This is a genomic window from Streptomyces sp. NPDC006296 (assembly GCF_040613235.1).
Classification (GTDB): domain Bacteria; phylum Actinomycetota; class Actinomycetes; order Streptomycetales; family Streptomycetaceae; genus Streptomyces.
This window is the reverse complement of the sequence record NZ_JBEXRT010000003.1, coordinates 56,836-171,043: the sequence shown is the minus strand read 5'-3', so window position 1 is coordinate 171,043 and position 114,208 is coordinate 56,836. Positions and strand designations below refer to the sequence as shown.

The following is a 114,208-nucleotide window of genomic DNA, read 5'->3' as shown; positions in this document are numbered from 1 at the left end:
CAGCTACTACGTCACGCAGGGCGAGACCGACCCCGCCAACGCGGCTGAGCACCGGGCGGAGGAGCTTTATCACCGGCTGTGTCTCGCCCAGTCGCCCAAGACCCTCGACAGCCGGTGGCTGCCCGCAACAGGCCCGCTGCTGGAATCCGCACTGGACGAACTGCCCGCTCGCAGCCGGGTGTACCTCTCCGAACGCCTTGGCCTCACTGTCGCACCCGACCTGCTGCGCCAGGCAGACGACGAGACGTGGAGGCGCCAGGCGTTGCGCACGTGTACCGAACGACTGGCCGATGGCCGTGCCGACGCCGCGCTGGACCTGCTGGACCAGCGCCTGGACCAGGTGAGCGAGGACGCGCGGCTGTCCGCGCTGCGCATCCGGGCCCTGGCCGCAGCCGACCGTACAGACGAAGCCCTGGCCATGGTCGAGCCGGTGCTGGAACTCGCCTCAAGCGCCTCCGACACCGAGACCTTCGTGGAGATTGCCGTGTGCGGCGCACGCATCGAGGAGGACCTCGGACGTTTCCGTGCCGCACTGGCCCTGCTTGGCCAGGCGCGCAACGCGGCAGAGTCCTCGGCCCTCGGCGACGTACGGATGCTCACCGTGGCCGTGGCCGAACTGCGGTTGCACCGGCGACAGGACAGCGCGGACATGCCCGAGGTCGCGCAACTGCGCGCCGAAGTGGTGGAACGCGTCGCCCGTCTCGGCTCGCGTGAGCGCGCCCGGCATCCCGCGCTCGTGCGCGAACTGGCCGCAGAGGTCGGTGACCAGATGCCGGAACTGGTATCGGAGGCGGCCCGCCTTCTCGGAGTGGACGTCGACGGTTCCGCCGGGCAGGTGCTCCGCGCGTCGCTCAGCGACGTCGAGGTGCGCGACCTGGAGGAGACGGCGCGGATGGGCAGGCGGATGCCTCACACCTCCGAAGACAGGCCTCGCGATGCTGGCACCTTCGGCGAGGACCCCGATAACTGGCTGGTGGGGCACAACAGTGTCGCTCGGGGCGAGACCGTCAGCGAGTACGTCGAGAGCGAGGCCGAGCACCGCCTGTCCTGGAACCACGCATTGGTCAACACCTACCAGTACGAGGTCGACCAGGCGCAATTCGCACGGACCGGTTCGATCCGTCGTCCCGGCTCACCGCCCCTCGGAAACCTGCCCACAGCGGACGCGGTTGTCGTTGTGCCCGGATTCATGGGCAGTGTTCTGGTGGACGCCCACACCGGCGAGAGAGTTTGGGGCCACGAGTCCCCGACCGGCTTCGCCCACGCCTGGATGCGCGGCGGGGGCGACGCCCTACGGCTTACGGAAGACGAGCTACAGGGCGACCATCGCCGCGTACGCGCAGTCTCCCTGCTGCGCACCCCCGCCTGGGCTCCCCTGCTGGGTGCCATCGAGCCATACGGACGCTTGCTGCAGGCCATCCGTCACCATGTCGCACATCCCGATGCCGTACTCGAGTTCCCCTACGATTGGCGACTGCCGGCAGAGCACAATGCCCGTCTCCTGGCCCAGGCAGCCGCGCGGCACCTGCAACGCTGGCGCACTCATCCGGCGGTGCCACAGGCACGCCGGGACATGGCCGACGACCGCGAGCCCCGTCTCGTATTCATCGCGCATTCGTCGGGCGGACTCGTCACCTGTACGGCGGTGGACCGAGACTCCTGGCTCGCGGAGAACACCCGGACCATCATGTGCCTCGGAACGCCCTTCCGTGGTACTCCCAAGGCTGTGGAGATGCTGAGCTCGCCGTCCGGGGAGGTATCTCTGCCCCACCGTCGTATGCGGGAACTGTTGCGCACCCTGCCGGGGTTCTACGACCTGCTGCCCGACTACCGCTGCGTCGAGGACCATGGCCGCCTACGGCGCCTGGAACTCGGCGACGTGGACGTCCTGGGGGGTGACACCGCGCTTGCGGCGCAGGCGATGCACACCCGGCGCACCACGGACCTGGCCGCTCTGCGGCCCCGCATTCGCGCGGTGGTGGGTATCGGACAGCCGACTGTGCAAAGCGTGGACGTCACGTACGGCGACCTCCGCCCGCTCGAAACCACTCCCAGGTTGTCGAGTGATGGGAAGCAGGTGCGTGACAGCCGGGGAACGGTTCTGCGGTGGGACTCGGGAGGAGACGGCCTCGTGCCCAGGGGCTCTGCCGGCTCGCCGCGTGCCGACTGCTTTGTTCAGATCCGGCACGGGTCGCTCATCGTGGAGAACGTGGTGGCAAGGTACGTGGAAGCCCTGCTACTGCAAGACGACTATCTCGGCCAGGAACCGCTCTCGGCGGAAACCGCTCTCGGCTCGAAGGGGCCTGGCTCCGTGCGTTCTCTGCCCGCCGAAGGCGGGATCGGGCTGCCGTCCCAAGACGGCATCTCCCTGTTTCTGCCCGAGGTCGTGGAAGCGGGACAGCCCTGCCGGATTCGGGTCCACGGAGCCCTGGCACAGGCCCGCGCGCGCTGCACTCTCGTAGCCGACGGCCCTCCGGACTACGCCGCCAACGTTCCGCTGCACCCAGACGGCAAGCACCTTTGGATGCGGATCACCTTTCCGGAACCAGGGGCGTACCGTGTCTCGGTAGAAGACGTTAGTCAGTCCGCGAGCTGCCTGGTCTTCGTCGTGTTGCCGGACGCAAGCGATTGAGGGTCAGGCGAGACCGCGGCCGCGCGAGCCGAAGTGCCCGGCTGGCGGCGGCGTGGCAGGGCGAGCCTGGCGAGGCCGATGCCCCGGTATGCAGGCTGAGTTCCGACGTGCCGCAGCTGGGCGCCCGGTGGACAGTAGCGGTGTGCCGGAGAGGAGATGGTCCATCGCGGCGAGCCCTGCGGGCTGATCCGGAGTTTTGGTCCGTGACTGGTCCGGAAGCGCTGGGCAGGAGTGGAACACTGGTTGTTGGCTTCTGCGGGTGAGGAGTCTGCTGTCGTGTCCTGGGGAAGTGATGCGCAATGGGGTTGTCCGGTGGGCCGGCAGACAAGGCAGGTAACCGGTACGAGGACTGGTGGACCGCGCTGAGGGTGGCGGAGATCCTTCGTGGAGAAGCCTCCCGGATTCGCCTTGAGCCTCCAGGACAGGCTGGCGAAGGCATTGAGTTTGAGATCGAGGCCAACGACGGTGCCTGGTGCGACCAAGTAAAGGACGTGCCGTCCAAGGGACCCTGGAAGTTGCGAGCGACAGGAACGATTCTCAAGGCCGTCGTAGGTCATCTTGCGGCCGGTAAGAAGGTGAGACTCGTACTGTCGACTGGCTCGCCCGAACTGCGCGACCTTGCTGACCGTGCCAGGGCCGCTGTCACGCTCGCTGAGTTCGAAGGGATTCTCACCAAGGCCCAGGGGGCTGACTTCACGACTGTGCTCGGTATCTGGACTGGCGATGGCGAGCCCACAACCCGGGACACCGCCTGGCGGTACCTGCAGTGTGTGTACGTGGAGCACTACACGCCAGAGAACCTGCGACGGCTGGTCCACCTCACGTATGAGCAATTGTTCGTAGGTGCTCCGGAGGCCATCGTCAGGCAGCTGAGTGGATATCTGGATGATCACTTGCATCAGTGGCTCACCGGTCCCACGATCCGCAGCCACTTGCTCTCTCTTGACGGGATCCGACCCCGTCGGTTGACCGGAGACAGCAATACGCTCAACGTCCTGGCAGACACCGCAGACAGGTTCCTGCGACGCGTGCGCCGTAGCACGCCCACCTTCGGATTGGCCGCGCGTCCTCACGTCGACCAGCTTTGCGACCGGCTAATGGTCGAAGGCGGTCCGCAGATGGTGCTGTGCGAGGGCCAGGCGGGCTCGGGTAAATCGACGGTCGCTGCGGACGTACTGGATCGGCTTGCAAGCCAGGGGTGGCCAGTCGCTGCCGTCCGTATGGACTCAGCCGACCCGACGGTGCAAACAGCAAGAGACCTCGGCGTCAAGATGAACCTGCAGGACTCACCGGGGATCTTGCTGCCTGGAGTCGCAGGCGGAGGGCCGGCGCTCCTCGTCATCGACCAACTGGACGCTGTCAGCCTGTACAGCGGTCGCATGTCAGATGCTTTCGAGGCTCTGGAGGATGTTCTCGCCCAGCTCTCGGTCACGCCGAACGTCAAAGTGCTCTTGGTGGCCCGCACCGTCGACATCGACCAGGACAGCAGGCTCAGGGGGCTGACTGCCGACACTGCGCGAGCGACGAGATTCCTGGTCGGAGAACTGGCCGAGGAGTCGGTGCGAGCCATCCTCGCCGCAGGTGGGAATGATCCCGACCGCCTCCGCCCGGTGACGCTGGAGCTGCTACGCACCCCCCTGCACCTGGCGGTCTTCGGCAATCTCTCCCCTGCAGCCCGTGCAGTGCCCTACCGGACTTTGCAGCAGCTTTACGACGGCTACACCAACGAGGTACGCGAACGTATCGAAGGGCAGATCGGACAACTCGACTGGAAAGGGATCACGGGCACCCTGTGCGCCTCCATGAGTGAACAGGAGAGCCTGCAAGCACCGCTTGCCCTCCTTGACGGCTATCCGATGAAGGAAGTCCGGGCGCTGGAGTCGCAGGGAGTTCTTGTCAGCGACGAGGAACGTACCGGGTTCTTCCACGAGACCTATTTCGACTACCTCTTCGCCCGGTCCTTCCTCGCTACGGGAAGGGACGTCCACGACTTCCTGGCCGACTCCGGACAGCACCTCTTTCGGCGAGCACAGACCCGCCAGATCCTCGAGCACCTTGCCGGCACAGACCCCGATCGGTTCCGTGAGACCACAGTGCGGCTACTCGGCTCCACCCGGATCCGCTCGCACCTGCACGACGTGATTACCGTCGTCCTTGGTCAGCTGGACGCCACCCCGGCGGACTGGCTGGCCGTCGAGCCGTTCGCCTGGGGCGCAAGCCCGGTGGCGCGCAAGGTACGCCGCTTGCTTGCGCTGCCATCCTGGTTCGATGCCGCAGACCAAGGCGACAGGTGGGAACGCTGGCTGGGCGCCGCTGAATCCGTCGACGCCGCGTTTACGGAACTGCTCGTCGCCGCACGGCACAGGCCAGAGAGAGCAGCAGAGCTGGTACGTCCCCACATCGGCACTACGCCCGAATGGAGACAGCGCATCCTCGCACTCGTGGAATGGTCACTCACTCCAGGGCTGGTTGACCTGGTCGTTGACTTGATCCATAGAGGGCAGGTCGATGAGGCGCGCGGACCTATCGCGAGTAACAGCGACTTCTGGTCTCTGCTCTACGCCTTTGCTGAGACCGATCCTGGTCCGGCAGCCAGACTTGTGGGCGCCTACCTCGATCGGGCACTGGCCCGAGCGCTCGATGACGGCATCAACGCTCTGTTCTCCGACGAGTACCTCTCGGCTCATTCTCAGACCGCTTCCACCGTCCTGTCGCGGATCGCAGAGGCCGCACCCAAGGCATACACGGACAACGTCCTGCCTTTCGTCATCAGCACCGCCGAATCCGCCCATGCCTCCGCCGAACACTCAGGCAGCCGCTGGACGTATCGACGCCTGGGCGGTGGAGGCGTTGACGCAGAACTACTCTCCGCCCTTGACAGCGCGTTGCGTGCCCTGCCAGCCTCCGACTCGACTGCCGCAGCCGACACCCTGTCGAAACTGAGCAGGTCCACAAGTGAAATCGCACGCTTCCTCACCTGTCGCCTTCACACCGCCCGAGACGCGACCGACGAGGCGATTACCTGGCTCTACAGTGACCACCGGAACCTCAGACTGGGCTGGGTGGACAGTCCCCGCTGGGCATCCCGCGAACTCATCGAGGCTGCCACACCCCACTGCACCGACGGGGCTCTCGATCACCTGACCGAAGTACTTCTTGGGTACTACCCGCAAACGGAGCGTCGACGGGAGAAGGGTTGGCCCAGCCGGTGGGGCTGGGCGCAGTACGAACTGCTGTCAGCCATCAGTCCCGCTCGACGCAGCGACAAGGCCCGGCGGAGGCTCGACGAGCTGGAACGGAAGTTTCCTGGCGTTGCCCCAACCCCGCCCTCGGAGATCGCCACCGCGTGGAGCGCCTCTCCAATCAGCGACCGCGCGGCAGAGCGCATGACCGACGAACAATGGCGCCGAGCCCTGGACAAATACGCCCGACCTCAGCCTGATCGCTTCTGGCCACCCCGGGGCGGCGCACACGAGCTCGCCAGCACGCTCGGCACCCGAGCAGGGCAAGAGCCCTCACGCTTCGCCGCCTTTGCCCTCACCCTCGGCTCCGACGCGCCCGGAGCGTACCTGTGCGCGATCGTGCAAGCAGCTGCGCCCCATCTGGGCACGGACACATGGGAAAGACTGGTCCTCCATACCCACCAGACCGTCGGCCAAGAAGCCGCCTTCACTGTCTGCCGCGCCCTGCAGGCCACCCCGGACCGCTATACCTCCGCCCTGCTCCCCGTACTCACAAGCTACGCAACGGCCTTCCAACCGGAACGCGACACCCGAGAGCCGGACGACGAGGGCACGCGCACCGATCTGCTGACCGCCGGCCTGAACTCCACCCGCGGCCAAGCCGCACTCACATGTGCAGCGCTCCTGTTCCACGACGCCCACCACGTGCCCGAGCTGAGCCCCCTCATCCTCCGGCTCGCCACCGACCCCACACTCGCCGTCCGTGTCTGCGCCGCCGAAGCCGTCCGCGCCCTGATGAACCACGATCCCCAGACCGCGCTGGACACAGCCGATCAGCTGATGACACATCAGGACCGAAATGTCCACAACGCGCATACAACTGAACGTCTACTCATCCACGCCCTGGCCCGCGACCCCTCGCGGTTCGCCCCCCATCTTCGCGACGCCCTCGACGCTCCACAGCAGATCGCCGAACTTGCAGGGCAAACGTGGGCCGTGGCGGCACTCCAAGGAAACCTCACACCGGACCTGCCCGCCACCGTGCTGCAGCTGAACACCGCAGCCCGCCGCGGCGCGGCCACGATCTTCGCCGGCAACCCCGAGCACTACACGCGACTACTGCCCCTATTCGAGGACGATGACCAAGACGTCCGCAAGAACGCCTCGGCCGTGATGAGACACGCCTTCGACTTGCTGCCGTCCCAAGCAAGCGAGCTCGTGCAGGCATTCGTCGCCAGCGAGGCGTTCGCAGACAACCTAGGGCACCTCGCCTTCGCACTCCACGACCCGACCGGCCCCCTGCCGCCGGCGGCACTGGACGCCTGTGAGCACATCATCGGCCAGGCAGGCACCAGCTTGTCCGACATCCGAACCCGTCACGCAGTTCACGGCCACTACGTCGTCACGGCAGTCATACGCCTGTACCGACAAAGCCCAAGTTCCATGCGCACCCGCTGCCTGGACATCATCGACAGTCTCTCCCGCGCTGACGTTCAAGGTCTCCACGCAGCCTTGGAGGGCGAGCGCTGACTCCAGTGTCGGGCGACGCAGCGCCATCGGGTACACCGGGCAGCCCTGGTCCGGGATTGTTCTGCGATCCCGCTGACCCGCTGGCGCCCGCGGCCTCGTCGCCCCTCGACCCAGCGGCGTGGCGAAATTCGCGGTGGCCGCCTCTGCGGCTGTTCTAGCCTGCCGGTCATCCGACCAACGAAGGAGACCCAAGGTGTCCAGCTTCCGGCGCGTACGCCCAGAGATTCTGGCCTTCTACGATCAGTCCGACGAGGCCGGGCGGCTTCACTCGACGGCCATGGGGATGCTCGAACTGGAGTGCACCCAGGGGCTGTTACGCCCATACCTCCCACCTCCCTCCGCGAGGATCCTCGACGTCGGCGGCGGCCCCGGTGCCCACGCGCGTTGGCTCGTTGAAGACGGCCACAGTGCACCTCGTAGACCCGGTCGCCAAGCACATCACGCAGGCCAACGAGATTCCTGGGGTCACCGTCGAACTGGGCGACGCACGGAGCCTGACTGCGAAGGACGCCTCCTTCGACGCCGCCCTCCTCCTGGGACCGCTCTACCACCTGCACGAGCAGGCGGACCGGCTCGCGGCCCTGCGCGAGGCCCGACGCGTCCTCCGGCCGGACGGTCTCCTCGTGGGCCGTGATCAGCCGCTACAGCCACTTGCTCGACTGCATCGCGATGACCAATATCACCGAGCGGCACACCCAGGAAGGCGTCCGCGGCACTCTCGACGAGGGCCGGTACTCCGGGTCCCGCGGGTTCACCCATGCCTACTTCCAGACCTCCGCCGAGCTCCGCGAAGAGCTGACGGCGGTAGGCTTGGCCGACCACACCGTCTACGGGGTGGAGGGCCCGGGCTGGGTGGCGGCCGCTGCTCGAGGCGGGTGATGGTGGCTTGCAGCTCGGCAATGTCCGCGCTTGCGCCCAGGCCGGCTTCGCGCCATGCCTGCCGCCCGAGATGCTGGGACAGATGCTTCCTCAGTTGCTGTACCCGGCTGGACAGCCGGGAGGCCCGGGCGTCGGCGTTGGCGAGGTCGGCCTGCAGGGACGCAACGGTGACAGCCGACGCCGAATCCGGTGTCCGCGCGCGTGTGCTCTCGGCGTGGAGGACTTCCAGCAGGTCCCGGTGACCGTAGAGGAAGGTACGGTCGACGCACATGGTCCGGATCTTGCTCTGGAGGTGTCGGCTCGGTTCATGCTGCGACTGCAGTGCGAGCAATTGAGAGCGAGCGGGACTTGACGGCGCAGATGGTTGCCTGCCCGGATACTGGCAGATGGCGGCGCATTGTGACCTGCACCAAAGCTCCAACCACTGGGTCTTTGCCGTTGCTACGAGTTTGCGGGGCTGGATTTGCTGGGGCAGCAGGCCACGGAGATGGCCGAAGATCCAGGTGTCGACGGCGTCGGGGCAGCCGTTGCCCCAGTCCGTGGGTGGGGGTCGTGTAATTCAGCCAGGCCGTGGCACCACTGCGAGATGTTGTCGCCGTCAGCGAGATCCGTAACGGAGGTGCGCAGCTTGACCGCTTACTGAGGGATGCGGTCGCGGTCCACTGACCAGATGGCACCGATCGAGGCTCCTGCGTGGGCGATCCAATCCCGGGCCTGCCTGGCTTTGTGCAGGGGTCCATGTCCATGACCCTGCCCATGGCGTGTGGGGCCAGACTCTGCAGCGTGCCGCCCAGCAGTTTGTCGGCAGGGACTGAGGCGACAGCCTCTTCGAAGGTGATGGCCGGGTCGCCTTGGTGGGTAGCGATCAGGTTGCCGATACGGAGCACGTATTGGCTCCGAGACCGCGGGTGGGGGCGTGGGCGCGGAGGGTGCACGATGTGACTGAATCTTTCATACCGCCACTCGATGCGCGCTGGCTCGCCGGACAGACGTGGCGGCCTCGGACTGAGCACCGGGCACCACCGCGCCGCATCGTGGAATGTGGTCTGGCGCGACCGGGGCCTCGCGGGTTCCTTCGATTGGGACACCGCCAGGCCCTCAACGCGGGAGTTCGACCTGGCCTTCATGGCGTTGGCCCTGGTTTCCCTGCACGTACGAGGGTTGGCCGAGCGGACCGGCTTCACCGCCTTCGGGGACCGTTCTCGGCCGCCTGCGCCTGCTGCTCGACGCTTACGGTTCCGAGGGCGACCGCCTGCAGTTCCAAGCTGTCGTGGCGAAGCGGGCCAGAACCAACGTGGACGTCATCCGCCGTTTGGCCGCTGGCGGCGACCTGGTCTACACGGCCCTGGAGCCGGTTGCCGCCGACCTCGATCAGGTGGCCCGCGAAGTCGACCTGCTGCCCGCTTCCTTCTGGCTGCCCCCGGATCGCGGCACCACGACAACCCTCTGTCTCACAGGGCCGTCCGCACCGCCCGCACTGACACCACGGGACCCGACCGCCACAGCAGATACTGGGCGCATCGAACCTCTGGCCGGTTCCCCGGATTCCTACCGCGGCCGCGATACGACCCTGCTCATAGTGATTCGATACACTCGCCGGGCTCTTCCAGCACATAGGAGGCGCCGGCCGCCGGCGACTCGCGAGCCGTACCGTCGCACGACGCAGGGGGCTCCGGGATGGGCGCCGGCGGTGGAATCGCGACCGCGCACGCGGCACAGGCGTCGGCGAGCTGCCAGGTGCGGCCCCAGTCTTCCCGGATCAGTACCAGTTGCTCTGAGCCTCGCTCTCGCCCGGACCTGGAGCCAGGAGCTGCGCGGGGCCGCCGCGGAGAAGGAAGGCGAGCGGCTCCGCGGCATCGTGTCCACCTCTTCCCTCTACCTGCGCGAAGCAGGAGAGGGCCGCAGGGCGGGCCGGATCGAGGGCGGCCTGAACGGGAAGTAGCTCAAGTCGGTCGGCGTGTCAGTGATCGCCGCCATACTCAGAAGATGTGCAACTGACTTTCAGGCGCATGTCCAGCAGTCCTCGACCGAGTAGGAACGAATTGACACCCGAGAGCGACGCGGTGCCTGACCGCGACCCGTACCTTCTGGCGCAGATGCGAGAGGCCTTCGGGCGTGTGGTCTACAGCCACAAGACCCATGAAAAACAGGCGGACATCTGCTTCACCAAGCACCGGTGGCAGCAGGGCGTCCTCATGGCTCTCACCGCGATCAGCTCGGGCACCTTCCTGGCCGCGGTGGTCGGCCTGCTCGGCAACGCAGTGCTGACGAGCCTCGCGACCTCTTCTATTGCGCTCCTGGTCAGCTGGATGAGCCTTGGGACGAAGACCTTCAAGTTCGAGGAGGAGTCCGAGGCCCACCGCGGCATCGCCTCTCGGCTGTGGGACGTCCGAGAGTCCTACATCTCTCTCATCGCCGACCTGATGTCCGGCACCGTCTCCAACGCGGAGGGCCGAGAGCGGCGGGACGAGCTGCAGCAGGCCGCGCGCGACGCCTACGCCGCCGCGCCCAGGACGAGCAGCAGGGCGTTCGCGCGCGCCCAGGGCGGGCTGCAGAACAACGAGGAGATGACGTTCACCTCGCGCGAGATCGACCTCTTCCTCCCGGAGGCGCTCCGGCTCGGCGAACGCGAGGTATGACGATGGAGACCTCAGAGATCTTCGAAACACTGCTCAAGAACCTGAAGGTCGGGGAGACGGCCACGACGGTCGCCTCACGGCGGGACGAGATCACGAAGGCGCTCAACAAGGACTTCCGCGACAAGGACGGATGCACCGACTACAAGCTGATGGTCGGATCGTTCGGCCGGCACACCGCGATCAAGGGAGTGTCCGACCTCGACATGATCTTCATCCTCCCGCCCGGGATCCGGTCAAGCTACGAGGGGGACACCGGCCCGCGGAGAATTCTCGAGAGGGTTCGGGACGACCTCAAGGCGCGGTACAAGAACACTGAGATCCGCGTCGACCAGTGTGTCGTCCGAGTGCGGTTCACGTCCAACGCCTTCAAGTTCGAGGTCCAGCCGGCATTCGAGAACTTCGACGGCAGCTTCGACTACCCGGACACGAAGGCTGAGGGCTGGAAGGTCACCAAGCCGCGCGAGGAGATGGCCGCGACCAAGGAGTGCAACGACCGCACCTCGACGAACATGCGCCACCTCGCCCGGATGGCACGGGCCTGGAAGAACGCGAACGGCGTAAACATGGGCGGCTTGCTCATCGACACCCTCGTCTACAACTTCTTCGACCAGACCGACGACTACGACGCAGCGGGCACAGGCTCGTTCGACCTCATGGCCCGCGACTTCTTCCAATACCTCAAGGATCAGTCAGAGCAGGAGTACTACCTGGCGCTGGGCAGCCGACAGCGGGTCCACGTCAAGGCGCAGTTCCAGCCGAAGGCCAAGAAGGCGTACAACCGATGCCTCGAGGCGATTGCGGACGAAGGCAAGACGTCCGCCAACAAGAGGTGGCGCGAGGTCTTCGGCACTTCGGTGCCGCTGGCGAAGAGCGCGAGCGAGTCGTCTCGGTCGTTCAGGGACACCGAGGAGTTCATCGAGGATGATTTCCCGGTTGACGTGTCCGAGACTGTGTCCATCGACTGCGAGGTCACGCAGGCCGGGTGGCGTCCGACCTGGCTTCGCGCGATGCGTCGCGGCGGGATCCTGCTAAAGGCCGACAAGGGCTTGAGTTTCGTGGTCACCAGTTGCTCGGTCGGGGAGCCCTACACGCTGAAGTGGAAGGTGCTCAATCGTGGTCCGGAAGCCGAGCGGCGGAACGCGATTCGCGGCCAGATCGTCGACTCCAGCAAGCGGGGAGTCCGCATCGAGCACTCGGACTTCAAAGGCGAGCACGTCGTCGAGTGCTACGTAGTCAAGGACGGGGTCGTCGTCGCTCGGGACCGGATCGACGTGCCGATCGGCAACACGAGCGTCAAGAGGGCGAACGCCTTGTAGGGAACCGATCCTCGGAACGTGACGAGGCCCCGACGAATCTGCCGGGGTCTCGTCGCATTAGACGCATCGAAGGGGCCATTGGCGATGTGCCAGAGGGGCAAGGTGCCTCCTGCGATGGCTGCTGCGCCACGGGCCCGGACCACTGAAGCCGCTGGCCCTCGACCTTTCGTAACACCGCGAAGGATGTCAGCGGGGCGGCGTACGGTATGGCGCATGGGCCCCGCAGCATGAGGAGAACCAGGTGACCGCACCCACCATCACCGAGCCCGGGACGGACAACAACTCTGCCCCCGGGCCCACTCCGAACCCGGCCTTGCCGACCTCGCTGCGGTCACGCTTTGCCCGCCCCTGGAGGTGGTGGCGCCGACGTCTGCAAGTGTCGGACGACAAGGTGATAGCCGAACTACGCTCGGCCTTGGAGGACCTCGGCATCGACCGACCCATCTCCGCCGGCGTCGAGAGCGCACTCCGCCGCTACAACCGGCACACCGGGTTCTGGTTTACAGTGCGCGGCTTCGTGGCGATCGTCTGGGTGTGGTTCTGGGCTTCGTGGATCCTCGGGATGGCGACAGTCGCCATACAGGGAATGATCACCAAGGGGCCGGACAAGGCAGACATCGTGATCGCGAAGCTCACCGACTTGTACGGGCACACGGAGCCGGTCGTGTTCTGGCTGTACATCACTGGTGGGGTGATGGTCTTCGCCGTCGTGAGTACGGCGTTCGTCATGATCCCGGCGATGATCGGTGCCCCGAAGCTGTTCACCGGCAGCCCGCTGGCCCACCGCCACATCGCGCCCACGGGAGACCGGGCACCCGTTCAGGTGTACACGCCGGTCTACCAGATCGCCGAGCTCATCAAGCACTGCGCCGAAGCGGCCACAGCCACCGGAGAGCAGAAGATCTACAAGACAGGCGACATCCCCGCCCAGGCAAACCCAGCCCTCAAAAGCATCCGCCGGGCCTACTACATGCGCGGCACAGTGCCACTCCTGACCATGCGCTGGGGTCACCTACAGAAACACGCCCGCAAGGTCGTAGCGAGAATCCACGAACTGGAACACGGCCTCTACCGTGACCCCGACCCCATCCTCCGGGAGTTGGCAGGCAAGTGGCTGACGATCGCCGAGCGATACGCCGAGGGGCGCGTCGGCGCGCTGCTTGACGACGATTTGTCCGAGGTCGAGCCAGCCCGGTCACTGGTTCGCGATCGGCTCCGGGATGTCCTGGCGGTGGTGCTGACCGTCGGCGCCGTATTTTTCACGGCGTCGCTCGAGTTGCCGCAGGCGATCGAGGGCTACGTCATCTCAGCCACGGCGGTGGGCGTGCTGCTCCTGGTGTACGGATCAGGAGCCATCCTGGACCTGCGGCGTCGGTAGCAGACGCGTGAGGTCACCGTTCGCGCAATCATGTAGGGACCTCCTGCCCATCTTTCGCAACCCGGACGGCCGGTGCTACCGGACTCGACGGTGATGACCATGGTTTGACCGGGGCGTCTTTGGAAGGTGCCGATAATGCGCTGTTGGTCGCGGCCGGCGGAGATGTCGCCGCTGAAGTAGAGCGAGCTGATCTCACGCTCACCCAGGCCAGCCACGTCGTCCTCTTCAACCGCCCCTGGAACCCGGCCAAGGAAAGCCAGGCCATCGTTCGAGCGCCCCGCCTCGGCCAGACCCGCACCGTCACCGTTCACCAGCTCACCACCGAGAACACACTGCACTCGACGGACACCCGCCCATCAGCCGTGTCAACCACGCTGAGGGGCAATACACCTAGGTGGTGACGGCTGGCTAGAGCGCGGCCAGCGCGGTGCGGACACGCTCCACCTGAAGACTGGGCAGGGAAGCACGATAGGGCGGGCGGCGAGCGCGCTGCCAAGAACTGCCTCCGTGCTCTCCGCGAGGGAGCTACCGGGAGTAGTGAGGGAGGCGGGGAAACGCATCGACATCGGCGCCGTGAACAGGGATGCTGCACCTCATGCCAGCCACACCCACCGTGTACGCGGACGAATCCAACTCCACCGGCGAGAACCTGCTCGATCCGGCCCAAGCTATTTTCTGCGCAGCAGGCGTCTACGTGGACGCTGACCTCGCCCGAGGCATCGTGGACGACGCCGTGGCACAGATGCCTGCGTCCCTCGGCGAGCCGAAGTACACGACCCTCTCCAAGACCCCCAACGGCCAGTCGGTCCTCCTGAAGGCGCTGAGCTCGCTCACCGATCAGACGATCCGCGCGTACCTCACACACAAACAGTTCATGGTGACGACCAAAATGGTCGACATGCTCGTCGAGCAGCTGGCCTTCGAGACGGGCTACAACATGTACGCCGACGGGGCGGCGCCTGCTCTGGCGAACATGCTTCACCATTTCGGGGGCGTCTGCGGGGACAAGGATGCCTTCGACCACCTGCTTCACACCTTCGTCCGCGCGGCCCGCAAGCGCTCGAAGGCTAGCGCCGACGAGCTGTTCGCGGCGATGGCCGCCTACCAGGCCACCACAGACGAATCGTTCTCCGGCATATCCGGGGTCTTGCTGATCACGCGCGCCCAGGCAGACGATATCTTCGCCACGATCGCGTCTGGAAAGCTCTTGGACAATCTGGACCCGGCCGTGCCGTGTCTGGTCGAGCTCTGCCACGGACTCGGCGCCGAGCTTGGGGACTTCGCCCTCGTCCACGATGCATCGAAGACGATCGAGCGCCAGGCGCCGCAGCTGCTCACCGCGCACGAACTTCCGGATCCCGCGCGGCCGGGCCAGAACCTGCCTCGTCTGCCGCTGACCGGGATCACGTTCTCGGACAGCACGTCTGCACCTGAGCTCCAGCTCGCCGACTGGGTAGCAGGCGCCGTCCGTCAGTGGGCCACACGGAACGCGACGGGGCAGGACGATCCGTTCGCTGACGCGCTCGAAGAGATCGTCCAGCCGTGGGTACTCGGAGGCATCTGGCCCGACCTGGAGACTGTGACGAACCCGCGCCGCCAGGAGTAGCCGGCCTTGTCGGCCTGGCCTCCAGTACCTCGCTGCACCCATGGCGGCACGAGGCATGCTTGGCCGGGCGGCCGATGCCGGCCACTGGCGTTCGTCCTCAGCCCAGGACAGGCCGGTGACGCGGCCGCGACCTCAGGCCAGGGCCCGCTTACGGGTGCCGCGGCCGATCGGCCGGCCCAGGCCCCCCCCGGATGTGGTCCTGGCCGACGAGGCGTACTCGTCGCGCGCAATCCGAACCCATCTGTGTTGGCGCGGGATTCGGACGGTGATCGCGGCCGCACGCCCCATAGTCAAGGCCCTCGGCGACTCCGCCTCCGTTCCGACGACAGCAGGCGCCTTCCACAAGCCGGTGGCGACCTGGCGGCGAACAGGTCACGGCCGGTGGCTTCGGTGAAGCGGCCCTCCAGCCAGGGGGCGACCTCGTCGCGTACAGCACTGCGAAGGCCGGGTCGCTGAGCCTGACCCGCTCTCTCTTGCCCGGGAACTGGGCCCGTACGGGATCTGCGTCAACACGGTCATGCCCGGAGCCATTCAGGTTGAGGCAGAGAACGCCCTCCCCGCCCGGCATCATGCGCGGCCGGAGGACCAGATCAAGCGCCAGTGCGTCCCGGGCCGTGGCCGGCCCGAGGGCGTTGCGGCCCTGGTGGCGTTCCTTGTGGGCCCCTCCGCCTCGTTCATCACGGGGCAGTCCGTCCACGTCGACGGCGGCCGGCTGTTCCACTGAGCCCGTCAACAAGCAAGGAGACGAACCGAGATGATCGAACGAGTCCGCGCCGTCCTCGTCACTGCAGACGACACGATGCTGGTCATCCGCCGTACCAGGCCTGGCATCCCCGAGTACTGGGTCCTGCCCGGCGGCGTCGTCGAGCCCGGTGACGAGTCCCGGGAGGCCGCCCTCCACCGGGAGATCCACGAGGAGATCGTGGGAAAGGCCAATATCGTCCGCCTCCTCCACACGATGGAGACCGACGACGAGCGCCAGTTCTTCTACCTCGCCCGCATCGCGACCTGGTCCTTCGACGACCGCACCGGTCCCGAGTTCAGTGCCGAAGGGCGCGGCGAGTATGCGCTGGAGGAGGTTCCGCTGACCTTGGAGGGGCTCGACGGCATCGATCTCAAGCCCGAGGAAATCGCCCACGTGCTGAGGGGAGCCGTCGGAGCCGGAAGCCTCGGAGTCGAGGCATCGCTCTGAGCCTGCGCGTACGTCGTCCTGTCGCCGGGACCGGCTCTGAGATGAGCCGGTCCCGGCGGCCTTCCGAGGTCAGCGCGGGGAGCCCGGACGCGGCTCCTCGTCCTGCCCCGGCAGCAGTCGCAGGGCGAGGACCGATCCGTCGGCGTGGACGGAGACGGGGCCGCCCCAATCCTTGTCGAAGGCGAGGCGGGGGCGGACGTGGCGGCTCGCGTGGACGAGGGCGCGATATTCCTCGACGTCGCCCCTGGCGAGAAGTCGGAAGACCTCCGCGTCCACGCCGGAGAACGCCTCGACGCGGGGGCCGTTGAGGCGGAAGACGTGGTCGGTGCCGACGTACTCGTTGCCGAGGAGGGTGTGGGCGGTGTCCTGGATACTCATGGCGGCCGCGTGTTCGAGGCCGGTGAACCGTTTGCGGCCCTGCCGGTCGGTGAGGTGGCGGGCGGTGGCGTGGCCGGATCCCGTGAAGGCCATGAGCCCGGCGGCCGTGGTGTGGGCCAGTGACTCCTGGAACCAGGCGTAGTCCTTCGCCTGCACGTGGCAGCCCCGTATGGGCTCCGGTGCCACCAGGCCCTCGGTCGGCGGGTGGATGTCAGGCATCACGTTCGCCTGGAATGGCGGGGCGTTCAGGTTCGCCTCCCGGCCTTCCGCCGGGGACAGCCGACCTCCGCTGCCGAGTGCCTGGAGGGCGTGGACGGTCATCGTGCCGCCGTCCGTCGGGAGCTGCGTGCTGAACAGCAGGCCGGGCGTCTCGTTCCACGCGCCGATGTGGACCGCTTCGGCATGGGCCGACGCGGAGGCTAGCTGCTCGGCAGAGGTGGCGGCGTCGCTGTGGTTGCCCTTGCAGGCGAGGGGGAAGACGAGGGACGGCTCGCCCGGCCGCCAGACCTCGGCAAAGTACTGGGGGCGGTAGCGGTATTTCACCTTCTCGCCCTTGTCCCTGCTGGTGAGGGCCCAGCCCGCGCGTAACGCCGTGTCGGCGGGGACGATGGTCACCGAGTGGTCGGGGAAGCGGCTGCCCAGCATGTGCTCGGCGAGCGTGAGCGCGAAGCCTACGCCGAGCTCGCCGGACTGCAGCGACTTGTAGTGGTCCGCGATGCGGTGGCCTTCGTCGGTGAGGGCGAGAAAGGAGTCACGACCGCCGGTCAGGGCCTGGGTGTACTTGAGCGCGCCCCAGTGCTCCGCCAGTCCCCGGCCCGCCCCGCGCCACGACAGGGCGGTGGCTCGGGCGAGGGTGTGGAGGACGTCCCAGAGGGTCACTTCGAACTGCCGGGGCAGCTCCGTCTGCGGGATCGGGGCGAGGCCGGGCTTCCGGCGGAGCGGCTCGTCCTCGTTCTCCTTCCGCTTGTCGTCGTCCGCCGCGATGGCGGCCTTCACCTTTCCGACGAGCGCGTCATCGGAGTGCACGGAGACGTTCGAGGGCTGAGTCAGGTCCTGGAGCACTTCCTCGGTCGGCTTCAACAGCTCTCCTTCACGGTGTGCGCGGGCGGTTCGCCATCGGGCTAGACCGTACGGAAGGGAGGAGTGGCGCACGCAAGTGCGCAGGGGCGCGTGACATTGGCTTCGTCCTGGGCGGGCCGGCGTCGGCGCCTTGGCCCCGTCTTGCTCGCGAGTTCCGCGCTGCCGAGGGGCCTCGGGCGGGCGGCAACCAGAGAGCCGACTTCCGGAGCGGTCGAGCGTCGACCGGTTGATGGCCAGAGGGGCCGTGTTCCGTGAGCCAGAGCGAGGTCAGTGCCCGACAGGTCGGTGGTGCGTGGGCGCACGTCATCCGTGTGTGCGGAGGGGCCTCCCGCGTGTTTGATGGCTCATCAGGTAAGTCAGCATTCGGTCAGCATCAGTCCCGGTCATTCCGGGACGGTCGTTCCAACAGACGCCGGTACGAAGGGAAAGCCCAGGTAGGAAGCCGTCTAGCCCGACCGGAGCGATGTTCCTCACAAACATCGTTCGGCGCGTGCCGGTGTACAGTCGAGACCGCCCTTGACCTGCAAGAAGCGGGCAGGGAGCCGTCTCAGAGGAGTCCCAAGTGCTGCGCACTCTGTTCAAGTCCAAGATCCACAGAGCCACCGTGACCCAGGCCGACCTGCACTACGTGGGATCCGTGACGGTCGACGCCGATCTGATGGACGCCGCGGATCTGCTTCCCGGCGAGCTCGTCCACATCGTGGACATCGACAACGGTGCCCGCCTGGAGACGTACGTCATCGAGGGGGAGCGCGGCTCCGGTGTCATCGGGATCAACGGCGCCGCCGCCCACCTCGTGCACCCCGGCGACCTGGTCATCCTCATCAGCTACGCCCAGGTCGAGGACGCCGAGGCGCGCGCCTTCGTACCGAGGGTCGTGCACGTCGACGCGGAGAACCGGATCGTCGCCCTGGGGGCGGACGCGTCCGCCCCCGTGCCCGGTACGCGCACCGAGCGCAGCCCGCACGCCGTCGTCCCCGCGCGGAGCTGATCCGCGGGTCCGTCGTCTCCCGTCCTACGGATCCGTCCGTGCCGCCCCCGCAGGCAGCGGGCACGGACGGGTGGTTTCCGGGTGGGAGGCGCGGTCGCCACGTGTGGACTCGGCAGGCGAGGGCAGCCGCACGGGGAGACGGTGGAGAAGAGATCCACTCGTGCGGATCCGCCGACCCGGGTCCACTCGTCGCGATCGTGTTGGAGGACCGAGATGACGCATCCGAATCCCGACCCCGTGCCGCCCGCGCCGACGCCCCCGCCCGTGCCGGGGCCGCCCACCCCGGTGCCCTCGCCGCAGCCCGTGCCCCCGGGCCCGGTGCCGCCCGGCCCCGCGCCCGACCCCATCCCGCAGCCCCCGAACCCGAGCCCCGAGCCGGTCCCCGAGCCTGAGCCCGCACCCGCGCCGGCCGGCTGAGCGGGAAGCCGGAGCGGCGCCCGCGTCACCGGTGGCGGGAGGTCCACGCCCGGACCGGCTGACCGCGGAGGCTCGGCGGGGCGCCGGCGCCTGGTCCTACGCCCGGGGGCCCAGCCCCCTGAGGGCGTCCGCGTGGCGCAGGCCGCTCTCCGCCGCCACCGAGTCCAGGGACTGCGCCTCGCGCACGAGCGCGAAGCGCAGGCTGCCGGGTTCGCCCGCGAAGCCGTACACCGCAGGCCGGGGCAGGCTGTTGTAGGCCCACGGGGTCGAGAAGTAGTACGCCCCCGTGTCGTACAGGACCACGAAGTCGCCCTCCCGCAGCTCGGGCAGTTCGCGGGCGTGGGCCACGAGGTCCGCCGCGAAGCAGCACGGCCCGGCGACGTCCTGGACCTTCAGCGGCCCGCTCCGGGGGCGGCCCTCGCCGTCGAAGGCGCCCACCCGGAGCGGCCAGGCGTCCGGCATGAACACCGTGCGGGTCGCGATCTGCGCCCCCGCGTGGGTGAGCGCGATGCGGCGCCCGCCGGCCTCCTTCGTGTACTCGACGCGCGCTGCGATGAAGCCGTTCCTCGCGAGCAGGGACCGGCCGAACTCGGTGACCAGGTCGTAGCGTCCGTCGAAGAGTCCGGGCGCCGCCGCGCGGAGCGCCGCCACGTGGTCGGTGAAGGTGGGACCGGCCTCGTCGCCGGAGAAGTCGACCGGCAGACCGCCCCCGATGTCGATGCGGGCGACCCGGCGGGTGCCCAGCGTCTCGTCGATCTCCAGGGCGAGCCGGTACGTTTCCGCGACACCTGCGGCGATGAGTTCCGGCGAACAGCCCTGCGAGCCGACGTGGACATGCAGCCCGGTCAGCCAGGGATGCTCGGCGAAGGCCCGTACGACACGCTCCCGGGCACCCGGATCACGCAGCGCCACACCGAACTTCGACCGGGCCGTCGCCGTGCTCATGGCCCCGATCGCCCCCTCTCCCACCTGCGGGTTCACCCGGAGCCCGATGACGGACGGCGAGCCCGGCGAGCGGATCTCCCCGATCCGGCGGACCTCGTCGAGACCGTCCGCGTTCACCGCGACACCCAGCGCCAGCGCCAGCCTGAGCTCGTCGCGTGTCTTGACCGGCGAGTCCAGCACGATGCGCGCCGTCGGGAAGCCGGCCTCCACCGCCAGCCTCAGCTCGCCCGGGCTCGCCACCTCGCAGCCCATGCCGCAGTCGGCGAGCAGCCGCAGCACCGGGATCAGTGAGGCCGCCTTCGCCGCGAAGGTGTGCAGCACGCGTACGCCCGGCTCGGCCGCGAACGCGTCCCGCAGCGCCTGCACCGAATCGCGTACGCCGTCGGCGTCCAGGAAGCCCGCGAGGGGCCGCTGCTCGCTCAGTAGGCCGTCCGCCAGCGCGAGGCGGAGCGCCTCGGCGCCCCGGACGGAGCGCGCGGTGGGGGAGGGGCGCTGTGCCGCCGCGGAGGCCGGCGGCGTGGGCCGTGTGTCGTCGATGGGAGCCTCGCAGGTCGGCTGGACGGGAATCGCGCGGGCCGGGGTGCTCGGGCGCCGAGCGGTACGCAGGTCCCGGGGCCGGCACCCGGCCCCGGGCGGAGCCGGTGGCCCGGCAGGGACCACCGCGGTGCCGGTCGGCGGTCCCACGACGGTCCGGACCACTGCGGGGTCCGGTACGGCGCCGGGCCCGCGCACTCCGCGGGCGGACCTCCCTGCCACTTACCCACAGCACCCTCACGCCCGCACGCCGACCCGGCCCGGCCGGGCGACCCGCCCTGGTCGCCCATGCCGTCATAGGTGACCCGCGCCGGGTGCCCCGCACCGGCCACCGGCTACCCCGCCCCGCGGGCTTACCCCTCCGCGGCGCGTCGTCCGACGACCCGCGCCGGTCGCCCCCGTGCCGCCACCTGCGATCCGCACGGCACGGTCACGACACCGGGACCCCGGCATCGTCCGGGGACGGCTGCCCGTGGTCGGCGGACGGGCGGCCGTGCCAGTCCACACACATCACGAGCGAGTCGTCCACGGCGGGGCCGGAGCCGCGGTGCCCCAGGAGCTCCTGCAGCATCGCCCTGGGCACCTGCGAGGCGGGCAGCAGCCGCGTGCTGTTGATGGACTTCGCCAGTGCGTGAAGGCTGTACTTCTCGCCGCCCGGCGACAGGGCGTCGTACACCCCGTCGCTGATGAAGAGCAGGCGGTCCCCGGGCTCCACGGAGAAGTGCTGAGGGGTGTACGCGGTGTCCTCGAACATGCCCAGCGGCAGTTGCGCCTCCAGATCGATCGCCTCGATCGCCCCGCGCCGTATCCGCCACACCCGCGGGGAACCGGCGTCGATGATCTCCACCTCGCCGCTCTCCAGATGGAAATGGAACAGCAGGGTCGACACGTACTGGCTTCCCTGGTGCTGCCCGTACACGGCCTGGTTGGCCAGATAGGCCTGATCGCTCAGATCCAGTCCGGCACGGCGGGCGTTGCGCAGGGCGTTGATCGCCAGGTTGGTCAGCAGCGCGGCGTCGATCCCCTCGCCCATGCCGTTGCTGACCGTCACATCCAGGTCGTCGGCCGACGCCGACCAGTCGAAGCTGTCACCGAAGATGGCGTACGCGGGCTCCAACTGGGCTCCGAGGCTGTACTCCGGCCGTGCGCAGGAGCGCCCCGGGAGCAGTTGCCACTGCATCTCGGCGGCGAGAGTCAGCCGTTCCGCGCGACGGGCCTGCAGGAAGACGTCCGTGTCCCGCTCCGCCACGACCATCTCGTGCGCCAGTGCGTCGGCGCACTGCTGGAGCTCCCACAGCACCTCCGCCGGCAGAGAGCCGGAGCTGCCGACCGGCAGAGTGATACTCAGCACTCCCAGCCGGTCTCCCCGCACGCTGACCGGTACGTGCGCGGCCACGGTGGATCCCTGGCGGTCGTGGACACAGTGCGGTTCCTGCGCGCCGAAGGCACGGCCCGGCGCGCTCTCGTACACGGGCAACGGCCGCCGGGTGTACGGCAGGACCCCGACGGGTTGCAGCCTCGTCATGGCGTAATCGGCCACCAGGAGTTCCACCGCCCGGGCGTGGAATCGGCGCTCGATCGAAGACCGAACCACGTCGAAGATCTCGTGAGGTGCGGCTTCCCGCAGCGCACGCTCAAGAGCACTAGGTCTGTCCACCGGTACCGGTCTCTCCCTCGTTCACCTATGTTGTTCCGTACGACTGCTCATATCGACCAGCAGGAACGGGCGTACAAGCCCACTCGGGAGTGTCACATGTGCGAGGCCGCCGCCTCCGTCCACCAGCACCCTTCCCGAGACGTGCCCGAAACCGGCCGGGTCCTGGAACTCCTCGAGATCGCCTGGGAGCGCAGTGGCGGCAGGCTCAGCACCGCGCCGCTCTCAGCCGTCCAGACCCGTGCGATGCACATCATCGACCGCGAGCCCGGTATCAATCAGAGCGCCCTGGGCCGCCACATCTCGGCAGCCCCGCCGTCGGTCACCCGCCTGTGTGACCGCCTTCAGGCAGCCGGGTTCCTCCGCCGTGTGCCCAGTCCCCAGGACCGGCGCGAAATGCTCCTGGAGCTGACCGACACGGGCCTCGTCCACCTGCACGACATCAGATGCCGCCGGGAGGAAGCGCTCCAGCAGGCCCTGGACCGCATGACCCCCGACGCTTTGCGCGCGCTGAGCGGCGGACTCAGTGCGCTGTGCGGGGCGGCCGAGGAGCAGGTCCTGCGGCTCCGGGAGACCGCCTGAGCGGTGTGCGCCGGGCGCCCCGTGCGGGGTCCCTGCGCCGTCCTCGGCCGAAGGCCGTCGGCAGCTGGGGCGGATGCCGCGGCCGTGCCCCTACGAGGCGTTCGCGTCGACGTCGTCCGCCCCGATCCCCGCACGCAGCCGGTGCAGGCCCCGCCGGGCATGACTCTTGACGGTGCCCAGCGGCATCCCGGTGAAGTCGGAGATCTGGGCCTGGGTCAGATCCTCGTAGAAGGCCATGCGCAGCACCTGTCGCTGCCGGTGCGGCAGTCGGGACAGCGCTTCGGTCAGCAGCACGCGGTCCAGGACGTCGTCGGTCCCCTGCTGGAGCCCGTGCGGATCGAGGGCGTGCGCCACCGAGTCGACCAGGCTCAGCCGTCGGGTCCTGGCCGCCAGCGCGTCGACGATCTTCCGGCGGGCGATGCCGACGAGCCAGGCGCCGAACGAGCCCCGGTCCGGGCGGAAGCCCGCGCGTCCGCGCCACGCGCCGAGGAAGACCTGCTGCGTCACGTCCTCGGCCTCGTGCGCGTCGCCCAGGGAACGCAACGCCATGGCGTGGATCATCGAGCCCCAGCGCCGGTACACGGCCGCGAACGCCGCCTCCTCCGTCGGATGCAGATCGAGCGGAGGGCCGTCCTCGTACGGGGCGGGAGCGGTGGGGGCAGGAGGGGTGCCGGTGCATCGCGTACACGGAGTCATGACTGTTCCTCCCGGCGTCGAGGGGCCGGTGCCGAGCGGGCCCCGGCCGTGGGTGCGCCGCGCTGAGGACCGAACCGCCCGACCATCCGATTCTCGGAAGCGGGAACGACGCGGACAACATGCGTCGGTTGTGCGTCGTATGATGCGGGACATGAGTTCGGACGGGGAGCATGACGACGAAGGCGTCCCGCACAGCGGTGGCCTGACCACCGGCGAGGTGGCGCGACGCCTCGGTGTCGCGCCGACCACGATCCGCTCGTGGGACCGCCGGTACGGCCTCGGACCGCTGATGCGCACCGGCGGGCGGCACCGCCGCTGGAGCGCCGGGGATCTCGCCCGGCTGCAGCGGATGTGCACCCTGACCGGCGCCGGACTGCCGCCCGCGGAGGCCGCCAGGCTCGCGCTCGGCGCCACCCTTCCGCTGCCGGCGCAGCCGGAGGCACCCGCCCTCCCCCCGGCGGCGGCGCGCGGCCGGAGCCGGGCAGGCAGCGGCCTCCGACTCGGCGACGCGCGTCAGGAGTGCAAGGGCATGGCCCGCGCGGCCCTGCGTCTCGACGCGGTCGCGCTGGACGAGCTGCTGGGTGCGGCGATCGGGGAACACGGCCTGGTCGACGCCTGGACGGAGCTGATCATGCCCACGTTGCAGGCGGTCGGCCGCAAGTGGGAGACCTCGGGGGAGCAGCACGTCGAGGTCGAGCACTTCCTGTCCTGGCACGTCTCCGGGGCGCTGCGGCGCCACGCGCCGCCGGTCCCCGCCGACGCCGGCGCCGCCACCACGCTCCTGGCCTGTGCGCCGGGCGAGAACCACACGCTCCCCCTGGAGGTGCTCACCGCCGCCCTGACCGAGCGCGGCCTGCTCGTCCGCATGTTCGGGGCGGCGGTGCCCGTCGAGTCCCTCGTCGCCGCGGTGCGCAGGACCGGTCCGGCGGTGGTCGGTCTCTGGGCGCAGTCCCGCGCCACCGCCAGCCTGCCGCTCGCCCAGCACGTCGCCGCCCTCGAATGGGGCGTACGCGGCGCGCGCAGGAAGCCCGCGGTGCTCGCGCTCGGGCCCGGCTGGGCGGGCCCGGCGGCGCAGGGACTGTCTCGTCCGCCCGGGCTCGCCGACGCGATCCGGGCGGTGGAGTCACTCGCGGCCGGGTAGCTTCTCCATGGCCGCCAGGAGGTGCCCGGCCGCCCAGTCCGGTCCCCGGTCCCGGACCTGACGGGACAACGCGGAGACGGCCGCCCCGGAGGTCTCCGGGAGTGCGTGGACGGCTTCGGCGATGCCGTCCCGGGTGAGCGCGTTCGGGTCCAGCACCACCCCCGCACGGGCGCGTTCGGCGTCGTGCGCGACGGCGAACTGGTCACTGGAGAACGGCAGGACCACGGCCGGCACCCCGGCCCGCACGCTCTCGGTGAAGGAGTTGTTCCCGCCGTGGTGGACCATCGCGTCCACCTGGTCCAGCAGCGACCGCTGCGGCACCACGGACGCGATCACCGCGCGTTCGCCGGAGAGGTCCGCCAGCGCCGCGGCCCGGTCGCCCGCGGCGATGACCAGGGAGGTGTCCGGCAGGCTCTCCAGGACCGAGGCCGTGACGGTGCGCAGCACGTCGTCCCGCGCGGACAGGAACGTTCCGAGGGCCACCAGGACCACGCGGTCCCCCCGCTCCCGGAGGCGCCGGAGACGGTCCCGCCACTGCTCGTCGAGCGGCGGGGCCTGGTCCGTCATGTGGCCGGCGAAGAGGCGGCCGGGGCCCGGGGGTGCGGCGGGCAGCCACGGGAGCTCGGGATAGGAGTACACCACCGCGTGCGGCGAGGTCAGGGCGAAGGCACGGCCGGGCGGGGGCTGCGACGGCGCGTGCCGTCGGACGAAGTCGGCGAAGAGCGCGGTGAACGCCTCGTCGTTGGACCGCGCCGCTTCGGTCAGGACGGCCTCCTGCGCGGGCTCCGGACGCAGCGCACGCGGCCAGGCGTAGGGAACGCCGAAGTACGCGTCGGCGCCCGACAGGACGTAACCGGGATGGCCCGGACAGAAGGAGGCGTAGGGCAGGCCCAGGGTGTGCAGCGCGAGCGTCGCGGCGTAGCTGAGCTGGTCCACGACGTACCAGTCGGGGCGCAGGCGCTCGTCGACGGCCCGCAGCCGGGCGAGCACGAGGTCCGGGTCGGCGAGCATGTCCTGGCGCCGGTGGGCGGCCTGCGTGACCAGGGTGGGGACCGCGCCCGCCCGGGTCGCCTCCAGGAACTCCCTCAGCCGGGTCCGCTCCGCCGCCCCCTGGGCGGTCGCCTCGGCCACCCCGGTGTTCGCGTTGCGGGTGACCGCCAGCGGGACGAAGGCCGCCCCCGCCCGCTCCGCCAGCCCGGCGAAGTCCTCGGTACAGGCGAAGTGCACCTCCGCACCCTGCCGCGTCAGCGCGTGCGCCAGGACGGACAGCGGCTGCGCATGGGAGAGGAACGGGGGGCTGATCAGCACGATGCGCGCCATGGAGTCCCATCGGTCGGGGCGGTGGACGGACGGCAGCCACCGTCGGGCGGCGGTCGGATCGCGCATGATAGCCCCCGAAACACCGACCGGCCGAAGTGCATCCGAACGGGGGGTGGGGAGCGAATCACTGTCGAAACCCCTCGACAGGAGATGTCTGTGTCTTTCGTTTCCGATCCGTCCGCCCCGCCCGGCATCAGGACACGGAATCCGCTGGTGGACGCCCGGACCGCGTTCTTCGCCGGCCGTGGTTGGAAGGGGGCGCACACCGGGCGGGGACAGGGCGAACCCGCGTACGCAGAGCGCTTGTTGGAGGCGGAGTACGGACACTCGTCCACCGCGCTGCCGGCGGACGCGGGGCTCCGGCTCGCCGCGAACGAGCCGGGCGCCGACCCCGGCGCCCCCGGGAGCGCCGCGTGGATCAGCCGCTCCGACCACCTGACGGCCTCCCTGCGCCGGGCCTGCCGGCTGGCCGTAGCGGTGGCCCCCGAGGTCCTGCTCGCCCACCGCAACGCCGGTCTCCGGGGCGGCGCCGCGGTCGCCGAGATGTGGCCGGGATCGGTCCACCGCTACGGTGCGCGGCGCGCCGAGTCGGCCCTGCGCGCGCTGCTGACCCGCCCCGACACCGACGCCTCGTCCATGGCGCTGCTCCTCGACCTCGCCGGCCTCGCGGAACTCGGCCCCCTGAGCGCCGTCGAGACCGCCAAGCTCGCGGCGGACTGCGACGCCCGCGCCGTGCGCCACGCCGCGTGGCGGCTCCTGCACGCCCTGCCCGACGGGGCCGCGCTGCTGCCCGACCCCGACAGCGCGGCGGACGGGTACGAACGCCTGCTGCTCGCGCCCGAGCCCCCGCCCGTCACGTCACCCGCGGGGGAGGGCACGGTGGTGGCCCAGGCGATGCTGCTCGGCGACCTGGACACCCCCGGCCAGGGATCGAGCGGCGGGCTCGGCGTCCTCGTCGGCGGCCTGGGCGACCACCTGGCCGGCCTCGACGACGTCGCGTCGGTGCTCACGGTCGTCCTGGCCGGGCGCGACGTGCTCGCCGCCGACCCCCGGATCGCGTACGAGCGGGCGCCCGGGCACTGGATCCTCCGCCTGCCCGTGGACGTGCCCGGACTCCCGGACCCCGCGCAGATGCATCTCCACCGCCCCGCGCTCACCTGGTGGGCGGAGCGGCTGCTGGGAGCCCTGCCGCGCCGGCCGCACGTGGTGCACGTGCGGTACGCCGACGACGGCAGCCTCGCGCTGGCCGAGGCCGCCGAACGCCTCGGCTCGCACGTGGTGTTCACCGCGACCCCCGACCCGCACCGCCAGGTGGCGGGCAGGCTCGCCACCGCGCACCCGGACCGCCCGGTGGAGCTCGGGCAGTTGCGCGCCGAACTGCACCGCATCTTCGTCGGGGACCGCCTGGTCGAACGCGCCGACACGGTGATCGGCATCCCGGGGCGCGGCGGCACGCAGGAGCTGGTGCGCCACTTTCCGCAGCTCGCCAAGATAAACGGCGGGACCGGGCCGGCCGCCCCCGCGGAGGGGATCACCCCCTACCGGCCCACGGAGGACGAGCGGAGCCGCGGGGACGGCCTCGTCGCGGCGCTGTTCGCGGGCGCGGACCGGGAGGACTCCCTGGGGCAGGAGGACAGGCATCTCCCCCTGTTCCTGTGCGTGGGCCGCATGCACGCCGTCAAGCAGCAGGACGTGCTCGTCCGCGCCTGGATCGCGTCCGGTCTCTCGATGCGGTCGACCCTCGTCCTGGTGGGCGGGTCGGCGGCCGCGGAGAGCGAGCACGAGCGGGACATGCGCCGCCGCGTCCGGGCTGCGGTCGACGGACACCCGGAGGCCGCCGCCCGGCTGGCCGTCCTCCCCGCACTGCCCAACCGCTCGGTGCGCTGCCTCCAGCACGCCCTGGCGGACCCGGAGCGCGGGGTCCCCGCCGCCTGGTACGTGTGCCCGAGCGCCAAGGAGGAGTTCGGACTCGCGCTGCTCGAAGCGATGGAGGCGGGGCTGCCCACGGCCGGACCCCGGCAGGGCGGCGTGCTCCAGTACCTCCACGACGGCGTCAGCGGCGTCCTCCTGGACACCTCGTCCGAGGCCGGAGTGTCCCAGGGGCTGCTCCGCATGATCACCCTGCCGGCGGCCGACCGCCGGCGGCTCGCGGCCGTCGGCAGGGACGTGGTCACCAGCCGCTACTCGGTCGCGGCGATGGCCGAGGCACTGCTCGACGCCTACGGCGTCAGGGGCAGGGGCCGGCGGTCGCGCACCGTGCCCGCCGGCCGGGAGGGCGCCGCGCCGTGAGAGTCCGGGGAGTGCCCGCGGACGGGACCGGCCGGGAGCCGGGCCCGCCCGCCGCCGTCAGGTGTTCGCCTGCCAGATGGACCAGTTCAGCGCCGAGGCGTAGCAGACCCAGACGAGGTACGGCACCAGCAGGACCGCGGCCCGGGTGTGCAGCCGGGCGAACTTCACCACCGTGACCAGTAGCGCGGCCACCAGGAGGAGGATGTCGGCCAGGGCCGCTCCGTACTGCCCGGCGGCGAAGAACAGGGGCGTCCAGGCCAGGTTGAAGGCCAGCTGCACGGACCACCACAGCAGAGCACTCCTGCGGCCCGGCTCCTGGCCCCTCGCGACCAGCCAGCCGGCGACGGCGACGGTCCCGTACAGCACGGTCCAGACGGGGCCGAACAGCGAGCCGGGCGGTGCCCAGGCGGGGAGCCGCAGCGACGTGTACGTGCTGCCCGCGTCCACGGCGGCGACGGCCCCCACGGCCGCCACCGCGTAGCAGATCCCGAGGAAGAGCAGCAGCAGGAGCCACCTGCGGGGTGCCGGGTGCGTCCTGGTGTCGGGGGTCATGGGAGGTCCGTGCTCCTGTCGTCGTGCACGCGGTCACGGGCGGGGCGGTGACGCCGGGCCTGCGGACACCTCGGGATCCTTGCGCGTCCCGGGGTGCGCGCTCATGCCCTTGGCGGCGGCCTGGGTGATGTTGCGGGCCATCCCGCCGAAGATCACCGCGTGGAACGGGGAGATGACCCACCAGTAGGCGTGGCCCAGCAGGCCGCGCGGATGGAAGACCGCCCGCTGCCGGTAGCGTGTACGGCCCTCCTCCGAGGTCTCCGCGTACATGTCGAGCCAGGCCAGGCCGGGGAGGCGCATCTCGGCGCGGAGCCGGAGGAGCCGGCCCGGTTCGATCTCCTCGACGCGCCAGAAGTCGAGTGAGTCGCCGACCCGCAGGTGTTCGGCGTCGCGGCGTCCGCGGCGCAGTCCGACGCCGCCGACGAGGCGGTCCAGCCAGCCGCGGACCGCCCAGGCGAGCGGGAAGGAGTACCAGCCGTTGTCCCCGCCGATCCCCTCGATCACCTTCCACAGGGAGGAGCGCGGGGCGTCCACCGTGAGCTGCCGCTCGTCCTGGTAGAGGCTGCCGCCCGCCCAGTCCGGGTCGGTGGGCATCGGGTCGCTGGGCGCTCCCGGCACGGCGGCGGAGGACCAGCGGGTGGTCACCTCGGCCTCACGCACCCGGCGCAGGGCGAGGTCCAGCGCCTCGTCGAAGGGCAGCGGGCGGCCCGGGGGGTCCGGGGCGTACTCGGCGATGTCGTGCTCGTGGCACACCACCTCGTGACGCAGCGACTCGGTCAGCGGCCGGGCGATGGAGGCGGGCACCGGTGTGACGATCCCGACCCAGTGACTGGACAGCCTCGGGGTGAGGACCGGCACCGGCACGATGAGCCGCCGCCGGAGCCCGGCGACCTCGGCGTACCTGCGCATCATGTCCTGGTAGGTGAGGACGTCCGGCCCGCCGATGTCGAACGCCCGGTCCACGTCGGCCGGCATGGTGGCCGAGCCGACCAGGTAGTGCAGTACGTCGCGGACCCCGATGGGCTGGGTGCGGGTGCTCACCCAGCTCGGGGTCACCATCACCGGAAGCCGTTCGGTGAGGTAGCGCAGCATCTCGAAGGAGGCCGATCCCGACCCGACCACCACGGCCGCCCGCAGCACGGTGGCCGGAACGGGCGCCTCCAGGAAGATGCGGCCCACCTCGGCGCGGGACCGCAGGTGCGGGGAGAGCTCCCGCTCCGGTACCCCCTGCGGCGTCAGCCCGCCCAGATAGACGATGCGCCGGACTCCCGCGGCGTGGGCCTGCTCGGCGAAGACCCGCGCCGCACGGCGGTCGGTGTCCTCGAACGAGGCCCCGGTCCCGAGCGCGTGCACCAGGTAGTACGCCACGTCGATCCCGCGCATGGCCCCGGCCACGGACGCGGCGTCGGTGACGTCGCCGCGCACCGTCTCCGCATCCCGCGCCCAGGGGTGGTCGCGGAGCTTCTCGGGCGAGCGGGCCAGGCACCGGACGGAGTGGCCCGCCTCCAGCAGTTCCGGCACGAGACGTCCGCCGATGTACCCGGACGCGCCGGTGACCAGGCAGTTCAGCCGCTCGGCGGGCTTCTGTCCTTCGGTGTTCACGAACGCTCCTCCTCATGCAGGACCCGGCGCCGAACCGCGGGGCGCCCGATCGGGGCGCCGCCGCGCGACCGCACCGGGACCACGGGCGGCGTCCCCGCCGCCGTGTGATGCACGGGTCGTCTCCTGCCGTGTGGGGCGGGCGGTGCGCTCCGCCCCACCGGTACTTCTGGCCTGATCGTGCGGATGGATGCACGGGGCACCACAACGGTCCGCCATCGGCCGGCCGTCCCGCCACCCTTCCCCGTCCTTCACCGCCCGTCCGCGACCGGAAACGGGGCGTACGGGTGACAGGACGGCATATCGGCATCCATGCATGCAACCGGGACAGAAGACAGGTCATGAAGCTCCGAGACGAACTTCCCGTCGATCATCATCTGGCGACCGTCTACCGCTACGGCGCCGCCGTCTGCGGTCTCATCCTGCTCGCCTTCGCCGCCCTGGGCTTCGCCGACGCCCTCACCCCGTTCGACACGTCCGGTGACACCGTCGCGGGCATGACCACCAACACCACGCTCAGCGTCATCTCCACGGTGGTGGGGCTGGCCCTGCTCGTAGGGGCCGTCATCGGGGGCAACTTCGCCTCCACCCTGAACATGACGGTGGGAGGACTGTTCGTGCTGAGCGGCTTCGTCCACATCTTCGTGCTGGACCGCTCGGTCAACATTCTCGACTTCGGCATGACCAACGTGGTGTTCAGCTTCGTCATGGGCCTGGTCATCGCCACCTTCGGGATGTACGGCAGGGTCTCCAGCCGGCTGTCCCACGAGAACCCCTACTGGCGACGCAGGCACCCCGAGCAGGCGGGACGCGAGGCGAAGGCGGCCCGCCGCCCGGGTGCCGACCCTGGTCCGGCCGCCCTCCCCGCGACCGGGCCGACACCCGGCGCCATCGGCCGGGCGCCCGGCGACGGCTGACCCGCACGGCCCGCCGCCGCGGACCGTGCGGCCGGCCCGACCAGGAGCGCGGCACGGTCAGGCGCCCTCGTGCGCGAGGCGGTCGACGACGTCCACCACGCCGTCCACGCTCTGGCACAGACGCACGAGGACCGGCACGGTGGAGCGGCTCCGCACGGTGCCGCTCAGGGTCACCAGCCCCTCGGAGACCTCCACACTCAGCGAGGACGGGCTGAGCCGCAGCGTCCGCGTCACCACCTCTTCGAGGATCTCCTCCTGGATCGCGCGATCCCTGCGCAGATAGACCTGGAGGAGGTCGCTGCGGCTCAGGACCCCGACGAGGCGGCCCTCCCCGTCGACCACGGGCAGCCGCTTGATCCGGTTCTCCTCCATCACCCGGGCGGCCTGCACCGCGTTCCACCGGGGGCCGGCCGTGATGGCGGGGCGGCTCATCAGCGCGGCGGCGTTCCGAGCGGCGCCCGCCGCGCGGTCGCGCAGCAGATCGGCCTCGGAGACGACACCGATCGGACGGCCCCCGTCGTCCACCACGGGCACGGCGGTCACGCCCGACTCGCTGAGCAGGCGTGCGATCTCCTTGAACGTGGTGCCGCGCTGGACGCTGATGACCGACGGTGTCATCAGGTCGGCGACCGTGAGATGTCCCATCCTTCGACCCCTGCCTGCATGACCGGACACGTGAGTGAGTCATGCTTCCCTCGGTCCGCGGAAAGAACACGCTTCCTCCGGACAACTTCCGGCCCGCCGAGAAGGTTCCGGTGAAGGCCCCGGCGACCCGTCCGGACGTCAGGGCTCCGACTCCGGGGGCACGATCATCACGGCCCTCCGCGCGTGCCTGACCAGCTCCCTGAGCACCGAGCCCTTGAGGGACCGGTGGAGCGTGCCGGCCAGACCCGGGGTGGACGCCCCCACCACGATCGCCGCAGCACCGTGCCGGTGCGCCGCCCGGTTGATCCGCAGCACCGGATTCCCCGTCTCGCCCGTGTAGGTCCACGAGCAGGTGAACCCCCGCAGGCGCTCGGAGATCTCGTGCCGCGCACGGGCGGCCGCGCGCTCGACGAGCTCCGTCTCCTGCGGCGACCCGGCCAGGTCCGGGTCGATCGGGTAGTCGGTCAGATCGAGGACGTGCACCACGTGCAGGGTGGCGCCCAGCTGCTCGGCCAGACCCGCCGCGAAGGCGAGCGCGGCGTCGCTGCGCGGTGAGTCCTCGAACGCGAGGACCAGATCGTGCCAGGAGGACGTGTCTCTCCAGGTGGTCATGGGAAACCCGATCGACGGTGGGGGCGCCCGCCGCGAGGACCTCACGGACGCGCCGGGTGCAGGACCGTGCGCAGCGCCCCTGTGGACGTCGCACCGGACGCGATGTCGTAGGCGCTCTGCATGTCGGCGGCCGCCCTCCGCTGCGTGACGATCCGTGCGAACGACTCCATGTGCTCCGGTGTCAGCACGTCGAGGAGCCAGGAGATGGAGGAGGTGTCCACCTGACCGGTGCTGATGGTGATGTTCTTCCTGCACAGCTGTTCGAGGTGCAGGCTGACCGCTGTCTCGTGCATGCCGATGTTGGCGATGCGTCCTCCGGAGCGGACGACCCGGGTGCACAGGACGAAGCTGTCGGCACTCCCCGCGGCCTCGATCACGACATCGGCTCCGGGCCCCTCCGACAGGTCCGCGATCAGACGGCCGGGGAGCTCGGCGTCGTCGGCGCCCATGCCGCTCGCGACGGCCAGCCGTTCCGGGGAGAGGTCGACCGAGATCACACGGGCGGGTGAGTAGATCCCCGCGATGATCAAGGCGGACAGGCCCACCGGCCCCGCGCCCACCACGACCACGACCGCCCCGGGGCGCACCTTCCCGTTGCGCACGCCGAGCTCGAAGGCGGCCGGCAGGACCTCGGAGAACAGCACGGCCGTGTCCCTGTCCATCGCGTAGGGAAGCTTGTGCACCGAGTGGTCGGCGAACGGTACGCGGACCAGCTCGGCCTGGGTCCCGTTCACCTCGTGCCCCAGCAGCCAGCCCCCTCCCTGGGCGCACTGGCCGAACACGCCCTGCCTGCACGCCATGCAGCGCCCGCAGGCGGAGATGGACGAGACGATCACCTCGTCGCCCGGCACCACGTTGTGCACCTCGGATCCCACCTCCAGCACCTCGCCGACGGCCTCGTGCCCCAGCACGGTCCCCGGCCGCACGTCGGACACCTCGCCCCGCAGGGTGTGCAGGTCGCCGACGCACACCGTGGTCGCGTCCACCCGCACGACCGCGTCGGTCGGCTGCTCGACCTCCGGGTCGCTCACGGAGTCCCACGAACCCCGGCCCGGACCGTGATAGACGAATGCGTGCACTGTTCTCGCTCCTCCGCCCGGTGCTCCGGTGACTCCCGGTTCGGTCCACGGACCGCGGGGCACCGTCACCGGTCCCTGCCGCGGGTCCTCCGGCCAGTGTCGGTCCGCGGCGGGGCCACGGCCGAGAGACGGACGGGGCAAGAAGCCGGGACCTTCGGTCCCCTCCGCGACCGGCCCCGCGACCGCCGTGCCCGCATGGCGCGCGGGAGGGCCGACCGGCCCTCCCGCCTGCCTCGGACGGCCCTTCCCCGGCCGGTGGCCGGTGCGGACGCTGGAGGCACGGCCATCGGTCGTCCGGCGGCTCCCCACCCCGCCCCCGTGTTCCAGGAAAGGTGATGACGTGCGGTGACCCTCCACGCCCTGGTCGCCTACGCGACGACGCACGGCTCGACCGCCGAGCTCGCCCGGTGCGTCGCCCGGACCCTGCGGGACCAGGGGCTGGAGGCCGAAGCACTCCCCGCCGCGCAGGTGACCGACGTGGACGCGTACGACGTGGTGGTGATCGGCAGCGCCCTCTCCCTGGGCCGTTGGCACCGGGACGCCCGGCGCCTGGTCCGGCGGCACCGGGAGGCGCTGCGCCGACGAGCCGTGTGGGCCTTCAGCAGCGGCCCGCTGGACTCCACCGCCTCGGACCGCGACATTCCCCCCGTGCCGAGCGCGCGCAGAGCGCTGGACAAGGTCCACGCCCGCGGGCACGTGACCTTCGGCGGCCGGCTGGAGCCCGGGGCCACCGGACGCCTCGCACGGATGATCCTGGACGAGGGCCGGGGCGGCGACTTCCGCGACTGGGACGCCGTCGCCTCCTGGGCCCGGGACATCGCCGCCGAGGCCGAAGCACCGGAAAGCGCGTGATCCCATGTACCCAGGGAACCGGAGCCGCGTCGGACGCCACCATCCCCTCAAGCGCCGCGTCGACCTCGTGGAGACACGGCTGCTCCTGCTGCTCTGCGTCCTCGTCTGCGCGTGCGCCTCGGTCCTCGGGGTGGTGAACGGCACGGCGGCGCTCCGCCACGAACAGTCCGTGGTCGAGCAGCAGCGTGCCACGCGGCACGTCGTGAAGGCCGAGATCCTGCGGGACGCCGCGCGGTCCTCGCCGTGGACGGACCAGTCGGGGCGTTCGGGACTGGTGCCGGTGCCGGTGCGCTGGACCGGCACCGGCGGTGGCGACGTCACGGCCGACGCCCAGGTGGCCACGGGTGCGAAGCGCGGCGAGCGGGTGGACATCTGGCTGGACCGGCAGGGCCGGATCACCACGGCGCCCTCGGACGCCAACGACGTCTGGGCCGCGGGAATGGTGGGAGGGGTGGGCACCGCCACCGCCGCACTCGGCGCGGGCGCCCTGGCCGGGATCAGCGTCCGGATCGTCTGCAACCGGCGGCGTGCGGCGGGCTGGGAGGCGGAGTGGAGCCGCGTGGAACCCGAGTGGACCCATCGTGCAGGAGGACGGTGAACGTCCTGCGCGGCCGGCGGGGTCGGACGTGCACGGGCGCGGTCGCCGTGGTGCACGGCCGGGGGTGACCCCGGTGCACGGTCGCGGAGACCGTGGCGCACGGCCGGTGAAGTCGCGGCGCACGGCCGGTGGTGACCGTCGTGCGCGGCCGGGGGTGAACGGATCCGTCGGACGTGACCGGCGGCAGGAGGCCGGGCGGTGTCCCGCGGGGAGGCCGCACAGGCGCCCCGTGGCCCGCGGGCCGGAGAGGAGGAGACCATGGTGACGCACTCGCCCCGCGCGGTGAGCGACCTCATGACGCACACCGCCGTCGCGGTGGGCAGCCATGCTCCGTACAAGGAGATCGTGCGGCTCATGGACCGGTGGAAGGTCAGCGCCCTGCCCGTGCTGGCCGGAGAGGGCCGGGTCATCGGGGTCGTCTCGGAGGCCGACCTGCTGCCCAAGGAGGAGAACCGTCCCGACGGCGGGCCCGCGCCCGGAAGCCCGCCCGCGGACGCCGCCAAGGCGGACGCCGTGGACGCGGAGCACCTCATGTCCACTCCCGCGATCACGGTGCACGCCGACGCCCCTCTGGGGGAGGCGGCCCGGATCATGGCGCGACGGCGGGTGAAGCGCCTGCCCGTGGTGGACGGAGGCGGCCTGCTGGAGGGGATCATCAGCAGGGGCGATCTCCTGAAGGTCTTCCTGCGCTCCGACGAGGACATCGCGGCCGAAGCCACCGACGTCCTCTCCCAGCTCCCCGGCACCACCGGCATCGAGGCACGCGTGCACGACGCGGTCGTCACGCTGGGCGGAGCGCTGCCCGACCGGGCCATGGTGCCGCTCGTCGCGCGCGCCGTACGCGCGATCGAGGGCGTCGTCGACATCCGCCTGGACCTGCGGCGGCCGTGAGGCCTCGGCCCGACGGCGGGGCGCAACCCGGGGGCCGGGAAGCCAGGGACCCCGATGCTGCGACCCCGGCCGTCGGTCGTCGCGCTTCCGCCGGGACCGCCGGGCGTGGAGCTCCCCTCCGGTCGGTCGGCCGGCGCTCGCCACCGGCCGCCGGCCTCAGGACCGCGAGGCCCGTGGGACGGCAGCGACCCGCCTCCTCCGGGGCGGGCCGTCCGGGGCGACCCCTCAGCCACCGCCGGGAACGGTGATGACCGGGCACTCGGCCCGGTGCAGGAGCCCGTGCGTCACCGAACCGAGCCGCATCCCCGTGTACCCGCCGTGCCCGCGCCGCCCGACGACGACGCCCAGAGCCCCGGCGGAAGCACGGGCGAGCTCCTCCACCGGGTGCCCCCGACGCACCTCCCAGGTGCAGTGCACCTCAGGGTGCTCCGAGGTCCACGCCGTGAGGGCCGCGGCGAGGGACTGGGCCCGTTCCTCGCCGCCCGGCCCGCTCCCGGGCACCACCGACGCGGGTCCCTGCTCCACCCCCACGGCGTGCACCGGCGCCCCGCGCAGAGCGGCCTCCTCGCACGCGAACCCCAGGGCCGCCCGGGAGGGCTCGCTGCCGTCGACCCCCACGACGACGCGCGCGGCGAGATCCGCCGTGCTCTCCGGCGCCCGCACCACCACGACGGGGCAGTGCGCCCGCGCGCTGAGTGGTGCGGCCACCGAGCGCGTACCGAGGAACTCCGCAGGGGTGCTGAGCCGTCGCGAGCCGACCACGACCAGGGCGGACGGGTCCGCGGAACGGCGGCGGAGCACCTCCGCCGGCCGCCCTTCGACGAGCTCGGCGACCACCTGCGCCGCCGGAGCCAGACGGAGGACCGTCTCGCGGGCGGAATCCAGGGCGTCCCGGCCCCTGATCCGTGTCGCCCGCCGCGGCGCGGGATCCGCCTGCCGGGGGTCGTGCCGGACGTCGTGCGGCGGGGGGACGGCGAGCACGAGCCGGAGCGAGAGCTCCCTGCGCTCCGCCTCGTCCGCGGCCCAGGCCAGCGTCGGCACCGAAGGGTCCAGCGGATCGATCCCGACCACCATCTCCCGGCCGGTGCCGGAGCGCGTCATGTCTCCTCCTCGGACAGCCGGTACCCGTCCTCCCCACTCTCCCCGGCGGTGCGCCCCGCGGCCGGGGCCACGACGGCCCGGTCAGGGGGACCGAAGGTCCCTGGCGCCCCGGTCGCCCCGCCGTTCCCCAGGTGCCCACTCGGCCCTGTACACCCGCCGGGACCGCGCGGAAACCTTGAGGTGGAGGAAGTGCCTCCGGGTCGGTGCGGGGGCCCGTACGCCTGCTGACCGAGACGGTGAGGTCATGTCGCACGCCACCACCACGGACCTGTACGAAGCGACCATGGCGCTCTCCTACCTGCGTGAGGACATGACCGCGGAGGCGACGTTCAGCCTCTTCGTACGCGACCTCCCCCGCGGCCGCGGTTTCCTGGTCAGCGCGGGGCTGGAGCCCGTTCTGGACTTCCTCGCCGGCTTCGAGGTCACCGAGGACGACGCCAGGGACTTCGCCACGGCCCTCGGGCGCGGCCCGGGGGACGTACGGCCGCTCGTCGGCCTGCGCTTCGAGGGCGAGGTGCGGGCCGTGCCGGAGGGGCGGGTCGTCCTCGCCGGCGAGCCGCTGATCGAGGTCACCGCCCCCCTGCCGCAGGCACAGATCGTGGAGACCTGGCTGCTGAGCCAGATCAGTCACCAGACGGCCGTCGCGTCGAAGGCGGCCCGGTGCGTCCTGGCCGCGGGGGACCACCCCGTCGTCGACTTCTCGCTGCGCCGGAGCCACGGTCCGGAGGCGGGCATGCAGGCCGCCCGGGTCGGTGCGATGGTCGGATTCGCGGGCACCAGCAACGTCGCCGCCGCACTCCGGTGGGGGACCCGGGCCTCCGGCACCATGGCCCACTCCTACATCGAGGCCTTCGGTGACGAGGAGACGGCCTTCCTGGCCTTCGCGCGCGGCACCCCGGGCCCGGTCACCCTCCTGGTCGACACCTACGACACGCCCAACGGGGTCATGACCGCCGCCCAGGTCCTGAACACCCTGCGGCGGGGCGCCGGTTCCGCGGTGCGCCTCGACAGCGGGGACCTGGACGGACTCGCCCGCCGGTCACGCGAGATCCTGGACCGAACGGGGCTCGGGGGCGTCACCGTCATCGCGAGCGGCGGCCTCGACGAGTACCGCATCGACCACCTCGTACGGTCCGGCGCCCCCATCGACGTGTACGCCGTCGGCACCAAGGTGGGGACCTCGTCCGACGCCCCCTATCTGGACTCGGCCTACAAGCTCGTGGAGTACGACGGCGCGCCGGTCATGAAGCTGTCGGCCGCCAAGGTGACCGCGCCGGGACGCAAGCAGATCCTGCGCGCGGACGGCGTCGACGACGTGATGGCCCTGGCCGACGAGGAGGTGCGCGAGGGCCGGGAGCCCGTGCTGCGGACCGTCATGTCCGCGGGGCGCCGTACGACGGAGCCCGACACCCTGGCCGCGGCGCACCGGCGGTTCCGCGCCGACCTGGACGCCCTGCCCGGCAGCGCCCGGCGGATCCACGATCCGCGGCCGCCCGTCCCCGCCGTCTCGGCCCCCCTCGCCGCACTCACCTCCGACCTCCGCGGCCGGCTGGAGCGGGACGCCGACCGGCGCCGGGCGGAGTGGGCCGGCCGACAGGCCGCCGCGCCGCCGGGCGGCTCCGCTCACACACGGTCGCGGAGACGGCGGTGACGCGCCGGGAGGCGGACCGGAAGAACGCTTCCGGTCTGCCGCTCCGAACGGGCCGGGACCGTCTTCGCCACGAGGAGGCCGACATGCCAGGCAATGTGACCGTAGGTCTGAACGGCTCGCCCGAGAGCTTCGCCGCCGTCCGATGGGCCGCCGAGGAGGCCGTCCTGCGGGAGCTTCCGCTCCGCATCATCCACATCCAGGACTGGCCGGTACCGCCCGAATACATCGCCCACGTGGCGCCGTGGCCGTCCGCGCACAGGACGTCCGATGAGCCCCGGGACGAGGAACCCCGGCCCTCGCCCAAGTACGAGGACCTGCTGGAGAGGGCGGCCGCCGAAGCCGGACACGCACACCCCGGTCTGACCGTCGGCGCGGAGAACGTGACCGGCGTCGGCCTCGCCTCCCGAGCACTCCTGGCCGAGGCCGACACACCGGGAGGCATGGACCTGCTGGTCCTGGGGTCGCAGGGACTGGACCGCCTCACGGGCTTCGTCATCGGCACCACCTCGCTCCCCGTGGCGGCGGCGTCGCCCTGTCCGGTGGTGCTCGTCCGCAGCCGGAGGACCGGCCACGAGGAACGCGGGACCCCGGCCGCGCAGCGGCCGGGGCACCTGCTGCTCGGCCTCGACATCAGAGGGACGGAAGCCGACGAGACCCTCCTGGACTTCGCCTTCACCGAGGCGGCCCGGCGCAACAGCCGGCTCCGCATCCTGCACGCCTGGGGACTGCCGCCCACCTACGCCCCCGCCCAGATGGCCGACCCCGGACTCGGCAACGAACTCGCGGGGAAGGTCGCGCAGACCCTGGAACGTGTCGTCGAACCCTGGAAGCAGCGCTTCCCCGACGTCGCCGTGCAGACCGGCACGGTGATGGGAGCGCCGGGAGCGGAGCTGGTGTACGCCGCACCCGAGGCCGACCTGATCATCGTCGGCCGGCGCGACCGGCCGCTGCCCGTCGGGCCCCGGCTCGGGCACGTGGCGCACGCGGTCATCCACCACGCCGCCGCACCGGTCGCGATCGTCCCCCACGCATGAGCCTGAACCCATGAATGCGTGAACCCGTGGATCCGAGGATCCACCGGACCGGCTGGGAAGGAACTCCGATGCCGACTCGACAGGCCGATGTCGCGGCCGTGACCTCATGGGTCGGCGACGCGATCATGGCCCCTTCGATGCACAACGCGCAGCCCTGGCGGTTCCGGTACGTGCCGGCGACCGGTCTCCTGCACCTGCGCACGGACCTCACCCGCGCCATGCCGCGCGCCGACGCCGACCACCGCGGCATGCACGTCAGCTGCGGTGCCGCGCTCTTCAACCTCCGTGTGGCCGCCGCTCGCGCCGGCTGGTCCGCACAGGTCCGCCCGCTGCCCGACCCGGCCGATCCCACACTGCTCGCCCACGTCGAGTTCGCCGAGGCGGCGGACGCCGACGACACCGCCGACCTGTATCCGGCGATCAGCAGGCGCCGCAGCAGCCGCGAACCGTTCGCGGAGGAACCGGTCCCCGCCGCCCTGCTCGACGCGCTCCGCGGCGCGGCCAGGTCGGAGGGGACGAGTCTGTCGGTCCTCGGCGCCTGGCAGGCGGAAGCGGTACTGGACGTGGTCGAGGAGGCCGACGAGGACGAGCGGCTGTCCCCGGAGGACCGCGCGGAGATCGCACGCTGGACGGGGACCGGGGCGGGCCGGGCGGAAGGGATCCCGAGCTATGCCTTCGGGCCGCGCCGGCATGGAGGGCACGCACCGGTACGGGACTTCGCCGTCGGGCGACCCGAAGCGGAACGGCGGTCCGCGGTCTTCGAGACCGCGCCGTGCCTCGCGGTGCTGGGGACGTCCCAGGACCGCCCGCAGGACTGGCTGCTGGCCGGTCAGGCCCTGGAGCGGGTGCTCCTGCGGGCGACGGCGGACGGCCTCTCGACCTCGCTCAACTCGCAGGCGCTCGAACGTGAGGAACTGCGCTGGCTGCTGCGGGACCCGCACTCCGGCGCGACCGCCTCGTTCCCCCAGATGCTGCTCCGCCTGGGATACGGCCCTGTGGTCGCGCCCACCCCGCGCCGAGCCGTGGGCGACGTACTGGACATCGACGACCGGCCGGCGGAGAGGACGCGGGGAAGCGCCGCTCGGACGGCTGACGCGGATGAGGAGCGTTCGGACGGCTGACGCGGGGGTGGACGAGCGGGCCGCCCCGGGCCGCCCCAGCCGGGCGACCTGAGCCGGACACAGCCGGGCGGACCGGGCCCGGGGCGGGGAACGCGTGGCTTCGCACCGGATGGACCCGGACGGACCGGACCAGGGACGGGGAACGCGCGGCTCCACCCCGGATGCGGTCAGCCGGGCGGACCGGGCCCGGGTCGTCCGACAGGTACGGCTCCGCCCCGGGGACCGGCGTGCGGCCGTGCACCGGAGCCACCGGTGCACGGCCGCACGCCGCGGGTGGCGCTACGGGCTGCCGGCGGTGACGATCCGCCGGCCCGTCACTCTGCCCGCCGTCACCACGATCCACAGGTCCCTCTCCCCACCGGCCCAGGGGGTCGGGGATCCCGCGCTCTCCCTCAGGCGCTCGATCGCCTCGGGGTCCGTGACGGCGCGGGCCTCACCGACCACGAGGACGCTCCATCCCCGGCTGAAGGCGTCGTCGATGTGGTCCACCTCGAACGCCGTCTCCTTCCCGGCCGCGCCGGCGGGACCCGAGCCGGGGGAGGTCCGGTAGGTGATCGTGTGACGGTCGGCCACGTAGTTGACCGGATAGACGGCCGGACCGTGCGCGTCGCTCACCACGACCCGTCCGACCCCGTGACGGCCGACCAGCGTCCAGCACTCCTCCTGCTCGATCTCCAGCAGCCGGGGGCGGCCGGCTGCGCGGCCGGTTCCCGGGGGGAGGTCGACGGTGCCGCCGGTGAGTTCGTCGACGGTCGTCTCCAGGGCGTGCGCCAGGCGCACCACGAATCCCATACCGTGGCTGCCCGGCTGCGTCTCGACGTACTCGATGTATCCCGGAGCCGAAGCGGTGCGCAGGGCGACGTCCTCCCGGGACAGCCCGAGGTAGGCACGGCGTGCGGCCACCCGCCTGCCGAAGTCGCCCGCGGCGGTCGCCCCGCTTCCCCCGGTGCCCGTGCCCGTGCCTGATCGTTCGGCCATGATTCCTCACCCTCGTCACCCTCGTCTGCGTTTCGTGCCGGGCGCGCGTCACGGCTCCGCCCCGGCCGGGCTCCCCGGCCGGGGCGGAGCGCCCTCAGGCGTGCGGAACGACGGCCACCGGTGCTGCCGTGTGGTGCAGGACCGAGTGGACGACCGGTCCGACGTGACTTCCCAGCCGGGTGTCGCGGTGCCGCAGTCCCACCACGACACACGCGGCCCCGGACGAGGCCTCGACCAGGTCCTGGGCCGCGTGTCCCTGACGGCAGTCACGCGTCACCGGGACGTGCGGATAGGTCTCGGTCCACGGCGCCAGCGCCGCCGCCATCTCCTTGCGGCGCTCGGCGGACGTCTCCCGCATGAGCGTGGGCACGACGTCCGTCGCCCCCATCCCGTACACCGGTGGCAGGGACCAGCTGTGGACGACCTGCACACCGCAGCGGTACCGGTCGGCCGCGGCGAAGGCGAAGGCGAGCGCCTCCGTGCTCGCAGCCGGGAGGTCCAGTCCGAGCACCACGTCGCCTCCGGAGGCCGGCGGGCCGGCCGTGCGCTCGGCGTTCCGGCTGCGGACCAGGACCAGGGGGCACCGCACCCGTGCCAGGACCGCGAGCGAGACGGAGCCCGCGACGAATCCCGCCACACCGCCGAGTCCGCGCGACCCGAGGACCAGGAGCTCCGAGCGTTCGCTCTCCTCGCCGAGCAGCTCCACCGGCGCCCCCGGCTTCTCCTGCGTCTCGATCTGCAGGTCCGGATGCCCCACCCGCACGTGTTCCGCGGCCTCGTGCAGCACGGCCTCCGCCGCGCGCCGCTCATGGTCGGGGTCGGGGGCGTAGACCCCGGTGGCGGCGACGTTCTTCCACACGTGCACCAGACGCAGGAGGCACGAGCGGAGCGCCGCTTCTCCCGCCGCCCAGTCCGCGGCGGCCAGACTCTCCTGTGAGCCATCGATTCCGGCAGTGACGATGCGGGACATGGTTCGCTCCTCCTGAGGACGATGCCTTGCCTCCAGCCTCGCCCACCCCGACCGCGCGGCAGGAGGGCCGGACGGGCACCCGAGCGGGCCGGTCGGCCCCGCGGCCGGCCGGCCGCGGACCGGTCGTCCCCGTGTGGCGCGTCCACCGGTGCGCGGGCAGGGTGGTCGTGCGGGGATCCGTACGAGTGGTGAGGCGGTCATGGGCAGCGATTCGGAGAAGCCACGCGTCGTCGTCGGGGTCGACGGTTCCGGCCCGTCCCGGGAGGCCCTGCGCTGGGCGGCCCAGCATGCCCAGCTCACCGGCGCCGTGGTCGAGGCCGTGTGCGCCTGGGAGACACCGTCGGAGGTCGGCTGGGCCGGCCCCGCCACCGAGGCCGGCTTCGACATGGAGGAGGCCCGCCGGCGCTTCTCCGCCGGCGTCAGGGCGGTGTTCGGGGACGTCAGGCCCGCCGTCGTCCACGAGATCCTGGTGCGGGGCGACCCGTCCGAGGTCCTGGTGAACGCGTCGCGGGGCGCCGAGCTGCTGGTGGTCGGCAACCGGGGGCGCGGCGGCTTCGCGCGGGCCATGCTGGGCTCCGTCAGTCAGCGGTGCGCCCAGCACGCAGCGTGCCCGGTCGTGGTCGTCGGGCCGAAGGCGGACGACGGCCGTACGTGAGGCTCCGGACGGGACGCCCGCCTCGGTGCGGACGCCGTCCCGCCACCCGTGCGTCTCGGCACGGGAGCGTCAGGACATCCGTGGAGCGCCGCCCAGGACCCGGGGGAGACGAGCCGACTCCCCGCCCGGATCACGCCAGCGCCCCCGGCCCGGACCCTGACTCCGGCCCCGATTCCGGGTCCGCGGCGGTCGGGCCGTGGAGCGCGCAGTGCACGTCCACCACCCCCTCGACCGCCCTGGCCAGCCGTTCGGCGACCGGGACGAGAGCCGTGTCGCGCACCTCCCCGTCCAGCGTCACCCGCCCTCCGGCCACTTCGACCCCGATGTGCCGGTGGGAGACGGGGAAGAGAGGGACGATCACCTCCTGCCGCACCTCGTCGGCCAGGTCGTCGTCCGTGCGGAGGAAGACCTTCAGCACGTCGATCCTGCTCACGATCCCCTTGAGGACGCCCCGCTCGTCCACGACCGGGAGGCGCTTGACCCGGTTGTGGGCCATGAGGCGGGCCGCTTCGGGGAGCAGCGCGTCGGCCAGCACCGTCACCGCCGGGGAGGACATCAGGTCCCGGGCCGTCACGGCCCCCGCCTTGGCGTGGTCCGCCAGGCGCGCGGCCTGACCGGTCAGGGTCGCGTCCTCGTCCCGCAGCTCCTCCTTGACCATCAGGTCCGCCTCGGAGACCACCCCCACGACCCGTCCCTCTCCCTCCAGCACCGGGACGGCCGTGACCTGCCACTGGTTCATGGCCGCCACGATCTCCTTGAAGCTCGCGCCGAGCCCGACCGCGACGACGGTCTGCGTCATGACGTCCTTCACGCGGTGCGGCGTCCTGGCTGTCATGGCGTCGCCCCTTCCGGGGTCTCCGGGCGGGCGCCGGCACCGCGGGGGACCACGGCCACGGGACAGGCCGCGTGGTGCAGCGCGGTGTGCGCGACACGGCCCAGCTGCACACCCGTACGACTCTCGCGGCGTTGCGCGCCCACCACCAACAGGTCCGCGACCGCGGCCCGTTCCAGGAGCACCTTGTGCGCGGGGCCCTCCGTCGTGACCCGCCGCACCGGTACGTCCGGATGCTCGTGCTCCGCCTCGGCCAGCGCCTCGTCGAGCAGCGCGGACGCCCGGTCCTCGTGGTAGCGGGCGGGGTCTCCGGCCATGAGCGGATGGTCGGACGTCTCGTGCGAGGGGCAGCGCCAGGCGCGTACGACGTCGAGACCGCACCCGCGCAGCTCCGCCTCGGCGAGGGCGAACCGTACCGCCGTCCGGTCGGGCGCGTCGGCGTCACCGACACCCACGGCGATGCGTCCGTGCAGGCTGTCCAGACCTGCTCGGTCGCCCCGCACCACGAAGGCGGGGCAGCGGGACCGCGAGGCGACGGCGAGGCTCACCGACCCGAGCAGCAGACCCGCGATCTCGCCCCGTCCCCGGCACCCGACGACCAGTGCGAGGGCGTCCTGCCCCTCCCTCAGGAGGGCGTCGGCCGCGTCCTCCCGCGGTACGGCCGTCGTGACCCGCAGGTCGGGCGCCTCACGACGGATCCGCTCCGCCGTCGAGCCGACGATGTTCTCCGCCATCACCCGGCCGTCGGGACGTGACAGACGGGTCGCGAGGGCGGCGCCCTCGTACCGCTGCCACAGGGAGGCGTACACGAGGCGCAGGGGCGCCCGGTGCAGCAGCGCCTCACCCGCCGCCCAGTCCACGGCGCGGATGCTGGACTCGCTTCCGTCCACGCCGGCAACCACAGGAGACCGCATCGTCCTCACACACCCTTTCCCCCCTGCCGTTGACGTACCGCCACGGTCGCACCGGGCAGGCGTCCCGCCCCAGGGCCGAGCGGGTCCCTCGCAGGTCCGGGCGGCCCAGGGGAGGACCGGTCGTGCGGCGTCCGGTCCGGTACGACCGGTACGCGGCACTCCGCGCGCACGCCCGACGGACCCCGCACCGCACCCGGCGAACGACCCCGCGGCCGTGCGGCCTCAGGTGTTGTCGGCAGACGGGGCCGTCCAGGTCAGCCGCGTCCCACCGCCCGGGGGCGTGCCGATCCGCAGCTCGCCCCCGGCCATCCCGGCCCGGTCACGCATGTTCCTGATCCCGCTGAACGCGGCGTCCGCGGGTATGCCGACGCCGTCGTCCGTGACCGTGAGCGTCGTCAGATCGGCGGTGACGGTCAGATGCACGTCGACCGAGGTGGCCCGTGCGTACCGTGCGGCATTGCTGAGCGCCTCCACGAGCACCGCGACCACGTGATCCGCCAGCGCCACCGGGACACGGCTCTCCACGAGCCCCTCCATCCGCAGCGCCGGGGCGAAGCCCAGGGGGCCGGTGGCCGCCTCCACCGCCTGGGCGACCCTGCTCCGGAGCCCGTGCCGCAGGAGGTTGCCGGCGTCCGGAGAGCGGAGACCGAAGATGGTCGACCGGATGATCTTGATGGTCGTGTCGAGGTCGTCCACCGCCCCCCGCAGACGCTGCTCCGCCTGCGGATGGGTCACGAAGTGCAGTGTCCCCTGGAGCGTCATACCGGTGGCGAACAACCGCTGTATCGCCAGGTCGTGGAGGTCCCGGGCGATGCGGTCCCGGTCCTCCAGCAGAGCGAGCTGGACCGCGTCCTTACGGCGTTCCGCCAGCTCCATGGCCAGCGACGCCTGTCGGACGAACGCTTCCAGGGAGGCGCGGCTGTCCGCGGAGAAGGCGTCGGCGCCCTTGTCACGGGCGAGCAGCAGGACGCCCCGCGGATCCGTGCTGCCCGAACCGAGGGGGATGGCCATCGCCGGCCCGAGTCCGGCCCACCGCGCCGTGTCCGCCGCGCTGCGGGGATCGTGCGCGACGTCCGGCGAGACCGACGTCGCCGCGTCCGTGAACGCGCGTCCCAGGTAGCCCTCGTGCAGCGGCACGAACTCGCCGTGGTGCCGGTCGGAACCCTGACCGGCTGTCAACGCGATGCGCAGCCTGTCGGCCCCCTGCACCGGCAAGGCGATCAGCCCGAGATCAGCCGCCACGTTGTGGTGCGCGTGTTCGAGGATCAGGTTCATCACCTCGGCGCGGGGGCGGCCGGACAGCAGGGTGTTCGTGACCTCCGAGGCGGAGGCGAGCCAGCGCTCCCGCAGACAGGACTGTTCGAAGAGGCGGGAGTGCTCGATCGCCACGCCCGCGGCGACGGCCAGGGTCATGAGGACCGCTACGTCTTCCGCGTCGAAATCAGCGGTGCCGCGCTTCCCGGTCAGATACAGATTGCCGAATACCGTGCCCCGGACCCGGATCGGGACCCCGAGGAAGGAATGCACGGGCGGGTGGTGCGGCGGGAAGCCGCGAGCCGCGCGGTGCGCGGACAGGTCGCTCAGCCGCACCGGCTCGGGACGGCGGACGAGCTCGCCCAGCAGGCCGTGCCCGCTCGGCGGTGCTCCTATGGCAGCCCACGTCTCGTCGTCCGAACCCACCGGGATGAACTCCGACAGCATCCGGTCCTCGCCGGTGACCTCGAGGGCCCCGTACTCGGCGTCCCCCAGGAAGAGGGCCGCCTCGACGATACGGCGCAGCACCTGCGGCAGTTCCAGCTCACGCCCGACGGACAACACCGCCTCCAGGAGCGCGTGCACCCGCTTCCGGGAGACATCGGTGTCGTCGATACGGGCCTTCACCTGGTCCAGCAGCTCGTGCATCGCTGGATCGACCGCGGACCGGCCTTCGCTCACGACTTCCTCCCACAGGGGGACGGCGACCGCACACCCCTCACGGTAGGACGCGCGCGGGTGTGCCGCATGCCGATGGCCGGGTGCCGTCACGCCGCCGATCAGGAGGGGCGGGGGCGGCTCTCCGAGCCCGGCGCCCGCTCCAGGGTGATACTGGGCGGGAACGCGCCGCGCGAGGCAGGGCGACGCGTCCGCGCCACCGAATCCAGGGGACGAAGATGACCGATGCGCCTGCCGCCGCAGTCGGCGAGCGACCCGTCCGGGTGTTCGTTCTGGACGACCACGAGGTCGTGCGGTACGGCCTGCGCGACCTGCTGGACGCAGAGCAGGACCTGGAGGTGGTGGGCGAGGCCGCCACCGCCGATCAGGCGGTCGCCCGCGTCCCGGCGCTGCGCCCGGACGTGGCGGTGCTCGACGTCCGGCTGCCGGACGGGAACGGGATCACCGTCTGCCGGGAGCTGCGCTCCCGGCTCCCGGGCCTCGCCTGTCTGATGCTGACGTCGTTCGACGACGAGGACGCGCTGCTCGACTCCATCATGGCCGGGGCCGCGGGCTACGTGCTCAAGGAGGTCAAGGGAACGGACCTGGTCGCGGCGGTCAGGACCGTGGCGACCGGGCAGTCGATGCTGGACCCGGCCACCACCACCCGGCTCATGCGGTCGCTCCGGGTCCCCGAGCCGCCGCACACCGAGGGCGACGAGCGCCTCTCCGCGCTGTCCGACCGGGAGAAGGCGGTCCTGGAACTGATCGGCGAGGGGCTCACCAACCGGCAGATCAGCAAGCGGCTCTACCTCTCGGAGAAGACGGTCAAGAACCACATCTCCCGCCTGCTCTCCAAGCTGGGCGTCGAGCGGCGCGTCCAGGCCGCCGTCATCGCCACCAAGGCGCACGACCAGCAGCAGAAGGACAGCTGAACGGACCGCACCGGCCGGGCACCGCGGGACAGCGGCGCGGCGTGCCCGGCCGGGAACCGGGGCACCGCACCCGGGGACAAGCCCGCGCACCGTTCCCCGGCCGGTCCACCGGCGAGCCGCGCCCGCAACGGCCTATCCGGCCGGCGCGACCTCGTCGTGGGTGGGAGGCCCCAGCACCACCTTCAGCGCGCCCGTGTCGGCGGCGCGCGAGAAGACGTCGTACGCCTCCTCCATCTGCGACGGGGCGAACCGGTGTGTGACCAGCTCGGAGGCCGCGGGCAGCCGTTCGGCCGCCATCATGCCCAGGAGCACCGGAGTGGAGTACGTGTCGACCAGACCGGTGGTGATGGTCACGTCCCGTGACCACAGCGTCTCCAGATGCAGATCCGCGGGCTTGCCGTGGACCCCCACATTGGCGACGTGCCCGCCGGGCCGGACCATCCGGGTGCAGGCCTCGAAGGACTGCGGGACCCCGACGGCCTCCACCACGACGTCCGCTCCGAGACCACCGGTGAGGTCCTTGACGAGCTGCTCCGGCGCCTCGTCGGCACGGACGGTGACATCCGCCCCGACGGCGCGCGCCGCGTCCAGCCGTGACGGCACGAGGTCCGTCACGATGATCCTTCCCGGGGTGAAGAGGCGCGCCGTGGCGACCGTGGCGAGACCGATCGGCCCCGCGCCCACCACGACGACGGTGTCCCCGGGCCGCACCCGGCCGCTCAGCACACCCACCTCGTAGGCGGTGGGGAAGATGTCCGCCAGCAGGACCGCGTCCTCGCTGCGCACCGAGCCGGGCAGCGGGTGGAGGGACAGGTCGGCGAAGGGCACCCGTACGTACTCGGCCTGGGTGCCGTCGATCAGGTGCCCCAGGATCCAGCCGCCGCCCCCGAGGCACTGCCCGAACCGGTTCTCCCGGCAGAAACGGCAGCGCCCGCACGCGGTGATGCAGGAGACCAGCACCCGGTCGCCCGGCCGTACACCGCGCACCTCGCTGCCCGTCTCGACGACTTCGCCCACCGCCTCGTGCCCGAGGACGGTTCCGGGCTCGACCTCCGGCACGTCCCCGTTGAGGATGTGCAGGTCCGTGCCGCAGATGGTGACGGCCTCCACGCGGATCACCGCGTCGGCCGCGTCCTGAACCCCGGGGTCGGGGACCTCCTGCCAGGACTTCTGCTCCGTGCCGTGGAAAACCATCGCTTTCATGGTCCGCTCCCTCTCTGCCGTCCTCACGCAACAGGCTCGCAGAGCGGAAGCGGTGCGGCTTGGGCCGGTCGGCGCCCGACGGGACCCGTCCTGCCCCCGTTCCGGCCGCCGACCGGGGTGGCACCGTCCGTGGAGAGTGCCGCGTCCCGTGAGGGAGCGGCTCCGGCCCGGCCGTGAGGCACGACCGGGGCGGAGCCGCGGCTCGTCGTCCCGCGGGGCGTCGGGACCAGGACCGTCCGAGCGGGGCCGGGGCTCAGGCCCGGTTCACGGGCCTGAGCCCCGGCGTGACGCCGCGGGATCCCGTCAGTGGATGCGCGCGGACCTGCGGTGGGTGGTGCTGATGCGCGTCCCGCCGGTCACGACGTGGGGGAGCAGGGACCCCCTGGCCTCGTCCAGCACCGCGGACAGCGCGGGCAGGACGGCGGCGGGAGAGGTGTCCGGGTGGATCCACACATGGGTGCGGACGTGCAGACGGTCGCCCTTCGCCCTGATGCGGACCCGGCACCGTTCCACCCCCTCCAGCGAGCCGGTCCGGCGGGTCAGCGCGTCACCCAGCGCCCGCAGGTGCAGGAACCCGCCGGGCAGGGGCAGCCGGACCCGGTGCCACCGCACGCCACGACCGCACCGGCTGACGCACCACCGTGCGCACACCAGGGTCAGCACCACGCCGGCGGCGATGACCGTGGGGGTCCACCAGGAGGACCCGCGCAGGTCCGAGAGCCGGTCGTGGTCCACCAGGACGGTCCCCGGCAGCGCGCCGAGCCAGCCGGCGGGCAGCCGGTCCGCGACGGAGGACTGCGTCGCCCCGAGCAGGGCGCCGCCCGACAGGAGCAGCAGACCGAGGACGCCGAGGGTGATGCGGTTGGAGACCTGTCGTGAGGATCCCATCAGGTGCCTCCCTGCGTCGGGGCCGGAGCGGACGCCGCCGTGTCCTGCCGCGGCGTGACGGCGTCGTCCTGCGGCGGTGCGACGGCGTCCGGGGGCGGTGGCTGCCGCCAGGTCGCGTCCGGCCGGAGCCTGACGCGCACACGCGGATCGCGGCGCAGCGCACACGCCTCGACGACGCCGGCGGCCGCCGCCTGTACCGCGCTGCGCGCGGCCTTGCGGTCACCGAACGAGAGCCGCGCCCCGACCAGCACGCGACGCCGCCCGGCCCGCACCTTCACCCGGCCGATGCCGGGGACGTCCCCCACCGCCTCCTGGACCAGCGCGGCGACCGCCGAGCGGTCGAGGGCGAAGGCGGGCCGTTCCGCCGGCGGAACGACGGACAGCAGATGGCGCTTCCCGGGAGTGACCGCCAGGACGATCAGCACCAGGCCGGCCAGGGCGATCCCGGCACCGCCCAGGACGACGGGCAGGTCACCCGCCCCGTGCGTGGAGAGCCAGTCCACCGTGCCGCTGCGCCACCGGGCGGCCGTACGGTTCAGCAGGTGCACCCGCACCAGGTCGACGGTCACCGCCCCGCAGACCAGGGTCGCGGCCCCGGCGGCGAACGCCACCGGCAGGCGCCGGGACGACCACCACCGGCGTGCCGCCCGGCCGGTGGAACCCTTCTCGTGCGGACCCGCGCCGGGGAGCGGGGCGTCCGGCTTCAGGACGCTCGCGCTCACCTCCGCCCGTGACACGTCGAGCCCGCTCAGCTCGCCGGTGCGCGCGGTGACGTGCTCCTGCACGAGCTTCACGGTGTCGGTGACGGGGTCCGGGTAGGGCAGGGCGACGTCCAGCGCCACCTTCGCCCGACGCCCCCGGACGACCGCCGAGACGCTCGTGGCCGCGACGGCCCTGCCCGGCAGGGACTCCGTGGCGGCGCGCTCGGCGATCCTGCGGACGGCCTTCTCCGACACCGTGGTGGTGCCGCGCTGCGCCGGAGCGATCATCGACGGTTCCGTTCGAACATGTCCCTGAGGTCGTCAGGCACGCCCCCGCCGTCCAGCCAGTGGCCGGCGAAGGCGCCCACACCGCCCAGGGCGGCCACGAGCAGGAACGCGCCGAACCCTCCGAAGTACCCGGCGAACGCCAGCGCCATCCCCGCCATCATCCCGACCACCGGCCTGCTCATTCACTCCACCTCTCGCACGACTGCCCGGACCTGCTCCCGCTCGTCCCGGTTATCCCGGTTGTCCCGGTCACTCCACCCGGGAGTCGACCGTGGTGGGCTCGCCGTCCTCGTCGGGCAGGTGCACGTCGTTGACCGTGACGTTGACCTCGACGACCTCCAGGCCGGTGATGCGCTCCACCGCCGCGATGACGTTCTCGCGCACGTCACGCGCCAGGTCCGCGATCGCCACGCCGTACTCGACGACCAGGTCGACGTCGATGGCGGTCTGCCGCTCGCCGACCTCGACCTTGACGCCGCGGCCGACGTTGGGGCGGCCGCCCGGAACCCGGTCGCGAACGGCGCCGAGGGTGCGGGACAGCCCGCCGCCCATCGCGTGCACACCCGGGATCTCCCGTGCGGCGCTGCCGGCGATCTTCACGACGACGACGTCCGCGATGGACGTACGGCCCCGGGTGGCGGCGGGCTCGTCCGCGCCGACGGCACCACCCGTGAGGGCCGTCGTCCCCTGGCCGTTCTTCACGTTCTGCGGGACGGAAGCGTTCTTGGCCACCGTGGCCGTCTGCGTGGTCATGGCAGTTCCTCCTTGTACGGTGTGCGAACTGATCTCACACCGGTAGAACCACCCGGACGGGATCCGTTACGCCGACCTCAGGATTTTTTTTCCGCGGTCGTCACGCCGGACGTGAGCGGTCGTCACGCCGCCCGTGAACACGGGCACCCCGTACGCGTCCGTGAGGTGACGCGTCACAGCGGGCGCGCCCGTGTGTCCGACCACAGGAGAACCTACGAAAGGAGTCACCCGTGCCGCTGGCCCCCGAACACGCCGAAGCAGCGGTCGGTGATGGCCGCAGCGACACCGACGACACCCTGCTCGTCGTGCGGGCGGCGGAAGGCGACGAGGAGGCGTTCGCCGACCTCGTGCGGCTCCACGCGCCCCCGCTGGTGCGCATGGCCACCCGCATCCTGGGCAACGAGCCGGAAGCCGAGGACGCCGTGCAGGAGGCGCTCATCAGCGCCTGGCGCAAGCTGCCGGAATTCAGGATGCAGTCGACGTTCCGCACCTGGGTGTACCGCATCGTGACCAACCGCTGTCTGAACGTCCTGCGCTCGCGCAGACCCGTCGATCACCTTGACTCGGCGGACCACGTCGCCGCTCCGGAGCACACCGTCTCACCCGCGCGGATCGCCGAGTCGCACGCCGCGGTCGACGAACTCCAGAGGGCCCTGGCCTCCCTGTCCGCCGAGCAGCGCGCCTGCTGGGTGCTCAGGGAACTGGACGGTCAGTCCTACGAATTCATCGCGCAGACCGTCGGGATCAGCCAGGAGGCTGTCCGGGCCCGTGTCTTCCGCGCACGACGATCTCTCACACAACAACTGGGGGCCTGGCGATGACTGCCCGCACCGACCCTCCCCACCCGCCGCAGACCGACGAACCGGACGACGAGCAGCTGCCCTGCGGCCGTTTGCTCTCCGGAGTCTGGGACCTCTGGGAGCAGGGGGAGCACGACCCGCACCTCGACGACTGCCCCCACTGCCGCCAGGCGGTCGACGAACTCGCCGCACTGGAGAACTCGGTACGCCGGCTGCGCGAGACGACGTCCCCCGCCGCCGAGCCCTACGACGCCCGCGCACTGACCCAGCGGGTCATGGACGTCGTCCGCCTGGAACTGCGCCCGGGACGCCCGCTGCCGCTCGGGGAACCGGACGAGGACCTCTGGGTCGTGGAATCGGCGGCCGCCCGCACGGTCCGCGCCGCGGCCGAGACCGTCGACGGCGTCCGCGCGGGATCCTGCAGAATCACCCTGGAGCGCCCGTCGGAACAGGGAACACCCCTGGTCGACGTGCGTCTCGACATCCACGCACCCGCCTCGGCGCCGCTGCAGGACCTCGCCGAACAGGTACGGCGGCGCGTGCGGGGAGCGGCCGACACCACCTTGGGACTGGCCCTGAACGGCATCGACATCCGGATCACCGACCTGCTCGACGCCGACGACGACGCGGAAGAGGGCTGAGCCGGTGACCGACAAGGCGCACACGGCGCTCATCGAGGAAGTGGCCGACGCGGTACTGGGGGTGGAGGGCGTCGCTTTCCTCCGGCCGGGAGTGGCACAGCAGGTGCGGTCCGCGCTGTCCGGCGCCAGGACCGGAACCAGGACCCGCGCCCCCGGTGTGCGGATGAGCCGGACCGGCGACGCACGGGACGGCCGCTGGGACATCGACCTGCACATCGTCGTCCTGGGGGACGCACGGGCCGTCGACGTCGCCCGGGGCGCCCGCAAGGCCGTCACGGCCTGTCTGACGCGGAAGTTCCCCGAGGAGAAGGCGCCGTCCCGCGTCACCGTGACGGTGACGGGCCTGCTGTGAGCACACCCGGGGGATCCCGCCCGCACGCCGGATCCCCCGGACGGCGCCGAAGGCCGCGCGCGGCCCCCTGACGCGCGGTCACGCCCGCCCCGGACGGAGGCTCTGTCCGGGGCGGGCGTACGGCGGCCCCGGATGCGCGGGCCCGGGAACGTTCCCCGCGCGAGGGACTACCATGAGGGCGGCTCGTTCACGGGAACGGGTGGTGTGCCGGGAAGTCTGGTCGGCGATGTCCTCGTCGTGCCCGGAAGGCGTGCCATGCCCCTCGTGTTCCCCGTCCGTCCGCGTGTCCGTGCAATGCTCCGGCGCCCGGAGGGTCCCTGCGGTCGTACGGCCGCTCCCACCGCCCGGCAGCTCCCCGCCGGCGAGCTTCTGCGACCGGCCCCCACCCTTCGCCTCGACGCCCCGTCCGCCGACGCGCCCGCGGGCGGCCCGGACCGGGTCCGGCCGCGAGCCGCGGGACGTGACACCGCGGGGCCCGGGACCGCCGGAGGGACCCGCCCGGTCCGGGGATCCGGCCGTGGCCGCGGACCCGTCCCGCCCGCCCCGGACACGTCCGGGACCTGACCGCCCTCCCGGAACGCCTTCCCCCCCCCGACCGGTACGTCCCGACCAGACGAGAGCTCCGCCGTGCCCCCACCCCCTCCCTCTCCGGCTCCTCGCGACCCGGTCCAGCAGGTTCTCGCCTGCTTCGACGCCTACAGCCGCGCCCGGGGCGCGCGCGACGGACTGCTGTCCGCGGCCCGGGTCTCCCCCCGCGAGGAACAGCGCGCCTTCGACGACCTCCGGAGGGCGGTCGAACAGCTCCGCGCCGCCACCTGAGGGCCGCCGGCGCGGCCTGACCGGGCCGGCCGCACCTCCACCCGCGGCCTCAGGCCCCGACCTCGCTCCGGTCCCCGCCCCAGAGGGTGTGGAAGACCCCGTCACGGTCGGTGCGGTGGTAGGTGTGTGCGCCGAAGCAGTCGCGTTGGCCCTGGGTGAGGACGACGATCTTCGAGGCGTACAGGGCCTGTTCGACCCGGTCGGCGAAGGCCGCCGCCTCGTCCTCGTCGAGCCTGCGGGGGCTCGGTCCGGCGAGGTGGCGGGAGGCCTTCTTCCGCAGAGCCGCGTTCTCCGCCTCCAGCGGGGTCGGCGGCTGGACCGGATCGTGCGACCGACGTCCGCGGGGGCGCCGACCTGATCGTCGCCTCCGGCCGCGACCCGTACAGCGCGACCGCGTCCGCCTCGAACTCTGGCGGACAGCTCGTCACGACCGCGAGACGTCCGTTCTCAGATCCTCAGGATCCCGTGTCTCGCGTGTTCGACATCAGGGGTCGAGGCCCGTCGCCGGCCCGGCACCACACATCATCACGCCGGGTCGGCGATGCGGCATCCGGCGAGGAGAAAGGCGACCATGACCTTGGCATCGGCCTGGTCGTAGTCGGGGCCGGTGATGCAGAGGTTCCCGATGGCGCGCAGGAGCGTGTAGGCGGTGATACCGGGGCGAAGTTCCTCGGTGGCGGCGCAGGCGTCCAGCAATGACGCGCAGGCCGGGACCAGGGTGTCGAGCATGAGGGTGTGGAGGTTCTCCAGTCCTGGGTCACCCGACCTCAGTGCCGCTCCGAGGCCGTGCTTGGTCACCAGGAAGTCCACGAACGCATCCGTCCACAGAGTCAGAGCGGTGAACGGCGAGGGGGATTCCTCCAGAAGGCGGGGCGCGAGAGCGGTGCAGGCGTCGATCTGGTGCCGGTAGACGGCAGTGACGAGATCCGCACGGGTCGGGAAATTTCGGTAGACCGTGCCCACGCCGACGCCTGCGCGTTCGGCGATGTCGCGGACGGGCGCCTGGATGCCGCGCTCCACGAAGACTGCCGCAGCTGCCTTCAGCACGCCACTGCGGGTGCGCTGAGCCTGCGCCTGGCGTACCCCGACCGACTCCTGCACGGATGTCTCCCATTGCTCGCGGAACAATGTTCCGCTAATCTGGCGGAACGACGCTCCGCCAAATTATGGCATCCCGGTACCCACAGAGAGTGCAGGACCCTCATGTCCTCGTCCCACCTGCTCGACCATCAGATCGTCTCGGTGAAGCCCATCGTGGTCCCCTCGCCCGGGCGCGGCATCGACCTCCAGGTGAGGGTCACCGCGCCCCGGTCGGGCCAGAACCTGCCTGTGATCGTTTTCTCCCACGGGAACGCCTGGTCACTGGACGGTTACGAGCCCCTCGTCGGGCGGTGGGCCGCCGCCGGATTCGTTGTGGTGCAGCCCACCCACCTGGACTCCCGGCGCAACGCCATCGCCTGGGACGACCCGCGCTTCGCCACCATCTGGCGCGTGCGGATCACCGACCTGCACGCGGTCCTCGACCACCTCGACCACGTCCTGGCCCAGGCCGGCCTGGAGACCCGCGCCGACCGTGAGCACACTGCCGTGGTCGGCCACTCCTGGGGCGCCCAGACCGCAGGTGCCCTGCTCGGCGCGCGTGTGCTGGACGCCGAGGGCGTTGCGGGAGAGGACTTCTCCCACCCCGCGGTTTCGGCCGGCGCGCTGATCGGGGCCACGGGAACCGGTGACACCCTCACCCCGTTCGCCGCCGAGAACCTTCCGTTCATGAAGCCGGACTTCTCCACCATGACCGCCCCGGCCCTGATCGTCGCGGGCGGCAAGGACGACTCGCAGCTCTCCACCCGCGGGCCGGAGTGGTTCACCGATGCCTACCACCTCAGCCCGGCGCCCAAGAGCCTGCTCACCCTGACCGAGGCCGAGCACACCATGGGCGGAATCGCCGGCGAGAAGGTCGCCGAGACCACCGACGAGGACCCCGCCCGTGTCGCCCTCACCGCCGACGCGATCTCCGCCTACCTCCGCGCAGCCCTCGGCCTCGACGACGCCGAGTGGACCGCCCTCAACAGCACCGCCGAAGGCAGGGGCGATACGTGGAGTCTCGCCAGCAAGTGAGCCCAGCCTGACCGCCGGGGCGTTCTCGGCGGTCAGCGGGGCGGAATCCGGCATCGAGGCGGCGCCGACGCACACGCCGGGCGGGGTGCTCTTCGGCGCACCGGCTGGACAGGCGGCCTTCGTGCGGAGGTGCCGAGAACCGCGGCGGACTCATGCGGGGGTGAGCCTGTCGGGCGGGGCCGGTTCCTCCCAGGCCGTCGGGGGTCTGCCGCCGACGGGCTTCGAGCCGGAGCCGGGTGAAGGCGGCGAGCTAGGGTCGGCCAGGTCCAGCGATCAGCCGCTTCGAGGGTGCGGATCTGCGGGCAGGTCCGGCCCGAGGTCTGTTCGAAGCGCCGGAAGGTGTGCTCGATGTCGAAGGGGTGCATGAACGCCTGCCGGAGCAGGTCAACGGTTACGTCGGTGCCCGACCACCACAGCCGGACCGGCTTCGGTGCCGCGCCGCTGGGCAGGTGCCCGTCCGGCGAGGTCCAGGTCGTACATGGCCCAGCGACGCGTTCGGGGCGCCGTGTCCTTTGCGGTCACCGACCGCAGGATTACGCGGCCCGCAAAGAGGGGCAGACGTCCTCGACCCGGCGGTTCTACTCTGCGACCACGACCTTTCTGACAGTCACGCAGGATCCCCCACACACACTCAAGGGCGGCGGGGGCCGCTCAGCCTCTATTGCCGGGTCGTGCGGGGGCCGGCGGATGCGTCAGCCGGCAAGGTTCTTCCCGACCCACTGGCGGAGAACCCAGCGGGGGAGCGGCGTGCAAGGGTTCCTTGTACGCCGCGTACACGAGGACCTCGGTGCCGACGGCGGGTAGGTCGGGCGGTTCCTTTCGTTTGCGTCCCTACGTGCCCCGGTGCGATGGGCGGGAGCGTGGCCGGACCATCGTCTCCGATCTCTTCGGCATCCCGCTCGTTCCTCGGCGATTCCGCTCTGGTCTCGGAGAGTCAGCTCTCGACTTCGGTCTTGTCGCCGCCCCAGAGGGTGTGGAAGACCCCGTCTCGGTCGGTGCGGCGGTAGGTGTGTGCGCCGAAGTAGTCGCGCTGGCCCTGGGTGAGGGCGGCGGGGAGGCGTTCGGCGCGCAGGGAGTCGTAGTAGGCGAGGGTGGCGGCGAAGGCCGGGGTCGGGACGCCGTGGGTGACGGCGGTGGAGATCACGGTGCGCCAGTCGTCCTGCGCGGCGGCGATCTCCTCCGCGAAGCTCCGGTCGGCCAGGAGGCTCACCAGATGCGGCTGGGCCTCGTACGCGCCGGTGATCCGGTCGAGGAACGCGGCACGGATGATGCAGCCGCCGCGCCAGATCGCGGCGACCCTGCCGAGGTCGATGTCCCAGCCGTACTCCTCGCTGCCGGCCGCGATCTCGTGGAAACCCTGGGTGTAGGCGACGATCTTCGAGGCGTACAGCGCCTGCTCGACCCGGTCGGCGAAGGCCGCCGCCTCGTCCTCGCCGAGCCTGCGGGGGCTCGGCCCGGCGAGGTGGCGCGAGGCGTCACGGAGTGCGGCGTGGCCGGAGACGGAGCGGGCGAAGACGGCCTCGGCGATCCCGGACACGGGAACGCCCAGGTCGAGGGCGATCTGCACGGTCCAGCGGCCGGTTCCCTTCTGCTCCGCCCGGTCGAGCACGACGTCCACGAAGGGCTTGCCGGTCGCCGCGTCCACGTGCGAGAGGACCTCCGCGGTGATCTCGATGAGATAGGAGTCCAGACGCCCGGTGTTCCAGGTGCGGAAGATGCCCGCGATCTGCGCCGGCGTGTACCCCGCCACGTCGCGCAGCAGCTGGTACGCCTCACCGATGAGCTGCATGTCCGCGTACTCGATGCCGTTGTGCGTCATCTTCACGAAGTGACCGGCGCCGTCGGGGCCGATGTGCGTGACACAGGGGGCGCCGTCCTCGGCCTTGGCGGAGATCTTCTCCAGCATCGGCCCGAGCGAGGCGTAGGATTCCCTGCTGCCGCCCGGCATGATGCTCGGCCCTTCGAGTGCTCCCTCCTCGCCGCCGGAGACGCCGGTGCCGACGAAGTGGATGCCCCGGTCGCGCAGCTCGCGTTCCCGGCGCCGGGTGTCCGCGAAGTGCGCGTTGCCGCCGTCGATGATCACGTCGCCGGATTCCAGGAGCGGGGCGAACTCCGCGATCACCGCGTCCGTGGGCTCTCCCGCCTTCACCATGACGACCAGACGCCGCGGTCGTTCGAGGGCCGCCACGAAGTCCTCGGCACTCTCGGCCGGAAGGAAGTCGCCCTCGTGGCCGAACTCTTCGACGAGGGCGCGGGTGCGCGCGGCGGTGCGGTTGTGCACGGCGACGGTGTATCCGTTCCGTGCGAAGTTCCTGGCGAGGTTGCGCCCCATGACGGCAAGCCCGGTGACACCGATCTGCGCTGTTCTGCTCATGATGCTCTGCCTGCTCCCTGCTTCGTCGGCGGTCCGGCCGGCCGCCGGGACGGGGCAGGAGCTTATGAGGCGGAGGCCGTCGCGGGCCGGGAGTCCGGCCCGGTGTCGCGGACGTACCCCCGGACGGTCCTCGGCGCTCCGTCCCGCACCCCCGCACCCCGCGGGAGCGGTCCCGCCGCGGCGCACGGCCGGTGAGGGCGGTGCCGGGCCCCCGACGGGACGCGCGCCGGAGGCCCGGTGTCAGAGGGCCTGCTCGGCGGTGGCCGCCGGCTCGCCGTTCGCGGTGTCGACGAGGAATCCGCCGGACTGGTGGTGCCAGAGCTTGGCGTAGGCGCCGTCGGTGAGCAGCAGCTGCTGGTGCGTCCCCTGCTCGACGATGCGGCCGTGGTCGAGGACGATCAGGTGGTCCATGGCCGCGACCGTGCTCAGCCGGTGCGCGACGACCAGGGCCGTCCTGCCCTCCATCAGCTGCCACAGGGCCTGTTGGACCAGCGTCTCGCTCTCGGAGTCCAGTGCGCTGGTCGCCTCGTCCAGCAGCAGGATCGGTGCGTCGCGCAGGATCGCCCGGGCGAGCGCCACCCGCTGGCGCTGTCCGCCGGAGAGCTTGACGCCCCGTTCGCCGACCATCGTGTCGAAGCCCGCGGGGAGCTGGTCGGCGAACTCGGTGACATGGGCCGCGTCGGCCGCCGCACGGATCTCCGCGTCGGTCGCGTCCGGGCGGGCGAACCGGATGTTCTCCCGCAGGGTGCGGTGGAACATGGCCGGTTCCTGCGGGACGTAGGCGATCAGGCTCCGCAGGTCGGACTGGCGCAGCCGGCTGATGTCCTGACCTCCGATCAGGATGCGGCCGGAGCTGAGGTCGGACATCCGCAGGAGCAGCCGGGTCAGTGTCGTCTTGCCGCCGCCGGACCGCCCGACGAGACCGATCCGCGCGCCGCTCGGCACGTCCAGCTGGAGCCCCTCGAAGATCGGGGCGCTGCCGTCGTGGGCGAACGTGACCTGCTCGAAGCGGACGTCCGCGCCCTGCCGGACCAGCGGTTCGGGGACCGGCGGGTCGAGCACGGTGGGCGGTTCGAGGAGCAGCTCGGTGAACTGCGCGGCCTCGGTCATCGAGCTTTCGAGGCGGCGGTAGATCTGGTTGAACTCGAACATGATGCGGGTCGATCCGGTGTAGTACGTGAAGGCGACCACGATCGCCTCCACGCTGCCGACGCCCGCGCCGATCCCCACGGCGAGGAGCAGGCCGAGCGCGTTGGTGAGCACGGACAGCGGGGCCACGAGGGTGTCGATCCGGAGGTTGCCGTAGTCCCAGGAGTGCAGCGTCAGGCGGCGCGACTCCGCGACCCGCGACCGGTGCTCGGCGGCCTCGCGCTCCTCGGCGGCGAAGGCGCGCACCGTCTCCATGTTCGTCAATGCGTCGGACACATGACCGGCCACCCGCGCGATGGCCTCCTCGCGCCGCTTGACCAGTTTCTGACGGCGTCGGATGAGCGGTGCGGCGCACACGGCGGTCAGCGTGATCATGATCAGCAGGCCGGCCACCAGCAGCGGGTCGTACCGCCACAGGATGACCGTGCCGAACAGCAGCGGGGCCAGGCTCCCGACGACGTTGAAGGTGAGCGTGTCGACGAACTCCTCGAAGCGGGAGGCGAAGCTCAGCACCCGCTTCGTCAGCGATCCGGCGAAGTTGTCCTGGAAGAACGCGGCGTCCTTGTCGAACAGCGCGTCCATGCCGGTGACGTAGAGGTGCTCGATGCCGCGGGCGGCCACCCGGTTCAGGCAGTGCAGTCCCAGCCGCCACATGGCCTCCGCCAGCAACAGCACCGCGGCGAACACCCCGACGTAGGGCAGCGCCTCGCGGGCGCCCATCGCCCCGTCCTCGGCGATGCGTCCGACGAGCTTGGCGACGATGAGCGGGGCGACGTACGTGATCCCGATGTTGCCGACCGCCGGGAGGGCCAGGGCGAAGACGGACAGTCCGCGCTGGCGGGACAGTTCCCCCAGATAGTGACGGAGTGCGAGCCGGACCGGGCGCCCGTGCGGCCCGGTGCCGTGAGACTGCTGCGATCCCATGCCGACCTCATGTCGTGATGTCGTTTCGCGGGCAGTTGCTCCGGATGCCGCCGCGGCCGGCGGGCCCGTGGAACGGGCCGTGCGGCACCGGCGGGAGCACCTGCCGCCCGTCGACGGCAAGGGATCCGGGAGGGCAGAGTCTTCCGTGGCCGGACGGTCGGCGTCCAAGCGTTTTCGGGGGGCGCGGGCAGCACGACGGCGCGTTTCGGACGGCCCGTCCCCGCGTCCCGCACGGCGGCCGCACCGGGTGCGCACGGGGGCGCAACCGCCGGGGCGGCAGGTGTGCCGAGGACATGAACGGGCCGGCCGGGTGCAGGCGCGCGCAGGCGTGCGCGGGTGGGTGGCGGTGGCCGGTTCGCCCTCACCACCGGGGTGCGGGAGGAGGCGGCCGGGGTGCCGGACTCCGCGCGGGCGTGCGGAGCGGGAGGTCCGGCGACGCGGGTGCGCGGGCGAGGCGGTGGCGGGGTGCCGGACTCCGCGCGGGTGCGCGGTCCGGGAGGTGCGGCGACGCGGGTGCGCGGGCGAGGCGGTGGCGGAGGGCTCAGCCTCCGCGCGGGCGTGTCCAGGAGGGCGCCGGAAGGGCGGTGGGGGAGGGGCTGGACACGGGGGGAGCGGCCCACGGCGGTGAGCGGCGGCGGCAGGACCGGGGGCGGCGGGCTCAGCGCGCCGGTTCCTCCCCGAACAGGTCCCTCTCCTCGGGGATCAGGTGCATCGCCGCCTCCTCCGCGGACGCCGCCGCCCCGTCGATCCCGACGTCCTGGGCGGTGAGGGTGGAGGGCACGTGCCCGTCGCCCTCCTGGGTGAGCCGGCCCGCGCGGTCCGTCCCCACCTCCGTGTCGTAGAGCTCCCCGTCGCCGTCCGCCAGATCGCCGGGACCGTCGGCGACCGGCCCGGGCTCCTCGGGAACCTCCCTGGCCAGGCGGCCGTCGAGGGATTCGCCCGTGTGCTGCTCGGAGGCCGTGGTGCCCTCGTCCTGGACCGCCCAGGGCCGGTCCGGCGGGGAGTAGCCCTCGTCCAGCACGTCGGTGAGCCCGGACGTGTCGAGGGTGTCCTCCAGGTCGAGCAGGTCGGCGGGGTCCGAGGCCTCCGGCTCCTGCGGCTGGTAGACGTCGTCCCCCCGGTCGCTGTCGGTCATGGCGTGCCCCTTCCTCCGTGCCCCCTTGTAGGCAATTCCACTCCGGTCCGGCCGGTGACGCAACGGAAGGCGCCTTTCCCGGGGGAGCGACGCTGTTTTCGGATGCGGAAGAGATCGGCTGCCGCCGCACCCGACCGCGCCCGGTGAACGGATGGCGGGGGCATCCCCCGTCATCGACATGCACGTCATTGGCATGGACCTGCCCGAAGAACTGGACTACAGTCCGTGGCGGCACCTCTGAGAGCGCTCTCAGACGGCTCTCGGACGCTTCCTGTTCCACCCCCACGACGCTGGAACGAACAGAAGGGGCACTCCCTTGAGACATACGACGATGGTGCGGACCGGTCTCTCCGCACTGCTCATCATCGGCACCTGGGCGACCGCCGGCCTCACCCAGGCCACGGCTGCCGACTCCGGTTCCTCCGCCGAACCCCAGGCCTCGGCGGGGATCGTCACGGCCATGCAGCGCGACCTCGGGCTGACGAAGGGCCAGGCCGAGGCGCGGCTCACCGCGGAGAAGAAGGCGACGGCCCTGGAAGGGACCGCGCGGAGCGCCGCCGGAACGTCGTTCGGCGGATCCTGGTTCGACGCGAAGAGCGGCAAGCTGACGGTCGCCGTCACGGACGAGGCCAAGGCCGGTGCCGTACGGGCCGCCGGGGCGGAGGTCCGGGTCGTCGACCACACGGCGCGGGAGCTCGACGCCGTGAAGGACCGGCTGGACAAGCTCTCCGCGCCCAGCGGTGTCAGCAGCTGGCACGTCGACCCCCGGGCGAACAGCGTCGTCGTGAACGTCGTCGCCTCCGAGCAGGGTGACAACGATGTCCGCGCCTTCGTCGCGAAGGCGCGCAAGGCCGGACCCGTCACGGTGCAGCAGACCGCCGAGGCGCCCCGGACCTTCGCCGCCGGCACGGTCGGCGGTGACCCCTACTACACCGGCAACGTCCGCTGCTCCATAGGCTTCTCCGTCCACGGAGGCTTCGTCACGGCCGGCCACTGCGGACAGGCCGGCGGAGCGGTCCGGGGCTGGGACGGCTCGGCCATCGGCAGCTTCCAGGGCTCGTCCTTCCCCGACAACGACTACGCCTGGGTGAACGTGGGCAGCGGCTGGTGGACCGTCCCCGTGGTCCTCGGCTGGGGCACCGTCTCCGACCAGCTGGTCCGCGGCTCCAACGAGGCACCCATCGGCGCCTCGATCTGCCGCTCCGGCTCCACCACCCACTGGCACTGCGGAAACGTCCTCGCCAAGAACGAGACCGTGAACTACAGCCAGGGCGCCGTCCACCAGATGACCAAGACCAGCGTCTGCGCCGAACCGGGCGACTCCGGCGGCTCGTTCATCAGCGGCGACCAGGCCCAGGGCGTCACCTCGGGAGGCTGGGGCAACTGCAGCGGTGGCGGGGAGACCTGGCACCAGCCCATCAACGAGATCCTCAACCGCTACGGGCTGACCCTCCACACGGCCTGACGGACGACTTCGCCGGGCCCCCGTGACCCGGCACGGAACCTCAACGGTCCGCTGCGCCGACAGGGCTGCTCCCGTCGTCGCAGCGGACCTCGGCCGACGTGGGCGTGCCACGTCGGCCCCGCCGTTCTCGGTGTCCCCGGGCGGCGGGACGGCACGGCGGTGCGATCCGGGTGCGCCGTGCGGGGACACCATCGCTGTCGCGGCCGACCCCGCTCCTGCTGTCGACCTCGCCGGAGGTGCGTCCCTGCGGGCTCCAAGCGAACCCCCGGGGTGCTCCGGGAGCCGGTGTGGCCGACCGGAGCTGCCGACCGCCGGTGCGGACATCGCGCGTGGCCGTCCACTGCCGGCGCCGGAAGCCGTTCCGGCTCGGCTCGGCTCGAGCGTGTGGCCCTCGCCCCCTGAGTCACGCTCCGGGAGAGCCCGGCGTGATGTGTGCCGGGACCGAGGAAACCGGCAGGGACCCTGCCGACGGTCCGGCCCGCACCGGTCGAGAGCGCCGCCCCCGAACCCGGGAGGCGCGGCCGGGGAGACGGAGTCGGGCACTCCTCACGGGCCCGCGATGCCGCGATACCGCCAAGATCCCGCGACACCCGACAGCGGCGCCCAGCCGGTCGACGCCAGATGCCAGACGCCAGACGTCAGACGCCAAGACGCCAGGCGCCCGACGCCCGAGGCCCGACACCGGACCCCTGGCGTCGGCACCCTGCGTCTGGAGCCGGCCACCCGGCGTGCGATCTGCGGCGTCCTCCATGCGCGCGATCCCGGGCGTTCACCCTCCGACGGAGCGATGTCGATGGGGGAGCGGCAGCCGGCGGTCACTCCGTCCGTCGACGGGGTCGGCCCGGACGCCATGCAGGGCCAACGGCAGTCGCAGCGCGCCCAGTTCACCGAGTCTTGACATGTTCTCAGCGGCGGCGCAACACTGACAGCGCTGCGGGAGAGCGCTCTCCCGCAGTCGCGCACGACGCACCGTCCAGTTCCACTCTCCCCCCACCGCGCACCCGACGTGCGCGGACGCAGAGCGGCATGGAGGTCCTCATGGCCGAAAGATTCAGCAGATCCACCCTGGTGTCAGCCCTGGTCGTCCTCGCCGCGCTGGCCCTGGTGGTCACGGGGCTCACGGCGATCACCCGTGCGGGCGTCCCCGCGCCCGAGGGCGTCTCCGAGGCCGGCGCGCCCGTCCCGGTCTCGCGCGTCGACCACGGGGCGACGCACACACAGGGCCACGTCATGGCGGCTGCCGATCCCGTCCCCTCCGGGGACGACCCCGACGGCGACGGGTACATCCCGGCGACTCCGCCGGTCACCGGGGTGGAGCCGTCCACCGAGATCCCGCCCCACCGGTACTTCCACGAGTTCCAGGCCAACTGCTCGGTGAACCACACCGGTTCGGTCGACCCGATCGTCTATCCCGGTCAGACCGGCAAGTCCCACAACCACACGTTCATGGGGAACGACACCACGGACGAGAACAGCACGACCGCCTCCCTCGGCGCGGGTGGCACCGTGTGCAAGGCGCCCGGCGACCTGTCCGCGTACTGGATGCCCACCCTCTACAAGGGGGACCAGGAGGTGCGTCCGGTCGGCCCGCAGACCATCTACTACAAGGCGGGTGTCACCGACTACCGCACCGTGCGGCCGTTCCCGAAGGGCCTGCGCTTCGTGGTCGGCAGCCCGACGCAGACGGCCGAGGAGTTCCGTGACCACCCCGGCATGGTCGAGGGCTACGAGTGCGGCGAGAGCTACCACAACTACGAGTTCCCGGCCACCTGCCCCACCAGTCCGGGCACCCAGCTCAACCTCCGTATGCAGGCTCCCAGTTGCTGGGACGGCAGGTATCTGGACACCCCTGACCACAAGGCCCACATGGCCTATCCGGTCGTGACGGGGGCCAACCAGGACGTCTGCCCGGCCAGTCACCCCGTCGCGCTGCCGATGATCGAGTTCAAGATGGCCTGGCCGGTCAACGGCGACATGTCGCAGGTGAGACTGGCCAGCGGCACGGGCCACTCCTTCCACTACGACTTCTTCAACGCCTGGGACGACGCCACGCTCGACGCCATGGTGGGGCACTGCATCGTGGGCGGGCTCCAGTGCGACGCCCGGGGCTACGACCAGAACAACCCCGGTGAGGGCGCCGCCCTGGACGAGAACTACGAACTGCCCTGACCGCACCCGCTCTCCCGCACGGATGAACCGCGCCCCCGGGCGTGCCGCGAACACCCCACGAACGCCCCGCCCGTCCGACGGCACCCGGCGCACTCCCCGTCTCGTCCGGAGCGCATTCCACCGGACACCGTCGCCCCCGGGGGCGGACCGGCACCACGTTCGCGGCACGCCCTGACGGAGAGCGCTCTCTGACCCGTTCCCCTCGCCTCCCTCCCCACGAGGAGCTGTCGCCCGCATGAAACTGCCCCGTCTCACCCGCCCGTCCACCGCCCGCAGACGTACGACGGCGCGGCTGGCCGTCGCCGCCCTCGTCGCCGCTGCGGCTGCCGCCCTGCCCGCGCCCGCCGCCCAGGCGGCCGGAAGCGTGGTGAAGGTCGAAGGATCACAGGGCGCCTGGAAACTGACCGTCGACGGCGCGCCGTACACGGTGAAGGGCCTGACCTGGGGACCGGCCGTCGCCGATGCCGCGGCGTACATGCCCGACGTGAAGTCCATGGGCGTCAACACCATCCGGACCTGGGGCACCGACGCCACCACGAAACCGCTGCTGGACAGTGCGGCCGGCCAGGGCATCAAGGTGATCGCCGGCTTCTGGCTGCAGCCCGGCGGCGGGCCCGGGAGCGGCGGATGCGTCGACTACCTGACGGACACCGGGTACAAGAACGACATGCTCGCCGAGTTCCCTCGGTGGGTCGAGACCTACAAGGACCACCCCGGCGTCCTCATGTGGAACGTGGGCAACGAGTCCGTGCTCGGCCTGCAGAACTGCTACAGCGGTGCCGCCCTGGAGCAGCAGCGCGACGCCTACACCGCGTTCGTCAACGAGGTCGCCGTGAAGATCCACGCCGTGGACCCGGACCACCCGGTCACCTCGACCGACGCCTGGACCGGGGCCTGGCCGTACTACAGGAAGAACGCGCCGGACCTCGACCTGTACGCCGTGAACTCCTACGGCGCCGTCTGCGACATCCGCGGGACGTGGGAGGACGGGGGCTTCGACAAGCCGTACATCGTGACCGAGGGCGGCCCGGCGGGGGAGTGGGAGGTGCCCGACGACGCCAACGGCGTCCCGGACGAACCGACCGACGTGGCGAAGGCCGAGGGGTACGCACGGGCCTGGCAGTGCGTCACCGGACACACGGGGGTCGCCCTCGGCGCCACGCTGTTCCACTACGGCACCGAGTACGACTTCGGCGGTGTCTGGTTCAACCTGCTCCCGGCGGGCCAGAAGCGGCTCGCGTACTACGCGGTGAAGAAGGCGTACGGGGCCGGCACCCCGGCGGACAACACCCCGCCCGTGATCTCCGGAATGACGGTGGACGACGCCTCGGCCGTCCAGGCGGGGAAGTCCTTCACCGTGCGGGCGTCGGTCTCCGACCCCGACGGCGACCCGGTCACCCACCAGATGCTGCTCGGCAGCAAGTACGTGGACGACAGCGGGCAGCTCGCCGACGTGCCGTTCACCGACCGGGGCAACGGCACCTTCGAGGTCACCGCACCGGACCGGCTCGGGGTGTGGAAGGTCTACCTGAAGAGCTCCGACGGCAAGGGCAACGTCGGCATCGAGACCAAGTCCTTCAAGGTCGTGCCGCCGCAGGTCGGGGGCACGAACCTGGCGGCGGGCCGACCGGCCGCCGCGTCCACCTTCCAGCCGGACGGCACGGGCTGCCCGTGCTCCGCGGACAAGGCGGTCGACGGATCCTTCGAGACCCGCTGGGCCAGCGACTGGTCCGACCGGCAGTGGATCCAGGTGGACCTCGGGACGAGGACCGCGTTCGACCACGTACAGCTCGCCTGGGAGACCGCGTACGCCAAGGGGTACACCCTGGAGACCTCGGACGACGGCCAGAACTGGACCACCGTCCGCACGGTCACCGACGGCAACGGCGGCATCGACGCCATCGACGTGGCGGGGGAGGCGCGCTACGTGCGGGTGAACGCCTCCGTGCGCGGCACCCCGTGGGGCTACTCGCTCTACGAGTTCGGCGTCTACCGGCGCTGACACCGCGGAACCTGCCGCACCGGCACGCGTCCCCGCGGACGGTGCGGCCGGTCCGGCAGGCGCGTGCGGCCGGTTCGGGACGGCGCCCCACGGCTCCGTCCCGGACCGGCGTGCGGGCCGGGACGCCGGCCCGTGCACTGCGGCCGGCGCACTCCCGGATCCGGTGCGTGCCGCTCCGTGCCCGGTCACACCGCCCGCCGGCCGAGGGCGCGTCACCGGGCCGAGGAGGCCGTCCCGCCGTCGTGCAGGGCCGCGGTCACCCGGAACGGCGCGTCCTGCGGCGCGCGGACCGCCAGCGTCGGGCCGGCGGCGGCCCCGTGGACGGAGCCCGTCACCTCGACGCGCCGCACGGCGCGGCTCCCCGCGGCGAGTACGTACCACTCGCCGGCCGGCGACCTCCAGTGGGTGCCGGCGACGACGTGCTGGCCGAACCGGCTGCACAGCGCGGTGTCCCGGCGGTCGGCCACGACCTCCGCCCGTGCGGACCCCGCCGCGGCGGGCGGTACGAACTGCACGAGGGCCCGGCCGGGACCGCGCCAGGTGTCCGCCCGGCTGCACACCCAGTCCGCCGTGGAAGAGGTGCCGGGCAGCGGCTGCACCGCGAACTGCCAGTGGTTGACCGAGCGAACCCCCGACCCGCGCAGATCCCGCAGCGAACAGGCCGTGCGGGCCCAGCCGACCAGCCCGTCGGCACCCGTCGCCTCACGCGGCTGACGTGAGGGTGCGCCGGAGCCCGGCGCCGGCGTGTGGGTGAGGTGCACCGGAGCGAGATCCCCGAGATCCGTGACGAGGAACGCGTGCTTCTCCACGATCTTCTCCGAGGACCGCAGCTGCATCGCGGGCCAGGACCCGCAGGCGCCGCCCTCCGCCGGCCGGGGCACCGCCGCGGTGATCCCGTCCCCGTCCACGTCCAGCGGCCGCGCGGGGGTGTCGGGTGCGAGGAGGTCCCGGGTCGCCGACTCCGCGACCCACGGCGCCAGCAGATAGCGCGCCGAGGTGGCGGTGCGGCTGACGGCGAGCGCCGCCGCGGTGGTCACGTCCGCGTCGTCGGCCCGGGCGAGGTCCAGGGTCGGAGCGCCCTTTCCGGCCAGCGGTTCGGTGTACCTGACGACGCGTACCCCGCCGTCGTGGAACAGCACGACGGCCCGGCCGTCCAGATCGCCCGCGAACAGCAGCTGGGGCGGCTGCGTCGGTGCCACGGCCGCCGTGCCCGGGGCGGCGGTGACGATGACGTCCGCACGGGGCGCGGCCCAGCTGCGCAGGGCCCGTCCCAGGAGGTCACGGTCGTCTAGACGGCCGCCCCGGGCCGGCCATGCGCTGAAGTCCACGCGCGAGGTGTCCGCCCACTGCTCCGGAGGCGTCCGCTCCAGTGCCGCGGGGTCGAGGGCGCCGCCTGGCACCGTGGCCCGTCGCGCGGCGGTCGGTGACGGGGCGTCGTCGGAGTCCCGGCCGACCGTGACGGCGAGGCCCCCGGCCACGACGAGCAGCGCCAGGGCCGCCGCCCCCGCCCGCACCCGGTGGCGGCGCCGGAGCAGATCGCCGGGGCGCGTCTGCACCGTGCAGGGATCGAACTCGCCCGAGCCCAGCATGAGCCGGACCCGCTCGTGGTCGTCCCCGGCCACCCGGGCGGCGGACCGCACGGCGTCGGCGGGATCCGTCACGCCCGCGTCGGCGAGCAGCGCCCGCGCGGCCTCACCGGACAGGGACTCCAGCAGGCACAGGCCCAGTGCGGCCCGGACGGCCGCAGGGACGTCCGCCAGGGCGCGGTCCAGGGCGAACTCGTCCATGCCGCCGGCGCGGGGGAAGAGCCTGAGCCCCCGCACCACCGGCAACGACGGGCGCAACGCGGCCGGTGCGGGCATCCGGTCCGGCCACCAGCGGGGCCGTCGCGCGTACGCCAGCGCCGAGCGCACGACCGTCAGCCGGACCGCGGCGTACGCGGCGTTACCGGTGCCGGTGGCCGAGCCGGAGCGTGGCGCGGGGACCTCGGCGGCGCCCGGTCCCGGCGCGGTGCGCGCCCGGCCGCGCAGGGCGCGTTGTACCGCGGTGTGCGCCGCGAGGACCCGGCGGTGCCGGCCGAGGCTCGGCGGCAGCGTGAGGTACGCCAGGCGTACGAGGTGCGGATAGTGCTCGACGAGTGCCGCCTCGGCTTCCTTCACACCGAGGTCGGCGCCGGGACCGAGGTGCCGGAGCGGCGGGGGTTGGAGCGGCATGGGTGGGTGCCTTCCGAGCCGTGGACAGAGAACCGTCACCCGGACAAACGAGCCGATCGTGTGACGGTCACACGGGGCGTGTCACCCGTACGCCGCTGCGTCCGCCGGCACTCCCTCAGAAGGGGGACCCGTCCCGGACCCGTCCTAGAGCGGACCCTCCGGACCCTCGTCGCCCGAGCTCAGCTCCTCGGCACGCAGCGCCAGGTCCTGCAGAACGTCGGCGGAACTCACCTCCCGCTCGCCGGAGTCGTGGACCTGGGCGAGCGCGATGAAGGCCAGGGTGAAGGCACCGACCAGCTGCTCCACGGCGCCGCCGACCTCACGGCCCACCAGGGCGGCCATCTCCTCGACGGTGGCGTCGGAGGAGATGGCGATGTGCGGCATCGTCTCGTTGAGCAGCGTCGTCACCATGTTGCCGCCCGCGTCCGGATCGACGCCCTCCATGTCCCCCTCGGCATGGCGCTGCATCTCGCCGGCCTCCGTCAGGATGCCGATCACTCGCTTCAGGACTTCGCTCTGCTCCATGCGGTGAGCATAAGCTCCGGGCCCTCCCGCTTGATCGTCTTCCGGTCGTGCGCCGGACGGGGCCGGGCGCCAGGAGGCCGTTGGCAGCCCTACCGCCGATGCCGCGGGGGAGCGGCCGCCGGCGGTAGGGCCGCCGACGGCCGGGGACGGTCGCGTGCCGCGGGGGTGCGCACCGACGGCCTTACGGCGGCGGTCACTTGACGGTCCCCGCCGTGGAACTGCGGCGGGAGCCCGCCCGGCGCCGGGGGAGCGGGCCCCCGGCGCGGGCGCGCGGACGGGGAGCGATGCGGTCACCACCGAGCGGGTATGTTGCCGGGCGAAGGGGGCACCATGGCTGAGCGCAGCGGACGGACCGTGCGCGACCTGCGGAGGGGCAATCGGGCGCGGGTCCTGCAACGGTTGTTCTTCGACGGCCCGCTGAGCCGTCAGGAGCTGGGGCCGACGACGGGGCTGAGTTCGGGATCCGTCAGCAACGTGGTCGCCGAACTGGCCTCGGAAGGGCTCCTGGAGGAGGCGGGCATCGTCGGCTCCGACGGAGGGCGCCCCCGCACCCTGCTGCGGATCGCCCCGGGCGGCGGGCTGTTCGTCGGCATCGACATCGGCGAGACACGGGTCCGGGTGGAGCTGTTCGACTTCGCCCTGACGGAACTCGCCCGCAACGAAAGGCTGCTGGCCCGGCACGGGTACGACGTCGGGCGCATCGTCGGCCATGTCCGTGCGGGCGTCCTCGACGTGCTGCGGGACGCGGGTGCGGACCCCCGCCTGCTGCTCGGCGTCGGGGTCGGCGTACCCGGCATCGTCGAACGCGACGCTCCGCCCGGCGCGGGCGGCCCGGGAACGGTCGTGCACGGCCAGACCGTCGGGTGGAGCGCGGTCCCCCTGGAACGGCTGCTCCGCGAGGCCGTACAGCTCCCGCCCGAGGTGCCGCTCCTCATCGACAACGGCGCGAGGACGCTGGGCCAGGCCGAGATGTGGTTCGGCGGGGGCCGCGGCGCCGGAACCGCGGCCGTCGCCCTGATCGGCTCCGGTGTGGGGGCCGGCGTGAACCGGGGGGACGTCCTCGACGGGGACCTCTCCCACGCCGCCCTGGAGTGGGGGCACACCACGGTCCGGCTGGGCGGGCGCCGGTGCCGCTGCGGCTCCCCGGGGTGCCTGGAGGCGTACGCCGGCGCGGAGGCGATGCGGAAGCGCTGGTGCGAGGCGGGGGGCCCGCTGCCCGAGGACACCGACGACGAGAGCGCCCTCGCCGCGCTGCTCGCGGCCGCCCGACCGGGGCCCGGTGGTGCGGCGGACCCGGTGGCCGTCGCGGTCCTGGACGAGACGGCCGAGTGCCTGGGGGCGGCCCTGGCCGATCTGATCAACCTCTTCCTGCCCGAACGCGTCCTGCTCGGCGGCTGGGCCGGCCTGCTGATCGGCCCGCACCTGCTCCCGCAGATCCGCCGGTACGCCCAGGAGTACGCCCTCGACCACGCGTTCGCCCGGACCTCCATCGATCTCGGGCGTCTGGGCCCCGACGCGGTCACCGTGGGCGCCGCGACCCTCCCGCTCTCCGACTTCCTGGCCCGCGGCGGCACCCGCCCCACGCACACCTCATCCCCGGACGCCGCCGCGGAGCGGGTCCCTCCGCAGGCCCCGGCGGGGCGCGGCCGCACCCGGCCCGGCTGACCGCCGGGCGGACCCACCGCACGGCGGGAGGGCGCCGCGTCCGCCGACCGCCCGGCGCCGCGGAGTCCCCGCCCTGGCCGGGGCCCGGGACCCGAGCACGTCCCCGGGAGGCGGCGGACCCTCCGCCCGGGCCGAGCGCCCCACCCGTCCCGCAACCCGCACGCGCCGGTCCGGGCCGACTCCCGGGCCCACGTACGCGGCCCCGTCCCGCACCCCGCACGCGCCGGTCAGCGGCGGACTCCCGGGCTCATGTGCCCGGCCTCGCCCAGTGACCCCGCACGCGCCGGTCCGCGGTGTGCGCCGCTACGCGGAATCCCTGACCACCAGCACCGGTTCGAAGATCACCGAGGTCATCGGCCGGTCCGGCGCGGCCAGCCGCTCCAGCAGGAGCCCGGCCATCTGCGCCGCCATGTCCTCCACCGGCTGGCGCACCGTGGTGAGCGGCGGCCGGCAGGCGGAGGCGGCGCTGCTGTCGTCGAAGCCGATCACGGCCACGTCCTCCGGCACCCGCCTGCCGCGCTCGCGCAGCACATGGCAGGCTCCCGTCGCCATCAGGTCGTTACCCGCGAACACCCCGTCCAGACCGGGGTGTTCCGCCAGCAGCCGCTCCATCGCCGCCTCGCCGCTCTGCTGAGTGAACTGCCCCTCTGCGACGGGGAGTCCGCCCGAGCCGCCGTGCTCCGCCAGGGTCTCCCGGAAACCCTCCAGCCGCTCCCGCGCCGCCGGCACGTCCAGCGGGCCGCTGATGGTGACGATCCGCCGGCAGCCGCGTGCCAGCAGGTGCTGCGCGGCGAGCCGGGCGCCGTCCCGGTGCGCCAGATCGACGTAGCTGATCCCGACCGGCCGCGCCGGCCGCGCGTACAGCACGGCGGTCAGGCCGGCGTCCGCGATCAGGCCCGGCAGCGGGTCCCGTGCGTGCGTCGAGACGATCAGCGCCCCGTCCGCGCTGCCCTGCCGCAGGTACGCCACCACCTCGTCCCGGGCCCGCGGGGTCTCGGCGAACATCAGCACCGGGTGCATGCCGCGCGGGCGCAGATAGTCGACCACCCCCGTCACGATGCGGCCGAAGAACGGATCCGCGAACACCCGGGCGGTGAAGGACCCCTCCCCGGCGGTTCCCTCGCCGTCCGGTTCGACGCCCGCGCCGGACACCACCAGGGCGACGGCGTCCGTGCGCCGGGTGACCAGGGAGCGGGCGGCGCGGTTGGGCGCGTAGCCGGTGACGGAGACGGCCTGCCGCACGGCCGCCTGGATCGCCGGGTCGACGTTGCGCACCCCGTTGATGACTCGGGAGACCGTGGCGCGCGAGACACCGGCCGCCCGCGCCACGTCCTCCAGGGTGGGGGCCGCGCCGGCCGGTCGCAGAGCATCCGTCATGGGCGCATTTATAGCATCAGGCGGGCGAGCGGGAGAGAGCGCTCTCCCGCTGAACTCCCGACCCCTCGGGCTGCGTTGCCGCACGGGCCCCGTCGGGTGCCGTCCGGTCCGCACCCGCTCCGTGCCCCCTGATGTTCCGCGTCCGTCGCCGCGCCTGCCGCACTGCCCCGACGAGGGACGACGCGCTGTCCGCGGGGGTCGTGCGCCGGGGCGTGCACGGGACCGGTGCGCACGGTTACTTGTCATCACCCGTTGTGTGCCCCTACGTTGACGGCTTGTGACATGTCCTACAGCCCGTGGGGGAGCCTGATCATGGCCGCGACCGGACGGCACCGCAGATATCAGCCCAGCCGCATCAACCGTGCCTCGCTCACGGTGACGGCGGGAGGCGCGGGCATCGCGCTTCCACTCCTGACGGCGGCCTCGGCGGGTGCTGCCACGACCGACGTGTGGGAGAAGGTCGCCGCCTGCGAGTCGTCCGGGAACTGGCACATCAACACCGGCAACGGGTACTACGGGGGACTCCAGTTCACCCGCTCGACCTGGGCCGCCTACGGCGGCACCGCCCACGCGGCCCGGGCGGACCTGGCGACCCGGGACCAGCAGATCGCCGTCGCCGAGAAGGTGCTCGACGGGCAGGGCCCGGGCGCCTGGCCGGCCTGCTCCGCGCGGGCGGGCCTGGCGCGGGGCGGCGACACGGCCGGCGTCACCCCGCAGTCGACGCGCCGGGTGGCCGTCGAGAGCGCGCAGGACACCGCACCGGCCTCCGGCCCCTCGAAGCGGACCGCCCGTGACACCGGGCCGGTGAAGGCGTCGCCCACCGCCGTGCCCGGCCGGCGCGACGCGTACACCGTCACGCGCGGCGACTCGCTCTCCGGCATCGCGTCCGCCGAGCGGGTCCGCGGCGGCTGGCAGCAGCTGTACGCGGCCAACCGCACCGTGGTGGGCGGCGACCCCGACCTCATCATCCCGGGACAGCGGCTGAGCCTCGACACGGCCGGAGCCCCGCGGACGGCCCCGAAGCAGAAGGCCGCTCCCGGGACCGCCACGAAGGCCCCGGAGGCCGCCGGGAAGTCCCGGACCGCCACCGCGAAGCCCGCCCCGAAAGCCACGCAGAAGGCCGAGCCCGCTCCGGAGAGGACCCGGAAGGCCGAGAAACCCCAGAAGGCCGAGAAGAAGACCGAGAAGGCGAAGAGCAGTACCTCCGGATCCGGCCTCACCGCACCCGTGTCGGCCCGCACCGGGACCCCGTACCACCAGTCCGGTTCCTGGTCCAGCGGCTACCACACCGGTGTCGACTTCCCGGTGCCCACCGGCACCTCGGTGAAGGCCGTGGGGTCCGGCACGGTCGTCTCGGCCGGGTGGGCGGGCGCCTACGGCTACGAGGTCGTGCTGCGCCACGCCGACGGCAGGTACAGCCAGTACGCGCACCTCTCCTCGCTGCACGTGCGTGCCGGACAGCACGTCGGCAGCGGCCAGCGGATCGCCCGCTCGGGGTCGACCGGCAACAGCACGGGACCGCACCTGCACTTCGAGATCCGCACCGGTCCCGGGTACGGATCCGACATCGACCCCCTGGCCTACCTGAGGGCCGGCGGCGTCAGCCTCTGAAAGGTCCGTGCCCGGTCCTCCGCGCCACCGCGGCGGTCCGGGCCGGCGGTGTGCCGCCCGCCGTCGAACTGGACCCGCCCGCCGCCGTGGTCCGACGGCCGGGCCAGCGGGAGGGAGAGGGCGGTGGGCGCGGGGAACGCGTCCGGCAGGACCGCAGCCCCCCGGGTGACCGCCGCGGGCCTCGCCGGCTCGGGCAGCACCACCGCCTCCTGCCCGTCCGTGCTCCCGGGGGAGGCGTCCGGGTGTCCCTCGGGGACGCGGCTTCCGGGCACCTTCCCCTCCGGAGCGTCGTCGTGCCGCTCGGCCTCCACCCGCTCCGTGGTCAGCAGGACCAGCCCCGCCGCTGCCAGCGCACCGCAGCCGAGGGCGAGCAGGGTGCCCGTCAGCCCGAAGCGGAACTGCTCCCCGAACATCGTGATGCCCACGACCGCCGCCACGACCGGGTTGACCACCGTCACCGTGGCCAGCGGAGCCGTCAGCCCGGCTCCCCGGTACGCGGCCTGCGAGAGCAGCAGCCCCGCGCCGGCCATGCCCGCGATCACCAGCAGGGTAGGGAGTCCGGAGGTCAGCGAACCGGAGGTCCACTGCACCGCCACGGTCTTCGTGAACACGGACGCCATCCCGAACGCGATACCGGCGCCCACGGCCAGCGTCACGCTGCGCGGCATCGGCCGGTGGAACCCCTTGGCGACGGCCAGCAGGAGGACCACGGCCCCGGCGGTCCCGGCGGCGAGCCCGATCTGCTCCGGTCCGGCCAGCGTGTGGGACCCGGCGCCCCCGGTGAGGGCGAGCAGCCCCGCCAGACCGACCGTCGCCATCAGGGCCCCGCGCCAGGCCGTCCGGCCGGCCCTGCGGTGCACGAACAGCGCGGCCATCGGCAGGGCGAAGACGATCGTCAGGGCGCCGAGGGGCTGCACGAGGCTGAGGGGTCCGTACGCCAGCGCCACCACGTGCAGCACCGCTCCCACGCCGTTGAGGCCCACCGCCACCCACCAGATCCCGTTGCGCAGCGGGGCGTACGGGCGGCTGTCACCGGCTGTGGCGACCCGCTCCTGGACGATCGCGCCGCCCGCGTAGGCGACGGCGGAGACCAGGGACAGCAGCACGGAAAACGCGAGGGAGCTCATGTACACCACGATGTCCCGTCGGAGCTGCCGAGTCGTCGTCCCTGAGGCGGCGATCCGGCGTACTGCTCCAGTAGTACGTCCATCACTCCTGGGTCCTCCTCTCGACGGTAGTCCTCCTCGCCCCGGGTCTCAGAAGTTCGCCGGAGGGGCCACGCCGTGCCATCGGCCGGCCACGGCGGGTGGGCGCGCGGGGCACCGGACCGGCGGGTACGTCGCCGGGGAGAGAGGAGGACCGTTCAGGTGCTGAGCATGAATTCGGCGCGGATGCGCTTGCCGACGGGAACCCGCTCCGCGGTCAGCCGGTGGCAGAGGGCGACGACGATCTCCATGCCGTGGCCCCCCAGACGCGCCGGGTCGGGGGAGTAGAGCACCGGGAGCGCCGTGCTGCTGTCGTACACGGTGACGCTGACGCGCCGGGCGTCGCCCTCGAGCTCCAGGAGGTACGGGCCGTGGCTGTAGCGGTCGGCGTTGGTGACGAGCTCGCTGACCGCCAGCATCAGGTCGCTGCGGGTGTGCTCGCCGAGCACCGCGAGCCACTCGGCCGTCAGACGGGCGAGGAAGCGGTCGGCGAGTGCACGGGCCAGTGCGATGCATCCGGGCTCGCCGTCGAACACCTCGGCGACGAGCAGAACCTCCGTGGACGGGGACCCCTGGACGGGGACGTCCGGCCGTGAAGTGGCCTGTTCGTTCATGTGCTCCAGCCAGGGCGCCGCAGGGGAGGTCGTGGACCTCTTCTCGCCGTTCGTCTACCCGGGCCGAGAGATCCCACTCCGGGGGATTCCTTCAGATCTTACGCACGCCGGGGGAGCCGGACCACGCTGACGAAGAAGTCGTCGATCTGGCGTACCGCCCCGATGAACTGCTCCAGGTCGACCGGCTTGGTGACGTAGGCGTTGGCGTGCAGCTTGTAACTGCGCAGGATGTCCTCCTCGGCGGAGGACGTGGTGAGGACCACCACCGGGATGGACGCCAGGTCGGGGTCCGTCTTGATCCGCTCCAGCACCTGCCGGCCGTCGTACCGGGGCAGGTTCAGGTCGAGGAGCACCAGGTCGGGGCGCGGGGCCTCGGTGTGCTCGCCCTCGCGGTAGAGGAAGTCCAGCGCCTCCTGCCCGTCGCGCACCACGTGCAGGGTGTTGCGGATCTTGTTGTCCTCGAAGGCCTCGCGGGTCATCAGCTCGTCGCCGGGGTCGTCCTCGACGAGCAGGACCTCGATGGGCTTGACGGTGTCGTTCACGGGGTGTCTCCCGACCGGGGGGTGAGCGCGGCGGGGGCGAGCAGCTCCGCCGTGGTGTGTGCCGGGGCCTCTGCGAGGACGGGCAGGGTGAAGTGAATCAGTGTGCCCTCGGTGCTCTCCGGGTCCAGCCAGATCCGGCCACCGTGGAACTCGATGATCTTGCGGCAGAGGGAGAGGCCGATCCCGGTGCCCTCGTAGGCGTCGCGGGCGTGCAGGCGCTGGAAGATGACGAAGACCTTGTCGGCGAACTCCGGCGCGATCCCGATGCCGTTGTCGGCGACCGTCAGATGCCAGTCGTCCCCCTCCCGGACGCACCCGACGGTGATCCGGCAGGGCACGTCGGGCCGGCGGAACTTGACCGCGTTGCCGACGAGGTTCTGCCACACCATGGTGAGGGACGTGGCGTCGCCCAGCAGCTCGGGGAGCGGATCCTCACGGACGACGACGGCCCCCGACTCCTCGACGGCGAGCGTGAGGTTGGTGAGTGCCCGGTCCAGGGCCGCGTCGAGGTCGACGGGCTTCCAGCTCTGCTGGACCCGGCCCACCCGCGAGAAGGTCAGCAGGTCGTTGATGAGCACCTGCATGCGCTTGGCCCCGTCGACCGCGAAGCCGATGTACTGCTTGCCGCGGTCGTCCAGCTCCGAGCCGTAGCGCTTCTCCAGCAGCTGGCAGAAGGAGGCCACCTTGCGCAGGGGTTCCTGGAGGTCGTGCGAGGCGACGTAGGCGAACTGCTCCAGCTCGGAGTTCGACCGGCGCAGCTCGGTGGTCTGCTCGGCCAGCAGCTTCTCCCGGTCGTGCGACTCGTCCAGCTCGGAGACCAGCCGCAGGCGCATCGCCTCCGCCGCCTCGGATACCGCCCGCACGTCCGACGGCCCCTGGACGTCGATCTTCTCGGAGAAGGCGCCCGACCGGACCCGGTCCGACGCGGCGGTCAGGGCCGAGAGGGGCCGTCCCACCACGCGGTGGAGCAGCAGGCTGAGCGACACCAAGGCCACCACGAAGCCGGCCAGCAGGGCGACCAGCGCCCAGTCGCGTGTGTCACGCGCGCTGTTCAGCTCCGCGCGCGCGGTGTCACGCGCCTCGGCCAGATGGCTCTGCTGCGTCCTGTACAGCGCCCGCAGTCCGTCGAAATCCGCCTTGCTCCGCTCGATCGGGGCGGCGGAGGCGGCGGTGGGTCCGCTCGCCCGCACGGCGGCGATGAGCGGTTCGGCCCGCAGCGTCCGCCACTGCCGGGCGGCCTGCTCGAGCCGGTCCACGTCCCCGGCGTACGGCTGCTCGTGCCCGGTGAGGGCGCGCACCCGGGCCAGCCTCTCCCGCTCGGCGCGCATCCCCTGCTCGTACGGCTCCAGGAACGTGGTGTCCCCGGTGAGCGCGTACCCCCGTACCGAGGTCTCCTGGTCCAGCAGCGAGTTCTGCAACTGGAACGAGGCGGAGCGGGCCGGCTGGATGCGGTCCACCAGGTCGGTGGTCCGGTCCGAGATGCGGGACAGGACGAGCCCGCCGACGACGAGACAGCCGCAGACCACCACGACGAAGCCGGCCAGGATCAGATGGACCCAGTTCTGCACCGACAGCCTGGCTATCGGGCCCGGGCGAGCGGCCGGTGGTTCCTCGGTGTTCATGAATCGGCCTTCCAGCCCAGATGGAGTACGGCGACGTCGTCGGCCAGGCCGCCGTACGGTGAGGCGCTCGCGGTGGCCTCGGCGACCAGCGCGTCGACGAACGCGCGGGGTTCCAGCGCGCCGTAGGTGCCGGCCATGGCCAGCAGGCCCTCCTCGCCCAGCCGGGAGCTGGGTCCGGTGCGCCCCTCGAACAGACCGTCCGTGAACAGGACGAGCTCACTGCCGGGGGCGAGCGCGAGCTCCGTGACCGTCCAGCGGCCGGCGCCCGGCAGCAGACCGAGGGCCATGCCCGCGTCGGGCTCCACCCAGCCGACCTCCGTGCCGTGCCGCAGCAGCATCCCCGGATGCCCGGCCCGGGCGATCTGCACCCGGTCCCTGGTCGGGGGGAACACGAGCGTGGTCACGGTCGCGAACACATGGGGGTCCGACCGCTCGGCGACGAGTATCTTCTCCAGCAGCCCGATCTTCTCGCGCTGGGAGACGCCCGTGAGCACGGCGGTGCGCCACGCCACCCGGAGGCAGACCCCGAGGGCGGCCTCCGCGGCACCGTGCCCCGAGACGTCGCCGATCACCGCGTGCACCGCGCCGTCGGCCGTCTGCACCACGTCGTAGAAGTCGCCGCTCAGCAGTCCGTGGGCCCGCCCCGCCTCGTAGCGCGCGGCCACCCGGAAGCCGTCGTCCAGCAGCAGCGGTATCGGCAGCAGGGCGCGCTCCAGGCGGGCGTTCTCCTGGGCGATCAGCCGGCTGGTGCGCATCGCCGCCGCCGACCGCTCGGCGTGCTTGCGCTGGAGGGCGTACCGGACCGCGCGGCTCAGCACCTCGGGGACGATCCGGCCCTTCACGAGGTAGTCCTGGGCGCCCTGCGCCACCGCGGAGAGCCCGGTCTGCGACTCGTCGAGACCGGTCAGCACGATGACGGCCGCGTCGGGGGCCGACTCGACCAGCTGACGGACGGCGTCGAGACCGTGGACGTCGGGCAGGTGCAGATCCAGCAGGACGCAGACCGGGGTGCGGCAGGTGAGCAGGAAGCTCCTGGCCTCCGCCATCGTCTTGCACCAGGTGAGCGGGGCGTCGAGCTCGCTGTCGGAGAGCATCTCCTCGACCAGCAGTGCGTCGCCCGGATCATCCTCGACCAGCAACAGCGTCGCGTCGACGTCCCAGACGGACGTGTCGGCCGCGAGCAGGCCCTGCTGCTCGGGGATCACGCCGGACTGCACACGCGCAGAGGTGCCCAACGGCAACTCGGTCACTCTCCACTCCCTCGTCCGGACGGCACGGAAGAACCACGGCCGTATCGGCAGGAAGCATATGTGACCGAGGCCCGGCAACAGCCCGGGCCTCGGTCGTCGGTACGTTCGCCGTGGAGGAGGCCGGTCAGGCCTCGACGCTCATGCCCTCACGCAGGCGCTGGACGATCCTGCTGAGCAGCCGCGACACGTGCATCTGGGAAACACCCAGCTCGGCGCCGATCTGGGCCTGTGTCATCTCCTGGCCGAACCGCATCCGGACGATCTTCTGCTCGCGCTCGTCCAGCTGGCGCAGCAGCGGGGCCAGGGTGTGCAGGTTCTCGACGTTCGCCATGCCCGGGTCGTCCTCGCCCAGCAGCTCGGCGTAGGCGCGCTGGTCGCTGCCCGACTCGCTGTCGGCGCTCGGGGTGTCCAGGGAACCCGCCGAGTAGCCGTTGGCGGCGACGAGGCCCTCGATGATCTCCTCCTCGGCGAGGTCGAGGTGCGCGGCGAGCTCCGCGACCGTCGGGTCGCGGTCCAGCTTCGCCGACAGCTGCTCCTTGGCCTTGGCCAGCTCGACCCGCAGCTCCTGCAGACGGCGCGGCACGTGCACGGACCAGGTGGTGTCGCGGAAGAACCGCTTGATCTCGCCGACGATGTAGGGCACCGCGAAGGTGGCGAACTCCACCTCGCGCGACAGGTCGAAGCGGTCGATCGCCTTGATCAGGCCGATCGTCCCCACCTGGATGATGTCCTCGGTGTCGTCACCGCCCCGGTTGCGGAACCGCGAGGCGGCGAACCGCACCAGGGAGAGATTCATCTCGATGAGGGTGTTGCGGGCGTACTGGTGCTCGTGGGTCCCCTCCTCGAGGACCTGGAGCCGGTCGAAGAAGAGCTTCGACATGGCCCGTGCGTCCTGGGGGGCGACCTTGCCCGCGTCCTCGATCCAGGGGAGCGCAGCAGTGCCGGAACCCGCGCCCGCCTCGCCGCGTCGTGTCGTCGCCGCGCCGATCGCCTCGGTGGTTCGCACTGACATGGCCGTCATGGTGTCGCCCTCCCTGGATTCCGTTTTAGTGACGGGCGCATGCCCCCGGATCCGGAAGTAATGCCTGCGCACGCGAATATTTTTTTGCGCGGGGCGCCGCCGGGCCCGACAGGCGGACCCGGCGTGACGATCCGTGACCACGCGGGAGCTGCCGGTCGCTCTCCGTCGCACCCGGCGGCTTCCGGCGGCTTCCGGCGACGGGGAGGTGCGGAGCGGTCCCTGCGGAGTACGCGTGGGGTCCGGGGCCCAGGACGGCCCGCGACGGCGCACGGGCACGGCACCGGCAGGACGGAGGGACGCCCACGGTCAGCGCCCTCGGTCCGGCCCGTCCTGTCCCGCTGCCGTCGTCGTCGTGCGGATCCCGCCTGCTCCCGCGCCGGCGTCGGCGCCGACCTGGCCGTGCCGGGCCCGGTCGCCTTCGCCCCGTACCCCACCGCCTCCACACGGGGACGGCGGCCGATCCGGGCGCCGTGCGAGTCATGGCAGACTTGACCGGGGCGTTCGGCCCGCGCGCGCCTGCCCTCGCCGGCTCCCGGCCGGATCACTCCCCACCCACCCCCGCACGGCATGCGTGACGAGTGACAGAGGAACGGCGATGACGGTGACAGAGGACAGCCAGGAGTTCGCTCCCGGTGTCGAGGAGTTCGGCCCCGGTATCGACCCCGAGCGGCTGGCCGTCTGCCTGAGCGTGCTCGATGAACTCGATTCCATCGACGTCGACCACCCCGACGCCATCACCGTGCGCCGGGCCACCGCCGGCATCTACCGCACCGTGAAGCAGCGCCGCCGCCAGGAGCGCCGGGCCGCCAAGACCGCCCACGACAAGGCCGTCACCGAAGCCACGGCGACCGGGTCGGCCGAGCGGATCGACGACGAGACGCAGGGCGTCCTGCCGTCCTCCTCGGCCACCGCCGAGATCGCCGGCGTGCTGCAGCGCCCCCGCTCCTGCTACATCTGCAAGACCCGGTACGTCGAGGTGGACGCCTTCTACCACCAGCTCTGCCAGCCGTGCGCCCAGGAGAACCGCGACCGGCGCGACGCCCGTACGGATCTGACCGGACGGCGTGCCCTGCTCACCGGCGGCCGGGCCAAGATCGGTATGTACATCGCGCTCCGGCTGCTGCGCGACGGGGCGCACACCACGATCACCACCCGCTTCCCCAACGACGCCGTCCGCCGCTTCAAGGCGATGCCGGACAGCGACGAGTGGATCCACCGCCTGAAGATCGTCGGTATCGACCTCCGCGACCCCGCCCAGGTGGTCGCCCTCGCCGACTCGGTCGCCGCCGAGGGCCCGCTGGACATCCTCATCAACAACGCCGCACAGACCGTGCGGCGCTCCCCGCAGGCCTACAGCGAGCTGGTCGTCGCCGAGTCCGCGCCGCTGCCCGCGGGCGAGCTGCCCGCGGCCGAGGTGATCGGCACGTTCGGCAGCGGCACCGTCGACCGCGTCGCCGCGCTGCCCGCGGCCCGCAGGGAGGGCGAGGGCCTGAGTGCGCAGGACGTCACCGGCCTCGCCCTGGTGACCGGGTCGGCGTCACCGGCCCGCATCGCCGCCGGCACCGCGATCGACGCGGGCGGCCTGGTCCCGGACCTGCACGACACGAACAGCTGGATCCAGACCGTGGAGGAGGTCGAGCCGATCGAACTCCTGGAGGTCCAGCTCTGCAACTCCACCGCCCCCTTCATCCTCATCAGCCGCCTCCGCCCCGCGATGGCGGCCGCCGCGGGACGCGCCTACGTCGTGAACGTCTCCGCGATGGAGGGCGTGTTCGGGCGCGGTTACAAGGGCGCGGGGCACCCGCACACCAACATGGCCAAGGCCGCGCTGAACATGCTGACGCGCACCAGCGCGCAGGAGATGTTCGAGAAGGACCGCATCCTGATGACGGCCGTCGACACCGGCTGGATCACGGACGAGCGGCCTCACCCGGACAAGATGCGCCTCGCGGAGGAGGGCTTCCACGCCCCTCTCGACCTCGTCGACGGCGCGGCCCGGGTCTACGACCCGATCGTGCGCGGCGAGCAGGGCGAGGACCTGTACGGCTGCTTCCTCAAGGATTACGCCCCCGCGGGCTGGTAAGACCGTCCGTGCGGCCCTCACCCGTCCCGTCCGCACCCCGTGTCCCGCACGCGCACCCAGGGCTGCGCGCCGGGGCGCGCGGGGCGCTCGCGCCACCTCCTTCGCACGATGCCCCGGACGGCGGCCCCGCGGAAAGCGCGGCCGCCGTCGTCCTGTTGGCTGAAAGTGACCCAGGCCATACGTTCTGTCGAGCGGGACGGCGCTCATTTGGTTAGTCTGAGGGGAACGGACGCCACCAAGGAATCCACGAACCTTCCTCGGCCGTCCTGGGACAGGTCTGTAAGCATTCCGCCGTCCCACCCCGTACCGGCGCCACCGCGACCGAACTGTTTCTGCCCCTGCCCCGCAGAGGGCGGTCGACACGGTTCTCACAGCCGCAGCGTCGCCACCGCCCGGGGTTACGCGACGCAAAGGAGTCCGCGGTGACACCTGAAATGACGAAGACCGAGAAGCGCCCGGCCGAACGGACCGGCGAGCGGGCCCGCAGGCCCGAGAAGCTCCGGAACATCGAGGTCTGGGCCAGGTCGGCACCGATCAGGCTGGCCGGCTACGAGGACGATCTGGCCGAGCCGCACATCCTTCCCGGTATCGACTGACCCCGCCGCCGCGCGCAGCACCGGGTCCCGCCCCCGTCCCGCACGGGGGCGGGAGCGCGTCCGGACACCCCGCGGGGCCCGTCACCGGCGTTCGTGGCGTTCGCCCGGCGGCCCCTCCGGGCCGTCGCCGCCCGGCCGCAGCGGCACCGGCCGGGCCACCGGGGCCATGAAGTCCCGCACGTAGGTACGCCGCCACCAGCAGCCGGTCTCCCGCAACTCCCGCAGGTCCGTGAACCGGTAGTGGAAGACCCGGGCCCGGACGTGGGCGGGAGGGGCCCCGTCGAACGGATCGTGCCGCAGGAGCCGCAGCGTGTCGCGGTCGGCCCGGAGCAGCCGCTCGACGAACGGACCGAACCAGGCCCGGGCGTAGGCGGGGGAGAGGGCCGCGAACCACATCATCCAGTCCAGCCTCAGGTGGTACGGAGCGAACTGGCGCGGCAGCCTGCGCGGATCGCCCGGCTTGCCCCGGAAACCGTACTCCCGCCAGCGGGTCCCCTCGTGGACGACCGCCTCGTCGGTGCCCTCGACCACCACCTCCAGACGCCTCCTGCTGATGCTGCCGAAGGCACCGTAGGTGTTGACCAGGTGCAGCGGATCGAAGGACCGGTTCATCACCTGGCGACGGGAGACCAGGTTGCGCGCCGGACGGTGGCTGAGGACGAGGACCAGAGCGGTGACGGCGATGACCACCACCTCGTACCAGAGGGGTGCGTCCGCCTGCGCGGGCGGCGGGCCCGCGACCCGGGACCAGTCCACGGCGGCGAGGGCGAGAACGACGGTCAGCCAGTTCAGCCAGGCGAAGTTCCCCGACAGCACGAGCCACAGCTGGGTGACCACCATGATCCCCGCCGCGACGCTCGCCACGGGCTGCGGGGCGAACAGCAGGAACGGCACCACGAGCTGCGTGACGTGGTTGGCGGCGGCCTCCACCCGGTGCACCGGGTGCGGGAGCCGGTGGAAGAACCAGCTCAGCGGACCCGGCATGGGCTGGGTCTCGTGGTGGAAGTCCAGGCAGGTCAGCTTCCGCCAGCACGCGTCGCCCCGGATCTTGATGAGACCGGCGCCGAACTCCACGCGGAAGAGCAGCCAGCGCAGCAGCCACAGCACCAGCACCGGGGTCGCGGTCCCGGCGTTGCCCAGGAACACGGCGAGGAAGCCCGTCTCCAGCAGCAGGGACTCCCAGCCGAAGCCGTACCAGACCTGGCCCACCTGGACGATCGACAGGTACAGCGCCCAGGGCACCGCCCACAGCGCCATCGCCGCTCCCAGCGGGAGGTGTGCGTCCAGGCCCGCCAGCAGGGCGACCGACACCGCGGCGCCCGTCCAGGCGGTCAGCGCGAAGAAGCGGTCCGAGTAGTGCAGCCGGAACAGCCCGGGCGTGGCCCGCCACGAGGTGCGCCGCAGCAGGCCGGGCACCGGGAGCATGCCCCGGGAGCCGATCAGCGCCCGGAACTGGAGCGCCGCGGCGACGAACGCGACCAGGTACACGGCGGCCAGCGAGCGCTGGAAGACGATCCTGCTCAGCCAGTAGCCGTCTGCGGTGAACCACTCCATCGCCTCCAGTATCCGGCGTTCCGGGCCCGTCAGGGCTCCGACACGGCCCGGCGCAGCGTCCTTCCGAGCCGGCGCGCGTAAAGGCGCTGGGCGAGCGGCACGAGCGGCCCGGCCAGGCGGGCGTACCAGCAGGCGGGCCGGGAGAAGGCCGTCACGGTGAACCAGACGGTCCCGTCGTCCGCCAGCTCCACCACGAAGCTCTCCTCGCCGCACTCGGGGTGCCGGGTCCTGGTGCCGTACGCGAAACCCGTGCGGGTGTCCTCGTACATCGCCCAGACGACCTCGCAGGAGGCGGTGACGCGGGCCCGCCCGACGCCGGCCCACATCTCGACGGCGACCCCGGCCGCCGCGCGGGCGGCGGAGGCGTCCACGTGCACCCCCGACGCGCGGTGCACGCGCCACTCGGTGACGGCGGCGCCCGCGGCCTCGAAAGCCGCCCGCCCCCGGCCGACCGCCGCACGGTGGCGGAGGTGGTGGTAGCCCTCCGGCAGGGGGCCGAGCCGGGTGGCTCCGACCTCGGGGTACGTCAGGGTGTTCATGCGATCCTGCCTTCCGGGTGGGTGAGGTCCTGGAGCCGTCGGCGGGCCAGCAGCGCGCAGAGCGCGAAGCCCAGGGCGTTGCCGAGTCCATGGGTGGCGGCCATCCAGGTCAGGGACGGGTGCGGCAGTCCGGTGGCCTCGCCGAGCGCCCAGCTCAGCGCGAGCACCATCGTCACCGCGAGCACGCCGGCCGAGACGAGGAGCAGGAGGCGGGTGACGCGGTCCCGTCCCTCGACGCGGGCGGTGCGCCGGGTCAGAAGGGCGACGGTCCACATCCCGGCGGTGAGCACGACCGCCCCCGCCAGCTCGGTGCGTTCCCCGGTGAAGTAGCCGACGAGGACGAGCAGGGTGCCGAGCGGCACGCTCAGCGCGGCGAACCGTCCCGCCGTGCCGCTGTCCTCCGCCCGGCAGGCCAGCCCGGCGACGAGGGCGGCGGCGAAACCGGCGAAGTGGAAGTGGGGCACGGTCAGCGCCAGGATGCCGAGCCCGAACCCGAACAGCTCGTGGCCGGAGCGCTCGGCGACGAGCGCGAGCGCGGCGACCGACGGCGAGACCAGTGCGGTGAGCAGCGCGGCCTCCGCCGGACGCACGGTGCGGGTGCGGGCGAGTCGCCGGGGCGCGTGGGCGGCCAGCAGCAGGGTGCCCGCCGCGTAGCAGAGGGCGAGCGCGCCGGCGACGGCTCCGCGGGGCAGCCACAGCGACACGGCGCCGGGCACCGCGAAGAGCGGCCACAGGCGCCGGACACGGTCGAGCGCGGGGTCGCCGACGAGCCCCAGGCCCAGCGGGACGATCACCAGCATCCCCAGCACGACGATCAGCGCGACCAGTACGGACATCCTGCCCACCCCTGCCTTCGGACCGAAGGAGACCAAAGAATTGAACGTGTTCAATTCCTTCCGTGCCGAGCATAGGGGGCGCCGTGGCCGCACTCAAGGCGCGGGTTCGGTCGAGGAATCGGACAAAAAGTGGCAGAGTGGCGCACATGGATGACCGGGCAGCGGGTTCCCTGTCACTCCCGGACGACTGGCCCGCCCACCCGGACCTCAGTCTCGCCCTGAACCGAATGGGCAGCTTCGACTGGGATCTGGACAGCGGACTCATGCACATGGACGATCCCGCCCTCGACGTGTTCGACCTGCGTCCCGACGAGTACGACGGCCACCCGGCCACCCTCGCCCCGCGCGTCCCCGCCGACGAGGCGGTGCGGCTCGACGGCATGGTCGCGCAGGCGCTGAAGGGCGGCCGGAACACCTACGGCGCGTACTTCCGGAGGACGCAGCGGGACGGCTCCCTCTGCTGGACCCACACCCAGGGCTTCATCCGCCGCGACGGCACCGGCCGGCCCCGCCGGATCATCGGCATCGTCCGCGACGCCACCCAGGAGCTGGCCGAGTCCACCACCCGCCGCACCGCCGACGACGAACGCCGCCGGCGTACCAGCCTGGTCGAGGGCACCACGGCGGCACTGGCCCATGCCCGCACGGTCAAGGACGTCACCGAGGTGCTGAAGAGCTCCCGGGGCCTGGCCGACCTGGGAGCCACCAGCCTCGTCATGGGGCTCCTGGAGTCCGGGCGCATCCACCTGGTCGCGGACGGCCCCGAGGGCGCGTTCGTCCAGGGCACCCGCTACACCCGCACGGACGAGCCCTATCCGATGAGCGAGGTGATCCGCACCCTCACGCCCCGCTTCATCGAGACGCCCGAGGACTTCGCGGCCTCGTACCCCGTCCTGTGGCCGCACATCAGCCACCTCGGCATCACCGCCGCCGCCTACATGCCGCTCATCGCGCAGGCCCGCCCGATCGGCGCGCTCGGGCTCCTCTACGGCAACAAGGCGGGCTTCACCGAGGACGAGCGGAACCTCCTGGTGGCCCTCGGCAGCTCGATCGCCCAGAGCCTCCAGCGGGCGATGCTCTACGAGCAGGAGCACGACCTCGCCGAGGGGCTCCAGCAGGCGATGCTGCCGCGCCGGATCCCCGAGGTGCCCGGGGCCCAGGTCGCCGTGCGCTACCGCTCGGCGCGGCTCGGGAGGGACATCGGCGGCGACTGGTACGACATCATCCCGCTGCCCGGCGGCCGGGTGGGCGCCGTCATCGGCGACGTACAGGGCCACGACACTCATGCGGCGGCCGTCATGGGCCAGCTGCGCATCGTGCTGCGCGCCTACGCGGCCGAGGGGCACAGCCCGGCCACGGTCATGGCGCGGGCGTCCGTGTTCCTCCACGAACTGGACACCGACCGCTTCGCGACCTGCACCTACGCCGAGGTCGACCTGACCACCGGGGTGGTGCAGCTGGTCCGGGCGGGGCACATCGACCCGGCCCTGCGCGGCACCGACGGCAGCTGCGGCCGGGTGTCGTCGGACGGCGGGATGCCGCTGGGCCTCTCCGCCGAGTTCGGGCAGCTCGCCTACCCGGTCAACACCGTCGACCTTGACCCGGGCCAGACCCTGATCCTCTACACCGACGGGATGGTGGAGCTGCCGGGCACCGATCTCGACGAGGGCATGCGGCTGCTGTCCGCGACCGTGCGCGACGGGCCGCAGGACCTCCAGAAGCTGGCCGACCGGCTCTGCGAGGTCGTCGACGAGCGCGGCGGCGAGGACGACATGGCGGTGCTGCTGCTGCGCCGCGCCGCCGCCCACGCCCCGCACCCGGGCGGCCGGCTCCAGCAGCACGTCGCGCAGAACGACCCGGAGGCGCTGACCTCGGCCCGGCACATGATCAGGGCGGCGGTCCGTGCCTGGGGGGCCAAGGGCCGCGCCGACGAGGTCGAGCTCGCGGCCGACGAGCTGATCACCAACGCGCTCATGCACACCGACGGCGGGGCGATCGTCACCATCCGGGTGCTCACCGGCCCCGAACGCCGCCTGCGGGTCGACGTGGAGGACCGTTCCAGCGCGCTGCCGCGCCGGCGGGACGCGGGGGAGTCCGGCGTCTCGGGCCGGGGACTCATGCTCGTGGACCGGCTTGCCGACATCTGGGGAGTGGAGTCCCGGGGGAACGGCAAATGCGTGTGGTGCGAGTTCGTCATTCCCGGACACCGGTAGCGCGGACGGTCCCTGTGGTGCCGACGCCGCCGGTGACACCGGTGTGGCGCGGACGGCGGCGCGGTCGGGCCGCGCGAGACCGTAACAGTACGTAACATGTCGGTACTTGACCGTAACTGACCCTGTGGGATGGACTGCGATCCCGCCGTCGACGACGCGAGGCCCCCGTTGAGCACCGAGCTTCTGGCACCCCTTGACCTGGCGTTCTGGCACCTGGAGTCCGACGCCCATCCGATGCACCTCGGCGCGCTCGCGGTCTTCGACCCGGTGCCCGGGGTCGGCGCGACGGACCTGCTCGGCCTGCTCGGAGACCGGGCCGCCGCCGTCCCCCGGCTGCGGATGCGGGTGCGGGACGTCCTGCTCCCCGTCGGCGGTGCGGCCTGGTTCGCCGACCAGGACTTCGACGTCCGGCGGCACGTCACACGGGTCGTCCTGCCCGAGGGCGACTTCCTGGCGGAGGCCGGCCGGCTCGCCGGCGAGCTCATGGAGCAGCCGCTCGGGCGCGGTCTGCCGCCCTGGCGCATGTACCTCCTGGACAGCCCGGGCGACGGGCCGTTCGCCGTCCTCGTGAAGCTGCACCACGCGCTCGCCGACGGGATGCGGGCCGTCGCCATCGGCGCCGGGATCTTCGACCAGATCGCCTCCGCCACCGGCCGGCGCACCGCGCGCCGCCGGACGCCCGTGCCGCCCCGCTCCTGGCTCCCGGGCCCGTACGAGGCCGCGGGCATGGCGATGGACCGGCTCGGCGAGGTCGGCCGGGCGCTGGGGGTCGGCGCCTCCGTCGTACGCGCCAGCCGTCTCGACCTGCGCACCGCCACGGCGCTGACCGCGCCCTCCAGCGGCACCCGCCGGCTCGCCACCGCCGAGCTCGACGCCGAGACCGTGCAGCGGGTCCGGCGGGCCGAGGGCGGCACGGCCAACGACGTCCTGCTCGGGGTCGTCGCCGGTGCGCTGCGCCGGTGGATGCTGGAGCGGGGCGAGTCGCTGTCCGGCGCCGACCCGCGCGCCCTGGTCCCCGTCTCCCGTCGCCGGCCCGGCGGGGCGGCCACCGGCAACAAGCTCTCCGGCTATCTCCTCGCCCTTCCCGTGGGGGAGCCCGACGCACGCGAACGGCTGCGGCTCGTGCGCACCGGCATGGACCGCAACAAGGCCGCGGGCCCGCTGCGGGGAGCGGGCGCGGTCGCCGTCCTGGCCGACCAGCTGCCCGCACTGGCCCACCGGTTCGGGGCACCGCTGGCGGGCAGCGCGGCCCGGATGCTCTTCGACGTCCTGGTCACCAGCGTGCCCCTGCCCCGCTCGGCACTCTCGCTCGGCGGGTGCCCGCTGCGCGCCGTCTACCCCATGGCGCCCCTGGCCCGCGGCCAGGCACTGGCCATCGCCCTGTCCACGTACGGCGGACGCGTCCAGGTCGGACTGGTCGCAGACGGGAAGGCGCTGCCGGACCTCGACCGGCTGGCCGGCGCGCTCCGTGAGGAGCTGGACGACCTGCACACCCGGGTACCCACGGTCCCCTCGCCGGCCTGAGCGTCCCTCCGCCCGGCAGGCGGGCGTGGTGCCGGTGCGGCAGGCTGGGGGCATGCCCGAACTGCCGGAGGTCGAAGCCCTGCGGGACTTCCTCGACGAGCACCTGGCCGGCAAGGAGATCGCCCGGGTGCTTCCGCTCGCGATCAGCGTCCTGAAGACCTACGACCCGCCGCTCTCGGCCCTGGAGGGCGCGACCGTCTCCTCCGTGGCCCGGCACGGGAAGTTCCTCGACATCACGGCCGGGGGGCTCCACCTGCTCGTGCACCTCGCCCGGGCCGGCTGGGTGCAGTGGAAGGACAGCGTCCCCGAGGCCCCGCCGCGACCGGGCAAGGGGCCGCTCGCCCTGCGCACGGTGCTGACCGGAGGCGACGGCTTCGACCTGACCGAGCGGGGCACCACCAAGCGCCTCGCTGTGCACCTGGTGCACGATCCCGCGGACGTGCCCGGCGTGGCACGCCTGGGACCCGATCCGCTCGCCGACTCCTTCGACCGGGACGCGTGCGCGGCCGTCCTGCGCGGAGCGCGCCGGCAGATCAAGGGAGCGCTGCGCGACCAGTCGCTGATCGCCGGCATCGGCAACGCCTACAGCGACGAGATCCTGCACGTCGCCCGGATGTCGCCGTTCAAGCTGACCACCGCACTCGACGAGGACGACCTCACCCGGGTGTACGACGCGCTGCGCAGCACGCTGGAGGACGCCGTGGCCCGCTCCCGCGGGATCGCCGCCGGACGGCTCAAGGCCGAGAAGAAGAGCGGCATGCGCGTCCACGGCCGTGCCGGGCAGCCCTGCCCGGTCTGCGGCGACACCGTGCGGGAGGTGTCGTACAGCGACTCGTCGCTCCAGTACTGCCCCACCTGCCAGACCGGCGGCAAGCCCCTCGCCGACCGGCGGCTGTCCCGGCTGCTGAAGTAGCGGCCGGGCCGCCCCTCTCGGCCGGGTCGCCCCCTCGGCCGGGCCACTTCACGGCCGGCGGGCCGGACGGCCCCGGCGCACGCACCCCGAAGCCCCGCCGCAGGACCTACACTCCGGCCTCATGCTGCGCGTACTCGCCGTCGACGACGAAGAACCCGCCCTGGAGGAACTCCTCTACCTCCTGCGCGCCGATCCGCGGGTGCGGAGCGCCGAGGGGGCCACCGGGGCGACCGAGGCGCTGCGCCGCATCGGGAACGCCGTCGACGCCGGGCCGGACGACCCCTCGGCGATCGACGTGGTGTTCCTCGACATCCACATGGCGGGGCTGACCGGACTCGACGTCGCCCAGCTCCTGGCCGGGTTCGCCGCACCGCCGCTCATCGTCTTCGTCACCGCCCACGAGGGCTTCGCCGTCCACGCGTTCGACCTCAAGGCCGTCGACTACGTGCTCAAACCCGTCCGGCGCGAACGGCTCGCCGAAGCCGTCCGCCGGGTCGCCGAGCAGGTCGGTGAGCGCTCCGCGCCCGTCCACGACACCGCCGCCGACCAGATCGCGGTGGAACTGGGAGGCGTCATCCGCTTCGTGCCCGTCGACGACATCGCGTACGCCGAGGCGCAGGGCGACTACGCCCGGTTGCACACCTCGGCCGGCAGCCACCTCGTCCGGATCCCGCTGAGCACCCTGGAGGAGCGCTGGCGCTCCCGCGGATTCGTCCGCATCCATCGCCGCCACCTGGTGGCGCTCCGGCGCATCGACGAACTCCGGCTCGACGCCGGCAGCATGAGCGTCCGTATCGGGGCGGCGGAGCTCGCGGTCAGCCGTCGCCACACCCGTGCGCTGCGCGATCTCCTGATGCGCCGGACCGGCCGCTGACCTGGCCCTACCGGACGGCGGCCCTTCCCACCCGGGCCCCGCCCCGCCTACACTCCGGGCCCATGTCCGCAGAGAGCACGCCCCGGCGCGAAGTGGTCACGGGCGAGCCCCGGCGGGTGCGTCCGCTGCCCCGCTACCGCGCCCAGTCGGAGATCGACGAGCAGACCGCGCTCGGCGGTGCCTACGTCCGCTCCCTGATGCGCGGTCAGCTCCGCGCCGCACTCACCGTGTTCGCCGTGCTCGCCACCGTGGCCGGAACCCTCCCCCTGGTCTTCGAGGCGCTGCACAGCGACGCCCTCGTCTGGGCGGTGCTCGGCTTCGCCACCTACCCGCCGCTCACCCTGGCCGCCTGGTGGTACGTGCGCAGGGCCGAGCGCAACGAGCGCGACTTCGCCAGACTCGTGGAAGGCCTCCCCGCACCGTGAGCGCACCCGGGCATCCGGCGGCGGTGGCGGCGGTCGCCCTCGTCGTCCTGACCACCGTCCTCGTCGGCGGGTTCGGTCTGCGGATCTCCCGCACCACCTCCGACTTCTACGTCGCGTCGCGCACCGTGCGTCCGAGGCTCAACGCCGCGGCGATCAGCGGCGAGTACCTGTCCGCCGCCTCCTTCCTCGGCATCGCGGGCCTGGTGCTGGTGCACGGACCCGACATGCTCTGGTACCCGGTCGGCTACACCGCCGGATACCTGGTGCTGCTGGTGTTCGTCGCCGCGCCGCTCCGCCGGTCGGGGGCCTACACGCTCCCCGACTTCGCGGAAGGGCGGCTGGAGTCCCGGCAGGTGCGCCGGCTGGTCAGCGTGTTCGTCGTCGGCGCAGGCTGGGTCTACCTCGTGCCGCAGCTCCAGGGCGCCGGCCTCACCCTGAAGATCCTCACCGGTGCGCCCGGCTGGCTGGGGGACGTCCTGGTCGCCTCCGTCGTCGTGATCGCCGTCGCCGCGGGGGGCATGCGCTCGATCACCTTCGTGCAGGTGTTCCAGTACTGGCTGAAGCTCACCGCGCTGCTGGTGCCCGCGATCTTCCTGGTGCTCGCCTGGCAGGGCGACGGACGGCCCCGGGTCACCTTCGACGAGCAGATCTCCGTCTTCCGCGCGGACCATCCGCTCTACGCGACGTACGGCCTGATCGTGGCGACCTTCCTCGGCACCATGGGCCTGCCCCACGTGGTGGTCCGCTTCTACACCAGCCCCAACGGCCGGGACGCCCGCCGCACCACGGTCGCCGTCCTCGCCCTGGTCGGCCTGTTCTACCTGCTGCCCCCGGTCTACGGGGCCCTGGGCCGGCTGTACGCACCCGACTTCCTGCACGGCGGTGACGCGGACGCCGCGGTCCTGCTGCTCCCCGCCCGGGTGATCGGCGGCCTCGGCGGCGATCTGCTCGGCGCGCTCCTCGCGGGAGGCGCGTTCGCCGCCTTCCTGTCCACCGCGTCCGGGCTCACCATGGCCGTCGCCGGAGTGCTCACCCAGGACGTCCTGCCCTCCCGCGGGGTACGGCACTTCCGGCTGGCCACGCTCCTGGCCATCGCCGTGCCGCTCGCGGGCTCCCTGGTCGTCAGCCGGGTGCCGGTCGCCGACGCCGTCGGCATGGCCTTCGCGGTGTCCGCGTCCTCGTTCTGCCCGCTGCTCGTGCTCGGCATCTGGTGGCGGAGGCTCACCCCGCCGGGCGCCATCGCCGGGCTGCTGCTCGGCGGCGGCTCCGCGCTGCTGTCCGTGGCCATCACCGTCAGCGGCGCGGTGCGTCCGCCGGGCTGGCCGCACGCCCTGCTGGCCTGGCCCGCCGTCTGGTCCGTGCCGGTCGGCTTCCTCGCGATGGTCCTGGTCTCCCTCGCCACCCCGGGACGGATACCGCCGGGCACCAACGCCGCCATGACCCGCTTCCACCTGCCGGAAGCCCTGACCTCCGGGCGCGTGCGGTGACCGGGGCCGGAACCGCCGTCCTCACGGTGCTCGCGCTGCTGCTGTTCGGCACGGGTTTCCTCCTCGGCCGCACCGCACGCCCGGTGCGGACCAGCGACGTGGGGACACCCGTCGAGCACGCCACCTTCGAGACCCTGCACACGGCCTCCCTCGCGGCGCCCCCGCTCCGCGCCGGCCTCACCGAGGAGAGCGCCCGCAGGGCGGCGCGCGGGCTGCGTTCCCTGCTGGGGACCGACGCCCTGTGCCTCACCGACCGCGACCGGGTGCTGGTCTGGGACGGCGAGGGGGACCACCACGGCGACGCGGTGATGGACGAGGTCCGGGGACTGCTCGCCAGCGGCCGGGACACCGCCTTCGCCACCGACTGCGGCGACCTCGACTGCCCGCTGCGCTGGGCCGTCGCCGTCCCGCTGACCGTCGACCACCGGGTGCTCGGCACGCTCGTCGCCTACGCGCCCCGGGAATCGGCGGTGCTCGCCAGAGCGGCGGGAGAGGTGGCCCGCTGGGTCTGCGTCCAGCTCGAACTCGCCGAGCTCGACCGCTCCCGCACCCAGCTCATCGAGGCCGAGATCAAGGCGCTGCGGGCGCAGATCTCCCCGCACTTCATCTTCAACTCGCTCGCCGCCATCGCCTCGTTCGTCCGCACCGACCCGGAACGGGCGCGTGAACTGCTCCTGGAGTTCGCCGACTTCACCCGCTACTCGTTCCGCCGGCACGGTGAGTTCACCACCCTGGCCGACGAACTCCACTCCATCGACCAGTACCTGGCGCTCGTACGGGCCCGCTTCGGCGACCGCCTCTCCGTGACCCTCCAGGTCGCCCCCGAGGTGCTCCCCGTCTCGCTGCCCTTCCTCTGCCTCCAGCCCCTGGTCGAGAACGCCGTCAAGCACGGCCTCGAAGGCGCGGTCACCCCTCCCCGGTCCGGCGGCCCCGTCCGGGCGGGGGACGCCCCGATCCGCGTCACGATCAGCGCACTGGACGCCGGAGCGGAGGCCGAGGTCGTCATCGAGGACGACGGCACCGGCATGGAACCGGAGCGGCTGCGCCGGATCCTGCGCGGCGAGGGCGGCACCTCCAGCGGCATCGGCCTGCTGAACGTGGACGAGCGGCTGCGCCAGGTGTACGGGGACGACTACGGCCTCGTCATCGAGACGGGCGTCGGGGCGGGAACGAAGATCACCCTGAGGCTGCCGAAGTACCGTGCGGGCGTCCACGGCTCATGACGCACCGTCCGCTCAGCAGAGGTGCACGGCCATATGACCCAGCGGCAGGCCCAGCTGCCAGGCCGGGGTCCACACCCGGACCTCGCCCTCCTCGTCCCGGCCGTCCGGCGCGTCCCACGGCGCCGTGATCGCGTCCAGGTCCGCGGCCAGGAACTCGGTCTCCTCCAGCCACCGCCAGGCGGCCCGCGCCAGCGCAAGATCGGGGTCCGGGAGCCCGGCCGGAGCGGCCGGCCGCTCCCACGCCTCCAGGCGCGCACAGACCCAGCGCCGCCAGGAGCCGCCGTACGCGGTGAGCAGCCGCAGCTCGTCCACCCGGGCGACGGGGAGCCCGTCGGCAGCCGCCCCGTCGGAGAGGAAGACCGTCAGGGCCAGCGCGTCGCGCCCGGCCCGGTACTCCAGGGTCGCCGGCTCCATCAGGTCGCCGCTCGCGAGCATCCGGTCGGCGAGGTACTCGGAGTACATCCAGGCCATCGGGACCGGCAGCCCGTCCCCACCGGTTCCCTCATGATCTTCGGGACGCATCCCGTCTCGCCTCTTCCGTCGACTCGGCACCGGGCTGTACGCAGCATTGAACCGGGGGCGCGGCTCCCGCGTGGGCAGAAGGGCAGGATCCGTCCGGAGATTCGAGGTGCGATGCCCGCCGACCACGGCGACGACCCGCATGTGCGCCAGGCGCTGGGGGCCTATGTGCTCGACGCCCTGGACACGGGGGAGAGCGGCCGGATCGCCCGGCACCTCCAGTGCTGCCACGCCTGCGCCGCGGCCTACGTCGAGGTCGCGGAGGCGGTCTCCCTGCTCGCGCAGCTCGACGCGGACGACCTGCTGGAGTAGCCGGGCAGGCTGCGGCTCAGCAGGCGCAGCGCGTAGTACGAGCGGGACTTGACGGTCCCCGGGGGTATGCCGAGCACCTGCGCGGTCTCGCCCACGCTGAGCCCCCGGAAGTAGATCTGCACGAGCACCGCGCGGTGCTCGGGGCTGAGGGTGCGCACCGCCTCGCGGACATCGAGGGCGTGGACCGCCGAGGAGGCCGTGTCGTCCCGGGCCGGAGCGCCCTCCAGCACCGCGTCACCGACCTCCACCGGCCTGGCCCGCCGGGACCTGCGGGCGTCGATCGCCAGCCGCCGGGCGACGGTGAAGAGCCACGGGCGCATCGAGTCGTAGGGGGCGTCGAACGCCTCCGGGTGCTGCCAGGCGCGCACCAGGGTCTCCTGGAGCAGGTCCTCCGCCCGCTGCCGGTCGCCGAAGGTGAGCCCCAGCAGGAAGTGGAACAGCGCGGGTCCGTGTTCCCGCTGCAGCTCCGCGAGAGTCCGCTCATCGGTCGTCGCGGTGGTCATCGTGAACGTCCCTTCCCGAGGCGGCCCCTGTGACGCCTCGCTCCCGCCTGCCGCATACGAACGCATCCGGGCGCGGGAGAACAGCCGGTGCACCGAAGCGTGCGTTGAGCGGTCGCACGGAGCGGCGAATGGTGCGGTGAACGGTCGGCGGACGGCGATACGGCCGGTTGAGGCATGTCGGCGTCCTCGTCCTCGACCTGACGACATGACCGCATATGTGGAGGGAAGGGAATCGCCCTCGTCCGGGAGCCGTACGGATGGCGGAGCGCATCCGGCCGGGCCCGGCGATCGCCGTCGCCGGACTGCTCGCCACCGCGACGGCCCGTACCGGCCGGGCGTCCCGGCCCCGGTCTCGCCGGGCGGCGCCACTCCGCCGAGCGGGGCGCGCACGGGGCGGACACCGGGGAGCGGCCGGCCGGGACAGCTTCACGCGCGGCCCGGGACCCGCGCGCCGACGAGCGCGCCAGGGCCCCTTCGCCGTCGAGCGGCCGGCCGGGCCCGGGCGGAGCCGGACCGTCCGCACGGCGGAGTTCCCGCCCCGGTGGTTCGACCCCGGAGGCGGCCCGTGTCATCGGCCCCGACCGCGGTACCGGCCGTCTGCGGGAGGGCCGCGCACGCGTCCGGAGCGTCGTCCTCAGCCGCGACGCTGCTCAGGACGGCTTCGGCGAGGGGAGGCGAGGCGAGCGGCTCGGCGGTCCGGACGGTGCGCCGCCGACCTGCCCCGCCCGCCGGACGGCGCCGCCGTCACGGACGGCCCGTCCCCGAACTGTCCCGCCCGCCGCGCGGCGCGGCCGTCAGCGCTTGCCCGCCGGCATCACGGGACGACCGTGACCGGCCAGCGGCCCGCCTTCACGAGCCGGACCGCCACCGATCCGATGAGGCGGTGCCCGGCGGACTCCGACGCACCCACGATCACCGCGTCCGCCTTCAGGTCGTCGGCGGCCGTCACGAGCCCGTTGTAGGGATCGCCCTGGAACGTGTGGAACTCCCAGCGGACGTTCCAGATGTCCTTCAGGTGCTCCGTCGCGGTCCTGATCTCGTTCACCAGTCCCTCGGCGACCTCCCCGGTGGCGTCGGCGACCGGGGCCCCCAGGGCGGCACCGGCCGACAGCACCGGCTGGACGTAGACGAGGGCGAGCATCGCGTTCTGCCGGCGGGCGAGGCCCGCCGCGTACGCCGCCGCCCGCATCGAGGAATCGGAACCGTCGATGCCCGCGACGATCACCTTGGGGCCGTCGGTGCCGCGCTCGAACCGGTGTTGTTGCTGGTCTGTCACGGCCCCGAGGGTAGTCGCTCCGCCTCGGCGCCCCCCGGGCGCCTCTGCGCGCCCCGGAGCCTCCGGCGCCCGATGTCACCGAAGCGCTCCATCCATCGGGTGCAAAACATCTGATATCCGGTGTCGACGGCGGGGGAATGCCGTACACCGTGCGAGCAGTTGGTCATGAAGCATGATCAGATTCCAGCCGACCGACGCACCCTGCTGCGCCTCGCCCTGGCGCTGGGGGCCACCGCAGCGGTGCACATGATCGCGGCTGATCCGGCCGGAACACCCGCACGCCCCGGCGGCGAGCCGCCGGCTCCGGCGGCCGGGCCCCCGGCGAGGGCGCAGGCGGGCCGGGGCTCCTACCGGCTGCGGCCCATGACCTCGAACGCGCCGCCCCGCTTCCGCCCCGCCCCGCCACCGGTCCGCACCCGCCCGTTCGAGCGGCTGCCCGAGCTGGGGAGCGACGCCATGGTGCTCAGCTTCGACGACGGCCCCGACCCGCGGTACACCCCGGACATCCTGGCCACCCTGCGCAGATACGACGTACGGGCGATGTTCTTCGTCTGCGGCGAGATGGCGGCCGAACACCCCGACCTGCTGCGCGAGGCGGCGGACGACGGGCACGTGGTCGGCAACCACTCCTGGTCGCACCCGTTGATGCCCAAGCTCTCCCGAGGCGCCGTCCGCGACGAGCTGGGCCGCACCAGCGAGGTCATCGAGAAGGCGCTGGGCGCACCGCCCCTCTGGTACCGGGCCCCGTACGGCGCCTGGAACCGCAACTCCTTCGAGATCGGCGCCGCGCTGGGCATGGAACCGATGGCCTGGACCGTCGACACGCTGGACTGGACCACGCCGGGCACCGGCACGATCGTCCGACGGGTGGCGAAGGGGGCCGCACCCGGTGTCGTGGTGCTGTCGCACGACGCCGGCGGGAACCGTTCCCAGAGCGTGGCCGCCCTGCGCCGCTATCTGCCGGCGCTGATCGAGAAGGGGTACCGCCCGACCGTCCCCCGCCGGACCTGACGGCGGGGGACGGGAGCCCCGGTCGTCAGCGCGTCTCCACCAGCCGGGCGAAGACCACCACGTTCCCGTCGTAACCGGCGGCCTTCGTGTAACCGCCGCCGCAGGTGATGACCCGGAGCTCGGCGTACCCGGTGTCGCCGTAGACCTTGGCCCCGGGGAAGTCGTTCTTGGAGAAGACCTCGACGCCGTAGATCTCGAACACCGCGACCCGGCCGTCGAAGCGGGACACCTCGATCCGCCCGCCCTTGCTCAGGGAGCCCAGCCCGTAGAAGACCGCGGGACCGGCCAGGTTGTCGACGTGGCCGACCATCACGGAGGTGCCGCGCTGTCCCGGCGCGACGCCGTTCTGGTACCAGCCGGCGAGGTTCGGGTCCTGCGCGGGCGGCGCCTCGATCCAGCCCGCCGGATCCAGGTTCACGTCCACGACGGGTGCGTCCACGTCGATCGACGGGATCCGGATGCGCTCGACCGGGGCGTACGCGAGCGGCTGGACGGGTTCGCCGTCGGGCGGGGCGGACACCGCGGCCTCCCGGGGGCCCGCCACCGAGGCCGCGGCGGCGGGCTGCGGCGGCCCGGGGGAGGTCTCGACGCCGTTGCGCATCAGCGCCAGCCCGGTCAGCATCACCAGGGCGATCGCGCCCCACGGTGTGCGTCTGCTCCGCTCGCCGCCCCACTGGTCCCGGCCCATGGTTCTCCCTTCGTCGCGACACGGCCACGCTAGGCGGGGGCCCGCGCGGCGGCGATCAGGGAAGGGCGAACGGGTGGCGGCCGGACGGGCCCGGGCGGCCGCCCCTGCTCTTCGGAGTAATGACCGGATAAAAGTTCTGACGATCCGTGACCTGCGCTTCCGTCAGATGCGGTTCCGTACGCACGGCGTGTCGGCTCATCACGGTGGAGCAGTGCCGACATGCGACGCGGACGGTCTCTGGTGATGGTTCGTCATGGGACGCGTTTCTCATCGATCCATCCCGGAGAACAGGTCTCCGGGGCGCTTCCCGCTGGAGGTTCAACGATGCGTGCTTCACGCGCTCTCGCGGTGACCGCGACCGCCTTCGCGGCGGTCGGGCTCGCAGCCCCGCTGGCCGTCGCCGGCGGTGGCCCGGGCAGCAACCCGAGCAATGTCCCGACCAACGTCACGGTCAACCCGTCCTCGGTCTTCCAGGGCGCCACGATGCAGGTCAGCGCGGAGGGCTGTGGCCGTTCCGGCGGCAGGGTGTGGTCGAACGCCTTCCCGACGGTGAACCTCTCGCCGGGCCGGGTCGGATACGCCACCGCGCGGATCCGGGACAACGCGACGCCCGGGCACTACAGCCTGTCCGTGCGGTGCAACGACAGCGGCAACAACTTCGGCGGCGGCAACGGAGGCGACGGCGGCCAGGGCGGCGACGGCGGCGGTCGCGGCGCCCAGGGCGGCGACGGTGCGGCCCAGGGCGGGAACGGCGGGAACGGCGGCAACGGCGACCCGGTCGCCACGGCCCGCTTCACCGTGCTCCCCTCGCGCGGCGCCCAGGGCGGTCTCGGCGGCTCGATGGGCCCCAGCTCCGTCGAGATGCAGGTGGGTGGCGGTCTCGTCGCGGCGGCGGCCGTCGGCGGTGCCGTGTTCCTCGTCCGTCGCCGGATGAGCAATGCGGCGATCTGACGCGTCGAACCTGCTGCCCGGCCCGATACGCCCGTCGCCCCGAGTCCTGTGTCAGGACCCGGGGCGACTGTCGTGCGCCGGTGCGTGATGACGAGCGGTCAGTGCTGACGGCCGGTGCGGCGCCTGCGCAGGACGGAGAAGGCGGTGGCCGAGGCGACCGCGACCAGCCCGGCCCCGGCGGCGATCTCCGCGGGGTCCATGGTGTCGACGCTTCCGCCGAGTCCGCCGAGCACTCCGTTGGGAGAGGCGGTGGAACTGGTGGTGGGCGCGGTCGTGGGAGAGGCGGTGGCACCGCTCGTGATGGTCAGGTTGGCGGACCGTGTGGTGGTGCCGCAGCGGAAGGTGACCTCGTAGACCGCGCCCCGCTTGGCGTCCTGGTCGACCGTCGCGGTCGCCGATCTGCCGCTCGGGATGGTGATCGTGTCGAACACGCCCGAGAACGCGGTCGCGTCCCCGGTGCACCCCATGGCGCCGAGCGTGACCCGGCCCCCCGGCGCGACCGTCGACGGAGTGATGGTCGGCGTGAACGAGGCGGACGCACCGCCGTGGAGGGCATCGGCCGATGCGGCCGGTGCCATCATGACGCAGGCGGCGGCGCTCAGCAGGGCGACGGGTGCGACACGTATCGCGCGCATGGTTGATCCTCCGGGTCCCGAGGGGCAGCCGCGGAACGGTTTTCCGCGAGGCATGAGGGATGCCCCTCGATGACCGAAACGCTAAAAGTGCCTCATACCACCCGCTATCGGGGTAGGGCGAATGGGGCAGCGATGTCCCCCGGCCGGCGCACCGGCCGGGGGTGAGGAGTGCGGCCGTACCCGTGTCCCTATCCGCCCGTCGCGTGCGGGAACAGGTCGACGAAGGGAGCCGTGGTCGCCGAGATGCCCCGGCCGAAGGGGGCGTCGAAATCCCAGATGAGGAAGAGCAGGAACGCGATCAGCACGCTGAAGAGGCCGGCCAGCAGCAGCTCCCGGAAGGTTCTGCGGATCTGGAGCGTGAAGATCAGCCCGACCGTCACGACGGCCCCGGTGATCAGGCCGAACCAGACCACTCCGGGCATGGTCGCGCCGGCGTTCTGCCCGCGGGACCCGCGCGCGTCGTCGACCGCCGCCACCTGGTCCACCAGCGGCTGGTAGGCCTGCCCCTCAAGATCCGTCCGCGGTTCGTACTCCGTCACATCGGCCCGGACCCGGTCGAGCAGCCGGGTCCCCTCGGCGGTGAGGTTCCCGCTGTCCGTCATCGCCCTCCATTCGTCGCCGACCACATGGGCGACGTAGGCGTCGACGTCCGCGCGGATCCGGTCGCGGACCTCGACCGGATAGACGGCCGAGCGCGCGCTCACCTCGTGCAGTGCCTGGGCCTCCAGGCGTACGGACTCCTGGGCGGCGCTGCGGCCCTCCCAGACGCCCGCGATGGCCAGGCCGAGCACGATCGCGTACACCACGCCGATCATCATCGTCATGTACTCGATGACGTCCGGGGTCTGTGACGGGTCGTCGTCCTCGGCGACGCGACGGTTGCTGAGGACCGCGGTGGTGAGGACCACGGCACAGGCGGACGCCATCGCGATGGTCAGAACAAGCCATTCCGACATGGGTTCCCTTCTTCGGTCAGCGGGACGAGCGGGGCCGCAGCACTGCCACGGCGAAGACGGCGGGCGCCGTGATCAGAAGGGTGAGCGAGACCAGTGAAGGCCCGCTCCGGGGCTGTTTGCGGGGCGGCTTCCGGTAGGAGGGGAGTGCGACGGGTGCCGGTGGCGGTGGTGTCGGGCGCACGGTCGGCCGCGGCGGGGCCGCTTCCGGTTCGGGTTCCGGTTCGGGTTCCGGCGTCGGCGCCGGGGGCGGAACCGGAACCGCAGGTGCCGGCACCGTGGGCGCCGGCGCGGGTGCGGGCGGTGGAGGCGGTGGGGGCGGAGGCGTTGGAGGTGGCGGCGGAGCAGGGGGCCGTGGTGGTGGCGGAGGCGGTGGTGCGGGTTCCGGCTCCGGCTCGGGTTCGGTGACGACCGCCCCGCAGCGCCCCTCGCCCGCAACGGCGACGGACGACCCGCCGTCCCCCTGCCCGATGGAGGCGACCGCGCAGTCGTCGCCCGCGGCCGGCAGCGGAACGGCGAGCAGCAGGAGCAGGGTGGCGGCCGTCAGCCGCCATATGCGTGATCCGTACACGCCGGGGAGCATGTACCCCCCGGCCGCCGGGCACGCGGGGCCGAGCGCTGATTCGCCTGATGGAGGGGACGTGCGGCGCTTCTGGTTTATGCCCGCCGAGCCGTGTCCCGGATCTCCTCGAACACGGGGGCGCCACACGGCTCGTACGGCTCGTACGGCTCGTACGGTGAGGGCGACGCTGCGCGGCCCCGGTGCGCCGGACCCGGCGACGCGGAGTCGCGGGGCGCGGTGCATCAGGGCGGAGCGGTGTCCGCCGCCACCCCGGACGGACAGCGGGTCGGGAGGGATCCGGACCCAGGACCGCGCCGCACTTTTCATTCGCAAGGATTTCGGAAGGATCCGGAGACCGGCGGGGAGCGGTCGGAAGGCACCCGAGGGCGGTCCACCGGTGTACGCGGATCTCGCCCGGCCGATGGCGTCCGCCTGTACCCGCGAGGGCCGCACGGAGCGGCCGGCGGTCCCGCCCGCCCCGGGACGGCGTCGCCGGTGTCCGAGGAGGGCGGACGCCTCCCTCGACCGTACCGACGGTGTGCGTCCGCCGGTGCCCGGCTCCCGGCCGACCCGGACGTGTTCCCGGGGCGCGGCACCGGAAGACGCCAACACCCGGAGAAACGGCGGGACATGGTACGCGGTATCACCTCGGGAGAGTTCTGCCGGGGTCCCGGACGGAGCCCGGAGGAATTCCGCGATGCCGTTCCGTCGTCGCCTGCGCACGGGCAGCGACGGACCGGTCGACATGTGTGCAGCGTGTGACCAATAACGGATCTGTAATTGCCGTTTCCACTCGCTCTCTTGGCGGTCGATCAGTAGCCTCTGGTCAACACTGACCATGAACATGGCCGGATCGCCGTGGCGACTGTTGGAGACATCGATGGAGCGACCCTCCTGGGCACCGCAGGGCATAGACATCTCGGTGCCGAGCGTGTCTCGTATGTATGACTTCTATCTGGGCGGTTCGCACAATTTCGAGGTGGACCGCGAAGCGGCCCGCAAAGCCATGGAGTTCATGCCGGGACTGCCCAAGGTGATGCAGGCGAATCGTGCCTTCATGCGGCGGGCGGTGGACTATGCCACCACACAGGGCGTCAACCAGTTCCTGGACATCGGTTCCGGAATACCGACCTTCGGCAATGTCCACGAAGTGGCCCAGGCGGCCGATCCGGAAGCCCGGATCGCCTACGTCGACCACGACTCGGTCGCGGTCGCACACAGTCAGGCGGTCCTCCAGGGCAACGAGCGGGCCGTCATCGCCGCCGCCGACCTCCGCAAGCCCCAGGACATCCTGGGCAACCCGGAGGTCAACGCCCTCCTCGACCTGGACAAGCCGGTGGCGCTGCTCCTGGTGGCGGTGCTCCACTTCGTCGAGGACGCCGACGACCCGTACGCGGCGGTCGCCGAACTGCGCGACGCGCTCGCTCCCGGCAGTCTCCTGCTGCTGACGCACGCCTCCTACGAGGGCATCCCGCTCATCCAGGAGGAGGCCGGCCGCACGGTCGGTGTCTACCGCACCATCCGCAATCCGCTGATCATGCGTTCACGCGCGGAGATCGGCCGGTTCTTCGAGGGGTTCGAGATGGTCGACCCGGGCCTCGTCCCCATGCCCGAGTGGCGCCCCGAATCCGCCGAGGCGCTGGCCCAGGAGGACATGTTCACCTATGCGGGCTTCGCCGGGGTGGGGCGCAAGGCGTGAGCATCCCCTCCCAGTCGTCCGGCGCGCCGGACGCGGAACCCGACGGCCCCGAGGGCCGGCTCCGGAGGTTCGCCACCATCTGGAGCCGGGCGATCTTCCCGTCCACGGCCACCTCCCTGACCCGCCCGGAGTTCGAGGAGCACCTGCTCCCGCTCGCCCGGGAGCTCAGCGGCATCCTGCACTCCCGGGCCTTCGACGCCGGCCCCGCGCACCGCGTCGGAGCCGGACTCGTCGCCGCCCACTGCACGGACCCCGACGCACTGAGCTCCACCCTCGGCGTCATCGACTCGTACCTGGTGCTCTACTGCGGCGGTAACGGTCCCACCGAGCTGTCGACGGAGGACAGCAGGGCCCGCTGCGCGCGGATCCAGCACGCCCTGGCCGGCGGCTTCACCCAGGCGCTGCGCGAGCGGACGCTCGCCGAGCAGGAGGCGATCGCCCGCTCCGCGCTCACCGCGCGCTCCCACGCCGAGCAGGCGCTGCACGCCACGGAGGCACGCTTCCGCGCCGTGTTCAAGGACGCCGCGATCGGGATCGGCATCGCCGACCTCGACGGCAACATCCTGGAGATCAACGACACGCTCACCCGGATGTTCGGCGGTCTGGAGCACCACGTCCGCAGCCACAAGGTGAAGGAGTGGGTGCACCCCGAGGACTCGCCGCACGTGTGGAGGTACTACGACGAGCTGGTGAGCGGGGAACGCGAGCACTACAGCGTCGAGAAGCCCTTCTACCGCAACGACGGCACCGTGCTCTGGACCAATCTCACGGTGTCGCTGCTGCGGGACCCGGAGGGGCGGCCCGAGTACCAGCTCGCCCTGATGGAGGACACCACCGAGCGACGGCTGCTCAACCTGCGCCTGCGCTACGAGGCCACGCACGACGCGCTCACCGGCCTGCCCAACCGCACGCTGTTCTTCGAGCGGCTGGAGAAGGCGCTCGCCCCTCGGGAGGGCATGCGCTTCGGGCTCTGCTACCTCGACCTGGACGGCTTCAAGGCGATCAACGACAGCCTCGGCCACGCGGCGGGGGACCGGCTCCTGGTCGAGGTCGCCGACCGGCTGCAGAGCTGCGCGACGGCTCCGGGCGAGATGGTGGCCCGGCTCGGCGGCGACGAGTTCGTCGCCCTCACCACCGGCCCGCGCACCGAGGACGACGTCCACGAGCTGGCCGGCCGCATCCTCCTGGCCCTCGCCACGCCCGTGCGGCTCGACGGCCGTGAGCTGACGGTGCGCGGATCCGTCGGCATCGTCGAGGGTCCCTCGGGCGAGCGCACCGCCGCCGAGGTGCTGCGCAGCGCCGACATCACGATGTACCGGGCCAAGGCGGCGGGCGGCAACCGCTTCGCGCTCGCCGACGCCGAGGCGGACGCCCGCGCCATCACCCGGCACGGGCTGACCACGGCGCTGCCCGCCGCGCTGGACCGGGGCGAGTTCTTCATCGAGTACCAGCCGCTGGTCCACCTCGGGGACGGGAGTGTGCACGGTGCCGAGGCGCTGGTGCGCTGGTGCCACCCGCAGCACGGGGTACTGGGCCCGGACCGGTTCATCCCGCTCGCGGAGCACACCGGGCTGATCGTGCCGCTCGGCCGCTGGGTCCTGGAGGAGTCGGTACGGCAGGCGAACTTCTGGCAGGAACGTCACACCGACGGTGGCCCCCTGCGGATCAACGTCAACCTGTCGCCGACCCAGCTGCACCACCCGAACCTGGTCGCCGAGACCGTCGACGTGCTGGAACGCTCGGGTCTGGAGCCGGGCGCGCTCTGTCTGGAGGTCACCGAGTCGGCGCTGATCGGTGCCGACGACGATCTGCTGAAACCGCTGCGCCAACTGGCGGAGATGGGGGTCGACATCGCGCTGGACGACTTCGGGACCGGCTACTCCAATCTGGCGAACCTGCGCAGGCTGCCGGTGAGCGTGCTCAAGCTGGATCGTTCCTTCACCCGGGGGATGCAGCACCACCCGGCCGACCCCGTCGACGTGAAGATCGTCGAGGGCATCGTCTCGCTCGCCCACAGCCTGGACCTCGCGGTCACGGTGGAGGGCGTGGAGACCGGGGCCCAGGCCGAGCAGCTGCGCCGGCTCGGCTGCGACACCGCGCAGGGCTGGTACTACGCCAGGCCGGGAGCGCCCGACCGCATCCACACCCTGCTGCTCGCCGACGCGGTCTGACGGCCCGTCCTCAGCCGCCGGCCGGACGGGGCCCGTCGGCGGCCGAGGACACGGTCGGCGGTCCGGCGCCGACGAGCATCCGCTGCAGCTCGCGCGCCGCGCGCGGCGGTTCGACGTCGCTGCGGTGCGCCAGGGCGATCGTGCGCCGCAGCCCCGGCGGCGCCAGCGGGGTCGTCCGCAGGTCCTGGCCGGCCCGCACGGCGACCATGCGGGGCACCACGGCGATGCCGAGACCCGCCCGTACGAAACCGAGCACGGCGTCCATCTCCCCGCCCTCCACGGTGAACGACGGCTCGAACCCCTCCGCCCGGCACGCCGCCACGGTCAGCTCCCGCAGGTCGTAGCCGTGCCGGAACATCACCAGCGGCTCACGCCCCAGATCGGCCACGCGCACGGAGCCGTTCCGGCCGGGGGCGGGCCGGGAGGCCGGCGACACCACCACCAGGTCCTCGTGCAGCAGCTCCACCGTCGTCAGCGCGGGGGAGCCGGCGGGCAGCGGCAGCACGAGCAGCGCGAGGTCCAGGGCGCCCCGGGCGAGCTGCCGCACGAGGTCGTGGGAGCCGCCCTCCTCGATCAGCAGCCGGATCCCGGGATGGGCTCCGTGGAAGGCGCGCAGCACGTCGGGCAGCAGCCCGGTGCAGACGCTCGGGGTGGCGCCGAGCCTGATCCGCCCCCGGCGCAGCTGGACCAGCTCCTGCACCTCGTGCCGCGCCGTGTCGGCGTCGGCCAGGATCCTGCGGGCCAGCGGCAGCAGCGCCTCGCCCGCGTCCGTCAGCGAGATGTTGCCGCGCGCGCGGCTGAACAGCTCGGCGCCGAGCTCGCTCTCCAGGGCCTTGATCTGCTGGGAGAGGGAGGGCTGCGACACGTGCACCTCCTCGGCGGCCCGGGTGAAGTGCCGGGCCTCGGCGACGGCCACGAAATAGGTGAGCTGCTGGAAGTGCATGGCCCCGACGATAGCGGGGTGCATAGGTGATGCCTATCGAGATCACGTATTCCATGTCTTGGACTGATGGTGCCCTCCGCCTCTAGCGTCGTGTCCATGGCATTGGCAACGCGGACGGACCGACGGCCGTCCATGACGCGTACGGTCTGGGACTCGTCCGTCGGCAAGAAGGCGATCATGGCGGTGAGCGGCCTGGTCATGCTCGGTTACCTGGTCGTGCACATGCTGGGCAACCTGAAGATCTTCTTCGGATCCGACGAGTTCAACCACTACGCGCACTGGCTCCGGACCCTCGGCGAGCCGTTCCTGCACCACGAGTGGGCGCTCTGGATCGTCCGCGTGGTCCTCGTGGCGGCCGTCGTGCTGCACGCCGTCTGCGCCTACCAGCTGAGCCGCCGCGACCTCCGGGCGCGCCCCACGCGGTACGTCCACCGGAAGGCACGCTCCAGCTACGCCACCCGCACCATGCGCTACGGCGGCGTCATCCTCGCGCTCTTCATCGTCTGGCACATCCTGGACCTCACGACGGGCACCGTGCACAGCGGCGGATTCCAGCCCGGCCACCCCTACCAGAACGTGCTCGACACCTTCTCGACCTGGTACGGCAACGTCATCTACATCGTCGCCGTGCTCGCCCTGGGCCTGCATGTGCGGCACGGGTTCTGGAGCGCGGCGCAGACCCTCGGCGTGGGCAGCGCGGCCCGTGACCGTGTGCTGAAGGCCCTCGCGCACATCCTCGCAGTGGTGCTGACGGCCGGCTTCGTCTCCGTGCCCGTCGCCGTGATGACCGGAGTGGTGAGCTGACGTGAGCGACTACACGAACTACCGCACCGGCGACCCCCTCGTCGACGCCAAGGCGCCCGGCGGACCCGTCGCCGACCGCTGGGACACCCGCCGCTTCGAGGCGAAGCTGGTCAACCCGGCCAACCGCCGCAAGCACACCGTGATCGTCGTCGGCACCGGCCTGGCCGGCGGCTCCGCCGGTGCCACGCTCGCCGAACAGGGCTACCACGTCGTCCAGTTCTGCTTCCAGGACTCACCCCGGCGTGCCCACTCCGTCGCCGCGCAGGGCGGCATCAACGCCGCCAAGAACTACCGCAACGACGGTGACTCGGTGCACCGCCTCTTCTACGACACCGTCAAGGGCGGCGACTTCCGCGCCCGCGAGTCGAACGTCCACCGGCTGGCCGAGATCTCCGTCGAGATCATCGACCAGTGCGTCGCCCAGGGCGTCCCGTTCGCCCGCGAGTACGGCGGCCTCCTCGACAACCGCTCCTTCGGCGGCGTCCAGGTCTCCCGGACCTTCTACGCCCGCGGCCAGACGGGACAGCAGCTCCTCCTCGGCGCCTACCAGGCACTGTCCCGCCAGATCGCCGCCGGTAACGTCGAGCTGCACGCCCGCACGGAGATGCTCGACCTGATCGTCGTCGACGGGAAGGCCCGCGGCATCGTGGCCCGCGACCTCGTCACCGGGAGGACCGAGACCCACTTCGCCGACGCGGTCGTCCTGGCCAGCGGCGGCTACGGCAACGTCTTCTACCTGTCGACGAACGCCATGAACTCCAACGCCACCGCGATCTGGCGCGCCCACCGGCGCGGGGCCTGGTTCGCGAACCCCTGCTTCACCCAGATCCACCCCACCTGCATCCCGCGCACCGGCGACCACCAGTCGAAGCTGACGCTGATGAGCGAGTCGCTGCGCAACGACGGACGCATCTGGGTCCCGAAGGCCGAGGGCGACGACCGGCCCGCGAACCGGATCCCCGAGGACGAGCGGGACTACTACCTGGAGCGCCTCTACCCGGCTTTCGGGAACCTGGTGCCCCGCGACATCGCCTCCCGCGCCGCGAAGAACGTCTGCGACGAGGGACGGGGCGTCGGCCCCGGCGGCCAGGGCGTCTACCTCGACTTCGCCGAGGCCGTCGCGCGCATGGGCAGGAAGAAGGTCGAGGAGAAGTACGGCAACCTCTTCGACATGTACGCCCGCATCACCGCGGAGAACCCGTACGAGACCCCCATGCGGATCTACCCCGCCGTCCACTACACGATGGGCGGGCTCTGGGTCGACTACGACCTCCAGACCACGGTGCCCGGCCTCTTCGCCGTCGGCGAGGCCAACTTCTCCGACCACGGTGCCAACCGCCTCGGCGCCTCCGCGCTGATGCAGGGCCTCGCCGACGGCTACTTCGTCCTGCCGGCGACCATCAACGACTACCTGGCCCGCAATCCGCACAGGGAGGACGTCGACGCCGGCCACCCGGCGGTCGCCGAGGCCGTCGCCGAGACCGAGGACCGGCTGAACCTCCTCCTCGCGGTCGACGGGGACCGCACCCCGGACTCCTTCCACCGGGAGATCGGCGCACTCATGTGGGAGTTCTGCGGGATGGCCCGCACCGAGGAGGGACTGCGCGAGGCCCTCGGGCGGATCCCCCTGATCCGCGAGGAGTTCTGGCGGCGGGTCAAGGTGCCCGGCACCGGAGAGCAGCTCAACCAGACGCTGGAGAAGGCCAACCGGGTCGTCGACTACCTGGAGCTCGCCGAGCTCATGTGCCTCGACGCACTGCACCGCGCCGAGTCCTGCGGCGGCCACTTCCGGGAGGAGTCGCAGACCCCGGACGGCGAGGCCGCCCGCCGCGACGAGGAGTTCTCCTACGCCGCCGCCTGGGAGTTCAGCGCCACCGGCGACGCCCCCGTCCTGCACAAGGAAGACCTCGTCTTCGAGTACGTCCACCCCACCCAGCGGAGCTACGCATGAAGCTCACCCTGCGCGTCTGGCGCCAGCGGAACGCCGAGGCGCCCGGCGCCATGGCCACCTACGAAGTCGACGGCATCTCCCCGGACATGTCGTTCCTGGAGATGCTCGACACCCTCAACGAGGAACTCCTCCTCGGCGGGGACGAGCCCGTCGCCTTCGACCACGACTGCCGCGAGGGCATCTGCGGCGCCTGCAGTCTCGTCATCAACGGCGACGCCCACGGCCCGGAACGGACCACCACCTGCCAGCTCCACATGCGGTCCTTCGAGGACGGCGACACGATCGACGTCGAACCGTGGCGCGCCGCCGCCTTCCCGGTCGTCAAGGACCTGGTCGTCGACCGCTCCTCCTTCGACCGGATCATCCAGGCCGGCGGATACATCTCGGCGCCCACCGGCACCGCGCCGGACGCCCACGCCACCCCGGTGCCCAAGCCGGACGCCGACACGGCCTTCGAGCACGCCGAGTGCATCGGCTGCGGCGCCTGCGTCGCGGCCTGCCCGAACGGCTCGGCGATGCTCTTCACCTCGGCCAAGGTCAACCACCTGAACGTGCTCCCGCAGGGAGCGCCCGAGCGGGAGACCCGGGTGCTCGACATGGTCGCCACCATGGACGACGAGGGCTTCGGCGGCTGCACCCTCACCGGGGAGTGCGCCACCGCCTGCCCCAAGGGCATCCCGCTGCCGTCGATCACCGCCATGAACAAGGAGTGGCTGCGCGCCGGCCGCAGGGTGCGCCGCTGACCCGTCCCGCCGCGGGGAGTCAGTCCGTCCGCAGGGCCTTCGCGAGATACGCGGCGGTACGGCTCCCCGCCGCACGGGCGACCTCCCCGGGCGTCCCGGTGGCGACGATCCGGCCGCCCAGGTCCCCGCCGCCCGGCCCCAGGTCGATCACCCGGTCCGCACCGGCCACCACCGCCATGTCGTGCTCCACGACGACGACCGAGTTCCCCGCGTCGACCAGGCCGTGCAACTGCCGCATCAGCACCTCCACATCGGCCGGATGCAGGCCCGTCGTGGGCTCGTCCAGCAGGTAGAGGGTGTGTCCGCGCCGGGCGCGCTGGAGCTCGGTGGCGAGCTTGATGCGCTGCGCCTCGCCGCCCGACAGCTCCGTCGCGGGCTGCCCCAGCCGCAGATAGCCGAGCCCGACGTCCAGCAGGGCGCGCAGGCTCCGCTCGGCCGCGGGCGTGCCGGCCAGGAAGTCCGCCGCCGCCTCCACCGTCAGGTCCAGCACCTCCGCGACGGTGAGACCCCGCAGGGTCACCTGGAGGGTCTCCGGGTTGTAGCGCGCCCCGTGACAGTCCGGGCAGGGGGCGTACGTACTCGGCAGGAAGAGCAGCTCGACGGAGACGAACCCCTCGCCCTGGCACGTCTCGCACCGCCCGCCCGCCACGTTGAAGGAGAACCGGCCCGCCCGGTACTTCCGGGCACGGGCCGTCCCGGTCCCGGCGAAGAGCGTGCGCACCACGTCGAACAGCCCCGTGTACGTCGCCAGGTTGGAGCGGGGCGTACGTCCGATGGGCCGCTGGTCCACCTGCACCAGCCGGTCGACCGCCGCCAGTCCCTCCGCCGACGCGCAGCCCCGCGCCTCCTCCGGGGCGGCGGCGTCCCCGGCGGTCCCCGCCGGCCGCCGGCCGGCGAGCACACCGGCCAGGACCTGTCCGACGAGGGTGGACTTGCCCGACCCCGAGACGCCGGTCACCGCCGTCAGCACACCGAGCGGGAACGCGGCGTCGACACCGCGCACGTTGTGCAGGTCCACCCCGCGCAGCGTGATCCATCCGGACGGTTCCCGCGGCTCGCGCGCGGGGGCCGGGCCCTCGTCGAAGAGGAAGCGGCGGGTCGCGGACGCGGCCACCGAGGCGAGCTCCGCCGGAGGGCCGCTGTGCAGGACCCGGCCCCCGTGCTCACCGGCCAGCGGGCCCACGTCCACCAGCCAGTCGGCCCGCCGCACCACGTCCAACTGGTGCTCCACCACGAAGACCGAGTTGCCCGCCTCCTTGAGCCTGCCGAGCACCCCGAGCAGCGCCTCCGTGTCGGCGGGGTGGAGGCCCGCCGACGGCTCGTCCAGCACGTAAACGACGCCGAACAGCCCCGACCGCAGCTGGGTGGCCAGCCGGAGCCGCTGCAGCTCGCCCGAGGACAGGCTCGGGGCCGTCCGGTCGAGGCTGAGGTAGCCGAGGCCCAGTTCGGTCACCGGCCCGATCCTGGCCAGCAGGTCCGCGGTGAGCACCCGCGCCGTGTCGCTCGCGCCGCCCGACTCCAGCAGCACCTCGGTGAGGGCCGTGAGCGGGAGCGCCACCAGGTCGGTGATCGTACGCCCCGCGAAGGTGACCGCCAGCGCCTCCCGGCGCAGCCTGCTCCCGTCGCACACCGGACAGGGTGCGGCGGTGAGGAAGCGCTCCGCCTTCGCCCGCAGGGTCCGGCTCCGGGAGTCCGCGAACGTGTGCATCACATAGTGCCGGGCGCTCATGTACGTGCCCTGGTAGGGGCGTTGGATCCGTCCGGCGTCACGCACCGGACGGACGGTCACCACCGGCCGGTCGTCCGTGAACAGGATCCACTCGCGGTCGGCGGGATCCAGCTCCCGCCACGGCCGGTCGACGTCGTACCCGAGGGCGTCCAGCACGTCCCGCAGGTTCTTGCCCTGCCAGGCCCCCGGCCAGGCCGCGACCGCCCCGTCCCGGATCGACAACGACGGGTCCGGCACGAGCAGTTCCTCGGTGGTGCGGTGGATCAGCCCCAGGCCGTGGCACTCGGGACACGCTCCGGCCGCCGTGTTCGGCGAGAAGGCGTCGGAGTCGAGCCTCTCGGCACCGGCCGGGTAGTCACCCGCCCGGGAGAACAGCATCCGCAGCGAGTTCGACAGGGTGGTGACCGTGCCCACCGAGGAGCGCGCCCCGGGAGCCGACCGGCGCTGTTCCAGCGACACGGCGGGCGGCAGGCCGGTGATCTCCCCGACGTCGGGGGCCCCGACCTGGTGGATCAGCCGGCGCGCGTACGGGGCGACGGACTCGAAGTAGCGGCGCTGCGCCTCCGCGTAGATCGTCCCGAAGGCCAGCGAGGACTTGCCCGAGCCGGAGACGCCGGTGAAGACCGCGAGGCTGTCGCGCGGGATGTCGACGTCCACGTCGCGGAGGTTGTGCTCGCGCGCACCGCGCACCCGCACGTAGGGGTCATGGGGAGTGGACATCGGCGCTGCGGCTCCGTGGGGGATCGGCGGGGGCGGTCGTGCTGCTGCCGGTGATCCTCCCGCACGGGGAGGACCACCGGCAGGGCGGGCGCCCGCACTACACCATGGGGTCCATGCCGC

The 114,208-nt window shown here is 72.4% G+C and carries 95 protein-coding genes and 4 pseudogenes (2 of these 99 running past the window's edge); 51 read left to right on the top strand and 48 right to left on the bottom strand.

Annotation, left to right across the window (positions count from 1 at the left end; genetic code table 11):
• From ABZ172_RS03335 to ABZ172_RS03285, 11 genes and pseudogenes are all read left to right on the top strand, one after another.
• Positions 1–2,632, top strand: partial view of an AAA family ATPase gene (locus ABZ172_RS03335; RefSeq protein ID WP_356879654.1) — the 3' portion only. 1,742 nt of this gene lie to the left of the window's left edge; the window shows 2,632 of its 4,374 coding nt (coding positions 1,743–4,374); its start codon lies beyond the left edge, outside the window; its stop codon occupies positions 2,630–2,632.
• 299 nt (positions 2,633–2,931) lie between these two features.
• Positions 2,932–7,344, top strand: coding sequence for a hypothetical protein (locus tag ABZ172_RS03330; RefSeq protein WP_356879652.1), 4,413 nt, complete (start codon positions 2,932–2,934; stop codon positions 7,342–7,344).
• Positions 7,345–7,715: 371 nt separating this feature from the next.
• Positions 7,716–7,910 (top strand): annotated as a pseudogene (locus tag ABZ172_RS03325) (class I SAM-dependent methyltransferase); the annotation flags it as partial.
• A gap of 103 nt (positions 7,911–8,013) precedes the next feature.
• Positions 8,014–8,223: a hypothetical protein gene (locus ABZ172_RS03320; RefSeq protein WP_356879833.1), complete on the top strand. Its 210-nt coding sequence runs from the start codon at positions 8,014–8,016 to the stop codon at positions 8,221–8,223.
• A gap of 2,096 nt (positions 8,224–10,319) precedes the next feature.
• The gene (locus ABZ172_RS03315) at positions 10,320–10,862 is read left to right on the top strand and encodes an SLATT domain-containing protein (RefSeq protein WP_356879650.1); all 543 of its coding nucleotides are present in this window, start codon (positions 10,320–10,322) and stop codon (positions 10,860–10,862) included.
• A gap of 2 nt (positions 10,863–10,864) precedes the next feature.
• Positions 10,865–12,178, top strand: coding sequence for a nucleotidyltransferase (locus tag ABZ172_RS03310; RefSeq protein ID WP_356879648.1), 1,314 nt, complete (start codon positions 10,865–10,867; stop codon positions 12,176–12,178).
• Positions 12,179–12,419: 241 nt separating this feature from the next.
• Positions 12,420–13,556 (top strand): hypothetical protein, encoded by a 1,137-nt coding sequence (locus tag ABZ172_RS03305; RefSeq protein WP_356879646.1) that lies wholly within the window; start codon positions 12,420–12,422, stop codon positions 13,554–13,556.
• A gap of 595 nt (positions 13,557–14,151) precedes the next feature.
• Complete coding sequence (locus ABZ172_RS03300; RefSeq protein WP_356879644.1) at positions 14,152–15,162, top strand: DUF3800 domain-containing protein; 1,011 nt, start codon at positions 14,152–14,154, stop codon at positions 15,160–15,162.
• A gap of 148 nt (positions 15,163–15,310) precedes the next feature.
• Positions 15,311–15,433 (top strand): annotated as a pseudogene (locus ABZ172_RS03295) (IS5/IS1182 family transposase); the annotation flags it as partial.
• Between the two features lie 246 nt (positions 15,434–15,679).
• On the top strand, positions 15,680–15,886 hold the full coding sequence (locus tag ABZ172_RS03290) for an SDR family oxidoreductase (protein WP_356879642.1): 207 nt from the start codon (positions 15,680–15,682) through the stop codon (positions 15,884–15,886).
• 30 nt (positions 15,887–15,916) lie between these two features.
• Complete coding sequence (locus tag ABZ172_RS03285; RefSeq protein WP_356879640.1) at positions 15,917–16,354, top strand: NUDIX domain-containing protein; 438 nt, start codon at positions 15,917–15,919, stop codon at positions 16,352–16,354.
• Positions 16,355–16,423: 69 nt separating this feature from the next.
• On the opposite strand, the gene ABZ172_RS03280 is transcribed toward ABZ172_RS03285, so the two are convergent.
• On the bottom strand, positions 16,424–17,812 hold the full coding sequence (locus tag ABZ172_RS03280; RefSeq protein ID WP_356879638.1) for a hypothetical protein: 1,389 nt from the start codon (positions 17,810–17,812) through the stop codon (positions 16,424–16,426).
• 562 nt (positions 17,813–18,374) lie between these two features.
• Here ABZ172_RS03280 and panD point away from each other — a divergent pair.
• A complete protein-coding gene (gene panD / locus ABZ172_RS03275) occupies positions 18,375–18,803 on the top strand; it encodes an aspartate 1-decarboxylase (protein ID WP_356879636.1) in 429 nt (142 codons plus the stop codon).
• A gap of 513 nt (positions 18,804–19,316) precedes the next feature.
• Here the strand turns inward: panD and ABZ172_RS03270 are convergent.
• Complete coding sequence (locus ABZ172_RS03270; protein ID WP_356879821.1) at positions 19,317–20,702, bottom strand: diaminopimelate decarboxylase; 1,386 nt, start codon at positions 20,700–20,702, stop codon at positions 19,317–19,319.
• Between the two features lie 427 nt (positions 20,703–21,129).
• Positions 21,130–22,356, bottom strand: a complete 1,227-nt coding sequence (locus ABZ172_RS03265; protein ID WP_356879634.1) for a PP2C family protein-serine/threonine phosphatase — start codon at positions 22,354–22,356, stop codon at positions 21,130–21,132.
• Between the two features lie 141 nt (positions 22,357–22,497).
• Between ABZ172_RS03265 and ABZ172_RS03260 the strand changes: the two genes are divergently transcribed.
• The gene (locus ABZ172_RS03260) at positions 22,498–22,935 is read left to right on the top strand and encodes a MarR family transcriptional regulator (RefSeq protein WP_356879632.1); all 438 of its coding nucleotides are present in this window, start codon (positions 22,498–22,500) and stop codon (positions 22,933–22,935) included.
• Positions 22,936–23,025: 90 nt separating this feature from the next.
• Here the strand turns inward: ABZ172_RS03260 and ABZ172_RS03255 are convergent, their stop codons facing one another.
• A complete protein-coding gene (locus tag ABZ172_RS03255) occupies positions 23,026–23,631 on the bottom strand; it encodes a sigma-70 family RNA polymerase sigma factor (protein ID WP_356879630.1) in 606 nt (201 codons plus the stop codon).
• A gap of 142 nt (positions 23,632–23,773) precedes the next feature.
• Between ABZ172_RS03255 and ABZ172_RS03250 the strand changes: the two genes are divergently transcribed.
• Positions 23,774–24,772: a MerR family transcriptional regulator gene (locus ABZ172_RS03250; protein ID WP_356879819.1), complete on the top strand. Its 999-nt coding sequence runs from the start codon at positions 23,774–23,776 to the stop codon at positions 24,770–24,772.
• Here ABZ172_RS03250 and ABZ172_RS03245 read toward each other — a convergent pair.
• The gene (locus ABZ172_RS03245) at positions 24,755–26,158 is read right to left on the bottom strand and encodes a glycosyltransferase (RefSeq protein ID WP_356879628.1); all 1,404 of its coding nucleotides are present in this window, start codon (positions 26,156–26,158) and stop codon (positions 24,755–24,757) included. The two genes, ABZ172_RS03250 and ABZ172_RS03245, sit on opposite strands and share 18 nt — an antisense overlap.
• Before the next feature lie 90 nt (positions 26,159–26,248).
• On the opposite strand from ABZ172_RS03245, the gene ABZ172_RS03240 reads away from it, so the two are divergent.
• Entirely contained in the window at positions 26,249–28,381 is a 2,133-nt protein-coding gene (locus tag ABZ172_RS03240) for a glycosyltransferase family 4 protein (RefSeq protein ID WP_356879626.1), read from the top strand.
• 57 nt (positions 28,382–28,438) lie between these two features.
• Here ABZ172_RS03240 and ABZ172_RS03235 read toward each other — a convergent pair whose 3' ends face one another.
• Both ABZ172_RS03235 and ABZ172_RS03230 read right to left on the bottom strand, forming a co-directional pair.
• Positions 28,439–28,933: a TspO/MBR family protein gene (locus ABZ172_RS03235; RefSeq protein ID WP_356879624.1), complete on the bottom strand. Its 495-nt coding sequence runs from the start codon at positions 28,931–28,933 to the stop codon at positions 28,439–28,441.
• 33 nt (positions 28,934–28,966) lie between these two features.
• The gene (locus ABZ172_RS03230; protein ID WP_356879622.1) at positions 28,967–30,535 is read right to left on the bottom strand and encodes an SDR family oxidoreductase; all 1,569 of its coding nucleotides are present in this window, start codon (positions 30,533–30,535) and stop codon (positions 28,967–28,969) included.
• A gap of 338 nt (positions 30,536–30,873) precedes the next feature.
• Between ABZ172_RS03230 and ABZ172_RS03225 the strand changes: the two genes are divergently transcribed.
• Positions 30,874–31,449 carry a DUF4383 domain-containing protein gene (locus ABZ172_RS03225; protein ID WP_356879620.1) on the top strand — a complete coding sequence of 192 codons (576 nt, stop codon included), beginning with the start codon at positions 30,874–30,876 and terminating at the stop codon, positions 31,447–31,449.
• A gap of 57 nt (positions 31,450–31,506) precedes the next feature.
• Here the strand turns inward: ABZ172_RS03225 and ABZ172_RS03220 are convergent, their stop codons facing one another.
• The 3 genes from ABZ172_RS03220 to ABZ172_RS03210 all read right to left on the bottom strand — a co-directional run bounded on the left by ABZ172_RS03220 (position 31,507) and on the right by ABZ172_RS03210 (position 33,785).
• Positions 31,507–32,094, bottom strand: a complete 588-nt coding sequence (locus ABZ172_RS03220) for a CBS domain-containing protein (RefSeq protein WP_356879618.1) — start codon at positions 32,092–32,094, stop codon at positions 31,507–31,509.
• A gap of 138 nt (positions 32,095–32,232) precedes the next feature.
• On the bottom strand, positions 32,233–32,706 hold the full coding sequence (locus ABZ172_RS03215; RefSeq protein ID WP_356879616.1) for a universal stress protein: 474 nt from the start codon (positions 32,704–32,706) through the stop codon (positions 32,233–32,235).
• A gap of 41 nt (positions 32,707–32,747) precedes the next feature.
• On the bottom strand, positions 32,748–33,785 hold the full coding sequence (locus ABZ172_RS03210; RefSeq protein WP_356879614.1) for an alcohol dehydrogenase catalytic domain-containing protein: 1,038 nt from the start codon (positions 33,783–33,785) through the stop codon (positions 32,748–32,750).
• A 345-nt stretch (positions 33,786–34,130) separates the two neighbouring features.
• Here ABZ172_RS03210 and ABZ172_RS03205 point away from each other — a divergent pair, with 345 nt between their 5' ends.
• The 3 genes from ABZ172_RS03205 to ABZ172_RS03195 all read left to right on the top strand — a co-directional run bounded on the left by ABZ172_RS03205 (position 34,131) and on the right by ABZ172_RS03195 (position 36,126).
• A complete protein-coding gene (locus ABZ172_RS03205) occupies positions 34,131–34,637 on the top strand; it encodes a flavodoxin domain-containing protein (RefSeq protein WP_356879612.1) in 507 nt (168 codons plus the stop codon).
• Positions 34,638–34,641: 4 nt separating this feature from the next.
• Positions 34,642–35,235, top strand: a complete 594-nt coding sequence (locus tag ABZ172_RS03200) for a hypothetical protein (protein ID WP_356879610.1) — start codon at positions 34,642–34,644, stop codon at positions 35,233–35,235.
• 258 nt (positions 35,236–35,493) lie between these two features.
• Entirely contained in the window at positions 35,494–36,126 is a 633-nt protein-coding gene (locus ABZ172_RS03195) for a CBS domain-containing protein (protein ID WP_356879608.1), read from the top strand.
• Positions 36,127–36,351: 225 nt separating this feature from the next.
• Here ABZ172_RS03195 and ABZ172_RS03190 read toward each other — a convergent pair whose 3' ends face one another.
• Positions 36,352–37,227, bottom strand: coding sequence for a universal stress protein (locus ABZ172_RS03190; protein ID WP_356879606.1), 876 nt, complete (start codon positions 37,225–37,227; stop codon positions 36,352–36,354).
• A 244-nt stretch (positions 37,228–37,471) separates the two neighbouring features.
• On the opposite strand from ABZ172_RS03190, the gene ABZ172_RS03185 reads away from it, so the two are divergent.
• From ABZ172_RS03185 to ABZ172_RS03175, 3 genes are all read left to right on the top strand, one after another.
• Complete coding sequence (locus tag ABZ172_RS03185; protein ID WP_356879604.1) at positions 37,472–38,878, top strand: nicotinate phosphoribosyltransferase; 1,407 nt, start codon at positions 37,472–37,474, stop codon at positions 38,876–38,878.
• 83 nt (positions 38,879–38,961) lie between these two features.
• A complete protein-coding gene (locus tag ABZ172_RS03180) occupies positions 38,962–39,912 on the top strand; it encodes a universal stress protein (RefSeq protein WP_356879602.1) in 951 nt (316 codons plus the stop codon).
• A gap of 68 nt (positions 39,913–39,980) precedes the next feature.
• Positions 39,981–41,033, top strand: a complete 1,053-nt coding sequence (locus ABZ172_RS03175) for a nitroreductase family protein (RefSeq protein WP_356879600.1) — start codon at positions 39,981–39,983, stop codon at positions 41,031–41,033.
• 279 nt (positions 41,034–41,312) lie between these two features.
• Here ABZ172_RS03175 and ABZ172_RS03170 read toward each other — a convergent pair whose 3' ends face one another.
• Positions 41,313–42,011, bottom strand: coding sequence for a pyridoxamine 5'-phosphate oxidase family protein (locus ABZ172_RS03170; protein WP_356879598.1), 699 nt, complete (start codon positions 42,009–42,011; stop codon positions 41,313–41,315).
• 94 nt (positions 42,012–42,105) lie between these two features.
• The gene (locus ABZ172_RS03165) at positions 42,106–42,981 is read right to left on the bottom strand and encodes a universal stress protein (protein WP_356879596.1); all 876 of its coding nucleotides are present in this window, start codon (positions 42,979–42,981) and stop codon (positions 42,106–42,108) included.
• Positions 42,982–43,180: 199 nt separating this feature from the next.
• Between ABZ172_RS03165 and ABZ172_RS03160 the strand changes: the two genes are divergently transcribed.
• Positions 43,181–43,636, top strand: coding sequence for a universal stress protein (locus ABZ172_RS03160; protein ID WP_356879594.1), 456 nt, complete (start codon positions 43,181–43,183; stop codon positions 43,634–43,636).
• 130 nt (positions 43,637–43,766) lie between these two features.
• Here ABZ172_RS03160 and ABZ172_RS03155 read toward each other — a convergent pair whose 3' ends face one another.
• From ABZ172_RS03155 to ABZ172_RS03145, 3 genes are all read right to left on the bottom strand, one after another.
• A complete protein-coding gene (locus ABZ172_RS03155) occupies positions 43,767–44,471 on the bottom strand; it encodes a CBS domain-containing protein (protein ID WP_356879592.1) in 705 nt (234 codons plus the stop codon).
• On the bottom strand, positions 44,468–45,391 hold the full coding sequence (locus tag ABZ172_RS03150; RefSeq protein WP_356879590.1) for a universal stress protein: 924 nt from the start codon (positions 45,389–45,391) through the stop codon (positions 44,468–44,470). Before ABZ172_RS03150 ends, ABZ172_RS03155 begins: the two co-directional genes overlap by 4 nt.
• A gap of 213 nt (positions 45,392–45,604) precedes the next feature.
• Positions 45,605–47,317, bottom strand: a complete 1,713-nt coding sequence (locus tag ABZ172_RS03145) for a GAF domain-containing sensor histidine kinase (protein WP_356879588.1) — start codon at positions 47,315–47,317, stop codon at positions 45,605–45,607.
• A 215-nt stretch (positions 47,318–47,532) separates the two neighbouring features.
• Between ABZ172_RS03145 and ABZ172_RS03140 the strand changes: the two genes are divergently transcribed.
• Positions 47,533–48,228, top strand: a complete 696-nt coding sequence (locus ABZ172_RS03140) for a response regulator transcription factor (RefSeq protein ID WP_356879586.1) — start codon at positions 47,533–47,535, stop codon at positions 48,226–48,228.
• A 132-nt stretch (positions 48,229–48,360) separates the two neighbouring features.
• On the opposite strand, the gene ABZ172_RS03135 is transcribed toward ABZ172_RS03140, so the two are convergent.
• The 5 genes from ABZ172_RS03135 to ABZ172_RS03115 form a co-directional block, all read right to left on the bottom strand.
• Positions 48,361–49,431, bottom strand: coding sequence for an alcohol dehydrogenase catalytic domain-containing protein (locus ABZ172_RS03135; RefSeq protein WP_356879584.1), 1,071 nt, complete (start codon positions 49,429–49,431; stop codon positions 48,361–48,363).
• 303 nt (positions 49,432–49,734) lie between these two features.
• Positions 49,735–50,319 (bottom strand): hypothetical protein, encoded by a 585-nt coding sequence (locus ABZ172_RS03130; RefSeq protein WP_356879582.1) that lies wholly within the window; start codon positions 50,317–50,319, stop codon positions 49,735–49,737.
• On the bottom strand, positions 50,319–51,308 hold the full coding sequence (locus tag ABZ172_RS03125; protein ID WP_356879580.1) for a DUF6286 domain-containing protein: 990 nt from the start codon (positions 51,306–51,308) through the stop codon (positions 50,319–50,321). The genes ABZ172_RS03130 and ABZ172_RS03125 overlap by 1 nt, the downstream gene beginning before the upstream one ends.
• Positions 51,305–51,490, bottom strand: a complete 186-nt coding sequence (locus ABZ172_RS03120) for a hypothetical protein (RefSeq protein ID WP_356879578.1) — start codon at positions 51,488–51,490, stop codon at positions 51,305–51,307. The genes ABZ172_RS03125 and ABZ172_RS03120 overlap by 4 nt, the downstream gene beginning before the upstream one ends.
• Positions 51,491–51,557: 67 nt before the next feature.
• A complete protein-coding gene (locus tag ABZ172_RS03115) occupies positions 51,558–52,061 on the bottom strand; it encodes an Asp23/Gls24 family envelope stress response protein (RefSeq protein WP_356879576.1) in 504 nt (167 codons plus the stop codon).
• A gap of 230 nt (positions 52,062–52,291) precedes the next feature.
• Between ABZ172_RS03115 and ABZ172_RS03110 the strand changes: the two genes are divergently transcribed.
• The 4 genes from ABZ172_RS03110 (at position 52,292) to ABZ172_RS03095 (ending at position 54,673) form a co-directional block, all read left to right on the top strand.
• A complete protein-coding gene (locus ABZ172_RS03110) occupies positions 52,292–52,882 on the top strand; it encodes a sigma-70 family RNA polymerase sigma factor (RefSeq protein WP_356879574.1) in 591 nt (196 codons plus the stop codon).
• Positions 52,879–53,502: an Asp23/Gls24 family envelope stress response protein gene (locus ABZ172_RS03105; protein WP_356879572.1), complete on the top strand. Its 624-nt coding sequence runs from the start codon at positions 52,879–52,881 to the stop codon at positions 53,500–53,502. The genes ABZ172_RS03110 and ABZ172_RS03105 overlap by 4 nt, the downstream gene beginning before the upstream one ends.
• Positions 53,503–53,506: 4 nt before the next feature.
• Positions 53,507–53,854, top strand: a complete 348-nt coding sequence (locus ABZ172_RS03100; protein ID WP_356879570.1) for a hypothetical protein — start codon at positions 53,507–53,509, stop codon at positions 53,852–53,854.
• Positions 53,855–54,481: 627 nt separating this feature from the next.
• On the top strand, positions 54,482–54,673 hold the full coding sequence (locus ABZ172_RS03095) for a hypothetical protein (protein WP_356879568.1): 192 nt from the start codon (positions 54,482–54,484) through the stop codon (positions 54,671–54,673).
• A gap of 49 nt (positions 54,674–54,722) precedes the next feature.
• On the opposite strand, the pseudogene ABZ172_RS03090 reads toward ABZ172_RS03095, so the two are convergent.
• Positions 54,723–54,947: pseudogene (locus tag ABZ172_RS03090) on the bottom strand (hypothetical protein); the annotation flags it as partial.
• Between the two features lie 251 nt (positions 54,948–55,198).
• The gene (locus ABZ172_RS03085) at positions 55,199–55,774 is read right to left on the bottom strand and encodes a TetR/AcrR family transcriptional regulator (RefSeq protein WP_356879566.1); all 576 of its coding nucleotides are present in this window, start codon (positions 55,772–55,774) and stop codon (positions 55,199–55,201) included.
• A gap of 102 nt (positions 55,775–55,876) precedes the next feature.
• Between ABZ172_RS03085 and ABZ172_RS03080 the strand changes: the two genes are divergently transcribed.
• On the top strand, positions 55,877–56,788 hold the full coding sequence (locus ABZ172_RS03080) for a chlorophyllase (protein ID WP_356879564.1): 912 nt from the start codon (positions 55,877–55,879) through the stop codon (positions 56,786–56,788).
• 75 nt (positions 56,789–56,863) lie between these two features.
• Here ABZ172_RS03080 and ABZ172_RS03075 read toward each other — a convergent pair.
• From ABZ172_RS03075 to ABZ172_RS03060, 4 genes and pseudogenes are all read right to left on the bottom strand, one after another.
• Positions 56,864–57,240: pseudogene (locus ABZ172_RS03075) on the bottom strand (transposase); the annotation flags it as partial.
• A 482-nt stretch (positions 57,241–57,722) separates the two neighbouring features.
• Positions 57,723–59,162 carry an NADP-dependent phosphogluconate dehydrogenase gene (gene gndA, locus ABZ172_RS03070; protein WP_356879562.1) on the bottom strand — a complete coding sequence of 480 codons (1,440 nt, stop codon included), beginning with the start codon at positions 59,160–59,162 and terminating at the stop codon, positions 57,723–57,725.
• 240 nt (positions 59,163–59,402) lie between these two features.
• A complete protein-coding gene (locus tag ABZ172_RS03065; RefSeq protein WP_356879560.1) occupies positions 59,403–61,235 on the bottom strand; it encodes an ABC transporter ATP-binding protein in 1,833 nt (610 codons plus the stop codon).
• A gap of 658 nt (positions 61,236–61,893) precedes the next feature.
• Complete coding sequence (locus tag ABZ172_RS03060; RefSeq protein ID WP_356879558.1) at positions 61,894–62,370, bottom strand: DUF5709 domain-containing protein; 477 nt, start codon at positions 62,368–62,370, stop codon at positions 61,894–61,896.
• A 331-nt stretch (positions 62,371–62,701) separates the two neighbouring features.
• On the opposite strand from ABZ172_RS03060, the gene ABZ172_RS03055 reads away from it, so the two are divergent.
• From ABZ172_RS03055 to ABZ172_RS03045, 3 genes are all read left to right on the top strand, one after another.
• Positions 62,702–63,835, top strand: a complete 1,134-nt coding sequence (locus tag ABZ172_RS03055) for a S1 family peptidase (RefSeq protein WP_356879817.1) — start codon at positions 62,702–62,704, stop codon at positions 63,833–63,835.
• A gap of 1,038 nt (positions 63,836–64,873) precedes the next feature.
• Complete coding sequence (locus ABZ172_RS03050) at positions 64,874–66,004, top strand: DUF1996 domain-containing protein (RefSeq protein WP_356879556.1); 1,131 nt, start codon at positions 64,874–64,876, stop codon at positions 66,002–66,004.
• 235 nt (positions 66,005–66,239) lie between these two features.
• Positions 66,240–68,006, top strand: coding sequence for a discoidin domain-containing protein (locus tag ABZ172_RS03045; RefSeq protein ID WP_356879555.1), 1,767 nt, complete (start codon positions 66,240–66,242; stop codon positions 68,004–68,006).
• A gap of 212 nt (positions 68,007–68,218) precedes the next feature.
• Here ABZ172_RS03045 and ABZ172_RS03040 read toward each other — a convergent pair whose 3' ends face one another.
• Both ABZ172_RS03040 and ABZ172_RS03035 read right to left on the bottom strand, forming a co-directional pair.
• Positions 68,219–70,219: a hypothetical protein gene (locus ABZ172_RS03040; protein ID WP_356879553.1), complete on the bottom strand. Its 2,001-nt coding sequence runs from the start codon at positions 70,217–70,219 to the stop codon at positions 68,219–68,221.
• Between the two features lie 144 nt (positions 70,220–70,363).
• On the bottom strand, positions 70,364–70,744 hold the full coding sequence (locus tag ABZ172_RS03035) for a hypothetical protein (protein WP_356879551.1): 381 nt from the start codon (positions 70,742–70,744) through the stop codon (positions 70,364–70,366).
• Between the two features lie 330 nt (positions 70,745–71,074).
• Here ABZ172_RS03035 and ABZ172_RS03030 point away from each other — a divergent pair, with 330 nt between their 5' ends.
• Positions 71,075–72,409, top strand: coding sequence for an ROK family transcriptional regulator (locus ABZ172_RS03030; RefSeq protein WP_356879549.1), 1,335 nt, complete (start codon positions 71,075–71,077; stop codon positions 72,407–72,409).
• A 303-nt stretch (positions 72,410–72,712) separates the two neighbouring features.
• Here ABZ172_RS03030 and ABZ172_RS03025 read toward each other — a convergent pair whose 3' ends face one another.
• Positions 72,713–73,786: a LacI family DNA-binding transcriptional regulator gene (locus ABZ172_RS03025; RefSeq protein WP_356879547.1), complete on the bottom strand. Its 1,074-nt coding sequence runs from the start codon at positions 73,784–73,786 to the stop codon at positions 72,713–72,715.
• Between the two features lie 312 nt (positions 73,787–74,098).
• Here ABZ172_RS03025 and ABZ172_RS03020 point away from each other — a divergent pair, with 312 nt between their 5' ends.
• Positions 74,099–75,397, top strand: a complete 1,299-nt coding sequence (locus ABZ172_RS03020; protein WP_356879815.1) for a transglycosylase family protein — start codon at positions 74,099–74,101, stop codon at positions 75,395–75,397.
• On the opposite strand, the gene ABZ172_RS03015 is transcribed toward ABZ172_RS03020, so the two are convergent.
• From ABZ172_RS03015 to ABZ172_RS02990, 6 genes are all read right to left on the bottom strand, one after another.
• The gene (locus ABZ172_RS03015) at positions 75,367–76,524 is read right to left on the bottom strand and encodes a DMT family transporter (RefSeq protein ID WP_356879545.1); all 1,158 of its coding nucleotides are present in this window, start codon (positions 76,522–76,524) and stop codon (positions 75,367–75,369) included. The genes ABZ172_RS03020 and ABZ172_RS03015 overlap by 31 nt on opposite strands.
• A gap of 236 nt (positions 76,525–76,760) precedes the next feature.
• Positions 76,761–77,216 (bottom strand): ATP-binding protein, encoded by a 456-nt coding sequence (locus tag ABZ172_RS03010; RefSeq protein WP_356879543.1) that lies wholly within the window; start codon positions 77,214–77,216, stop codon positions 76,761–76,763.
• A 98-nt stretch (positions 77,217–77,314) separates the two neighbouring features.
• Positions 77,315–77,758, bottom strand: coding sequence for a response regulator (locus ABZ172_RS03005; RefSeq protein WP_356879541.1), 444 nt, complete (start codon positions 77,756–77,758; stop codon positions 77,315–77,317).
• Positions 77,755–79,380, bottom strand: coding sequence for an ATP-binding protein (locus ABZ172_RS03000; RefSeq protein ID WP_356879539.1), 1,626 nt, complete (start codon positions 79,378–79,380; stop codon positions 77,755–77,757). Before ABZ172_RS03000 ends, ABZ172_RS03005 begins: the two co-directional genes overlap by 4 nt.
• On the bottom strand, positions 79,377–80,585 hold the full coding sequence (locus tag ABZ172_RS02995) for a SpoIIE family protein phosphatase (RefSeq protein ID WP_356879813.1): 1,209 nt from the start codon (positions 80,583–80,585) through the stop codon (positions 79,377–79,379). The genes ABZ172_RS03000 and ABZ172_RS02995 overlap by 4 nt, the downstream gene beginning before the upstream one ends.
• Before the next feature lie 169 nt (positions 80,586–80,754).
• Positions 80,755–81,651 carry an RNA polymerase sigma factor SigF gene (locus ABZ172_RS02990; protein ID WP_356879537.1) on the bottom strand — a complete coding sequence of 299 codons (897 nt, stop codon included), beginning with the start codon at positions 81,649–81,651 and terminating at the stop codon, positions 80,755–80,757.
• 595 nt (positions 81,652–82,246) lie between these two features.
• Here ABZ172_RS02990 and ABZ172_RS02985 point away from each other — a divergent pair.
• A complete protein-coding gene (locus ABZ172_RS02985) occupies positions 82,247–83,734 on the top strand; it encodes an SDR family NAD(P)-dependent oxidoreductase (protein ID WP_356879535.1) in 1,488 nt (495 codons plus the stop codon).
• A 422-nt stretch (positions 83,735–84,156) separates the two neighbouring features.
• The gene (locus tag ABZ172_RS02980) at positions 84,157–84,330 is read left to right on the top strand and encodes a hypothetical protein (RefSeq protein ID WP_356879831.1); all 174 of its coding nucleotides are present in this window, start codon (positions 84,157–84,159) and stop codon (positions 84,328–84,330) included.
• 81 nt (positions 84,331–84,411) lie between these two features.
• Here the strand turns inward: ABZ172_RS02980 and ABZ172_RS02975 are convergent, their stop codons facing one another.
• The 3 genes from ABZ172_RS02975 to ABZ172_RS02965 are packed head-to-tail and all read right to left on the bottom strand — an operon-like array spanning position 84,412 to position 87,259.
• Complete coding sequence (locus ABZ172_RS02975) at positions 84,412–85,884, bottom strand: lipase maturation factor family protein (RefSeq protein WP_356879533.1); 1,473 nt, start codon at positions 85,882–85,884, stop codon at positions 84,412–84,414.
• Positions 85,885–85,913: 29 nt separating this feature from the next.
• On the bottom strand, positions 85,914–86,423 hold the full coding sequence (locus ABZ172_RS02970; RefSeq protein ID WP_356879531.1) for a DUF1990 domain-containing protein: 510 nt from the start codon (positions 86,421–86,423) through the stop codon (positions 85,914–85,916).
• Positions 86,420–87,259 (bottom strand): YndJ family protein, encoded by an 840-nt coding sequence (locus tag ABZ172_RS02965; RefSeq protein WP_356879530.1) that lies wholly within the window; start codon positions 87,257–87,259, stop codon positions 86,420–86,422. Before ABZ172_RS02965 ends, ABZ172_RS02970 begins: the two co-directional genes overlap by 4 nt.
• Before the next feature lie 146 nt (positions 87,260–87,405).
• Here ABZ172_RS02965 and ABZ172_RS02960 point away from each other — a divergent pair, with 146 nt between their 5' ends.
• The 7 genes from ABZ172_RS02960 to ABZ172_RS02930 all read left to right on the top strand — a co-directional run bounded on the left by ABZ172_RS02960 (position 87,406) and on the right by ABZ172_RS02930 (position 95,918).
• Positions 87,406–89,472, top strand: coding sequence for a SpoIIE family protein phosphatase (locus tag ABZ172_RS02960; RefSeq protein WP_356879528.1), 2,067 nt, complete (start codon positions 87,406–87,408; stop codon positions 89,470–89,472).
• A gap of 168 nt (positions 89,473–89,640) precedes the next feature.
• On the top strand, positions 89,641–90,996 hold the full coding sequence (locus ABZ172_RS02955; protein WP_356879526.1) for a wax ester/triacylglycerol synthase family O-acyltransferase: 1,356 nt from the start codon (positions 89,641–89,643) through the stop codon (positions 90,994–90,996).
• Positions 90,997–91,048: 52 nt separating this feature from the next.
• On the top strand, positions 91,049–91,909 hold the full coding sequence (locus ABZ172_RS02950; RefSeq protein ID WP_356879524.1) for a DNA-formamidopyrimidine glycosylase family protein: 861 nt from the start codon (positions 91,049–91,051) through the stop codon (positions 91,907–91,909).
• Between the two features lie 121 nt (positions 91,910–92,030).
• On the top strand, positions 92,031–92,783 hold the full coding sequence (locus ABZ172_RS02945) for a LytTR family DNA-binding domain-containing protein (RefSeq protein WP_356879522.1): 753 nt from the start codon (positions 92,031–92,033) through the stop codon (positions 92,781–92,783).
• 62 nt (positions 92,784–92,845) lie between these two features.
• The gene (locus ABZ172_RS02940) at positions 92,846–93,208 is read left to right on the top strand and encodes a hypothetical protein (RefSeq protein ID WP_356879520.1); all 363 of its coding nucleotides are present in this window, start codon (positions 92,846–92,848) and stop codon (positions 93,206–93,208) included.
• Positions 93,205–94,695: a cation acetate symporter gene (locus ABZ172_RS02935; RefSeq protein WP_356879518.1), complete on the top strand. Its 1,491-nt coding sequence runs from the start codon at positions 93,205–93,207 to the stop codon at positions 94,693–94,695. Before ABZ172_RS02940 ends, ABZ172_RS02935 begins: the two co-directional genes overlap by 4 nt.
• Complete coding sequence (locus ABZ172_RS02930; RefSeq protein ID WP_356879516.1) at positions 94,692–95,918, top strand: histidine kinase; 1,227 nt, start codon at positions 94,692–94,694, stop codon at positions 95,916–95,918. The genes ABZ172_RS02935 and ABZ172_RS02930 overlap by 4 nt, the downstream gene beginning before the upstream one ends.
• Before the next feature lie 12 nt (positions 95,919–95,930).
• On the opposite strand, the gene ABZ172_RS02925 is transcribed toward ABZ172_RS02930, so the two are convergent.
• Complete coding sequence (locus ABZ172_RS02925; protein WP_356879514.1) at positions 95,931–96,440, bottom strand: hypothetical protein; 510 nt, start codon at positions 96,438–96,440, stop codon at positions 95,931–95,933.
• A gap of 111 nt (positions 96,441–96,551) precedes the next feature.
• Between ABZ172_RS02925 and ABZ172_RS02920 the strand changes: the two genes are divergently transcribed.
• Positions 96,552–96,749, top strand: a complete 198-nt coding sequence (locus ABZ172_RS02920) for a zf-HC2 domain-containing protein (RefSeq protein WP_356879512.1) — start codon at positions 96,552–96,554, stop codon at positions 96,747–96,749.
• Here the strand turns inward: ABZ172_RS02920 and ABZ172_RS02915 are convergent.
• Together ABZ172_RS02915 and ABZ172_RS02910 are read right to left on the bottom strand one after the other, a co-directional pair.
• Positions 96,683–97,252 (bottom strand): sigma-70 family RNA polymerase sigma factor, encoded by a 570-nt coding sequence (locus ABZ172_RS02915; protein WP_356879510.1) that lies wholly within the window; start codon positions 97,250–97,252, stop codon positions 96,683–96,685. The genes ABZ172_RS02920 and ABZ172_RS02915 overlap by 67 nt on opposite strands.
• 814 nt (positions 97,253–98,066) lie before the next feature.
• Positions 98,067–98,528, bottom strand: coding sequence for a universal stress protein (locus tag ABZ172_RS02910; RefSeq protein ID WP_356879508.1), 462 nt, complete (start codon positions 98,526–98,528; stop codon positions 98,067–98,069).
• A gap of 165 nt (positions 98,529–98,693) precedes the next feature.
• Between ABZ172_RS02910 and ABZ172_RS02905 the strand changes: the two genes are divergently transcribed.
• Positions 98,694–99,539: a polysaccharide deacetylase family protein gene (locus ABZ172_RS02905; protein WP_356879506.1), complete on the top strand. Its 846-nt coding sequence runs from the start codon at positions 98,694–98,696 to the stop codon at positions 99,537–99,539.
• A gap of 25 nt (positions 99,540–99,564) precedes the next feature.
• Here ABZ172_RS02905 and ABZ172_RS02900 read toward each other — a convergent pair whose 3' ends face one another.
• On the bottom strand, positions 99,565–100,227 hold the full coding sequence (locus tag ABZ172_RS02900) for a class F sortase (protein WP_356879504.1): 663 nt from the start codon (positions 100,225–100,227) through the stop codon (positions 99,565–99,567).
• 324 nt (positions 100,228–100,551) lie between these two features.
• On the opposite strand from ABZ172_RS02900, the gene ABZ172_RS02895 reads away from it, so the two are divergent.
• Positions 100,552–101,178 carry a hypothetical protein gene (locus ABZ172_RS02895; protein ID WP_356879502.1) on the top strand — a complete coding sequence of 209 codons (627 nt, stop codon included), beginning with the start codon at positions 100,552–100,554 and terminating at the stop codon, positions 101,176–101,178.
• 98 nt (positions 101,179–101,276) lie between these two features.
• Here ABZ172_RS02895 and ABZ172_RS02890 read toward each other — a convergent pair whose 3' ends face one another.
• On the bottom strand, positions 101,277–101,813 hold the full coding sequence (locus ABZ172_RS02890; protein ID WP_356879500.1) for a hypothetical protein: 537 nt from the start codon (positions 101,811–101,813) through the stop codon (positions 101,277–101,279).
• Between the two features lie 188 nt (positions 101,814–102,001).
• Positions 102,002–102,769 (bottom strand): hypothetical protein, encoded by a 768-nt coding sequence (locus ABZ172_RS02885; RefSeq protein WP_356879498.1) that lies wholly within the window; start codon positions 102,767–102,769, stop codon positions 102,002–102,004.
• A 1,439-nt stretch (positions 102,770–104,208) separates the two neighbouring features.
• Here ABZ172_RS02885 and ABZ172_RS02880 point away from each other — a divergent pair.
• Both ABZ172_RS02880 and ABZ172_RS02875 read left to right on the top strand, forming a co-directional pair.
• On the top strand, positions 104,209–105,027 hold the full coding sequence (locus ABZ172_RS02880; RefSeq protein WP_356879496.1) for an SAM-dependent methyltransferase: 819 nt from the start codon (positions 104,209–104,211) through the stop codon (positions 105,025–105,027).
• The gene (locus tag ABZ172_RS02875) at positions 105,024–107,198 is read left to right on the top strand and encodes an EAL domain-containing protein (protein ID WP_356879494.1); all 2,175 of its coding nucleotides are present in this window, start codon (positions 105,024–105,026) and stop codon (positions 107,196–107,198) included. Before ABZ172_RS02880 ends, ABZ172_RS02875 begins: the two co-directional genes overlap by 4 nt.
• 10 nt (positions 107,199–107,208) lie before the next feature.
• Here ABZ172_RS02875 and ABZ172_RS02870 read toward each other — a convergent pair whose 3' ends face one another.
• Positions 107,209–108,141 carry a LysR substrate-binding domain-containing protein gene (locus tag ABZ172_RS02870; RefSeq protein WP_356879492.1) on the bottom strand — a complete coding sequence of 311 codons (933 nt, stop codon included), beginning with the start codon at positions 108,139–108,141 and terminating at the stop codon, positions 107,209–107,211.
• 96 nt (positions 108,142–108,237) lie between these two features.
• Here ABZ172_RS02870 and ABZ172_RS02865 point away from each other — a divergent pair, with 96 nt between their 5' ends.
• Genes ABZ172_RS02865 through ABZ172_RS02855 form a run of 3 tightly spaced genes read left to right on the top strand, consistent with a single transcriptional unit; the run spans position 108,238 to position 111,639 of the window.
• Positions 108,238–108,945 carry a succinate dehydrogenase gene (locus ABZ172_RS02865; RefSeq protein ID WP_356879490.1) on the top strand — a complete coding sequence of 236 codons (708 nt, stop codon included), beginning with the start codon at positions 108,238–108,240 and terminating at the stop codon, positions 108,943–108,945.
• A 1-nt stretch (position 108,946) separates the two neighbouring features.
• Positions 108,947–110,896, top strand: a complete 1,950-nt coding sequence (locus ABZ172_RS02860; protein ID WP_356879488.1) for a fumarate reductase/succinate dehydrogenase flavoprotein subunit — start codon at positions 108,947–108,949, stop codon at positions 110,894–110,896.
• On the top strand, positions 110,893–111,639 hold the full coding sequence (locus ABZ172_RS02855) for a succinate dehydrogenase/fumarate reductase iron-sulfur subunit (protein ID WP_356879486.1): 747 nt from the start codon (positions 110,893–110,895) through the stop codon (positions 111,637–111,639). Before ABZ172_RS02860 ends, ABZ172_RS02855 begins: the two co-directional genes overlap by 4 nt.
• A gap of 19 nt (positions 111,640–111,658) precedes the next feature.
• Here the strand turns inward: ABZ172_RS02855 and ABZ172_RS02850 are convergent, their stop codons facing one another.
• Both ABZ172_RS02850 and ABZ172_RS02845 read right to left on the bottom strand, forming a co-directional pair.
• Positions 111,659–114,088 (bottom strand): excinuclease ABC subunit UvrA, encoded by a 2,430-nt coding sequence (locus tag ABZ172_RS02850; protein ID WP_356879484.1) that lies wholly within the window; start codon positions 114,086–114,088, stop codon positions 111,659–111,661.
• Between the two features lie 97 nt (positions 114,089–114,185).
• Positions 114,186–114,208: the end of a DUF6381 family protein gene (locus ABZ172_RS02845; RefSeq protein ID WP_356879482.1), read on the bottom strand. 169 nt of this gene lie beyond the right edge of the window; only the last 23 of its 192 coding nucleotides appear in the window; the start codon falls outside the window, past its right edge; it ends in the stop codon at positions 114,186–114,188.

Bases quoted from the DNA above. Each gene is read 5' to 3' on its own strand.
- ABZ172_RS02975 (WP_356879533.1), bottom strand. From the start codon at position 85,884: ATGGAGTGGTTCACCGCAGACGGCTACTGGCTGAGCAGGATCGTCTTC.
- ABZ172_RS02915 (WP_356879510.1), bottom strand. From the start codon at position 97,252: ATGACCACCGCGACGACCGATGAGCGGACTCTCGCGGAGCTGCAGCGG.
- ABZ172_RS03235 (WP_356879624.1), bottom strand. From the start codon at position 28,933: ATGACCCCCGACACCAGGACGCACCCGGCACCCCGCAGGTGGCTCCTG.
- ABZ172_RS03220 (WP_356879618.1), bottom strand. From the start codon at position 32,094: ATGGGACATCTCACGGTCGCCGACCTGATGACACCGTCGGTCATCAGC.
- ABZ172_RS02900 (WP_356879504.1), bottom strand. From the start codon at position 100,227: ATGGGCCGGGACCAGTGGGGCGGCGAGCGGAGCAGACGCACACCGTGG.
- ABZ172_RS03225 (WP_356879620.1), top strand. From the start codon at position 30,874: ATGAAGCTCCGAGACGAACTTCCCGTCGATCATCATCTGGCGACCGTC.
- ABZ172_RS02985 (WP_356879535.1), top strand. From the start codon at position 82,247: ATGACGGTGACAGAGGACAGCCAGGAGTTCGCTCCCGGTGTCGAGGAG.
- ABZ172_RS02940 (WP_356879520.1), top strand. From the start codon at position 92,846: ATGTCCGCAGAGAGCACGCCCCGGCGCGAAGTGGTCACGGGCGAGCCC.
- ABZ172_RS03185 (WP_356879604.1), top strand. From the start codon at position 37,472: ATGTCGCACGCCACCACCACGGACCTGTACGAAGCGACCATGGCGCTC.
- ABZ172_RS03170 (WP_356879598.1), bottom strand. From the start codon at position 42,011: ATGGCCGAACGATCAGGCACGGGCACGGGCACCGGGGGAAGCGGGGCG.
- ABZ172_RS03315 (WP_356879650.1), top strand. From the start codon at position 10,320: ATGCGAGAGGCCTTCGGGCGTGTGGTCTACAGCCACAAGACCCATGAA.
- ABZ172_RS03140 (WP_356879586.1), top strand. From the start codon at position 47,533: ATGACCGATGCGCCTGCCGCCGCAGTCGGCGAGCGACCCGTCCGGGTG.
- ABZ172_RS02880 (WP_356879496.1), top strand. From the start codon at position 104,209: ATGGAGCGACCCTCCTGGGCACCGCAGGGCATAGACATCTCGGTGCCG.
- ABZ172_RS02970 (WP_356879531.1), bottom strand. From the start codon at position 86,423: ATGAACACCCTGACGTACCCCGAGGTCGGAGCCACCCGGCTCGGCCCC.
- ABZ172_RS02905 (WP_356879506.1), top strand. From the start codon at position 98,694: ATGAAGCATGATCAGATTCCAGCCGACCGACGCACCCTGCTGCGCCTC.
- ABZ172_RS03250 (WP_356879819.1), top strand. From the start codon at position 23,774: ATGCGGGACATGAGTTCGGACGGGGAGCATGACGACGAAGGCGTCCCG.
- ABZ172_RS03180 (WP_356879602.1), top strand. From the start codon at position 38,962: ATGCCAGGCAATGTGACCGTAGGTCTGAACGGCTCGCCCGAGAGCTTC.
- ABZ172_RS03125 (WP_356879580.1), bottom strand. From the start codon at position 51,308: ATGATCGCTCCGGCGCAGCGCGGCACCACCACGGTGTCGGAGAAGGCC.
- ABZ172_RS02990 (WP_356879537.1), bottom strand. From the start codon at position 81,651: ATGACGGCCATGTCAGTGCGAACCACCGAGGCGATCGGCGCGGCGACG.
- ABZ172_RS02855 (WP_356879486.1), top strand. From the start codon at position 110,893: ATGAAGCTCACCCTGCGCGTCTGGCGCCAGCGGAACGCCGAGGCGCCC.
- ABZ172_RS02960 (WP_356879528.1), top strand. From the start codon at position 87,406: ATGGATGACCGGGCAGCGGGTTCCCTGTCACTCCCGGACGACTGGCCC.
- ABZ172_RS02870 (WP_356879492.1), bottom strand. From the start codon at position 108,141: ATGCACTTCCAGCAGCTCACCTATTTCGTGGCCGTCGCCGAGGCCCGG.
- ABZ172_RS03025 (WP_356879547.1), bottom strand. From the start codon at position 73,786: ATGACGGATGCTCTGCGACCGGCCGGCGCGGCCCCCACCCTGGAGGAC.
- ABZ172_RS02895 (WP_356879502.1), top strand. From the start codon at position 100,552: ATGCGTGCTTCACGCGCTCTCGCGGTGACCGCGACCGCCTTCGCGGCG.
- ABZ172_RS03330 (WP_356879652.1), top strand. From the start codon at position 2,932: ATGGGGTTGTCCGGTGGGCCGGCAGACAAGGCAGGTAACCGGTACGAG.
- ABZ172_RS03060 (WP_356879558.1), bottom strand. From the start codon at position 62,370: ATGACCGACAGCGACCGGGGGGACGACGTCTACCAGCCGCAGGAGCCG.
- ABZ172_RS03120 (WP_356879578.1), bottom strand. From the start codon at position 51,490: ATGAGCAGGCCGGTGGTCGGGATGATGGCGGGGATGGCGCTGGCGTTC.
- ABZ172_RS02920 (WP_356879512.1), top strand. From the start codon at position 96,552: ATGCCCGCCGACCACGGCGACGACCCGCATGTGCGCCAGGCGCTGGGG.
- ABZ172_RS03165 (WP_356879596.1), bottom strand. From the start codon at position 42,981: ATGTCCCGCATCGTCACTGCCGGAATCGATGGCTCACAGGAGAGTCTG.
- ABZ172_RS03290 (WP_356879642.1), top strand. From the start codon at position 15,680: ATGCCCGGAGCCATTCAGGTTGAGGCAGAGAACGCCCTCCCCGCCCGG.
- ABZ172_RS03040 (WP_356879553.1), bottom strand. From the start codon at position 70,219: ATGCCGCTCCAACCCCCGCCGCTCCGGCACCTCGGTCCCGGCGCCGAC.
- ABZ172_RS03255 (WP_356879630.1), bottom strand. From the start codon at position 23,631: ATGACTCCGTGTACGCGATGCACCGGCACCCCTCCTGCCCCCACCGCT.
- ABZ172_RS03000 (WP_356879539.1), bottom strand. From the start codon at position 79,380: ATGAACACCGAGGAACCACCGGCCGCTCGCCCGGGCCCGATAGCCAGG.
- ABZ172_RS03160 (WP_356879594.1), top strand. From the start codon at position 43,181: ATGGGCAGCGATTCGGAGAAGCCACGCGTCGTCGTCGGGGTCGACGGT.
- ABZ172_RS03190 (WP_356879606.1), bottom strand. From the start codon at position 37,227: ATGACGCGCTCCGGCACCGGCCGGGAGATGGTGGTCGGGATCGATCCG.
- ABZ172_RS03020 (WP_356879815.1), top strand. From the start codon at position 74,099: ATGGCCGCGACCGGACGGCACCGCAGATATCAGCCCAGCCGCATCAAC.
- ABZ172_RS02890 (WP_356879500.1), bottom strand. From the start codon at position 101,813: ATGCGCGCGATACGTGTCGCACCCGTCGCCCTGCTGAGCGCCGCCGCC.
- ABZ172_RS03130 (WP_356879582.1), bottom strand. From the start codon at position 50,319: ATGGGATCCTCACGACAGGTCTCCAACCGCATCACCCTCGGCGTCCTC.
- ABZ172_RS03285 (WP_356879640.1), top strand. From the start codon at position 15,917: ATGATCGAACGAGTCCGCGCCGTCCTCGTCACTGCAGACGACACGATG.
- ABZ172_RS03035 (WP_356879551.1), bottom strand. From the start codon at position 70,744: ATGGAGCAGAGCGAAGTCCTGAAGCGAGTGATCGGCATCCTGACGGAG.
- ABZ172_RS03050 (WP_356879556.1), top strand. From the start codon at position 64,874: ATGGCCGAAAGATTCAGCAGATCCACCCTGGTGTCAGCCCTGGTCGTC.
- ABZ172_RS03010 (WP_356879543.1), bottom strand. From the start codon at position 77,216: ATGAACGAACAGGCCACTTCACGGCCGGACGTCCCCGTCCAGGGGTCC.
- ABZ172_RS03015 (WP_356879545.1), bottom strand. From the start codon at position 76,524: ATGAGCTCCCTCGCGTTTTCCGTGCTGCTGTCCCTGGTCTCCGCCGTC.
- ABZ172_RS03045 (WP_356879555.1), top strand. From the start codon at position 66,240: ATGAAACTGCCCCGTCTCACCCGCCCGTCCACCGCCCGCAGACGTACG.
- ABZ172_RS03300 (WP_356879644.1), top strand. From the start codon at position 14,152: ATGCCAGCCACACCCACCGTGTACGCGGACGAATCCAACTCCACCGGC.
- ABZ172_RS03115 (WP_356879576.1), bottom strand. From the start codon at position 52,061: ATGACCACGCAGACGGCCACGGTGGCCAAGAACGCTTCCGTCCCGCAG.
- ABZ172_RS03175 (WP_356879600.1), top strand. From the start codon at position 39,981: ATGCCGACTCGACAGGCCGATGTCGCGGCCGTGACCTCATGGGTCGGC.
- ABZ172_RS03215 (WP_356879616.1), bottom strand. From the start codon at position 32,706: ATGACCACCTGGAGAGACACGTCCTCCTGGCACGATCTGGTCCTCGCG.
- ABZ172_RS02965 (WP_356879530.1), bottom strand. From the start codon at position 87,259: ATGTCCGTACTGGTCGCGCTGATCGTCGTGCTGGGGATGCTGGTGATC.
- ABZ172_RS02850 (WP_356879484.1), bottom strand. From the start codon at position 114,088: ATGTCCACTCCCCATGACCCCTACGTGCGGGTGCGCGGTGCGCGCGAG.
- gndA (WP_356879562.1), bottom strand. From the start codon at position 59,162: ATGAGCAGAACAGCGCAGATCGGTGTCACCGGGCTTGCCGTCATGGGG.
- ABZ172_RS03030 (WP_356879549.1), top strand. From the start codon at position 71,075: ATGGCTGAGCGCAGCGGACGGACCGTGCGCGACCTGCGGAGGGGCAAT.
- ABZ172_RS02950 (WP_356879524.1), top strand. From the start codon at position 91,049: ATGCCCGAACTGCCGGAGGTCGAAGCCCTGCGGGACTTCCTCGACGAG.
- ABZ172_RS03200 (WP_356879610.1), top strand. From the start codon at position 34,642: ATGTACCCAGGGAACCGGAGCCGCGTCGGACGCCACCATCCCCTCAAG.
- ABZ172_RS02865 (WP_356879490.1), top strand. From the start codon at position 108,238: ATGGCATTGGCAACGCGGACGGACCGACGGCCGTCCATGACGCGTACG.
- ABZ172_RS03105 (WP_356879572.1), top strand. From the start codon at position 52,879: ATGACTGCCCGCACCGACCCTCCCCACCCGCCGCAGACCGACGAACCG.
- ABZ172_RS03155 (WP_356879592.1), bottom strand. From the start codon at position 44,471: ATGACAGCCAGGACGCCGCACCGCGTGAAGGACGTCATGACGCAGACC.
- ABZ172_RS03080 (WP_356879564.1), top strand. From the start codon at position 55,877: ATGTCCTCGTCCCACCTGCTCGACCATCAGATCGTCTCGGTGAAGCCC.
- ABZ172_RS02945 (WP_356879522.1), top strand. From the start codon at position 92,031: ATGCTGCGCGTACTCGCCGTCGACGACGAAGAACCCGCCCTGGAGGAA.
- ABZ172_RS03245 (WP_356879628.1), bottom strand. From the start codon at position 26,158: ATGCGCGATCCGACCGCCGCCCGACGGTGGCTGCCGTCCGTCCACCGC.
- ABZ172_RS03195 (WP_356879608.1), top strand. From the start codon at position 35,494: ATGGTGACGCACTCGCCCCGCGCGGTGAGCGACCTCATGACGCACACC.
- ABZ172_RS03135 (WP_356879584.1), bottom strand. From the start codon at position 49,431: ATGAAAGCGATGGTTTTCCACGGCACGGAGCAGAAGTCCTGGCAGGAG.
- ABZ172_RS03320 (WP_356879833.1), top strand. From the start codon at position 8,014: ATGACCAATATCACCGAGCGGCACACCCAGGAAGGCGTCCGCGGCACT.
- ABZ172_RS03055 (WP_356879817.1), top strand. From the start codon at position 62,702: ATGGTGCGGACCGGTCTCTCCGCACTGCTCATCATCGGCACCTGGGCG.
- ABZ172_RS03310 (WP_356879648.1), top strand. From the start codon at position 10,865: ATGGAGACCTCAGAGATCTTCGAAACACTGCTCAAGAACCTGAAGGTC.
- ABZ172_RS02885 (WP_356879498.1), bottom strand. From the start codon at position 102,769: ATGTCGGAATGGCTTGTTCTGACCATCGCGATGGCGTCCGCCTGTGCC.
- ABZ172_RS03065 (WP_356879560.1), bottom strand. From the start codon at position 61,235: ATGGGATCGCAGCAGTCTCACGGCACCGGGCCGCACGGGCGCCCGGTC.
- ABZ172_RS02925 (WP_356879514.1), bottom strand. From the start codon at position 96,440: ATGCGTCCCGAAGATCATGAGGGAACCGGTGGGGACGGGCTGCCGGTC.